The 81262-nt window shown below is 70.7% G+C and carries 73 protein-coding genes (1 of these 73 only partly in view); 47 read left to right on the top strand and 26 right to left on the bottom strand.

Translation table 11 applies throughout. From position 1 onward, the window contains the following. Window positions 1-1049 carry the 3' portion of an amidohydrolase gene (locus IB242_RS17450; protein ID WP_192282550.1) on the top strand. 289 nt of this gene lie to the left of the window's left edge, so 1049 of the gene's 1338 nt are visible here — the last part of the coding sequence; its start codon lies off the left edge, out of view; its stop codon occupies window positions 1047-1049. A 646-nt stretch (window positions 1050-1695) separates the two neighbouring features. Here the strand turns inward: IB242_RS17450 and IB242_RS17455 are convergent. Both IB242_RS17455 and IB242_RS17460 read right to left on the bottom strand, forming a co-directional pair. After that, the gene (locus IB242_RS17455) at window positions 1696-3432 is read right to left on the bottom strand and encodes an ExeM/NucH family extracellular endonuclease (RefSeq protein ID WP_192282552.1); all 1737 of its coding nucleotides are present in this window, start codon (window positions 3430-3432) and stop codon (window positions 1696-1698) included. 71 nt (window positions 3433-3503) lie between these two features. Then, on the bottom strand, window positions 3504-4022 hold the full coding sequence (locus IB242_RS17460) for a c-type cytochrome (protein WP_192282554.1): 519 nt from the start codon (window positions 4020-4022) through the stop codon (window positions 3504-3506). A gap of 434 nt (window positions 4023-4456) precedes the next feature. Between IB242_RS17460 and IB242_RS17465 the strand changes: the two genes are divergently transcribed. Then, window positions 4457-7084, top strand: a complete 2628-nt coding sequence (locus IB242_RS17465; protein ID WP_192282556.1) for an exo 1,3/1,4-beta-D-glucan glucohydrolase — start codon at window positions 4457-4459, stop codon at window positions 7082-7084. Between the two features lie 440 nt (window positions 7085-7524). Continuing rightward, on the top strand, window positions 7525-10491 hold the full coding sequence (locus IB242_RS17470) for a TonB-dependent receptor (protein ID WP_192282558.1): 2967 nt from the start codon (window positions 7525-7527) through the stop codon (window positions 10489-10491). A gap of 108 nt (window positions 10492-10599) precedes the next feature. Here the strand turns inward: IB242_RS17470 and IB242_RS17475 are convergent, their stop codons facing one another. Beyond that, window positions 10600-11601 carry a cupin-like domain-containing protein gene (locus IB242_RS17475; RefSeq protein WP_192282560.1) on the bottom strand — a complete coding sequence of 334 codons (1002 nt, stop codon included), beginning with the start codon at window positions 11599-11601 and terminating at the stop codon, window positions 10600-10602. Between the two features lie 409 nt (window positions 11602-12010). On the opposite strand from IB242_RS17475, the gene IB242_RS17480 reads away from it, so the two are divergent. Together IB242_RS17480 and IB242_RS17485 are read left to right on the top strand one after the other, a co-directional pair. Beyond that, complete coding sequence (locus IB242_RS17480) at window positions 12011-13573, top strand: sodium/sugar symporter (RefSeq protein ID WP_192282562.1); 1563 nt, start codon at window positions 12011-12013, stop codon at window positions 13571-13573. 41 nt (window positions 13574-13614) lie between these two features. Beyond that, window positions 13615-14628, top strand: a complete 1014-nt coding sequence (locus tag IB242_RS17485; protein ID WP_192282564.1) for a LacI family DNA-binding transcriptional regulator — start codon at window positions 13615-13617, stop codon at window positions 14626-14628. Between the two features lie 404 nt (window positions 14629-15032). Here the strand turns inward: IB242_RS17485 and IB242_RS17490 are convergent, their stop codons facing one another. Continuing rightward, on the bottom strand, window positions 15033-18764 hold the full coding sequence (locus IB242_RS17490) for an indolepyruvate ferredoxin oxidoreductase family protein (RefSeq protein WP_192282566.1): 3732 nt from the start codon (window positions 18762-18764) through the stop codon (window positions 15033-15035). A 161-nt stretch (window positions 18765-18925) separates the two neighbouring features. Between IB242_RS17490 and IB242_RS17495 the strand changes: the two genes are divergently transcribed. The 3 genes from IB242_RS17495 (at window position 18926) to IB242_RS17505 (ending at window position 21868) form a co-directional block, all read left to right on the top strand. Next, complete coding sequence (locus IB242_RS17495) at window positions 18926-19549, top strand: tetratricopeptide repeat protein (protein ID WP_225540809.1); 624 nt, start codon at window positions 18926-18928, stop codon at window positions 19547-19549. A 165-nt stretch (window positions 19550-19714) separates the two neighbouring features. Next, entirely contained in the window at window positions 19715-20632 is a 918-nt protein-coding gene (locus IB242_RS17500; protein ID WP_192282568.1) for an AEC family transporter, read from the top strand. Window positions 20633-20701: 69 nt separating this feature from the next. Continuing rightward, window positions 20702-21868: a hypothetical protein gene (locus IB242_RS17505; protein ID WP_192282570.1), complete on the top strand. Its 1167-nt coding sequence runs from the start codon at window positions 20702-20704 to the stop codon at window positions 21866-21868. 47 nt (window positions 21869-21915) lie between these two features. Here IB242_RS17505 and IB242_RS17510 read toward each other — a convergent pair whose 3' ends face one another. Then, on the bottom strand, window positions 21916-23403 hold the full coding sequence (locus IB242_RS17510) for an AAA family ATPase (RefSeq protein ID WP_192282572.1): 1488 nt from the start codon (window positions 23401-23403) through the stop codon (window positions 21916-21918). Window positions 23404-23510: 107 nt separating this feature from the next. Between IB242_RS17510 and IB242_RS17515 the strand changes: the two genes are divergently transcribed. From IB242_RS17515 to IB242_RS17555, 9 genes are all read left to right on the top strand, one after another. After that, window positions 23511-24143 (top strand): ParA family protein, encoded by a 633-nt coding sequence (locus IB242_RS17515; protein ID WP_192282574.1) that lies wholly within the window; start codon window positions 23511-23513, stop codon window positions 24141-24143. A 22-nt stretch (window positions 24144-24165) separates the two neighbouring features. After that, window positions 24166-24642 carry a histidine phosphatase family protein gene (locus IB242_RS17520; RefSeq protein ID WP_192282576.1) on the top strand — a complete coding sequence of 159 codons (477 nt, stop codon included), beginning with the start codon at window positions 24166-24168 and terminating at the stop codon, window positions 24640-24642. A gap of 4 nt (window positions 24643-24646) precedes the next feature. Continuing rightward, the gene (locus IB242_RS17525; protein WP_192282578.1) at window positions 24647-25225 is read left to right on the top strand and encodes a YceI family protein; all 579 of its coding nucleotides are present in this window, start codon (window positions 24647-24649) and stop codon (window positions 25223-25225) included. Next, window positions 25222-27159: a phospholipase D family protein gene (locus IB242_RS17530; protein WP_192282580.1), complete on the top strand. Its 1938-nt coding sequence runs from the start codon at window positions 25222-25224 to the stop codon at window positions 27157-27159. The genes IB242_RS17525 and IB242_RS17530 overlap by 4 nt, the downstream gene beginning before the upstream one ends. A gap of 49 nt (window positions 27160-27208) precedes the next feature. Then, window positions 27209-27640, top strand: a complete 432-nt coding sequence (locus IB242_RS17535) for a hotdog fold thioesterase (RefSeq protein ID WP_192282582.1) — start codon at window positions 27209-27211, stop codon at window positions 27638-27640. A gap of 73 nt (window positions 27641-27713) precedes the next feature. Continuing rightward, the gene (locus IB242_RS17540) at window positions 27714-28508 is read left to right on the top strand and encodes a lysophospholipid acyltransferase family protein (protein ID WP_192282584.1); all 795 of its coding nucleotides are present in this window, start codon (window positions 27714-27716) and stop codon (window positions 28506-28508) included. A 75-nt stretch (window positions 28509-28583) separates the two neighbouring features. Further along, a complete protein-coding gene (locus IB242_RS17545) occupies window positions 28584-29576 on the top strand; it encodes an alpha/beta fold hydrolase (protein WP_192282736.1) in 993 nt (330 codons plus the stop codon). Window positions 29577-29618: 42 nt separating this feature from the next. Then, window positions 29619-31685: a tetratricopeptide repeat protein gene (locus IB242_RS17550; protein ID WP_192282586.1), complete on the top strand. Its 2067-nt coding sequence runs from the start codon at window positions 29619-29621 to the stop codon at window positions 31683-31685. A gap of 16 nt (window positions 31686-31701) precedes the next feature. Then, the gene (locus IB242_RS17555) at window positions 31702-32319 is read left to right on the top strand and encodes a YbhB/YbcL family Raf kinase inhibitor-like protein (protein ID WP_192282588.1); all 618 of its coding nucleotides are present in this window, start codon (window positions 31702-31704) and stop codon (window positions 32317-32319) included. A gap of 340 nt (window positions 32320-32659) precedes the next feature. On the opposite strand, the gene IB242_RS17560 is transcribed toward IB242_RS17555, so the two are convergent. Beyond that, on the bottom strand, window positions 32660-33505 hold the full coding sequence (locus IB242_RS17560; protein ID WP_192282590.1) for a DUF4377 domain-containing protein: 846 nt from the start codon (window positions 33503-33505) through the stop codon (window positions 32660-32662). A 100-nt stretch (window positions 33506-33605) separates the two neighbouring features. Next, complete coding sequence (locus IB242_RS17565; protein ID WP_192282592.1) at window positions 33606-34400, bottom strand: undecaprenyl-diphosphate phosphatase; 795 nt, start codon at window positions 34398-34400, stop codon at window positions 33606-33608. 222 nt (window positions 34401-34622) lie between these two features. On the opposite strand from IB242_RS17565, the gene glnA reads away from it, so the two are divergent. The 7 genes from glnA to IB242_RS17600 all read left to right on the top strand — a co-directional run bounded on the left by glnA (window position 34623) and on the right by IB242_RS17600 (window position 42328). Next, window positions 34623-36032 carry a type I glutamate--ammonia ligase gene (gene glnA / locus IB242_RS17570; RefSeq protein ID WP_192282594.1) on the top strand — a complete coding sequence of 470 codons (1410 nt, stop codon included), beginning with the start codon at window positions 34623-34625 and terminating at the stop codon, window positions 36030-36032. A gap of 291 nt (window positions 36033-36323) precedes the next feature. Beyond that, on the top strand, window positions 36324-36662 hold the full coding sequence (locus IB242_RS17575; protein ID WP_192282596.1) for a P-II family nitrogen regulator: 339 nt from the start codon (window positions 36324-36326) through the stop codon (window positions 36660-36662). 20 nt (window positions 36663-36682) lie between these two features. Next, window positions 36683-38173 carry an ammonium transporter gene (locus IB242_RS17580; protein WP_192282598.1) on the top strand — a complete coding sequence of 497 codons (1491 nt, stop codon included), beginning with the start codon at window positions 36683-36685 and terminating at the stop codon, window positions 38171-38173. 302 nt (window positions 38174-38475) lie between these two features. Then, window positions 38476-39531, top strand: a complete 1056-nt coding sequence (locus IB242_RS17585) for an ATP-binding protein (protein ID WP_192282607.1) — start codon at window positions 38476-38478, stop codon at window positions 39529-39531. After that, entirely contained in the window at window positions 39528-40955 is a 1428-nt protein-coding gene (gene ntrC, locus IB242_RS17590) for a nitrogen regulation protein NR(I) (protein ID WP_192282609.1), read from the top strand. The genes IB242_RS17585 and ntrC overlap by 4 nt, the downstream gene beginning before the upstream one ends. A 130-nt stretch (window positions 40956-41085) precedes the next feature. Then, entirely contained in the window at window positions 41086-41643 is a 558-nt protein-coding gene (locus IB242_RS17595; protein WP_192282611.1) for a superoxide dismutase family protein, read from the top strand. 61 nt (window positions 41644-41704) lie between these two features. Further along, window positions 41705-42328 carry a superoxide dismutase family protein gene (locus tag IB242_RS17600; protein WP_192282613.1) on the top strand — a complete coding sequence of 208 codons (624 nt, stop codon included), beginning with the start codon at window positions 41705-41707 and terminating at the stop codon, window positions 42326-42328. Window positions 42329-42707: 379 nt separating this feature from the next. Here IB242_RS17600 and IB242_RS17605 read toward each other — a convergent pair whose 3' ends face one another. After that, on the bottom strand, window positions 42708-43580 hold the full coding sequence (locus IB242_RS17605; RefSeq protein WP_192282615.1) for a hypothetical protein: 873 nt from the start codon (window positions 43578-43580) through the stop codon (window positions 42708-42710). 176 nt (window positions 43581-43756) lie between these two features. Here IB242_RS17605 and IB242_RS17610 point away from each other — a divergent pair, with 176 nt between their 5' ends. The 3 genes from IB242_RS17610 to IB242_RS17620 are packed head-to-tail and all read left to right on the top strand — an operon-like array spanning window position 43757 to window position 45441. Beyond that, the gene (locus IB242_RS17610; protein WP_192282617.1) at window positions 43757-45034 is read left to right on the top strand and encodes an acetyl-CoA C-acetyltransferase; all 1278 of its coding nucleotides are present in this window, start codon (window positions 43757-43759) and stop codon (window positions 45032-45034) included. 31 nt (window positions 45035-45065) lie between these two features. Further along, entirely contained in the window at window positions 45066-45251 is a 186-nt protein-coding gene (locus IB242_RS17615) for a hypothetical protein (protein WP_192282619.1), read from the top strand. 31 nt (window positions 45252-45282) lie between these two features. Next, complete coding sequence (locus tag IB242_RS17620) at window positions 45283-45441, top strand: hypothetical protein (protein ID WP_192282621.1); 159 nt, start codon at window positions 45283-45285, stop codon at window positions 45439-45441. 97 nt (window positions 45442-45538) lie between these two features. Here the strand turns inward: IB242_RS17620 and IB242_RS17625 are convergent, their stop codons facing one another. From IB242_RS17625 to IB242_RS17635, 3 genes are all read right to left on the bottom strand, one after another. Next, window positions 45539-46744, bottom strand: coding sequence for a heme biosynthesis HemY N-terminal domain-containing protein (locus tag IB242_RS17625; protein ID WP_192282624.1), 1206 nt, complete (start codon window positions 46742-46744; stop codon window positions 45539-45541). Continuing rightward, entirely contained in the window at window positions 46741-47724 is a 984-nt protein-coding gene (locus IB242_RS17630; protein ID WP_192282626.1) for a uroporphyrinogen-III C-methyltransferase, read from the bottom strand. The genes IB242_RS17625 and IB242_RS17630 overlap by 4 nt, the downstream gene beginning before the upstream one ends. Window positions 47725-47892: 168 nt before the next feature. Beyond that, the gene (locus IB242_RS17635) at window positions 47893-48657 is read right to left on the bottom strand and encodes a uroporphyrinogen-III synthase (protein ID WP_192282628.1); all 765 of its coding nucleotides are present in this window, start codon (window positions 48655-48657) and stop codon (window positions 47893-47895) included. An 80-nt stretch (window positions 48658-48737) separates the two neighbouring features. Here IB242_RS17635 and IB242_RS17640 point away from each other — a divergent pair, with 80 nt between their 5' ends. The 5 genes from IB242_RS17640 (at window position 48738) to IB242_RS17660 (ending at window position 51997) form a co-directional block, all read left to right on the top strand. Further along, window positions 48738-49214, top strand: coding sequence for a YiiD C-terminal domain-containing protein (locus IB242_RS17640; RefSeq protein WP_225540810.1), 477 nt, complete (start codon window positions 48738-48740; stop codon window positions 49212-49214). A gap of 178 nt (window positions 49215-49392) precedes the next feature. Beyond that, on the top strand, window positions 49393-49815 hold the full coding sequence (locus IB242_RS17645; protein ID WP_192282630.1) for a hypothetical protein: 423 nt from the start codon (window positions 49393-49395) through the stop codon (window positions 49813-49815). A gap of 81 nt (window positions 49816-49896) precedes the next feature. Continuing rightward, window positions 49897-50334 (top strand): rhodanese-like domain-containing protein, encoded by a 438-nt coding sequence (locus tag IB242_RS17650; RefSeq protein WP_192282632.1) that lies wholly within the window; start codon window positions 49897-49899, stop codon window positions 50332-50334. Window positions 50335-50426: 92 nt separating this feature from the next. Beyond that, window positions 50427-50954 (top strand): protein-export chaperone SecB, encoded by a 528-nt coding sequence (gene secB / locus IB242_RS17655; protein ID WP_192282634.1) that lies wholly within the window; start codon window positions 50427-50429, stop codon window positions 50952-50954. Window positions 50955-50971: 17 nt separating this feature from the next. Next, window positions 50972-51997 carry an NAD(P)H-dependent glycerol-3-phosphate dehydrogenase gene (locus tag IB242_RS17660; protein WP_192282636.1) on the top strand — a complete coding sequence of 342 codons (1026 nt, stop codon included), beginning with the start codon at window positions 50972-50974 and terminating at the stop codon, window positions 51995-51997. A gap of 313 nt (window positions 51998-52310) precedes the next feature. Here IB242_RS17660 and IB242_RS17665 read toward each other — a convergent pair whose 3' ends face one another. From IB242_RS17665 to IB242_RS17680, 4 genes are all read right to left on the bottom strand, one after another. Then, window positions 52311-52865, bottom strand: coding sequence for an Ax21 family protein (locus IB242_RS17665; protein WP_192282638.1), 555 nt, complete (start codon window positions 52863-52865; stop codon window positions 52311-52313). Between the two features lie 242 nt (window positions 52866-53107). Beyond that, window positions 53108-53584, bottom strand: a complete 477-nt coding sequence (gene trmL / locus IB242_RS17670) for a tRNA (uridine(34)/cytosine(34)/5-carboxymethylaminomethyluridine(34)-2'-O)-methyltransferase TrmL (RefSeq protein WP_192282640.1) — start codon at window positions 53582-53584, stop codon at window positions 53108-53110. Between the two features lie 72 nt (window positions 53585-53656). Next, window positions 53657-54061 (bottom strand): hypothetical protein, encoded by a 405-nt coding sequence (locus IB242_RS17675; protein WP_192282642.1) that lies wholly within the window; start codon window positions 54059-54061, stop codon window positions 53657-53659. A 399-nt stretch (window positions 54062-54460) separates the two neighbouring features. Beyond that, window positions 54461-55189: an SDR family oxidoreductase gene (locus tag IB242_RS17680; RefSeq protein WP_192282644.1), complete on the bottom strand. Its 729-nt coding sequence runs from the start codon at window positions 55187-55189 to the stop codon at window positions 54461-54463. 96 nt (window positions 55190-55285) lie between these two features. Here IB242_RS17680 and IB242_RS17685 point away from each other — a divergent pair, with 96 nt between their 5' ends. The 3 genes from IB242_RS17685 to IB242_RS17695 all read left to right on the top strand — a co-directional run bounded on the left by IB242_RS17685 (window position 55286) and on the right by IB242_RS17695 (window position 59719). Then, entirely contained in the window at window positions 55286-58156 is a 2871-nt protein-coding gene (locus tag IB242_RS17685) for a pitrilysin family protein (protein WP_192282646.1), read from the top strand. A 122-nt stretch (window positions 58157-58278) separates the two neighbouring features. After that, window positions 58279-58602, top strand: a complete 324-nt coding sequence (locus IB242_RS17690) for a DUF4156 domain-containing protein (protein WP_192282648.1) — start codon at window positions 58279-58281, stop codon at window positions 58600-58602. 100 nt (window positions 58603-58702) lie between these two features. Then, entirely contained in the window at window positions 58703-59719 is a 1017-nt protein-coding gene (locus IB242_RS17695) for a 3-oxoacyl-ACP synthase III (RefSeq protein ID WP_192282650.1), read from the top strand. Between the two features lie 378 nt (window positions 59720-60097). Here IB242_RS17695 and IB242_RS17700 read toward each other — a convergent pair whose 3' ends face one another. Further along, window positions 60098-60838, bottom strand: a complete 741-nt coding sequence (locus tag IB242_RS17700) for a UPF0149 family protein (RefSeq protein WP_192282652.1) — start codon at window positions 60836-60838, stop codon at window positions 60098-60100. A 240-nt stretch (window positions 60839-61078) separates the two neighbouring features. Here IB242_RS17700 and IB242_RS17705 point away from each other — a divergent pair, with 240 nt between their 5' ends. Then, entirely contained in the window at window positions 61079-61921 is an 843-nt protein-coding gene (locus IB242_RS17705; RefSeq protein ID WP_225540825.1) for an alpha/beta fold hydrolase, read from the top strand. Window positions 61922-62158: 237 nt separating this feature from the next. On the opposite strand, the gene IB242_RS17710 is transcribed toward IB242_RS17705, so the two are convergent. After that, a complete protein-coding gene (locus tag IB242_RS17710; protein WP_192282656.1) occupies window positions 62159-62593 on the bottom strand; it encodes a YkgJ family cysteine cluster protein in 435 nt (144 codons plus the stop codon). 157 nt (window positions 62594-62750) lie between these two features. Between IB242_RS17710 and IB242_RS17715 the strand changes: the two genes are divergently transcribed. Continuing rightward, window positions 62751-63161, top strand: a complete 411-nt coding sequence (locus tag IB242_RS17715; RefSeq protein ID WP_192282659.1) for an OsmC family protein — start codon at window positions 62751-62753, stop codon at window positions 63159-63161. Window positions 63162-63281: 120 nt separating this feature from the next. Here the strand turns inward: IB242_RS17715 and tenA are convergent, their stop codons facing one another. Continuing rightward, window positions 63282-63953: a thiaminase II gene (tenA, locus tag IB242_RS17720; protein ID WP_192282668.1), complete on the bottom strand. Its 672-nt coding sequence runs from the start codon at window positions 63951-63953 to the stop codon at window positions 63282-63284. 1 nt (window position 63954) lies between these two features. Then, window positions 63955-64605 (bottom strand): TenA family protein, encoded by a 651-nt coding sequence (locus tag IB242_RS17725; RefSeq protein WP_192282670.1) that lies wholly within the window; start codon window positions 64603-64605, stop codon window positions 63955-63957. A 308-nt stretch (window positions 64606-64913) separates the two neighbouring features. Here IB242_RS17725 and oleC point away from each other — a divergent pair, with 308 nt between their 5' ends. The 6 genes from oleC (at window position 64914) to IB242_RS17755 (ending at window position 71223) form a co-directional block, all read left to right on the top strand. Further along, window positions 64914-66566: an olefin beta-lactone synthetase gene (gene oleC / locus IB242_RS17730; protein ID WP_192282672.1), complete on the top strand. Its 1653-nt coding sequence runs from the start codon at window positions 64914-64916 to the stop codon at window positions 66564-66566. A 442-nt stretch (window positions 66567-67008) separates the two neighbouring features. Then, on the top strand, window positions 67009-68004 hold the full coding sequence (oleD, locus tag IB242_RS17735) for a 2-alkyl-3-oxoalkanoate reductase (RefSeq protein ID WP_192282674.1): 996 nt from the start codon (window positions 67009-67011) through the stop codon (window positions 68002-68004). A gap of 82 nt (window positions 68005-68086) precedes the next feature. Beyond that, window positions 68087-68245 (top strand): DUF1328 domain-containing protein, encoded by a 159-nt coding sequence (locus IB242_RS17740; protein ID WP_192282676.1) that lies wholly within the window; start codon window positions 68087-68089, stop codon window positions 68243-68245. Window positions 68246-68349: 104 nt separating this feature from the next. After that, complete coding sequence (locus IB242_RS17745; protein WP_192282677.1) at window positions 68350-68991, top strand: SCP2 sterol-binding domain-containing protein; 642 nt, start codon at window positions 68350-68352, stop codon at window positions 68989-68991. Then, window positions 68988-70646, top strand: coding sequence for a ubiquinone biosynthesis regulatory protein kinase UbiB (gene ubiB / locus IB242_RS17750; RefSeq protein ID WP_192282679.1), 1659 nt, complete (start codon window positions 68988-68990; stop codon window positions 70644-70646). Before IB242_RS17745 ends, ubiB begins: the two co-directional genes overlap by 4 nt. A gap of 1 nt (window position 70647) precedes the next feature. After that, a complete protein-coding gene (locus tag IB242_RS17755) occupies window positions 70648-71223 on the top strand; it encodes a GNAT family N-acetyltransferase (protein ID WP_192282681.1) in 576 nt (191 codons plus the stop codon). A gap of 101 nt (window positions 71224-71324) precedes the next feature. On the opposite strand, the gene IB242_RS17760 is transcribed toward IB242_RS17755, so the two are convergent. Then, window positions 71325-74093, bottom strand: a complete 2769-nt coding sequence (locus IB242_RS17760) for a pitrilysin family protein (RefSeq protein ID WP_192282683.1) — start codon at window positions 74091-74093, stop codon at window positions 71325-71327. Window positions 74094-74185: 92 nt separating this feature from the next. Here IB242_RS17760 and IB242_RS17765 point away from each other — a divergent pair, with 92 nt between their 5' ends. Continuing rightward, window positions 74186-74875: a pseudouridine synthase gene (locus IB242_RS17765; protein ID WP_192282685.1), complete on the top strand. Its 690-nt coding sequence runs from the start codon at window positions 74186-74188 to the stop codon at window positions 74873-74875. A gap of 153 nt (window positions 74876-75028) precedes the next feature. Here IB242_RS17765 and IB242_RS17770 read toward each other — a convergent pair whose 3' ends face one another. Beyond that, the gene (locus IB242_RS17770; RefSeq protein ID WP_192282687.1) at window positions 75029-75523 is read right to left on the bottom strand and encodes a DUF2059 domain-containing protein; all 495 of its coding nucleotides are present in this window, start codon (window positions 75521-75523) and stop codon (window positions 75029-75031) included. 104 nt (window positions 75524-75627) lie between these two features. Here IB242_RS17770 and arfB point away from each other — a divergent pair, with 104 nt between their 5' ends. From arfB to IB242_RS17785, 3 genes are read left to right on the top strand one after another with little or no spacing between them, the layout of a single operon-like run. Next, on the top strand, window positions 75628-76059 hold the full coding sequence (gene arfB / locus IB242_RS17775) for an alternative ribosome rescue aminoacyl-tRNA hydrolase ArfB (RefSeq protein ID WP_192282689.1): 432 nt from the start codon (window positions 75628-75630) through the stop codon (window positions 76057-76059). A 6-nt stretch (window positions 76060-76065) separates the two neighbouring features. After that, on the top strand, window positions 76066-76668 hold the full coding sequence (locus tag IB242_RS17780; RefSeq protein ID WP_192282690.1) for a lysophospholipid acyltransferase family protein: 603 nt from the start codon (window positions 76066-76068) through the stop codon (window positions 76666-76668). Window position 76669: 1 nt separating this feature from the next. Beyond that, window positions 76670-78106, top strand: a complete 1437-nt coding sequence (locus IB242_RS17785) for a deoxyribodipyrimidine photo-lyase (RefSeq protein WP_192282692.1) — start codon at window positions 76670-76672, stop codon at window positions 78104-78106. Window positions 78107-78303: 197 nt separating this feature from the next. Here the strand turns inward: IB242_RS17785 and IB242_RS17790 are convergent, their stop codons facing one another. The 5 genes from IB242_RS17790 to IB242_RS17810 form a co-directional block, all read right to left on the bottom strand. Further along, complete coding sequence (locus tag IB242_RS17790) at window positions 78304-78717, bottom strand: hypothetical protein (protein ID WP_192282694.1); 414 nt, start codon at window positions 78715-78717, stop codon at window positions 78304-78306. After that, window positions 78705-79373 carry a hypothetical protein gene (locus IB242_RS17795; protein WP_192282696.1) on the bottom strand — a complete coding sequence of 223 codons (669 nt, stop codon included), beginning with the start codon at window positions 79371-79373 and terminating at the stop codon, window positions 78705-78707. Before IB242_RS17795 ends, IB242_RS17790 begins: the two co-directional genes overlap by 13 nt. 181 nt (window positions 79374-79554) lie before the next feature. After that, entirely contained in the window at window positions 79555-80259 is a 705-nt protein-coding gene (locus IB242_RS17800) for a hypothetical protein (protein ID WP_192282698.1), read from the bottom strand. Between the two features lie 33 nt (window positions 80260-80292). Beyond that, entirely contained in the window at window positions 80293-80592 is a 300-nt protein-coding gene (locus tag IB242_RS17805; RefSeq protein WP_225540811.1) for a hypothetical protein, read from the bottom strand. Between the two features lie 181 nt (window positions 80593-80773). After that, the gene (locus IB242_RS17810) at window positions 80774-81007 is read right to left on the bottom strand and encodes a hypothetical protein (RefSeq protein WP_192282702.1); all 234 of its coding nucleotides are present in this window, start codon (window positions 81005-81007) and stop codon (window positions 80774-80776) included. Window positions 81008-81262: the final 255 nt, after the last annotated feature.

Consider the following 81262-nt stretch of genomic DNA (forward strand, 5'->3'; position numbering starts at 1 on the left):
GACTGCCCGGCCCGCGCATCGCGCTGCGTGCCGACATGGACGCGCTGCCGGTGACCGAGCGCAACGACCTGCCGTTCGCCTCGAAGGCCACCGCGACCTATCGCGGCGAAACCGTCGGCGTGATGCATGCCTGCGGCCATGACGCGCATACCGGCATCCTGCTCGGCGTGGCCAAGGCACTGGTGGAGATGCAGGACCAGCTGCCGGGCGAGATCCTGCTGGTGTTCCAGCCGGCCGAGGAAGGCGCACCGGCGGGCGAGGAGGGCGGTGCGTCGCTGATGCTGGCCGACGGCCTGTTCAAGGACTTCAAACCCGAGGCGATGTTCGGCCTGCATGTGTTCTCGTCGATCCCGGTCGGCCAGATCGGCGTGCGCCAGGGGCCGCTGATGGCCGCGTCCGACAGTTTCAGCCTGAAGGTGGTCGGCCGGCAGACGCACGGCTCGCGGCCGTGGGGCGGGGTCGACCCGATCGTGGCGATGGCCGACGTGATCGGCAGCGCCCAGACCATCGTCAGCCGCCGCACCGACATCTCGAAGCTGCCGGCGGTGGTGACCTTCGGCGCGATCAAGGGCGGCATCCGCTACAACATCATTCCCGACGACGTCGAGGTGGTCGGCACCATCCGCACCTTCGACGAGGGCATGCGCGAGAAGATCTTCGCCGACCTGAAGAACGTCGCCACCCATGTGTCCGCCGCGCACGGGGCGAAGGTCGAGGCGCACGTGCCCGATACCGACGGCAATCCGGTGACCTTCAACAACGTCGCGCTGACCGCGCGGATGACGCCGAGCCTGCAGGCGGTGGTCGGTGCCGACAACGTCATCACTCCGCCGCTGCAGATGGGCGCCGAGGACTTCTCGTTCTACGCGCGCGAAGTGCCGTCGATGTTCTTCTTCGTCGGCGCCACCGCCAGGGGCATCGATCCGGCCACCGCGCCGGGCAACCATTCGCCGGAGTTCATGCTCGACGAAGACGCGCTCGACGTCGGCCTGCGCGCGCTGCTGCAGGTGACGCTGGATTACCTGCATGGCGCGGGTGCGGCGGGCTGAGCGGAAGTGTCCCGCCGCGCCTTAGCGCGGCGGATGCGGCTTCTTGCACGCCGCGCAGAGGGGCGCCGGTACCGGCTTCGCTCTTCCGGCGCCTTCGCCTGGCATATCGGAACGGGGCGGCGTGGAGCGGATCACCGGCGGTCGGCCCGCGGCATTGCTGCAGCCGGCGCCGGACGACCTGCAACGCGCCGGTCGCGTTGATCCGGCAGGCGTCGCTCTGCCAACGCATCACTGCCCGGTGACACTGCGTCCGTCGTTGCAGACACGGCGCCGGCCGCGCAGCGAGGCACCTGCGAAGTCCTGCAGAAAGCGGACGTCGTTCCTCGAAACGGATGCAGGCTAGCGCGCCGCGACAGGTTCGGCATGCCCCGCCGTCGCGTGCGCGGAATCGCGCTGGCCAACCGCCGAGCATGCGTTGCCGCCGTGGTGTCGCCACGCGGAGGCTCGGGCTCCGGTGGCATCCAGCAGATGACGCGTGCGCGGTTCGCGCAGGGGCGGCTTCAGACGCGACCGCCGCTGGCTCACCGTGGCGACCGGATCACCCCGTCATGCCGCTGCCCATCCCGCCTGGGACGCACGATCGGCGCGCCCTGTTCCAGAGCCGCGCGTCGACGCGTGCCGGGGCGCAGGCCGTTCGACACACGTGTCAGAGATCCAGTCCGATCAGCAGCGGATCGTGATCCGAGCTGCGCCACGGACCGGGCACGTTGCGGTCCGCGTAGCCGGCTTCGTCGGCCTCGTCGGCATTGGTATGCCACTCGGCCGCGCCGCGCAGGAACGGCGCCAGCGCCGGGCTCAGCAGGGCGTGGTCGAGGCGGCCGCTGAGGCCGTCGTAGACATAGCTGTAGGGACGCGCGCCGCCATCGGTCGCGGCGAACGCGTCGACCCAGCCGCCGTCCTCGCGCATCCAGCGCACCGGGTCTTCCATCGCATAGGCGTTGAAATCGCCCAGCAGCACCGCGCGCGCGCTGGCGCGGCCCAGCGGTTTCTCCTGCATCCAGGCGTGCAGGCGCTGTACGGCATCCAGGCGCGAGGCGTTCCAGCAGGCCTGGCCGTCGCGCTGGTCGGCGTCGGCGCCCTCGGCCTCGCTGCAGCCCTTGGACTTGAGGTGGTTGGCGACCACGACGAACGGCGTGCCGCCGCGGCGGGCGAAGGTCTGCGCCAGCGGCACGCGGCTGCGCGTGTCGAACGGACCGCCGTGCAGCGTCGCCGGCTTGCCGCGCGTGCGCACCCGGTCGGCGCGGTAGATCAGCCCGACCCGGATGTCATCGCTGCCGGGACCTTCGCCTGCATCGACGAAGCGCCAGCGCGCGCCGTCGGCGTTGAGCGCCTGCACCAGCTGCGCCAGCGCGGAGTCCGGTCCGTAGCCGTCGTTCTCCAGTTCCATCAACGCGGCGATGTCCGGGTCCAGCGCGTGGATCGTGGCCACCAGCTTGGCCCGCTGCGCTTCATGGTCGGCCTGGCTCTTCGCGCCGCGCCGGGTCGGAAAGCCGCCGCCCCGGCCATCGCCGTTGAACAGGTTTTCCAGATTGAAGGCGGCGACCCGCACCTTGCCTTCGACCTGCGGTGGCTGCGGCCGGGCGGCCGCCGTGATCGTCGGTGGCGCTGTCAGCTGCAGGCGCCAGCTGCCGAGCCGATGCTCGACGATGCCTTCGGCACCACGCACGGTGCTGCCCACGCGCGGCGTCGCATCGTCGGGCAGCCAGGCGATCGTGGCCGGGTCGCGCTGCTGGCTGGCGTCGTCCAGCAGCAGGCGCTGGCGCGCGTTCTCCGCGGTGAGCCGGGCATGGGCGTCGCTGCCGGGCCGTTCGATCTCGCTGGGCTGCCACTGGCGGCCATCGAAGCCGACCGCGAGTTCGCCGAAGCGGCGCAGTGCGTGGGTCGCGGTGACCGTCAACGGTGCGGTGACCTGCACGCGCATGCCGGTCAGCGGCGCCCAGTCGGCCGGCAGCGCATCGACCACGACCGGTGCCGGCAACGCCTGGCCGGGCGTGCAGCGTTCGATCCGGATGTCCTGCAGTGCGGTCATGGTGGTCGGGCTGCGCCCCGTAGCCAGTTCGGCCACGCGTCCACCGATCCGGCAGCGCATGCCCACCGCCAGCGCGGCCGTCGGCAGGTCCTCGCCGGTCTGCACGAACAGCGCGTCGGAGGTGGCGGGGTCGCCGTCGCCGCCGTCCTGCAGGTAGACGCCCTGCAGGCCGCTGCGGAAATCGGCGGTGACCACGCCCTCGACCGTCACCTGCCGCCCCTCCAGCGCACTTCGGGTGCCGCCCCCCTGGATCTGGCCGATGGGCAGATGCGCCGTCTGGCGGGCATCGGCCGGCAGGCCGGCGACGAGCAGCGCGGCCAGCAGGCCGGTGGAGAGCAGGGAGTGGCGGGGCATGGCGGCATCCGGAAATGGAGCGGAAACGAAAACGCCGCCCGGAGGCGGCGTCTTCGCATGATGGCACGGGCTTACTTCAGGTTGTCGAGCATCCAGTCGACCGTGGCCTGGACCTGTTCGTCGGTCAGGCCCGGGTTGCCGCCCTTCGGAGGCATGATGCCGCCGTCCGGGCCGGTGAACCCGTCGATCGCGTGCTTGTACAGCGTCTCCTTGCCCTGCGCCAGGCGCGCATCCCAGTGCGCGTGATCCAGCGTCGGCGCCTTGCCGACGCCGTTGGTGTGGCAGGCGCCGCACAGGTTCTGGTAGATCACCGAGCCGTCGGTGGTGCCGCCGTAGGCGACCGACGACGCGGCGCGGGCGGCGGCCGCAGCGGCCGCAGCGGCCTGCGCGGCGGCACCGGTGGAGCCGGCATAGACCGCGCCGGTCGGCGCGATGCGCTGCTCGGTGCGCGTGGCCGCGGTCGGCGAGACCTCCGGCGGCACACGGCCGTGCAGGTACATGGCCAGAAGGATCAGACCGAGGGTGACCAGCGCAAGCAGGCCGATCACCATCGAGAAGCGCTTCAGGAATTCCAGGTCGTAGTTACGCACGTTGCATCCCTATGGCGAGTGGCCCTGCCGGCCACAGCTGGCGCCGATTATAGAGCATGGCCCCCGGCGCTTCGGAAGCGGACAGAATGTCCCGGCGCACGCCGCCGGCAAGCCGCGACCGGGACCGCCCTGCCGAGGCCGCGCGCGACCCACGCATCGCAAAAGGCTGTTGCGACGCAGCATGCTATGGCGTCCGGCACGATGCGCGCCGTGCCCGGCGACGGCGTCGGACCACAACGTCCGGCCGCGTGTGGCCAGATACGGCGGGCGATTCGCCGCATAGGCCATCGTCCAGCTGCCGTCCGGTGCGTCCGCACGCCCGTTGGATTGCTGCACACGCGGTTGACAGCGCTGCCATTTGACGGAAGCCTGCCCGGGTCCAGGGCGTCCGCCATGCGGTGCGCCCTTCGCAATTGGAAGATCCTGGAGGACGAATGAAGGACACCACCATCCGCAGCGCCCCGGCGCCGCGCATCCGTTTCGGCGCCCTGCTGGCCGGTGCGATCAGCCTGTCGCTGCTGGCCGCCTGTGGCGACAAGGACGGCGAGGCGCCGGCCGCGCCGACAGCCGGCGATCCGGCGGCCTCGGCCACCGATGGCAGCATCAACCCCGAGCACTGGCCGCAGGTCGAATGGCCGCTGCAGCGCGATCCTGCGATGGAGCAGAAGATCGATGCGCTGCTGGCCAGCATGACCATCGAGGAGAAGGTCGGCCAGCTGGTGCAGGGCGACATCGCCAGCATCACCCCGGACGACGTGCGCAAGTACCGCCTCGGCTCGATCCTGGCCGGCGGCAACTCCGATCCGGGTGGCCGCTACGACGCCGCGCCGGCCGAGTGGCTGGCCCTGGCCGACGCCTTCTACGAAGCGTCGATGGACACCTCCGGCGGCGGCAAGGCGATCCCGATCATCTTCGGTATCGACGCCGTGCACGGCCAGAGCAACATCGTCGGCGCGACCCTGTTCCCGCACAACATCGGCCTGGGCGCGGCGCGCAACCCGGACCTGATCCGCGAGATCGGCCGCATCACCGCGATCGAGACCCGCACCACCGGCATGGAGTGGACCTTCGCGCCGACCGTGGCCGTCCCGCAGGACGACCGCTGGGGCCGCACTTACGAAGGCTATTCCGAGCATCCGGAGATCGTCGCCAGCTACGCCGGCGCGATGGTCGAGGGCCTGCAGGGCAAGCCGGGTTCGCCGGAATTCCTCGACGCCCACCACGTGGCCTCGTCGGTCAAGCACTTCCTCGGCGACGGCGGCACCACCAACGGCAAGGACCAGGGCGATACCCAGGTCAGCGAAGCGGTGCTGCGCGACGTGCACAACGCCGGCTATCCGCCGTCGGTGGCCGCTGGCGCGCAGATCGTGATGGCCTCGTTCAACAGCTTCCACGGCGTCAAGATGCATGGCCACAAGCCGCTGCTGACCGACGTGCTGAAGGGCCGGATGAACTTCGACGGCTTCGTCGTCGGCGACTGGAACGGCCACGGCCAGATCCCGGGCTGCAGCACCGAGAACTGCCCGGCCACGATCAACGCCGGCCTGGACATGGCGATGGCGCCGGACAGCTGGAAGGGCTTCTACGAGACCGCGGTGGCCGCGGCCAAGTCCGGCGAAATCACCGCCGAGCGCCTGGACGACGCGGTCCGCCGCATCCTGCGGGTCAAGTTCCGCCTGGGCCTGTTCGAGGCCGGCAAGCCGTCGGCGCGCGCGCTGGGCGGCAAGTTCGAGCTGCTGGGTGCGCCTGAGCACCGCGCCGTGGCCCGCCAGGCCGTGCGCGAGTCGCTGGTGCTGCTGAAGAACCAGGACAAGGTGCTGCCGCTGTCGCCGAAGGGCCACATCCTGGTCGCCGGCAGCCACGCCGACGACATGGGCCTGATCTCCGGCGGCTGGACGCTGAACTGGCAGGGCACCGGCACCAAGCGCGCCGACTACCCGAACGCCGACACCGTCTGGGAAGGCATGTCGCGCGCGGTCAAGGACGCCGGCGGCAGCGCCGAGCTGGCCATCGACGGCCGCTACACCCGCAAGCCCGACGCGGCCGTGGTCGTGTTCGGCGAGAAGCCCTACGCCGAGTTCCAGGGCGACATCGCCACCCTGCTGTACAAGCCCGGCGACGAGTCCGACCTGGAGCTGCTGAAGCGGCTGAAGGCCGAGGGCATTCCGGTGATCGCCGTGTTCATCAGCGGCCGTCCGCTGTGGGTGAACCGCGAGATCAACGCCGCCGACGCCTTCGTCGCCGCCTGGCTGCCGGGTTCGGAAGGCGCGGGCATCGCCGACGTGCTGCTGGCCAAGGCCGACGGCAGCGTCAACCACGACTTCAAGGGCAAGCTCAGCTACTCGTGGCCGCGCACCGCCGGCCAGTTCGTCAACAACGTCGGCATGGAGGGCTACGACCCGCTGTTCGCCTACGGCTTCGGCCTGACCTACGCCGACGACGGCAACCTGGCCGCGCTGCCGGAAGAGCCGGGCATCGACAACGTCCAGGCCGCGACCGGCGTGTATTTCCAGCGCGGCGAAGCCTCGCCGGGGACCCGCCTGATGATCGGTGCCGGCGATGGCGGCGCGACCACGCCGGTGGCGACCGTGCCGGCCGCGCTTGCGGGCGACGCGCTCACCGTGCGTGGCGTCGACCACAAGGCGCAGGAAGACGCCCGTCGCTTCGCCTGGGCCGGCAAGGGCCGGGCCAGCGTGGCGCTGGTCGCCGACCAGCCGCAGGACCTGAGCCGCGAGAGCAACGGCGACGTGCTGATCGCACTGACCCTGCGCCGCGAGTCCGAGGTGCCGAAGGACCTGGTGGCCCGCGTCGGCTGCGGCGAAGGCTGCGAGGCCAGCGTGCCGGTGGCCGATCTGCTGGCCAAGGTCCCGGCCGACACCTGGACCACGGTCGGCGTGCCGCTGCGCTGCTTCGCCGGTGCCGGTGCCGACATGACCAAGCTGCAGACCCTGCTGCGCCTGGAGACGGCCGGTGCCCTGCAGCTGTCGATCTCGCGCGCCGAGCTGGCTACGATCGACGTGGTGGAGCATCGCCTGAGCTGTGCGCCGCCGACCGGCGGCTGATCCCCCCGCGCAGGACGTCAGGACGGCAGGCCGCCGCGTGCGGCCTGCCGTTTTTTTGTGCCCGACGATGGTGCGGCCCTGCGCAGGCATCGCCCATTTGACGGACGCTGTCATGCCTTTTGCGGCATGGGACATCCTGTCCAACGGCATAGCGGAGATGGGGTCGTCGGTGGTCAGCATTGCACCACCATGCCCGGCGGTTCGACCCAAGTCTTTGAAAAGAAAGGCCTGGGACGGGCGCTCTGCGGCTTTCGAGCGAGCGCACCAACCTGGTGCGGACGGTCGAGATCCGGTGGAAACGGCACATCGGAAACGGTTTTTGTTGCACTGCAATTTGACAACGCTGTCAGCGAAACCGTCCAATGCGCCCGCCCCAACAGACGGGGAGGGGGTCCGCTGCGTGCGGACCCATTCGTACACACCCGGGTAGGAGAGGACCCATGAAGCAACGTCATAACTCGATGCCGAACAAACGCGTGCTCACCGTGGCTCTGATGCTGGCGATCGCCGCACCGGCCATGGCCCAGGAAGCCGGCCAGACCGCCGGCCAGGACGATGCCCAGACCCTGGATACGGTGACCGTCACCGGCATCCGCGGCAGCCTGCTGTCGTCGATGAATCTCAAGCGCGACTCGCAGGGCGTGGTCGACGGCATCGTGGCCGAGGACATCGGCAAGTTCCCGGACACCAACTTGGCCGAATCGCTGCAGCGCATCAGCGGCGTGTCGATCGACCGCTCGCTGGGCGAGGGCTCGCGCATCACCGTGCGCGGCGTCGGCCCCGACTTCAACCTGGTGCTGCTGAACGGCCGTCAGATGCCGGCCTCGAGCATCATGGACACCAACAACTCCAGCTCGCGCGCGTTCGACTTCGCCAACCTGGCGTCCGAAGCCGTCTCCGAGATCGAGGTCTACAAGACCGGCCGCGCGTCCAACCCGACCGGCGGCATCGGCGCCACCGTCAACATCCGCACCACCCGTCCGCTGGACAACCCGGGCCTGCACGCCAATGTCGGCGTCAAGGGCGTGTTCGATACCTCCGGCGACGAGATGCCGGTCGGTTACGACCTGTCGCGCCTGACCCCGGAAGTCTCGGGCATCTTCAGCAACACCTCGGCCGATGGCCGCTTCGGTGTGTCGCTGAGCGCCAGCTACCAGGAGCGCGACTTCGGCTACAGCCAGGCCAACGTGGGCGCCGGCTGGCGCAACCACACCGGCGCGGACACCGGCTGGAGCACCCTGGCACCGGGTTCGGACATCGAGAACCGCCCGGGCGCGACCGACGTCTACGGCCTGCCGCAGAACTTCGGCTATTCGATCACCGGCGCGCAGCGCCAGCGCACCAACGGCCAGCTGACCCTGCAGTACGCGCCGACCGAGCGCGTCACCGCGACCCTGGACTACACCTACGCCGAGAACAAGATCCAGCAGCAGCGCAACGAGCTGTCGGTGTGGTTCAACTACGGCCCGGGGTCCAGCGCGTGGACCGACGGTCCGATCGCCGGCCCGATCCACTACGGCGAGTACATCGCCAACGCCGACAGCGACATCGCGATGGCCGGTGGCAAGTTCGCGACCAGGAACGAGAACAAGTCGGTCGGCTTCAACGTCGAATGGGACGTCAGCGATTCGCTGGAACTGGCCTTCGACATGCACAAGTCGACCGCCGAATCCGGCGCCGACAGCCCGTACGGTTCCAATGCCACCATCGGCACGGCCGCCTTCGTCCGCGGCAACACCGTGGTCGACTTCAGCCGCGACCTGCCGCTGCTGAGCATCACCCTGCCCAACGGCCGCACCGCGGTCGAGGCATCGGACATGCAGGTCACCGGCTCGTCGTTCCGCAACAGCTACATGAAGTCCGAGGTCACCCAGTTCCAGGCCAGCGGTACCTTCCACTTCGAGAACTACTCGCGCCTGGACTTCGGCATCGGCCATACCGACGTCGACAACCGCACCGCCTACGGTTTCAACGACCGGACCACCTGGGGCGGCCTGCCGGGCCGTGGCCCGGCGGACTACCCGGATGCGCTGTGGACGGCGGACAACATGAACCGCTACTTCAAGAGCTTCGGCGGCTACATCCCGGCCGGCCGGTTCTTCACCTTCGACTTCGACGCGATGCGTGACCTGGCCGCGCAGCTGGACGATGGCAGCACCTACCTGGCGCCGACCACGTTCACCACCGACCAGCGCACCAACGAGAAGTCGCGCAGCGCGTACATCCAGTGGGGCAACACGTTCGACTTCGGCATGCCGCTGCATGCCACCGTCGGCGTGCGCTACGAGGAGACCGACGTCACCGCGACCGCGCTGGTGACGGTCCCGACCGCCATCCAGTGGGTGTCGAACAACGAGTTCTACAACGTGATGGGCGAGTCGGAGTTCCAGACCCTGCGCGGCAAGTACGACTACTGGCTGCCGAACCTGGACCTGCGCCTGGAGCTGCGCGACAACCTGATGCTGCGCGGCAGCTACGGCCGCAGCATCGGCCGTCCGGGCTGGAACGACATCCAGGGTGGCCTGGTGGTGACCCCGAACGGCCGCATCGATTCGAGCGACGCGCGTCTGGGCGACCCGGCGCTGAAGCCGCTGGAATCGGACAACTTCGACCTGTCGCTGGAGTGGTACTACGGCGAAGGCAGCTTCGTGTCGGCCGGCTACTTCCGCAAGAACATCGACAACTACATCGGCACCACCACGCTGACGGAAACCCCGTACGCGGTCACCACGCCGGCAGGCGGCGCCTACTTCAACGCGGCCGTCGCGGCCGGTTGCGGCGGCGCCGACATGACCTGCATCCGCAACTACATCTTCACCAACTTCAACGGCCAGCCGGGCGTCGTGCGTGGTCCGGATGACAATGCGGGTAATCAGACCGGCACGATCACCGGCATCGCCGGCGACCCGATCGCGTCGTACCGCGTGACCGTGCCGACCAACGAGCGGTCGGCCTCGCTGGACGGCTGGGAATTCAACGTCCAGCACATGTTCGGCGAGAGCGGCTTCGGCGTGTCGGCCAACTACACGATCGTCGACTCCGGCCTGACCTACGACAACGCCGGTCTGGGCTCGCAGTTCGCCCTGGTCGGCCTCAGCGACTCGGCCAACCTGGTCGGCTTCTACGACAAGGGACCGTGGCAGGTGCGTGCGGCCTACAACTGGCGCGACGAGTTCCTGTCGGCGACCGGCGACGGCGCAGGCGCGAACCCGCAGTACGTCGAGGCCTATGGCCAGTTCGACCTGAGCATCGGCTACGCGTTCAGCGACAGGCTGAGCCTGCAGCTGGAGGGCATCAACCTGACCGACGAGACCATGCGCGTGCATGGCCGCCACGAGAACCAGCTGCTGTTCGCCACCCAGACCGGTCCGCGTTACATGTTCGGTCTGCGCTACAAGTTCTTCTGATCCGTGTTCCGGCCGGCGTCCTCCCACGCCGGCCGGAACCGGGCAGGAGATCGCATCATCGAAAGGGCGCCCTCGGGCGCCCTTTTTTCCTGCGCCAACGATGCCGGCTCAGCGGTTCAGCCGCTGCAGCAGACGGGCGCGCAGGTCGCGCGCGAGCGTGTCGTCGAAAGGGGCCAGAACGCGACGGGCATGATCGGGGACATGCGCCGCGGTGTCCGCATCGGCCTCGAACACGTAGTGGCGGAACGTCTCCTGCCAGATCGCACGCTGCTCGGGTGGCAGGTCGCGCAGCGTCATCAGCGCCAGCATCAGCGCGTTCATCGGCGTATCCATCCAGCCCGGCGTGCGTCGCCACCAGTAGTTGACCAGCACGTTGATCTCGCCCAGCCCCTCCATGTGATGCCACCACATCGAAGGGATGAACACCGCGTCGCCGGGCGCGAGCTCGGCGACCTGCGCATGCGCCAGCGCCTCGGCGAAGCGCGGGAAGCGGGCGAGATCCGGCGCCGTCGGATCGGCCAGGCTGACCGGCTGCCCGGCAGGGGTGACGTCGAGCGGGCCGATGTAGAGGTTGCGCAGCTGGCCGGGCGGAAACAGTGTCACCCGTCGCCTGCCGGCGACCACGCAGGCGATGTTGTCGGGCAGGTCCTGGTGGGTCGGGATGCGGCTGCGGTTGCCGATCCAGATGCTGGCCAGCGGCGCGGCGTCGGGAATCGGCAGGCCGTTCTCGCTGTTGAATCCCGGCAGGTAGGAGTCGATGGTGCTGGAGCCGACGTAGAGCGTGGGCACCGCCGCCTGTCCGGCCATCGCGAGCAGCGCATCGAGGATCTGCGCCAGCGGCCGCTGCTCGTAGTGGAACGTGAAGCCGGTCAGCGCGTCGTTGTGGGTGAGGCGCCCCGCCGCTTCCGGGGGCGCGACCATCGCCGGCACCGTCGCGCCGCGATCGAAGCGGCGCAGGTAGTCGACCGCTTCGCGGTCCGAAGCCGCACCCGCCTGCGCCGCCGGCCAGTGCGCGACCAGGCCGCGCAGGACAACCGGCATGGCGCGTTCGGCCAGCCCCTCGGGCAGGCCGCCGGAGGCGTCGATCGCGGCGATCGGTTCAGTGGTCATGACGGCGGGCGCGTGCGATCAGGACATCGACATCGTCCAGCGTGGCGATGTCGGCAGGATCGACGGTAACGAAGTGGGTGGCGCGCATCGAAGCGATTCCAGTGGCTGCGGGATGCATGTCAGGTGCGGCATCTTGCCAGCCGCGGCAACCCGCGGCGAGCCTGCACGAAATGCTGCAATGCAGCGGAAAAAAGCGTTTGACAGCGTTGTCAGGCGGGTTTAAAAAAGCCCCGGAATCCGCGCCGCCGCTTCACCACGACGTCGAGCCACGACCATCTCCGGGGAGGGAGCAGATCGTGCCATCAGACCGCCGGTCCCACCCGCCAACCGCACGCGACGCGAGCCGCGTCCGCCTGCATTTCCGCGCCGTGGCATCGCCACGCATCCGTCGATCCAACGGAACCCACGCATGACTCTCTCAGCGCTCGACACCGGCATCGTCCTGGTCTATCTGGCCGGCATCTTCATCCTCGCGCAGTGGGTCTCGCGCGAGAAGGCCGGCCACCAGAAGTCGGCCAGCGACTATTTTCTGGCCAGCAAGTCGCTGCCGTGGTGGGCGATCGGCGCCTCGCTGATCGCGGCCAACATCTCGGCCGAGCAGATCATCGGCATGTCCGGCTCGGGCTACGCGATCGGGCTGGCGATCGCCTCCTACGAATGGATGGCGGCGCTGACCCTGCTGATCGTGGGCAAGTTCTTCCTGCCGATCTTCCTGCGCAACCGCATCTACACGATGCCGCAGTTCCTCGAGCAGCGGTACGGGCCGAGCATCCGCACGCTGATGGCGGTGTTCTGGCTGGGCCTGTACGTGTTCGTCAACATCACCTCGATCCTGTGGCTGGGCGCGATCGCGGTGAACCAGGTCACCGGCATGGACCAGATGACCGCGGTCGTGCTGATCGGCGTGTTTGCGCTGATCTACCAGCTCTACGGCGGCCTGAAGGCGGTGGCGATGACCGACATCGTCCAGGTCACGCTGCTGGTGCTGGGCGGTCTGTTCGTCGCCGGCCTGACCCTGAACCAGATCGGCGGAGGCGAGGGCGTGGTCGCCGGCTTCAGCCGCCTGTGGGCCGAGCATCCCGGCCACTTCGAGATGATCCTCAGCAAGGACAACCCGTTCTACAAGGACCTGCCGGGCATCAGCGTGCTGATCGGCGGCATGTGGATCATGAATGTCAGCTACTGGGGCTTCAACCAGTACATCATCCAGCGCGCACTGGCCGCCAAGGATCTGCGCGAGGCGCAGAAGGGCGTGCTGTTCGCCGCGTTCCTGAAGCTGCTGATGCCGGTGATCGTGGTGGTGCCGGGCATCGCCGCGGTGATGCTGGCGCCGGACCTGACCAGGCCCGACCAGGCCTACCCGACGATGATGGGCCTGCTGCCCACCGGCATCCTCGGCCTGGTGTTCGCGGCGCTGGTCGCGGCGATCGTGGCCTCGCTGGCGTCCAAGATCAATTCGGTGGCGACGATCTTCACCCTGGATTTCTATGCCAAGGCTCGCCCGAGCGCCGACCAGCAGAAGCTGGTGCGGGTCGGCCGCATCGCCGCCGCGCTGTCGGTGCTGATCGGCATCCTCACCGCCAAGCCGCTGCTCGGCAGTTTCGACCAGGCCTTCCAGTACATCCAGGAGTACACCGGCTTCTTCACCCCGGGCATCGTGGTGATCTTCGTGCTGGGCCTGTTCTGGAAGCGCGCCAACGAGGCCGGAGCGCTGGCCGCGGCGATCGGCTCGTTCGTGCTGTCGATCGTGCTGAAGCTGGCCTGGCCGTCGCTGCCGTTCATCGACCGCGTCGGCCTGGTGTTCCTGCTGGCGCTGGCGCTGGCGGTCGGCATCTCGCTGCTCACGCGCCAGCGCGCCGGCTCGGACCTGATCCGCACCGACGACATCGACTACGCCACCGCACCGGGCTTCAACATCGGCGCGGTCGGCGTGATCGCGATCCTGACCGCGCTGTACGCGCTGTTCTGGTGAGTCGTCGCTAGCTGCGGCCCCATGGAAGGCAGGACGGACTGATGCGCGCGAGGATCGAGGACGTGGCCGCGGCCGCGGGTGTGTCGATGAAGACCGTCTCGCGCGTGCTCAACGCGGAGGCGGGCGTGCGCCAGTCGACCCGCGAGCGCGTGCTCGAGGTGGTGCAGGCGCTGAACTACCGGCCCGACCCGTCGGCGCGCCGGCTGGCAGGCAACCGCTCGTACCTGGTCGCGCTGCTGTACGACAATCCGTCGCCGAACTACCTGATGGAGATCCTCAGCGGCGTGGTCGAGGCCTGCGAGGCACAGCACTACGGCATGGTGATGCAGCCGGTGTCGTATCGCAGCCCGGACTTCGTCGCATCGGTCGACACGCTGCTGACGGTGTCGCGCCTGGATGGACTGATCCTGACCCCGCCGCTGACCGACAGCGCCGAGCTGCTCGACCGGCTCGACCAGCACGGCGTCCCGTTCTCCTCGATCTCGCCGCGCGAGCGCGACGGCCGCATCGGGGTGACGCTGGACGAGCACGACGCGGTCTGCGAACTGGTCGCGCATCTGGTCGGCCTTGGTCACAGCCGCATCGCGCATGTACGCGGTCACCCTGACCACGGCGCGGGCGAATGGCGCATGGCGGGCTACCGCAGCGCGCTGCGCCGGGCCGGCCTGCGCTACGACCCGGATCTGGTCATGCCGGGCGAATTCTCGTTCGACTCGGGCCTGGACGCCGGGCGCCGGCTGCTGCAGCTGCGCGAGCGTCCGACCGCGATCTTCGCCGCCAACGACGACATGGCCGCAGGCGTGATGCGTGCGGCCAGCGAGCTCGGGCTGAAGGTGCCGCGCGACCTGTCAGTGGTCGGCTTCGACGACACGCCGATCTCGCGCCAGATCTTCCCGGCGCTGACCACGGTGCAGCAGCCGACCCGCGAGATGGGGCGCACCGCCACCGAGCAGCTGCTCAAGGCGATCCGCGACCGCGGCGCAGGGCGGATGGTACGCATGCCGTATGCGTTGCAGCTGCGGCAGTCGACCGGGCCGGCGCCGCGCGTCGAATGAGGCCGCCCGGCGATTCCTGAGGATCCTCCGGCGTCGCGCCAGGAAGCCACATCGTTCCTGTGGGCTCCGCGCCGGCCGCTCGGCGTCGTGTTGCGGGATCCCATCGGTGGAAGTCGGACGCGTCCCGCGGTCCGCCATCGCAATGACCGGCCAGCGCCGCTTCGGCGGACCTGACGCAACCGTCGTGGGACGCGGGTCGGCACCATCGTCGCCGTGCCGAGGTCAGGAACAGAAGATCCGCGCCTCGAAGCGAGACGCCTGCACAGACGCATGCGTACTCGCTCCGGCTGGAGCGGGGATGGGCGATGCGCGATACGCCGCACGGTGCAGGCCCGGCAGCCATCGGCCGGCGGCTGCGCTGCCGGAACACGGCGCCGCGCGCCGTGTCCAGGCAAGGCCAACGCTCAGGCCGCTTCGATCCTGACCAGGCGCAACGGGTTGTCCCATTCCTTCAGAAGTTCGGCCTCGCGCGCCTTCGCCGCGTGCAGATGCGCGTCCTTGACGTGGCCGTAGCCGCGGATCTGCTCGGGAATGCTGGCGATCTGTGCGGCCAGTTCCGCATTGCCGTGATCCAGCGTCGGCAGCAGGCGCTCGATGGTGGCAATGTAGTCGGCGATCAGCTGCCGCTCCATGCGCCGTTCGGCGGTGCGCCCGAACGGATCGAACGCGCCGCCGCGCAGCACGCGCAGCTTCGCCAGCCAGCGGAATGCGGTCAGCACCCACGGGCCGTATTCCTGTTTCTTCAGGCGGCCGTGCTCGTCCTTCTTCGCCAGCAGCGGCGGCGCCAGGTGGAAGCGCAGCGTGTAGTCGCCTTCGAACTGCTGCTGCAGCCGGCGCTGGAACTCGCCGCTGGTGTACAGGCGCGCGACCTCGTACTCGTCCTTGTAGGCCATCAGCTTGAATGCATAACGGGCCACGGCCTCGGACAGCGCGCTGGAACCGGGGGCGCGCGCCTGCTCGGCGCCGCGCACGCGATCGACCAGCTCCGCGTAGCGACGTGCGTAGGCGGCATCCTGGTACTCGGTCAGGAAGGCGACACGACGCGCGATCAGCTCGTCAAGGCTGCGCGACAGGCGCAGGTCGTCCAGCGGCAGTGCCGCGATCTCGCCGGTGGCGGTGTCCAGCGGCGAGGCCGGCGACGGGCCCGCCTGCGCACGCTCGGGCAGGCCACGCCAGTCGCGCGCGGCTGCGGTCGGCTGCGGCGCGCTGGTGCTGCCCCATTCGCTGCCTTCCCACTCGCCCGGCGGCAGCGGATGCAGGCCATCGGCGAGCGTCTCGCTGGCAGTGGTCGGGTTGCGCACCAGGCCCGCCGCAGTGGCCACGGCCTGTGGATCGACCGCGGCCAGCCGGCCCCAGGCGAACGCGCTCCGGTTCATCTCGACCGCGGCGCCGTTGAGTTCGACCGCACGCATCAGCGCCTCGAACGACAGCGGTACCAGGCCCTGCTGCCAGGCGTAGCCGAGCATGAACAGATTGGATGCGATCGCATCGCCGAGCAGTGCGGTGGCCAACTGGGTGGCATCGAGCAGCAGCGGCTCGCGCCCGCCGAGCGCGACGCGCACGCCGGCGATGATGTCGCTGGCCGGGAACTGCATGTCCGGCCGTGTGGTGAAGGTGCCCGGCATCGCCTCGTAGGTGTTGAGCACCACTTCCGAGCGTTCGCCGCGGACCTTGGACAGCGCCCAGTAGTCGTTGACCACGACCATGTCGCAGCCCAGCACCAGGTCGGCCTCGCCGGCGGCGATGCGTACGGCGTGGATGTCGGCCGGTGCGCGCGCGATGCGGATGTGGGTGGTGACCGCGCCGCCCTTCTGTGCCAGGCCGGTCTGGTCGAGCACGGTCGCGCCCTTGCCTTCCAGGTGGCCGGCCATGCCGAGCAGGGCGCCGATGGTGACCACGCCGGTGCCGCCGACGCCGGTGATCAGGATGTTCCAGGGCTGGGCCAGGTCGCTGCGGAACACCGGTGCGGGCAGGGTGTCGAGCAGCGTTGCCGCATCGATCTTGCGACCCTTGCGCGGCTTGCCGCCGTGCACGGTGACGAAGCTGGGGCAGAAGCCTTCGACGCAGGAATAGTCCTTGTTGCAGTTGGACTGGTCGATCTCGCGCTTGCGCCCGAACTCGGTCTCCTTCGGCAGCACCGATACGCAGAAACTCTTCCTGCCGCAGTCGCCGCAGCCTTCGCAGACCAGCGAATTGACCATCACCCGCTTCTGCGGGTCTTCCAGCCTGCCGCGCTTGCGCCGGCGCCGCTTCTCGGTCGCGCAGGTCTGGTCGTAGATCAGGATCGACACGCCCTTGATCGTGCGCAGGCGCTTCTGCACGTCGTCGAGCTCGGCGCGGTCGAAGAACTCGACGCCGGGCGGGAACAGCTCGCGCCGGGACCACTTCCCGATCTCGTCGCTGACCAGCACGATCGTGTCGATGCCCTCGGCCCGCATCTGGTGGGCGATGTCGGGCACGGTCAGGGTGCCGTCGACCGGCTGGCCGCCGGTCATCGCGACCGCGTCGTTGTAGAGGATCTTGTAGGTGATGTTCACCTTCGCCGCGACCGCCTGGCGGATCGCCAGCGAGCCGCTGTGGAAATAGGTGCCGTCGCCCAGGTTCTGGAACACGTGCGGGGTGTCGGTGAACGGCGCCTGCCCGGCCCAGGTCACGCCTTCGCCGCCCATGTGGGTGAAGGTGTCGGTGGCCCGGTCCATCCAGGTCACCATGTAATGGCAACCGATGCCGGCCAGCGCGCGCGAGCCTTCGGGCACCACGGTCGAGGTGTTGTGCGGGCAGCCGGAGCAGTAGTGCGGCACGCGCGGGAAGTTGGCGCGTGGCAGCGCCATCTCCGCTTCCTTCTCGTCCATCCAGCGCAGGCGCTGCTCGATCGACTCGGTGCTGAAGAAACGCTGGATGCGGCGGCCGATCACGCCGGCGATCGTGGCCGGGGTCAGCTCGCCGGTGGACGGCAGGATCCATTCGCCTGCCTCGTCGTACTTGCCGACGATGCTCGGGCGGCGGCCGGCGCTGGCCGGCCAGTTGTAGAACTGTTCCTTCATCTGCCGCTCGATGAAAGCACGCTTTTCCTCGACGACGATGATGTCCTCGAGTCCCTGCGCGAAGCGGGCGATGCCCTGCGGTTCCAGCGGCCAGGTCATGCCGACCTTGTAGACGCGGATGCCGATGTCGCGGCAGGCGGTCTCGTCCAGGCCCAGGTATTCCAGTGCCTGCAGCACGTCGAGGTAGCTCTTGCCGGTGGTGACGATGCCCAGCCGCGCCTGCGGCGCGTCCATCACCACCTTGTCGACGCCATTGGCGCGGGCGAACGCCTGCGCGGCGGCCACCGCGTAGCGGTGCAGCCGCATCTCCTGGTCCAGCGGCGGGTCGGGCCAGCGGATGTTGAGCCCGCCCGGCGGCAGTTCGAAGTCCTCCGGCAGCACGATCCGGCGCGCGAACGGATCCACATCCACCGAGGCGGACGACTCGACGGTCTCGGCGATGGTCTTGAAGCCGATCCAGCGGCCGGTGTAACGGCTCATCGCCCAGCCGACCAGGCCCAGGTCGAGGATGTCCTGCACCCCGGCCGGGTTGAGCACCGGCATCATCGCGCTGACGAACTCGTCCTCGCTGCCGTGCGGCAGGGTCGAGCTGCGGCAGGCATGGTCGTCGGCGGCCAGCGCCAGCACGCCGCCATGCTTCCAGGTGCCGGCGGCGTTGCCGTGCTTGAACACGTCGCCGCAGCGGTCCACGCCCGGGCCCTTGCCGTACCACATGCCGAACACGCCATCGACATTGGCGCCGGGAAACAGGTTGGTCTGCTGCGTGCCCCAGACCATGGTCGCGCCGAGGTCCTCGTTGAGGCCGGGCTGGAAGCGCACCTTCGCCGCCTCCAGGTGCTTGCGCGCACGCCACAGCTCCAGGTCGAAGCCGCCCAGCGGGCTGCCGCGGTAGCCGCTGACGAAGCCGCCGGTGTCGAGGCCGGCGGCCTGGTCGCGCAGCCGCTGCATCAGCGGCAGGCGCACCAGCGCCTGCACGCCACTCAGATAGATGCGGCCGTTGCTGCGGGTGTACTTGTGCTCGAGACCGTAATCGAGGTCGAGCTGCGGGAAGTCGGCGGAGTCTGGCGAAGTCAATGCTGCGGTACTGGTCATGGCTGGCCCTGGCGGCTGGCAGGCCGAACGAGGCCGGCCATGGACGCGCGCGATGATATCAAGTCGGCCCGTGCAGGCCGCGGACACGCCGCGTGCCTGCGCTGGTATGGTGTGGGCCAGGCCGGGGAGGCCTCTACTGTCGGGGGACATGAGTGAAGACGTTGCGGATCCCGCTTGCCTTCGGGTTGGCGCTCTACTGCATTCTCGGGCACGCGCAGACGCTGTCGGAGCCCAAGGAGTTCTATTTCGACCAGGACGCGAGCACGACCCGCGCGATCGTCGCAGTACCGGGAGAAGGGGATGCGGTCGTCGACCGGCTTGCCGCTAACGTGCAGCGAAGGCCGCAGGATGCCGAATCCCGGGCCCAGCTCGCCCGGATCGCGATGCAGGACGGACGCCAGGAACTGGGGGGCGAGCTCTACCGCGCCGCGCAGCAGGTGGCACGCGGCAACGCCAGGATGCTGCGTGCGGTGACCTGGAACCATGGCTGGGACCTCTACCGTGCAGGGCAGCCGCAGGCCGCGCTCGACCAGTGGGCGATGCTGCTGGGAGGGTGGCCAACGGCGCCCGCATGGCAACCGCCGACGCTGGCGCTGGTGCTTTGGACGCTTGGCCGGCGCGATGAAGCGGTCCGCTGGTATGCGGCGGCCGCGCGTACCGAGCCGACGGCCTGGCGCGATCCGGCGAACTTCCCCTCTCTGCTTCCCGGATGGACGGACGAGGAACGCAAGGTGCTCGGCGAAGTGTTCGAAGCGTGGAACGCCAACCCGCCGACATGGCCCTGAGTAGTTGACATTGCGACCGCTCGCGGCCGTCCCGGGTGGCGGCCGCAGTCGGTGTCCGTCGCATGACGCCGAAGCCCACGATGATCGCCGGCTTGCGGTGCGTCCTCGGGGCCGCGCAGACTTCCGCTGACGCACACGGCGTCGCCCGACCGGATCCGTGTCCCGATGGCGCTTGATGCCTTTGCCCTGATCCTGGCCATGCTGGCGCTCGGCATGGCCATGGGGCGCACCTCGCTGTTGCCCGGCAACGCGTCCGAGGTGCTCAACCTGGTGGTGCTGTACGTCTGCCTGCCGGCGGCGGTGCTGCTCTACGTGCCGCGCCTGCAGATGCACGCGTCGCTGCTGGGCGTGGCCGCCACGCCGTGGCTGCTGATGATCGCGACCTGGGGGCTGGTGTGGCTGGCCGCGCGGCTGTGGGGATTCCGCCGCGACGCGTACGCGGTGCTGCTGCTGTGCGTCGGCCTGTGCAATTCCAGCTTCATCGGCTATCCGATGATACGCGCGCTGCTGGGCGAGGACGCGGTGCAGTACGCGGTGGTCTACGACCAGTTCGGCACCTTCGTGCTGCTGTCCACCGTCGGCCTGTACGTCTGCGCCCGCTACAGCGGCGACACCCCGCCCGATGCCCGCACGATCCTGCTGCGCATCGTCCGGTTCCCGCCGCTGTGGGCGCTGCTGCTGGGGCTCACCGTGATGCCGGCGCAGCCTCCGGACTGGATCGGCGCGGGCCTGCGCCGCCTGTCCGAGGCGATGCTGCCGCTGGTGATGCTGGCGGTGGGCCTGTCGATCCGGCTGCGGCTGCCACGCGAGGAGCTGGGACCACTGGCGACCGGACTGGTGCTGAAGCTGCTGGTGATGCCGGCCATCGCGCTGCCGCTGTCGCTGCTGTTCGGGATGCAGGACCTGATGCTGCGCGCGAACGTGCTGGAGTCGGCGATGCCGACGATGATCTCGGCCGCCGCGCTCGCGATGGCGCATGGGCTGGCGCCACGTCTGGCCGCCGCGCTGGTCGGTTATGGGATCGTGCTGTGCCTGGTCACGCTGCCGGCGTGGGCCTGGCTGCTGGCACGGCTGCCCGGTTGAGCGCTGCCGCACGCACCCGTTTGGGCCGGGTGCTACCGTCATCGCATGCACTGGACAAGGCGTCGGTGGATGGGGGAACAGGGCATGCGGCGTCGACATGGGATGCTGGTCGGATGCATCGCCGCGTTGCTGATCGCGGCTGACGCTGCGGCGTCTGATCCGGTGGTGCCAGTGGCCGCGCCAGTGCACGTGGCGCCGGCAGTGGGATCGGCGTCCGAAGATGATGCGCTGCCGCCGCTGCTGATTGAATGGCAGACAGCCCATGCCGAGGCGGTCTGCGCGCATCTGCGTGGGTTGGCCGCCGCAGACGATGCGCGCGGCCTGGCGGTTGCGGCACTGCTGTCGCCGATGGCGATGGCGCCCGATGGCAGCAGCGAGGAGCTGCCGCGGGACGTCTGGCTTGCGCGCGCCGTGACGCTGGGAACCGGCGATCCGCTGGTGCTGTGGCTTCAGGCTACCCGCTGCAGCACCGATCCGGCCTGCGATCAGGAGACTGTCCTGGCCGCGCTGAAGGGGCTTGTCGGCGAGGATCTGGACGTGCGGCTGTTGGCGCTGTCCGCGGCAATCGGGCGCGGCGACGCGTCCGCCGCAGCCGCGCATCTGCATGCGGCCGTGGAGAGTGACCGCGTGCTCGATCCGTTCAACGGCTGGACGCGTCTGCTGTACGCCGAACTGCTGGCGATGCAGGCACCTGCACCGAGTCCGGAGGTGGCCGGGATGGCGGGCGAACTGTTCGATTTCGGCCGCCCGGTGACGGTGGCAGATGTCGCTGGTGTCAGCGCGCTGGCTGTTGCAACGGCGTTCGTTCTCCCCGCCACCGCGCACCTGACGCGGTTCTGCCGGGCCGACGCGCAGGAGCGGCGCGACGATTGCCTGCGCGTGTATGCGCGTCTGGCGGAAGGTCGTTCGCTGATGGAGGCATCGATTGCCGTGGTGTCGGGCGTCGAGCTCTCCGGGTTGCAGACCGACCAGGCGGATCGGCACGTCTGGCGCGAGCGCCTGCGGCAGAATGCCTGGCTGCGTCAGCACGTGCCGGTCGTGCCTGGCGAGGTCCTGCCGTTGGACTACTTCGAACGTTTCATCGAGGCCGGCGAGCTTGCCGCGCTGGGCGATCGCCTCGCAGCCGCCGGTCTGCCGCGTCAGGCGCCGGACGGTTGGCTGCCTGACGATGCACGCCTGCGGAGGCTGATCGTCAAGGGGCGCGAGTCGGAACCCGAGGCGGCGCGGGGCGATTGAGCCGCGGCTGCTGGCCGGCATGGCGCCGGCCAGCGCCCTGCCGGCGTTCAATCCGCCGGTACGGTCCGCTCGGCCGCCCAGGCGCGCAGCGCTGCGACCTGTTCGGCCATCACCACCGACAGCGGCCGCGTGCTGCGCAGTTCGTCCATCAGCAGCGGGGTGTCCAGCAGCCGCTGTTCGGCGTGCGCGGCGTACAGGCCGGAGACGATGGCCTGCTCGATCTCGGCGCCGGAGAAGCCGTCGGCGGCCGCGGCCAGCGCCGGCAGCTGGAAGCCGTCCGGATCCAGTCCGCGGTTGCGCAGATGCAGGCGCAGCAGTTCGACCCGGGTGTCGGCATCGGGCAGGTCGACGAAGAAGATCTCGTCGAAGCGGCCCTTGCGCAGCAGTTCGGGCGGCAGGTGCTGGACCTGGTTGGCGGTGGCCACCAGGAACACCGGCGTCCTGCGCTCGGCCATCCAGGTCAGCAGGTAGCCGAGCACGCGCCGCGACACGCCGCCATCGCTGTCGCCGCCGTCGCCGGCCAGGCCCTTCTCGATCTCGTCGATCCACAGCACGCAAGGTGCCAGCTGGTCGGCCGATGCCAGCGCATCGCGCAGGTTCTTCTCGGTCTCGCCGTGGTACTTGGCGTACAGCGTGCCGAAATCCAGACGCAGCAGCGGTACGCCGAAGCCGCCGGCGATGGCCTTGGCCAGCAACGACTTGCCGCAGCCCTGCACGCCCAGCAGCAGCACGCCCTTCGGCGGCTCCAGCCCGGGCGGCGGACTGGCCGCGGCGAACACCGGCCGGCGCTGGCCGATCCAGCGCTTGAGTCGCCGCGCACCGGCGACCTCGTCCATGCCGGCAGTGTCGTATTCGTAATGCAGGTGGCCGCTGCGGTTGAGCAGCTCGAACTTCAGCTTTGCCAGCTGCGGCAGGTCGGAGGCGGTCAGCGCGCCGTCGGCATGGATCAGCTGGCGGGCGATGCGGCGCGCATCGGTCAGGTCCAGGCCCTGCAGGTGGCGCACGATCTGGCGGACCGCGTCCTCCTCGGCTTCGACCCGGCGTCCGCCATGCTCGCGCGCGTAGGCGGTGGCCTCCTCGCGGACCATCTTCAGCAGCGCGTTGGCATCGGGAAGACGCGGCACGAAGCGCACCGCCAGCGGTTCCAGGTCGGCCGGCAGCTCGACCTTGCGCCCGACCAGCACCACCACATGCGGCTCGCAGCCGCGGCGCTGGATGATGTCGCGCAGCAGGCGCTGGTGGCTGGCGTAGCCCAGGTAGGGGTGGAAATCGAGCAGCAGGTAGATGCCGCGCTGCGGCGCCTGGCGGATCGCGTGCAGCGCGTAGCTCGCATCGGGCGGGCCCTCGGCGGCGTCCTCGCGGTCCAGGTCGAGGCGGCGCAGGCCCTCGGTGATCGTCCAGCGGTGCAGCGCGCGCCAGGTCTGCATCAGCGCCTGCCGGAACAGGTCGACCACCCGGTCCTCATCGAGGGTTTCGATGACGATCAGCGCGGTGTTGGCGCGGATCAGGGCGGTCAGGTCCTGCAGCTGGCTCATGGCGCATCCGGTGCGTGGGGCGGCCACGATAGCAGGCCGGCCGGCCTTCCTACCGCCCTCACCGGCCGCGGTGTACCCTGCGCCCAGCCTGTCCGGAGAACCCGTAGATGAAGACGATCCTGGTGGCCGGTTCCAAGGGCGGGGTGGGCAAGACCACCATCGCCACCCATCTGGCGGCGCACTCCGCGCTGCAGGGCCGACGCACGGTGCTGGCCGACGCCGATCCGCAGCATTCGGCCACCCGCTGGGCCGAACGCCGGGCCGCCCTGGACAGCGCGGTCCTGCCGATCGACGCCAGCCGCCGGCGCGCCTGGCGGACCTGGCTGCCGGACGACGCCGACCAGGTGGTCATCGATGCGCCCGCCGGCGCGCTGGCCGAGGACCTGGAGCACTTCATCGAACATGCCGACGCGATCGTCGTGCCGGTCCAGCCGTCGGCGCTGGACATCGAGGCCACGGTCGGCTTCCTCAACACCCTGGCCAAGGTGCAGCGCGTGCATGCGCGCAAGCTGCCGGTCGGGCTGGTGCTGAACCGGACCAAGCCCTGGACCAACGCGTCCCAGCAGGCGCTGGAGATGCTCAGGACCTGGCCATACCCGGTCGTGGCCCAACTGCGCGACACCCAGGCGTACGTGGTGCTTGTCGGCCTGGGGCGCAGTCTGTTCGACTATCAGTCGGCCCACGTGCGCGATCATCAGGCGGACTGGGAGCCCTTGCTGAAATGGCTCGCCAGGGCCTGACACGATTTCTCGGAGAACCTGCATGCGTCAACTGATCCTGCTGCGCCACGCCAATGCCGAACCCGCCGGTCCCGGCCAGGCCGACCTGGACCGCCCGCTGTCGCCGCAGGGGCTGGCCGAGGCCGAGGCGGCCGGGCGCTGGCTGGCCGAGCAGGGCCTGCTGCCGGACCGCATCCTGTGCTCGCCGGCGCGGCGTACCCGCGAAACCCTCGAAGCGGTGCTCGACATCAACGGCTACGTCGAGCAGCGCCTGGAGCCCTCGATCTACGAGGCCACGCCCGGCACGCTGATGGGGCTGGTCGATGCCCACCGGGACGTCGAGCGGCTGCTGCTGGTCGGCCACAATCCCGGCATGGAACGGCTGGTGGCGCTGCTGCACAGCGGCCAGTCCGGCGACTACCGCGGCATGCCCACCGCTGCGGTGGTGGTGCTGTCGCTGCCGGCGCAGGCCGCGATCGAACCGGGGATCGGACGCCTCGACGCCTTCTGGTGGCCCTGATCCCATGCGGATCGCGCTGGCCTGCTGGCTCGCCCTGCTGCCGGGGCTTGCGGCGGCCTCGGCCGAGCCGGCGCCACTGCCGGTCGAGCGGATCGACGAGACCCGCAGCACCCTCGGGTTCGAGGTCAGGACCCGGCTGGGACAGCGGCTGGAAGGTCGCTTCCCGCGCTTCGAGGGCAGCGTGGACACCTTGCCTGACGGCCGGCATCGGGTACGCTTGCGCATCGCCACGGCCGCGGCCGAGATTCCACGCGGGCCGCGTTACACCGACTGGATGCGCAGCGACCGCTTCTTCGACACGGTCCGCCATCCGTGGATGGAGTTCGTCTCCGACCCGTATCCGGCCACGCTGCTGCGCACCGGCGGCGAACTGCGCGGCACCCTGACCCTGCGCGGCATCCACAAGGAGGAAACCCTGGACATGCAGCCTGCGACCTGCGCGCGGCCCGGCCACGACTGCGACGTGGTGGTCGAAGGCGACATCCGCCGCAGCCGCTACGGCATGGACGACTGGCAGCTGGCGCTGTCCGAGCGCGTGCGCTTCGTGATGCAGGTACGGCTGGCGGAGCGCGCGACGCCGTGAACCCGATCCTCCGCGTCCTGGTGCTGCTGGCGCCATTGCTGGCCGGTGCGTGCAGCACCCTGTCGACGGCCGAGCGCGAGCGTGCGGTCGCGATCGCGGTCGAGGCGCGCGAGACCGCGCTGACCTGCGATCGCGCCGACCGCTGCGCCGAGCGCTCGCCGCTGCGCACCCTGGCCGGGCAGGCCTTCGCCGATTCGACCACCGCCCAGCCGCGGCATTACGCGCTGATCCTGGACGAGGGCGGCGACGCGCTGCTGGCGCGGCTGAACGTGATCCGCAGCGCGACCCGCCGGATCGACCTGCAGACCTACATCTTCGACAAGGACGACAGCGCCCGCCTGGTGCTGGACGAACTGATCGCCGCGGCACGGCGCGGCGTGCGCGTGCGGCTGCTGATCGACCAGCTGTCGGCGATCGCCGACCTGAAGATCCTCGGCGCTCTGGCCGGCACGCACCGCAATCTCGAACTGCGGATCTACAACCCGACCTTCGACCTGGCCACGCCGAACTACCTGCATTACTCGGCCAGCGTGCTCTGCTGTTTCCGCCGGTTCAACCAGCGCATGCACAACAAGCTGCTGGTGGTCGACGACGCGATCGGCATCGCGGGCGGGCGCAACTACCAGGACGACTATTACGACTGGGACGGCGAGTACAACTTCCGCGACCGCGACGTACTGGTGGCAGGGCCGGAAGTGCATGCGATGGAGCGCAACTTCGACGCCTACTGGAACGACCCGCGCAGCGTGCCGGTCGAACGCCTGCGCGACATCGGCCGGCTGCTGCTGGACTCCGGCGTGCCGGCCATGCCAGAGGCGACGCCGCGCCGCCCGGGCCGGCTGGCGCGGATGTCGGCGCTGGCCAGCGATCCGCAGGTGGTGCACGAGCGCCTGGTCGCGCATGCGCTGCCGGTCGGTGCGGTCGAGTACCTGGCCGACCTGCCGCAGAAGCACCATGACGACCCGACCCCGGAGAATGCCGGATCGGCCGGGCTGGGCGAACTGATCGCGCAGGCGCAGGACGAGATCCTGCTGCAGACGCCCTACCTGGTGCTGTCCGACCATGCCCGCGCGCTGTTCGGGCAGCTGCGCGCGCGCGAGTCGGCGCCACGGGTCCGGGTGTCCACCAACAGCCTGGCGGCCACCGACAACCCGATCGTCTATGCGCTGACCTACAAGTACAAACGCCGGCACGTGCGCGAGCTGGGGTTCGACATCTTCGAGTACAAGCCGTTTCCCGAGGATCCGCCGGTCGACCAGGCGCTGGCGGCCTGGCAGCCGGGCGACGAGAGCGAGTCGAGGGTGGCGCGCAGCGAACTGCCTGGCGGCAGCGTGGGCGGCAGCCGCGGGAGCGGTGGTGGCGAGGACCGCCAGGTGCAGGACAAGCTGCGCACCGAGACCCGGCCGTCGTTCCTGCGCGCCAGCCGGCCGGCGAACCGGCCGGTGCCGGTGACCCGCGATGGGCCGCGCATGGGCCTGCACGCCAAGTCGCTGGTGATCGACCGCCGGATCGGCATCATCGGCACCCACAACTTCGATCCGCGCAGCGAGAACTACAACACCGAGGCGGTGGTGGTGATCGAGGATCCGGCGTTCGCGCAGGCGCTGGCGGCCAGCATCGAGCGCGACATCGCGCCGGGCAACTCCTGGACGATCGCGCCGCGGGTCAAGCCGCCGGTGCTGTCGGGGCTGAACTACAGCATGGGCAAGGTGCTGGAGGCCTCGCCGGTGCTCGACATCTGGCCATGGCGCTATGCCACCAACTACGCGTTCGTGCCCGGCCCGGACTGTCCGCAGCCGCTGCCGCGCCGCGATCCGCGGTTCCACCAGTGCTACCAGCCGGTCGGCGATTTCCCCGAGGTGCGGATGGGGCCCAAGACCCTGTTCACCCGGATGCTGACCGCGTTCGGTGCGGGACTGGTGCCGATCCTGTAGCGCGGCGTTGGGCGATAATCCCCGGCTCGCCGCTTCCCGGATCTTCGCGATGGCCTTTCTCGCTCCCGTTTCCGTCGACGACCTCAACCGCCTCTCGCAGGGGACGCTGATCGAGCATCTGGGCATCGTCTTCACCGAAGCCGGCAGCGACTGGCTGCGCGCGACGATGCCGGTCGATCCGCGCACCCGCCAGCCGTACGGCCTGCTGCATGGCGGCGCGTCGGTGGTGCTGGCCGAGACCCTGGGCAGCAGCGCCGGCAACCTGTGCCTGGATACGCGCGAGCGGATGGCGGTGGGCCTGGAGATCAATGCCAACCACCTGCGTGCGGTGCACGAGGGCATCGTCACCGGCACCGCGCGCGCGGTGCACGTCGGCCGCAGCACCCAGGTCTGGGACATCCGCATCGAGGATGCGCGCGGCCGCCCGACCTGCGTGTCGCGGCTGACCCTGGCGGTGGTGCCGATGGCCGGTGCGGCCTGACCGCGCCGCGCCGGCGCCGCGTGGGGACATGGCCGATACGCAAGCCGTCGGCCATCCGGTATCGTGCGTGCCCATGAACCAGCCCCCCACCCGCGCCGCCACCGCTGGCGGCGTCATGCGTCCGCTGCGCTATCTGCTCCGCCTGCCGCTGCTGGCGCTGCACCTGCTGGTCTGCCTGCCGTTGACGCTGCTGTGCCTGCTGCCGCCACTGGCCGCACGCCAGGTCGGCGACGAGCGGCTTGCCGACCGCGCGGTCAGGGCGTGGTCGAGCGGGCTGATGTGGATCTTCGGGTTCCGCCTGCGGCGGTTCGGAACGCCGCTGCAGGGTGCCGCCCTGTTCGTCGCCAACCACGTCAGCTGGGTCGACATCGAGGTGCTGCACAGCCAGCGGATGATGGGGTTCGTGGCCAAGCGCGAGATCGCCGACTGGCCGGTGGTCGGCTGGCTGGCCACGCAGGGGCAGACCATCTATCACCAGCGCGGCAGCACCGACTCGCTCACCGGCGTGCTCGAGCAGATGGTCCAGCGCCTGCGCGAAGGCAAGGGCGTCGGCGTGTTCCCGGAAGGGCGCACCCGCGGCGGCGAGGAGGTCGGTCCGTTCCATGCGCGCATCTTCCAGGCGGCGGTCGAGGCGCAGGTGCCGGTGCAGCCGGTGGCGTTGCGTTACGGCGTCGACGGCAGCGCGCAGACCGTGGTCGCGTTCGGCCCGCGGGAGAGCTTCTTCGCCAATTTCCTGCGCCTGCTCGGCGAGCCGGCGCGGTTGACCGAGGTGCACTTCCTGGCGCCGATCCCGCCGGGCGAACTCGATGGACGCCGACGCATGGCCGAGCTGTCGCGCGAACGGATCCTGGCGGTGATGGAACGCTGAACCGCACGGCGGGCACTTGCGGCGCGCGTGGTGCGGTGCAGTAATGACGGCTTACGTCACGGAACGCCGCCCATGCTGAATGCCGCCGACTACCGGCCGCCACGTCTGCTGCGCAACCCGCACCTGCAATCGGTGCTGGGGTCGAGCAGCCTGCGGCGCCGGCGCGGCCTGCAGGCGCTGGCCGAACTCGGCGCTTCGACCAGCGACCACATCCTCGACGGCGGTGGCGATGTCCGCCTGCAGGGGTGGCACAGCACGCTGCCCGGGCGCACGCCGCGCGGGATGGCACTGCTGCTGCACGGCTGGGAGGGCAGCGCCGAGTCCGGTTACATGCGCCTGACCGCCGCACGCCTGCTGGCCGATGGCTTCGACGTGTTCCGGCTCAATTTCCGCGACCACGGCGACACCCACCACCTCAACCGCGACCTGTTCCACTCCAACCGCATCGACGAGGTCGTGCATGCGGCGGCCGACATGGTGCGCCGCTTCCGCGTCCACGACCTGGTCGTGGCCGGCTATTCGCTGGGCGGCAACTTCGCGCTGCGGCTGGGCCTGCGCGCGGCGGTGGCCGGCCTGCCGCTGCGCAGGATCGCCGCGGTCTGCCCGCTGGTCGACCCGGCGGCGACGATGCTGAGCATGGAGCAGGCGCCGCAGATCTACGACTGGTACTTCCGCCGCAAGTGGCGCAGCTCGCTGCTGCGCAAGCGCGCGCTGTTCCCGGACCTGCACGCCTACGACGATGCGACACTGGCGTTGGACATGCGCAGCCTGATGGGCTGGCTGGCGCAGCGCCACGCCGGCTTCGCCAGCCTGGACGCCTACTTCGACAGCTACTCGATCGCCGGCGAACGCCTGCGCGAGCTGCAGGTGCCGGCCGACATCCTGATGGCCGAGGACGATCCGGTGATCCCCTGCGACCATTTCCGGAGCTGGACGCTGCCGGAGGCGGCCCGGCTCGAGGTCGCGCACTGGGGCGGCCATTGCGCCTTCGTCGAAAGCCTGCGTGGCGACGGTTTCGCCGAACGCTGGGTCGCCGAGCGCCTGGGCGCGGCCTTGCCGGCGGGTTGAGCGGGCAGGCTACACTGCGGGTTTTCAGCTTGGAAAACCCGGATGCAGGACAGAGTTCGCGACGCCCTCCAGCGCGGCGCCATCGACGAGGCGCTGGCCACGGCGAGGGGTTGGGTCGATACCGCACCCACCAGCGTCGATGCACTGCGCGGGCTGGGCATGGTGTTGGCGGAGGCCGGCCTTGGCGAGGAGGCCCTCGCCAGCATCGACCGTGCGATCGAACTGGCGCCCGACGACGCCGGGCTGCATCTGCAGCGCGGCGCGCTTCTGGCCCGGGTAAGAAAGCTCGATGATGCGCAGGCAGCGCTCGCTCACAGCCTCGGGCTCGATCCCAACCTGTTCCCGGCCTATGTGGTCAAGGCGCAGCTCGCGCTTGCGCGTGGCGACGTCGACGAGGCCGAACGTCTTGGAACGGTCGCCACCCGGATCGCCCCTGGCGATCCGCAGTTGATCTCCATCGATGCGGCCATCGCGCTGCGACGCGGTGATGTCGACCGTGCCCTGAAGCTGGCGACATCGAACATGGAGGCGCTCGGGAGCGATCCGCAATTGCTGTCGATTCTGGGTGCAGCCTATCTTGCGAAGCGGCACTGGGCGTTCGCCGAACAGGCGTTCCGGCGTCTGCTGGAAGCGCGCCCCGACCAACATGCGGTGCGTGCGGTGATCGCGCGTCTGGCGCAGCTGCAGGGCCGTCCGGCCGAAGCGGCCGATCTGCTGGGGCCGCTGCTGCAGGCAGACGCCGGCGATGCGGACGAACTGCGCCTGGTCGCGGTGTCCTACGAACTCCAGGCGGGCCGCACCGCGCAGGCGCTGCTGCATCTCCGCCTCCTGCTGGCACGGCACCCGGGCGATCGCCGCGTGCTCCAGACGCTGCTGGCGGTCTGGCGTCTCGAGGGTGGACAGGAGGCGCAGGCAACACTTGAGGCTGCGCTGGCCACGCATGCGACGGTTTCCGACCTCTGGGCCACGCGCCTGCTGCTCGAAGTGCCGGGAAGCTCCGCGGCGCTGGACGTGGTGCGGCGCTGGAATACGGCGATGCCCGAGCATGGGCCTGCACTGGAGGCTGGCCTGATGTGCGCCGGTCACGCAGGCGACGCGTCGGAGTCGGAGCGTTTCGCACGTGCACTGGTCGCGCTCGACCCCCGCCATGTAGTGGCCGAACAGGTCATCGTCGAATCGATGATGGCCGCCGAGCCGGATGCCGCGATGGAACGTGCGGATGCGCTGATCGCCGGTACCTTGGCCGACGGCGTGCACGATCTCCGCAGCTGGAAAGGCTGGCTGCTGGACCGGCACGCACGTACCGCGGATGCGGTACGCATCTGGGCCGCGCAGCATCGCGAGCCGCTGGGACAGCGGATGGCATTGCCGACGATCACGCGTGCCGACATGGCCGGATCTGCCCCGGCAGAGGCAATGTCGGGGCCGACGCGTACCTTGCTGCTGTGGGGCGCTCCGGGGTCGGGCATCGAGCGGCTGGCCGATGTCATGGGTCGCCTGGGGGCGCCGGTACTGGTCGACCGCTTCGGCCCGTCGTCTCCTGCCGACCCCCTGCAATGGAAGGAAACCGCGCAACGCCTGGTGGATGGGATGCTGCGTGGTGACGAGGTGCTGGCGCAGTGGCGCGATGGTCTGCGCGCGCGTGGCGCGTCCAGCGATCACGTCATCGACTGGCTGCCCTGGTGGGACAATGCGCTGGTGCCGGTGCTGCGCGAGGGGCTCCCCACCGGTCGCCTGCTGACTGCGATTCGTGATCCGCGCGACATGCTGCTCGACTGGCTGGCCTTCGGCAGCCCACTGCCGTTGGCTCCCGGTGAGCCGCCAGCGGCGGCGCACTGGCTGTCGCAGGCGCTGACCCAGCTGGTCGATCTGGAGCAGTGCGGCGCGTATCCAGTGACGATCCTGCGCGTCGACGAATCGCTGCTGCATCCGCAGCTGCTGATCAACCAGCTGGCCGAAGTGCTGGGTGCCGGAGTGCCGGACGTGCCGGCGCTCCCGCCACAGCGGCGCCTGCCGCCCGGTCGCTGGCGCGCCTACGGCGCCGAGCTGGGCGATGCGTTCGCCGTGCTGACGCCGGTCGCGGTGCGGCTCGGCTATTCCGATACCTGATTCCGAGGAGAAGACCATGCATATCTGGAGCGACAGTTTCGAACCCCGCGGCCCGATCGCGGCCGAATTCGCCGCCGGTGGTCCCGACGGCTTCGCCGGCAACCGCAACCCGCACCTGGCCTGGGACGAGGTCCCGGCCGGGACCCGCTCGTTCGCGCTGCTGTGCATCGATCCGGACGCGCCGACGGTGCCCGAGACGGTCGGCCGCGACGACCTGCAGATCCCGGTCGAGCAGCCGCGCGGCGACTTCGTGCACTGGACCGTCGTCGATCTGCCGGCCGACCTGCGCACGATCGCCGCGGGCAGCTGCAGCGCTGGCTTCACTGCGCGCGGCAAGCAGGCGCCTGCCGGGCCTGCCGGCGCACGCCAGGGCCTGAACGACTACACCGGCTGGTTCGCCGGCAACGCCGACCTGCAGGGCGAGTACCGCGGCTACGACGGTCCGTATCCGCCGTTCAACGACCTGCGCCTGCACCGCTACTTCTTCCGCCTGTTCGCGCTGGATGTGGACCGGCTGGAGGTGCCGGAGCGCTTCACCGCGGCCGACGTGTTCGCGGCGATGCACGGCCATGTGCTGGCCGAGGCGACGGTGTACGGGACCTACACGCTCAACCCGGCGGCGTCGCCGGCGTGATGGATGCCGGGCACGCGCGGCGGCGCCGCGCATGCCCGGCCGATGGGGGCGCAGCCGGCCTGCTCCTGGCTGCGCTCGGGCATGCCGCATCACGCGATGATGCGCACCGCGTCGACCTGCGCGACGGCGCGCGTTCTGCAGGACGGTCGCCGTCGATGGGCCGCCTTCGGGTCGCGTGTGCCAGGTAGCGGCTGCCACCGCACCGATGTCCAGCAGCGGCATGACCGCCGGCATGCGCATCCACGGTGCGCACGCCGGCCCGCTCGTTGCACGGACGTGCCAGCCGAAACGTGACGAGCGCACCGGCAGAGCAGGGGTTCCTTCTCCCCGCGGCAGCGGCTCAGCGCTGGACGCTTTCCGACTCCACCACCATGTCGAGCACGTAGGCATGGCGCGAGGCGTCGGCCGGCACGTCGGTGCGGGTGTAGCGGTCGACGCGCAGCACGTTGCGGATGCCCGCTTCGTGCGTGTACCCCTCGATCGGCTCGTAGAAATGCTGCCAGTCGCCCGGCTCGCCGGCCTTCAGCCCGTTGTCGTCGTAGCGGAGCTCGCGCACCTGCAGGCACTGGCTGTCGGGAATCAGCGGATGGCTGCACGGCTTCGTCTCGGCCGCCACCTCCAGGAACAGGCGTTCGGGTGTGCCGCCGAAACGCGTGGCCGCGGTGGGGTGGCCGGCGAAGACCAGGCGCTCGCCGGCGCCGGTGACCAGAGTCAGGCGCGGCGGCTCGCCGGCAGAAATCTGCGCGGTGACGGTGCCCTCCAGGCGCTGCCCGACCGCGGCGTCGAGCGCGTTGATCGCCGGATCGGCGCAGGCCATCTGGGTGGCGGCCATCGCTGCGGTGGTCAGCCGTTCGCCGTCCAGGGTGTAGGCGCCGGACATCCGGTTGCAGGTATTGGACACCCCGACGCGGCCGTCGACGAAATCCAGCTGCACCGGCGCGTCCGGCCGCACCAGCAGCGCGTCGATCCGCGTGCCTGCGCGATCGCTGGCCTCGATCAGCCGCCAATGGTGGCCGCCGAGCAGCGCGGCCGTCGCGGCGGTCGAGGCCGCGGGCACGGCCGCTGTCGTTGCCGGGGCGGAGGCGGCCGGCGGTGTGGCGGGGGCCGGATCGCCGGACCCACCGCAGGCCGTCAGGACCAGCGGCAGCAGCAGGAGCAGCGACGGAAACGGGGGCAGCGTCTTCATGGGTGTCTTCTCGCAGGACTGGCACCGCAGTGCCGACAGGGAGACCAACGGCCGACCGGCCCGGAGGGGGTTGCCAACGGGTGCCGACGCCGGGCCGCGGTCAGCTGCCGGCCGGCATCAGCAGCAACAGCAGCGCGCCGAGCACGATCCGGTAGAGGGCGAAGCCGGTGAAGCGGTGTGCCTTGATGTAGCCCATCAGCCAGCGCACCACGATGAAGCCGGTGATGGTGGCGGCGACGAAGGCCACGGCGACGTCGCCCCAGGCCTCGTCGCCGAGCGTGCCATCCACGGCCAGCTCCAGGAAGGCGTAGCCGCTGGCGGCGAACATGGTCGGGATGCCGACCAGGAATGCGAACTCCGCTGCCGCCGAGCGCCGGCTCAGGCCCAGCAGCATCGCCAGGAAGATCGTCGTGGCCGAGCGCGAGGTGCCGGGAAACACGCCGGCGACCACCTGCGCCAGGCCGACCGCGATCGCGACCTTCCAGGTGATCACCGCGCTGTCTGGCAGCTTGCCGGCGTAGTGCTCGGCCGCCAGCATCCAGATGCCGCCCAGGATCAGCGCGATCGCCACCGGGGTCACCGTCTCCGGCAGCTCCCAGCCGGCCAGCCGCACCGGCAGGCCGACCAGGGCGGTGACCAGGAACGCGACCGACAGCTTGAGCGCGTAGTCGCGCAGCACCGGGTCGTTCCAGCCGGTCGCCAGGCCCCACAGGCGGCGGCGGAACACCAGGGTGGTGGCGAGGATCGCACCGGCCTGGATCACGATGTTGAAGAAGTCCGAGCGCTCGCCCAGCCAATGCTGGGCGATCAGCAGGTGGCCGGTACTGGACACCGGCAGGAATTCGGTCAGTCCTTCGAGGATGCCGAGCAGCAGGGCCGCGAACAGATCGTGCATGGAGATGGGGCAGCGAAAGGCGGCGGCCAGCATACGCCAGCGTCCATGAACTTCAATGTGCACCAAAGTGGGGCGTACGGCGCCCGCATGGAGTGCGCCAAGATGGTGCATCGGCACCAAAGCGAACGGCATCATTCATTCAAATCAATGACTTGTGCATGCCGGAAAGTTGGCACGGGCCGTGCTACAGGGTTCGTACCCATCAACCCGAGGTTGTTAGCGATGTCCGTGGAAACCGTTGAGAAGCTGATCAAGGACAACAAGGTCGAGTACGTCGACCTGCGTTTCGTGGACATGCGCGGGGTCGAGCAGCACGTGACCTTCCCCGCCAACATCGTCGAGCCGGCGCTGTTCGAGGAAGGCAAGATGTTCGACGGCTCCTCGATCTCGGGCTGGAAGGGCATCAACGAGTCGGACATGGTCCTGATGCCGGATGCCGACAGCGCCTACCTGGATCCGTTCACCGCCGATCCGACCGTGGTCATCACCTGCGACATCCTCGACCCGGCCACCATGCAGGGCTACGGCCGCTGCCCGCGCGGCATCGCCAAGCGCGCCGAGGCTTTCCTGAAGTCCTCCGGCATCGCGGACCTGGCCTTCTTCGGTCCGGAGCCGGAATTCTTCATCTTCGATTCGATCCGTTTCGCCAACGAGATGGGCCACACCTTCTTCAAGATCGAATCCGAAGAAGCGGCGTGGAACACCGGCACCGAGTACGAAGGCGGCAACAGCGGCTACCGTCCGGGCGTGAAGGGCGGCTACTTCCCGTGCGCGCCGACCGACTCGCTGCACGACCTGCGCGCCGAGATGTGCAAGACCCTGGAAGAAGTCGGCATCGAGGTCGAGGTCCACCATCACGAAGTGGCGACCGCCGGCCAGTGCGAGATCGGCACCAAGTTCAGCACCCTGGTCAAGAAGGCCGACGAGCTGCTGCGGATGAAGTACGTGATCCGCAACGTCGCCCACCGCAACGGCAAGACCGCCACCTTCATGCCCAAGCCGATCGTCGGCGACAACGGCAGCGGCATGCACGTGCACCAGTCGCTGGCCAAGGACGGCAAGAACCTGTTCTCCGGCGACGGCTACGGCGGCCTGTCGCAGCTGGCGCTGTGGTACATCGGCGGCATCTTCAAGCACGCCAAGGCGATCAACGCCTTCACCAACGCCGGCACCAACAGCTACAAGCGCCTGGTCCCGGGCTTCGAGGCGCCGGTGATGCTGGCCTACTCGGCCCGCAACCGGTCGGCCTCGTGCCGCATCCCGTGGGTGTCCAACCCGAAGGCGCGCCGCATCGAGATGCGCTTCCCCGATCCGCTGCAGTCCGGCTACCTGACCTTCGCTGCGCTGATGATGGCCGGCCTGGACGGCATCAAGAACCAGATCGACCCGGGCGCGCCGAGCGACAAGGACCTGTACGACCTGCCGCCGGAAGAAGAGAAGGAGATCCCGAAGGTGTGCTCGAGCCTGGACCAGGCGCTCGAGGCGCTGGACGCCGACCGCGACTTCCTCAAGGCCGGTGGCGTGTTCTCCGACGATTTCATCGACGGCTACATCGCGCTGAAGATGCAGGAAGTCACCAAGTTCCGCGCGGCCACCCACCCGCTGGAATACCAGCTGTACTACGGCAACTGATGCCGTGAGTGAGGCATGGACGGCTGGGGAGCCGTCCATGCGACGTCCGCAGCGGCAGGTGCCGGTGCGGGCCGCGGGAGAGAGAAGCAGCACAGGGGAAGAGAGACGATTCAAGGGCCTGCCAGACCTCCCCCACAGAAGTCGCATGCAGCCTGCGAATCAGTAAGCCGCCGCCAGCACGGGGCGGCCATGTTGGACGGAACACCAGGCCCACCGGGCCTGGTCGACCGTGGCCGATGTTCCGAATCGCCCGGCCCGCGCGGCCGGTCCCACCACCATCGGGATATGAACATGAAACTGATCACCGCCATCATCCGGCCGTTCAAGCTCGACGAAGTGCGCGAAGCACTCGCCCAGGCTGGCGTGTCGGGCATCACCGTGACCGAAGTCAAGGGCTTCGGGCGCCAGAAGGGCCACACCGAGCTGTACCGCGGCGCCGAGTACGTCGTCGATTTCCTGCCCAAGATCAAGATCGAAACCGTCGTCACCGACGACCGCCTGGACGCGGTGCTGGAAGCGATCCAGCAGTCGGCCGGCACCGGCAAGATCGGCGACGGCAAGATCTTCGTCACCGCCGTCGAGCAGGTCATCCGCATCCGTACCGGCGAAATCGGCGCCGACGCGATCTAACCATCACCCGGAGTGAGCCCATGAACATCCGTTTCCTGGCCGGGTGGAAGACCCGGTTCTATTCCGTCTGCCTGCTGATGCTGGTGACCGCGCTGGCGACCACCGCATTCGCCGGCAACGCCGTCGCCCAGGAGGCCAGCGCGCCGCCTGCCGAGGCCGCCACCGAGGCTGCCGCGGAGACCGCGGACGTCGCGGCCGATGCGGCGGTCGCCTCCGCCGAGGTTGCCCAAGCGGCAGCGGCCGAGACCGTCGTCGCGGCCGCCGAAGCCACTGAAGAAGCGGCCGCCGAAGCGCCGGCCTTCGACAGTGGCAACGTCGCCTGGATGCTGACCTCGACCCTGCTCGTCCTGCTGATGGTCGTGCCCGGCCTGGCCCTGTTCTACGGCGGCATGGTCCGCTCGAAGAACGTGCTGTCGGTGCTGATGCAGGTGCTGGTGGTGTACTCGGTGGTCGTGCTGGTCTGGGTGTCCTACGGCTACAGCGCCGCGTTCACCGAGGGCAATGCGTTCTTCGGCTCGTTCACCGAGAAGGCGTTCCTGAAGGGCATCACGCCCGACACCGATGCCGGCGGCCTGCCCGAGTTCCTGTTCATCGTGTTCCAGTCGACCTTCGCCGGCATCACCACCGCGCTGATCGTCGGTTCGTTCGCCGAGCGCATCAAGTTCAAGGCCGTGCTGTTCTTCTCCGTGCTGTGGGTCACCTTCGGCTACCTGCCGATGGTGCACATGGTGTGGAGCGGTGAGGCCGGCTTCCTGGCGCACAAGGGCGTGATCGACTTCGCCGGCGGCACCGTGGTCCACATCAACGCGGGCGTCGCGGGCCTGATCGGCGCGTACTTCCTGGGCAAGCGCCTGGGCTACGGCAAGGAAGCGCTGAAGCCGCACAGCGTGCCCTACACCTTCATCGGCGCCTCGCTGCTGTGGGTGGGCTGGTTCGGCTTTAACGCCGGCTCGGCGCTGGCCGCCGACGCCGCCGCGTCGCTGGCGATGATCAACACGATGGTGGCCACTGCCGCCGGCGTGGTCGGCTGGACCCTGGTGGAAGCGATCGCCAAGGGCAAGCCGTCGGCACTGGGCGGTGCCTCCGGCGCGATCGCCGGCCTGGTCGGCATCACTCCGGCCGCCGGCAGCGTCGGCCCGATGGGCGCGATCGTCATCGGCCTGGCCGCCGGCGTGATCTGCGTGTGGGGCGTCAACGGTCTGAAGCGCCTGCTGGGCGCGGACGACAGCCTGGACGTGTTCGGCGTGCACGGCATCGGCGGCATCGTCGGCGCGGTGCTCACCGGCGTGTTCAGCGATGCCTCGCTGGGCGGCACCGGCATCGACGTGTCGATCGGCGCGCAGGTGTGGGCGCAGACCTTCAGCGTGCTGGTCACCATCGCCTGGTGCGCCATCGTCACCAGCGTGATCATGCTGCTGACCAAGGTGCTGTTCGGCCTGCGCGTCAGCGAGGAAGCCGAACGCGAAGGCCTGGACATCAGCTCGCACGGCGAGCGGGCCTACGAAGGCTGAGCGACATCCGGTCCGTGGCCCCGACGCCACGGACCGGTCCGAGTCTGGAGGCCGCGGCCCGGTGCCGTGGCGTCTCCAGCGCTGTGTGCCGCAGGGGGCGCATCCGCCATCCGCCGTCGCGAGGTGAGCTCCATGACGACCGACCGCCAGCATCCCGGTACCGGCCCTGGCCGGCGCCGCAGGACCCTGCGTCCCCGGCACCACCGCACCGGTGTCGGCGGGGGTCCGGGTGCTGCCCGAGCGGGCCGGCCGGCCTGTGGATGCCGCTCGCTGCGCGCGCCCGAATGCACTAAGTTGGTGCAATGAGCGACATGGCCGAGCTTCCCGCCCTCAATCACCTGACCACGCCGGTCGCCTGGACCGACGGACAGGCGCGCATCGTCGGCCTCAACCAGGCGTTCCCGCGCTGGCTCGGCGTCGGCGCGCGGCGCCTGCTCGGCCAGCCGCTGGCCGCGCTGGAGCTGGAAGGCGAGTCGCTGGCCCGCTTTCTCGACCAGAACGACCGCGAAGTGCTGCGCCTGCACAGGACCGCGATGGGCATGCCCGGCGAGCAGCCGTGTTTCGCCGATGGCTGGGTGACCCGCTTCGGCGATGGCTGGCTGCTGGAGGCGCATCCGGTGGACGGGTTTTCCACCGACGATCCCGCCCAGCGCCTGCCCGGCGCGCTGCAGGCCGCGCTCAAGGGCCTGGCCCACGAACTGCGCAATCCGCTGGCCGGGCTCAAGGGGGCGGCGCAGTTGCTCGCACGCCGCGCCGGCACGCGGCACGACCAGGACCCCGGCGAGCGCGAGCTCATCGACCTGATCGGCGCCGAGATCGACCGGCTCAGCCAGCTGGTCGAGCAGCTGATGTCGCCGTCGCCGCAGCGCCCGCATGCGCCGCTGAACATCCACGCCGTGCTCGAACGCGTGCTGCGCCTGGCCGAGACCGAAGGCGGCTGGTCGGTCCGCGTGCAGCGCGACTACGACCCGTCCATTCCCGAGCTGGCCGGCGACGCCGACCGCCTCACCCAGGCGGTCTGGAACCTGGTCCGCAACGCCCTGCAGGCCGGCGCATCGACCATCGTGCTGCGCACCCGGGTCGAGAGCGGCCTGCACATCCGCGACCACCTGCACGCGCGCGCGCTGCGGGTGGAGATCGTCGACGACGGCCGCGGCGTGCCCGAGGAACTGGCCGAGCACCTGTTCCTGCCGCTGGTCAGCGGCCGCGCCGAGGGCAGCGGCCTGGGCCTGGCCCTGGCCCACCAGGTCGCACGCGAGCACCGCGGCTCGCTGACCTTCCGTTCCCGTCCGGGGCATACCGTCTTCACCCTGCTGCTGCCGCAGGCCGAACCCGATGCAGGAGGCATCAGCGCATGAATTCCGACAACCGACGCGTCTGGGTGGTCGACGACGACCGGTCGGTCCGCTTCGTGCTGGCCACCGCGCTGCGCGACGCCGGCTACGAGGTCGACGGCTTCGAGAATGCCTCCAGCGCGCTGGCCGCGCTGCGCGTGCGTGGCGCGCCCGACCTGCTGTTCACCGATGTGCGCATGCCGGGCGAGGATGGCCTGGTCCTGCTCGACCGGCTCAAGGCGGCGCATCCGCAACTGCCGGTGATCGTGATGTCGGCCTATACCGACGTCGCCAGCACCGCCAGCGCGTTCCGCGGCGGCGCGCACGAATTCCTGTCCAAGCCGTTCGACCTGGACGACGCGGTCGCGCTGGCCGCGCGCACCCTGCCGGCCGAGGACGCGGCCCAGGCGCCGGCCGAACCACCGCCGGTGGTGCTGCCCGACGGTGGCGCGGACCTGATCGGCGACACCCCGGCGATGCGTGCCCTGTTCCGCGCGATCGGCCGGCTGGCGCAGGCGCCGCTGTCGGTGCTGATCACCGGCGAGACCGGCACCGGCAAGGAACTGGTGGCCAGCGCGCTGCACCGCGAGTCGCCGCGCGCGAAGGGGCCGTTCGTCGCGCTCAACACCGCCGCGATCCCGGCCGAACTGCTGGAAAGCGAGCTGTTCGGCCACGAGGCCGGCGCGTTCACCGGCGCGCAGCGCCGCCACGTGGGCCGCTTCGAGCAGGCTGATGGCGGCACCCTGTTCCTGGACGAGATCGGCGACATGCCGGCCTCGCTGCAGACCCGCCTGCTGCGCGTGCTGGCCGAGGGCGAGTTCTTCCGCGTCGGCGGGCGCGAGCTGATCCGGGTCGACGTGCGCGTGATCGCCGCGACCCACCAGGACCTCGAGGCGCTGGTCCAGCAGGGCCGCTTCCGCGCCGACCTGCTGCACCGGCTCAACGTCGTGCGGCTGCAGCTGCCACCGCTGCGCGAGCGGCGTGGCGACATTCCGACCCTGGCCGACACCTTCCTGCACCGCGCCGCGCGCAAGCTCGGCGCGCCGGCCAAGCGCTTCGACGCGGCGGCGATGCGCGCGCTGCAGGCGCTGGAGTGGCCCGGCAACGTGCGCGAGCTGCAGAACGTGTGCTGGCGCCTGGCCGCGCTGGCCCCGGGCGAGACCATCACCGTCGAGGACCTGGACGGCATCCAGGCGCCGGTCGCCGCGCTGCCGCCCAGCAGCGCCGGCCCGGCCGAATGGGACCGGCAGCTCGGGCAATGGGCGCTGGCCTGCCTGCAGGCCGGTGCCCGCGACCTGCATGCCGAGGCGCGCGACCGCTTCGACCAGGCGCTGCTCGGCGCGGCCCTGCAGCACACCGGCGGGCGGCGCACCGAAGCGGCCAGCCTGCTCGGTGTCGGTCGCAACACGGTCACCCGCAAGCTCGGGCCCGGCCGTCGCCGTCGCTGACCGCCGGCTGCCGCACCCCGTCCGGCGCGATCGTGAACGCGCGATCAGCCGGCGGCACCGGCTTCATTCGCCCTGAACCGGTGCCTGGCCTATCCTCGCCGACCATGTCTTCGTGAAGAGATAGCGCCGCATGCGTCTTGCCGTCGTCCCGATCGTCCTGGCCCTGGCCGCCTGCGGCACCACGCCGCCGGAGCGACCGGCCGCTCCGCCGCCGCCGCCCGCGGTGAGCACCGCGCAGCAGGCGGTGGTGGTGCTGGCCTCCGCCTCCGGCAGCCGGGTCAGCGGACGTCTGGAGATCGCGCCGATGGGCGATGGCGTGCACATCGCCGGCGAGGTCGGCGGCCTGCGGCCGCTGGGACGGTTCGGTTTCCACGTGCACGAACGCGGCGACTGCAGCGCGGTCGACGCCAGCAGCGCCGGCGGCCATTTCAATCCGGCCGCGGCGCCGCACGGACGCGCCGGGCACGGCGCCCACCATGCCGGCGACATGGACAACATCGAGGCCGACGCCGAGGGCGTGGCGCGGGTCAACGTGCACCTGCGCGGCGTGACCCTGGGCGGCACCGCCGCCAACGACATCGCCGGCCGCGCGGTGATCGTGCACGCCGATCCCGACGACTACCAGAGCCAGCCCACCGGCAACGCCGGTGCGCGCCTGGCCTGCGGCCTGGTCCGCGTCACGCGCTGATCGTCCGTTCTCGCGGAGACTGCGTTCTCCGCTGGTTTTCCCCCATCGCAAGGAGCTTCCGATGCGCCAGATCCATACCGCCCTGTTCGCCGCCCTCGTCGTCGCCGGTCTCGGCGCCTGCCAGCAGCAGGAGCCGGCGCCTGCGCCGCAGCCGGGCGCCACCGCCGACGCCCCGGCAGTGCCGGCCGAGGCCGGCAGCAACGTCACCGCGGCCGGCAACACCGCCACCGCCGAACTGGCCCCGACCGAAGGCAGCCAGGTGCGCGGCAACGTCACCTTCACCGTGGTCAACGGCCGCGTCCATGCCAACGGCGAGATCACCGGCCTGGCCCCGGACAGCGAGCACGGCTTCCACATCCACGAGAACGGCGACTGCAGCGCCCCCGACGGGAGCAGCGCCGGTGGCCACTTCAACCCGGCCGGCCTGGCCCATGGCAGCATCGACGCCGCCCCGCATCACGGCGGCGACATGCCGAACCTGAAAGCCGACGCGCAGGGCGTGGCCAAGGTCGACACGCCGATCGCCACCGACGTGAACATCGGCGGCGATGCGGCCTTCGACATCGTCGGCAAGGGCCTGATCGTGCATGCCGACCCGGACGACTACGCCACCCAGCCGACCGGCAATGCCGGCGCGCGCCTGGCCTGCGCGGTGATCGCCGCCGGCGAAGTCGCCTCGCGCTGAGGATTCAGCGGCGGACGCCCGCGACGGGCGTCCGTTGTACAGCGGCAGCGTCCCGGCGAGCTGGCCGGCAGACATGCGCGTCCGTTCTGCCGTGTCCCGACGTGCATCAGGTAGGCGATGACGATCCTGGACGGTCATCGCACCGGCCAGCGCGCAGGCGCGGCGACGTCATGGTCCGCCACGCATGGCAGTGCAGGACGCCATGGTGGCGCGCCGCAATGGCTCATGCCCGCAGCGCTGGCTGGTTGGCGATCGCGTCCGTGCGAATGGTCAGGGCATAGCCTCGGCGCTCATCGCCTGCGCACAGGCAGCGGAGGAGCGCGTGACCGGTCGTTGACGTGGCGCCTGCCGCCCCACCAGGCGTGGGGCGGTCGGCGATTCAGGCCTGCAGGGCCTGGCGCGCGTTCTGGCCGCTCTCGGCATGCACGTACAGCACCGGGATGCCGTGCGCTTCGAGCACCGCAGCCATCTGCCGCTGCCGCATCAGGTACTGCTCGTAGATGCCACGCAGGCGTTCGCAGTCGTCCTTGCCGTGCGCGTAGTAATCGCACCAGCCGGCCGGGTCGAACAGCGCCATCCGCACCTCGCCGTCGTGCAGGCGCAGCAGCGGTTCGGGTGCGGCGTCGAGCCATTCCTCGTTGCCGGGGGCGAGCAGGGCCGACTCCACCAGATTCCACAGTGGCGCCAGGTTCTGGTGGTCGTACTGCATGGCCATCATCGCGGCCAGATCGTGTGCGGTCAGGTAGCGCGCATGTTCGATGCTGGCGCCGAAGCCTTCCTGCGCCAGCAGCGCCGTGTCGGCCTGCGCCATGCCGAACTGCAGCAGCTGCTCCTCCAGCGCCTCGCCGACCTCGGCGACGACGTCGGCCGCGCCGCTGAGCAGGAACGGCAGTACGCGCAGACCGCCACCGACCAGCGCCGGTTCGGCCTGGAACGGCAACGGCACCTCGCCCTCGGCATCGGCGCCGAACGCCAGCACGCGCGGGCCCTGCTTCTGTCCGGGGGCGCGCACGCGCAGCTCCTGCAGCCGCTGGTGCAGCGGCCAGCCCGGGCGCAGCGCTTCGGCGGGGTCGAAGTGTGCGGCGGCGAAACTCAGGTCCAGCGACTCCACCCCCTGCACCAGCCGGGCGAGATCACGACCGACGCGCACCGCCAGTTCGCCGGCGAGGCCGGGGCTGAGCGCGTGCCTGCGCGGCGACTCGCCGTTGGCCAGTTCGAGCGCGAACACACCGCGCACATGCGCGTCAGTCATGGCGGCGGCTCCACGGGGACAGGGAGTGGCACGGGAAAGAGAAAGGGCGGACGTCGTTCATGCCTGGGAAAGTCTGGGTCATTGGCCGCTTGCCGGGTGGAGGCTACACTGCGGACATTATGCATTCGGTCGCGTATGCAGGCCGTCCACGAACGGAATCCAGTCGAGGTCACTCCATGCCAGTCGCCCGTCCCGTCGCCATTCTCGGCGGTGTCCGCATCCCGTTCTGCCGCCAGAACACCGCCTATTCGGACGTCGGCAACCTCGGCATGTCGGTACGCACCCTGGGGGCGCTGGTCGAGCGTTTCGGCCTGCACGGCCAGCAGCTGGGCGAAGTCGCGATGGGGGCGGTGATCAAGCACGCCTCGGACTGGAACCTGGGCCGCGAGGCTGCGCTGTCCTCCGGCCTGTCGCCGCTGACGCCGGGCATCACCCTGCAGCGCGCCTGCGGCACCAGCCTGGATTCGATCATCACCGTTGCCAACAAGATCGCGCTGGGCCAGATCGAGGCCGGCATCGGCGGCGGCTCGGACACCACGTCGGATGTGCCGATCGTGTACGGCAAGAAGCTGCGCGCGCGGCTGCTGGCCGCCAATCGCGGCAAGACGTTCAAGGACAAGCTGGGCGCGTTCCGGGGCTTCAAGCTCGGCGAGCTCAAACCCGAGTTCCCCGGCGTGGCCGAGCCGCGCACCGGCAAGAGCATGGGCGAGCACTGCGAGGACATGGCCAAGGAGTGGAACATCTCGCGCGACTCGCAGGACGAGTGGGCGGTGTCCTCGCACCGCAAGCTGGCCGCCGCGTATGAGCGCGGGTTCTTCGACGGCCTGATCGCGCCGTTCCGCGGGGTCGAGCGCGACAACATCCTGCGCCCGGACACCACGCTGGAAAAACTGGCCACGCTGAAGCCGGCGTTCGACAAGGCCTCCGGCCGCGGCACCCTGACCGCGGCCAACTCCACCCCGCTGACCGATGGCGCCGCCGCCGCGCTGCTGGCCAGCGAGGAGTGGGCGCGCGCGCATGGCCTGGAGCCGCAGGCGTACCTGCGCGATGCGCACGTGGCGGCGGTCGACTTCGTCCACGGCGAAGGTCTGCTGATGGCGCCGACCGTGGCCGTGGCCGAGATGCTGGCACGCAACGGCCTGACCCTGCAGGACTTCGACATCTACGAGATCCACGAGGCCTTTGCCGCGCAGGTGTTGTGCACGCTGCGCGCCTGGGAGAGCGAGGACTACTGCCGCAACCGGCTGGGTCTGGAAGTACCGCTGGGCCGGATCGACCCGGAGAAGATCAACCCGGTCGGCTCCTCGCTGGCCACCGGCCATCCGTTCGCCGCGACCGGTGCGCGTGTCATCGCCACCGCCGCCAAGCAGCTGGTCGAGCGTGGCGGCGGGCGTGCGCTGGTATCGATCTGCACCGCCGGGGGCATGGGCGTGGTCGCGATCGTCGAGCGCTGAGCTGGTACCCCGCACCACCGCGGCTGCTTCCGTGTCCGATGCCGCCGTGCCCGACCCGATGACCCGCGACGTGCGCGACCAGCTGATCGCGCCGGAGCACGCCGCGCTGGTCCGCTGGTGCCAGGGCGACCCGTCCGGCTATCTGGCGATCAGCGCCGAGGACGTGGTGTCTACGCCGCGTTCCAGGCCAAGCGGATCGGCGGACTGGTCGCGCTGACCGCCTGTTACGACGAGGCGCCCCGGGGCAGGTGCGTGCGGCCCGCTTCGAACTGATCGTTCCGGATGTGCGGCAGATCGGCGACGCCGCGGTCCTGACCCTCAACGTCGCGTCGTGGGACGACGACGGCGCGCATTGCTGGAGCGGCACCGGGGTGTTCCGTATCGAGGCCACCAGCGCTGGCGCCTGATCCAGACGCACGGGTCGTTCACCCTGCTCCGGCTCGCGCCTGACCGGCAGTGCCGCGGTGACGTGCAGGATCGCCGTCCAGACCGCTGCAGCCGGCGCTAGTGCTCCAGCAGCACGACCGGTGACGCCGGCAGCGGCACGGGTTCGCCGCGGCTGGCCCGCAGCGCGTTGGCATAGGCGGTGCGCGCGCCGGCATCGTCGCCGGTTTCGGCCAGACCGTCGCCCAGCGCCTCCCAGGCCGGCGCACCGGCGCCCAGCGCGATGGCCCGATGCAGGAATTCGCGCGACTGCTGCCACTGGCCCTGCTGCGCGGCCAGACGGCCGAGCGACAGCAGCAGGCCCGGGCTGTCCGGATGCGCCTGCAGCCACAGCTGTGCGCTGGCACGGCGCGAGTCGACATGGTCGATCGGCAGGCGACCGTGCAGCACCGCAAGCGATTCGTCCCATTGCGTGTCCAGCGCCTGTTCGATGCTGTGCAGCGCGGCGTCGCGCCAGCCCAGCGCCGCCGCGCGTTCGGCGTAGGCGGTCACCACCGCCGGTGCCGTGCGCAGCGGCTTGGGCAGACGTTCCCAGTGCTCGGCCAGCAGGTTGGCATCGTCGGCCTCGCGCAGCGCGCGGGCGGCCAGGTCGATCTCGAGCGCGGCCAGCGCCGGGTCGGTCAGCGCGCCCTGCTGGCGCAGCGCGCCGAGCAGGCCGTAGGCCTCGCTGGAGTGGCCGATCGCGATCAGGGCCTGGGTGCGCAGCAGCAGGCCGCGCGGCGGCAATGGCTGCGCGTCGGCGACATCGAGTGCGTTGATCGCGTCGACCGGGCGTCCGCGCGCGAGCAGGCGCTCGGCCGCGAGCACCGCATGGGCGACCGGATCGCGCTGCGCCAGCGCCTGCATCCTCGCCTCGGCCACCGCCTCGTCGCCACGCGCGTCGGCGCTGCGCACCGCGGCGGCCAGGGCGACACCGCCGGTCTCGCCATCGTCGGCCGACGCCGCGAGCAGCCGGTCGGCGCGCTGCCAGTGGCCGGCCTCCAGCGCCTTGAGCCCATCCAGCAGCTGCGCGCGGCCGCGACGGCGGCGATAGCGGATCCAGGTACGGAACGGCAGCCGCAGCAGCATCACCAGCAGCGACAGCAGCAGCCAGCCCAGCACCACCAGCAGCGCGGCCTTGGGCAGCGTGGTGCTGTAGTCGTAGCCGCCGCCACGGACGATGACGCGGCCCAGCGCCTCGGCGTCCTGGTAGGACAGCCATTGCGCGCCGAGCACGCCGAGGCAGGCGACGACCAGCAGCACCAGCAGGGAACGGAACGGCTTCATCGGATCATCCTTCCATCGCGCATCGCCCGCAGCTGCTGCAGGGTGCTGTCCAGCACCGCCACGTCCGGCTGCAGCGGCAGCGTGCGCAACGCATCGAGTTCGCCACGAACTTCACGCAGTCCGGGTGAATCGGGCCACAACCGCAGCAGCCAGGTCTGCACGCGGTTCAGCGCCGTGTGGAAGGCGTCGACGTCGCCGCGTTCGAGCGCGGCGCGGGCCAGGGTCAGTTCGACCTGCATCGCGTCCTCGCCCTGGTGGCGCTCGGCGGCGGTCATCAGCGCATGGCCGCCGCTGGGCTGGATCTCCAGCAAGGGCGCGAGCAGGCGCTGCCATGCCGGCCGGGCAGCGAGTGCGGCCGGGTCGTGCGGCGTGTCCCGGGGCAGGGTCCCCAGGCGCTGGCCCAGTGCGTCCAGGCGGGTGGCGACCGCGACACGTGGGCCCGGCCCCAGCGCATCGAGCGCGAGGCGCTCCTGCGCCAGCGCCTGGCGCAGGTTGAGCAGGGCGGGTTCGTCCAGCCCGTCGAGCACGCCGGCGGCCAGCGCGTAGGCGCGCCGCGCGCCATCGAGATCGCCGGCGATGCGCAGGCGCTGCGCGCCCATCACCAGCAGCAGCTCGGCTTCGTCCAGCTTCACCGCCTGGCTGGCCTCGCGGCTGCCGACCGCCAGCCGGGCCACGGTTTCCTCGAGCAGCGCGTTGCGCTGGCCCAGGCCGAGCACTTCGTCGCGCAGCACGCGGTTGGCCGACGCGGCGTCCTGCAGCAGCCGGCCCTGCGCGCGCAGATCGCCGCGCAGCGTGTCCATGCGCTGCATCAGCGCGTCGAGCTGGCGGGTGTCGGTCTCGACCTGGGCGAGCGCGCGCAGCTGCCGCGCCTGCCACGCCGACCAGCCCGACCAGGCGGCCAGCACCAGCAGGACGGACACGGCCGCAAGCAGCGGATAGACCCAGCGTCGATGCGGAGGGGAGGGGGAGGTCTCGTTCACGGCAGCAATCCTTGTCCGGCCGTCGCACCCGCCGGAACCGTCATCGACGTTCCGCGTCCGGGAGGAGGCCGCCGGCAAAGCATCGCTTGGCCCCGCCTGCCCCGCAAGCGCGACGAAGGGCGTGGATGCCGGTCCGCGGAGGTGCCACCGGTGGACTTCGCGGACGGCTCAGTCGGACGCATGCATCGCCGCGCGTGCGGCGTCGACCAGGTCGGCCGGACGCGCGCTGTCGGCAAGGGTGGCGGCACCGAAGCCGAGTTCGCCGGCAACCGCGGCAAGACGCGCGCTGGCCGCCGCCACCCGGCACCGCCGCAGGATCGCCGCGACGTCTTCGGGCACGCGCGCCAGCACCGTGCGCAGCGCTTCCTCGCTGCTCAGCGCGATGCAGGCAGGCACGTCGAGCGCACGCAGCCCGGCGAGGGCGCGGCTGGACGGGGCCACCGCCACCCGCGCGTAGACGTCGGCGCGCACCAGCGCCGCGCCGCGTCTGGCCAGTTCGGCCGCGATCATCCCGCGCCCGCCCGGCGCGGTGACCAGCCCGACGTGCGCCGGGGCGGCGAAGGCTGGAAGCGCCAGCAGGCCTTCGCTGTCCATCCGCTGCGGCGCCAGCGGATGGGCCACGCCGTGGCGGCGCAGTGCGGCGGCGGTGCCGGCGCCGACCCCGGCGCAGGTCCGCTGTGCGCAGGCCGGTCCGAGCGGCCGCAGGGCCGCGGCGGCGTGCACCGCGGCCGGGCTGGTGAACAGCACCACGTCCGCCTCCAGCGCCGCGTCCAGCACTTGCCGCGTCGCCGCGTCGGTGCGCGGCTGCAGGCGCCACGGCGACAGCGCCAGCATGCCGATGCCGTGGCGCGCGGCCACGCGGCGCAGCGGTGCGTGCCCGCCCTGCGGACGCAATGAGACCAGGCACCAGGCGCGGCGACGTGTCGTATCCATTGCGGCATTATGCGGCCGGTGTCGTCGCCGGTCCGCCGTGCGCGCGGCGCGCCATCGCTTCTGCCGCAGGAGTCCGCCCGATGTCCGTCCCGATGCCGTCCACCCCTCCGCACGATCTGCTGGAACCGCTGCGCGGCCACTACCGCAGCATTCCGCAGGTGCTGGCGATGCAGGTCGACGTGGCCGGCTATGCCGATGGACGTCTGCGGCTGACCGCGCCGCTGGCACCGAACATCAACGACAAGGGCTCGGCCTTCGGTGGCAGCCTGGTGTCGCTGCTGACCCTGGCCGGCTGGGGACTGACCACGCTGCAGCTGTCGCAGGCCGGGCTGGAGGCCGATGTCTTCGTCGCCGACAGCGATGTGCGTTATCTGGCTCCGCTGTACGCCGCACTCGAAGCGGAGGCCGAGCTGGAGGACGGCGACTGGGCCGGCTTCGTCGCCACGTTCCGGCAGCGCGGCCGTGCGCGTTGCCGCATCCGTGCCCGCATCCTGCTGCCCGATGGCGGCGAGGCGACCACGCTGAGCGGCCGGTTCGTGGCCCTGGCGCGCAGCTGAGCAGCGTCCACGGCCGGCCCTCCGGTCACGGGACGGCGCTGCCGGCATCGCCATGGCGCACCAGCACGGCGTCTGCCCGCCGCACCGTGCGATCCGCGTACCCGCGCGCTGCATCGCGCGGGCCGGCACGCCGTGGCGGCCTGCTAGGATGCGCCGATCCTGCTCCGGGGAATGGCCAATGCGTCCGCTCGTGATCCTGCTGTCGCTGCTGTGGATGCTGGCCGCCTCCGCGCCCGCCGAGGCGATGAACGCGCGGCAGAAGCTGCGCCTGGAGCAGGTCCAGAACGCCTGGTCGTCGGCGCTGCGCTGGAGCGACTACGAGGGCGCCTGGCAGCTGGTCGATCCCGCCGAACGCGCGGCGCGGCCGCTGACCGAACTGGAGCTGGAGCGCTACCGGCAGCTGCAGGTGTCCAGCTACCGCGAGGGCGGCAGCGGCGAGCTGGAGGACGGCCGTGTGGTGCGCGACGTCGAGGTCGGCGTGATCAACCGCCATACCCAGACCGAGCGGATCGTCCGTTTCCAGGAGCGCTGGCGCTGGGACCGCGAGGCCAAGCGCTGGTGGCAGGACGGCCGCCTGCCCGATTTCTGGGCCGGGGAATGAGTCACCGATCGCCCGGGACAGCCCGGGCGGCCGCATGTGCGACAATCCCCGCCCGCTTCGACCACCCGATCCTGAGCTGCCGTGAATCTCGAAACCCTGATGGCCTTCTTCGGCCGCCACCCGATGCTGTCGCTCGGTCTGCTCGGTCTCACCCTGGCCATCGTCTACACCGAGATCGCGCGCCTGATGCGCGGCTACAAGAGCCTCAAGCCCGCCGACCTGACCGTGCTGATGAACCAGCAGGGCGCGCTGGTGGTGGACCTGTCGGCCACCGCCGACTTCGAGAAGGGCCACATCCCCGGCAGCCGCAACGTCATTCCCAGCCAGTTCGACCCGCAGTCGAAGCTGCTGGCCAATGCCAGGCAGTCGCCGGTGGTGCTGGTGTGCCGCAGCGGCAACGCCTCCGGCGATGCCGCGTCCAAGCTGAAGAAGGCCGGCTTCGAGCAGGTCAACGTGCTCGATGGCGGCATCAACGCCTGGCAGGCCGCCGGCCTGCCGCTGGTCAAGGGCCGCGCCTGAGTCGTCTCCGTCGTGCCTTGAACGGCGTGCGATAATCCCGATTTCCTGTTCGATCGCTTCAGATCGAACCCTCATCCTTCCGGAGTTGTGAAATGTCCGACGAAACCACCAACGGCGCCGCCGTCCCCGCCCAGCAGGAAGCCGCTGGTCCCGTCTTCAGCGTCGAGAAGATCTACGTCAAGGACGTTTCCTTCGAGTCCCCGAATGCCCCGGCCGTGTTCGGCGAGTCCGCCCAGCCGGACCTGCAGCTGAACCTCAACCAGAGCGTCCAGCGCCTCAACGAGAACCTGTTCGAGGTCGTGCTCAAGGTCACCCTGACCTGCAAGGTCGGCGACAAGACCGCCTACGTGGCCGAAGTCGCCCAGGCCGGCCTGTTCGGCCTGGCCAACCTGCAGCCGCAGGCGGTCGACGTGCTGCTCGGCACCCAGTGCCCGAACATCCTGTTCCCGTACGTGCGCCAGCTGGTCGGCGAGCTGATCCAGGCCGGTGGCTTCCCGCCGTTCCTGCTGCAGCCGATCAACTTCGACGCCCTGTACGCCGAGACCGTGCGTCAGCGCCAGGCCCAGGCTGAAGGCGGCAACGCCGACATCGCCTCGGTTGAACCGGCGGGCAACGCCTGAACCCGGCGCACGTCCCGATGAGCGCCGAGCGATCCTCCATTGCGGTCCTCGGCGCCGGCTCCTGGGGCACGGCGCTGGCGACCCTGACAGCGCGCAACGGTCATTCCACCACGCTGTGGGGCCGTGATCCGGCGATGGTCGAGGCGATCGACCGCGACCATCGCAACCCGCGCTACCTGCCGGACATCCCGCTGCCGGACAGCCTGCGTGCGACCACCGACCTGGCCGCCGCCGTGCGCGACGCCGGCTGGGTGCTGGTGGTGGTGCCCTCGCATGCCTTCACCGAAACGCTGAAGCTGCTGGCGCCGCTGCTGCCGGCCGGTGCCGGCGTGGCCTGGGCGACCAAGGGCTTCGAGCCCGGCTCGGGCCGGTTCCTGCATGAGGTCGCCGGCGACATCCTCGGTGTCGACGTGCCGCTGGCCGTGGTCACCGGTCCCTCGTTCGCCAAGGAAGTCGCGCTCGGCCTGCCGACCGCGGTGACCGTGCACGGCGAGAACCCGGCGTTCGCCCAGACCGTGGCCGATGCGATGCACGGGCCGGCCTTCCGCGCCTACACCGGCAACGACATGGTCGGCGCCGAGCTCGGCGGCGCGATGAAGAACGTGCTGGCGGTGGCCACCGGCGTGGCCGATGGCATGGAGCTGGGCCTCAATGCCCGCGCCGGCCTGATCACCCGCGGCCTCAACGAGGTGCTGCGCCTGGCCGCCGCCATCGGCGGTCGTCCGGAAACCCTGATGGGCCTGGCCGGCCTCGGCGACCTGGTGCTGACCTGCACCGGCGACCTCTCGCGCAACCGCCGCCTGGGCCTGGCCCTGGGCCGGGGCCAGCAGATGGAAGAGGCGATCCGCCAGATCGGCCAGGTGGTCGAGTCGGTGCAGACCGCCGACGAGGTCATGCGCCTGGCCAACCGGCATGGTGTCGAACTGCCGATCTCGGCCGGTGTGCAGGCCGTCCTGCATGGCGAGATCACTCCGGTCGACGGCCTGCGCCAGTTGCTGGCGCGCGAGCAGAAGCCGGAATACCCGGACACGCTGTTCCGCTGAGCGGATCGGACGATCGTGAATGGGCAGAACGCCGCCCCAGGGCGGCGTTCTTCTTTCCACGCCTGGCCGGGCGTCGGCGGCGTAGGCCGCATGCCGGTCGGTCGGTTGCGCTCCTGCGCCATGCGGGCTGCCCCGCGGGTGGTGGCGTGCACTGGAAACGCCAATGCGCGCATCCCTCGCGTCGGCGGCGTATTGCCACAGCGCACAAAGAAAGAGCCCGGCTTGCGCCGGGCTCCGGAACTGGCGTGGAGGGAGGGAACACGCCAGTGGTTGGCAGGAGCAGGGAGAGAGGTCCGCTCCTGCCGGGGGACACTTACCAGCTGAAGCGCGGGCCGACGAACCACTGGGTGTCGCCGTCGACGAACTTCACGTCGCCCGACACGCCCCAGTTCTGCGCGAACTTCACCTGCGCACCCAGGCGGCCATAGAACTCGCCGTCGTAGGTGTCGCCGTCTTCGTAGCCGGCCATCGCATAGCCTTCCAGGTTGCGGGTCAGCGCGCCGCGCACGCCCACTTCCGCGCTCCAGCCGTCGTAGTCGAAGCCGTGGCCGGCGTCGAACTTCTCGTAGGCCACGCGGGTGACCAGGTCCGCAGCGCGGCCGATCTCGCGGTTGTAGCCGACGCCGACGCGCCACTGGTCGAAATCGACGCTGCTGTGGTCGATTTCCTGGTTGCTGTAGCCGCCGAACAGGTGGAAGTTCGGCGCGATCGCGACCGAGCCGTTCACGCCGAAGCCATCGGCATCCGGACCGCTGGCGTTGGTGGCGACGTAGCCGCCTTCGACGTAGTTGTAGGAGATGCCGTCGGCAGCCGAAGCGGCGAACGGAGCGGCGACCAGCAGGGACAGGGCAATCAGGGACTTCTTCATTTTCTTATTCGACTCTCTTGTCGTTTGTTGTGGCCGGGCCGCGTCGGGGGAGGCGCCTGCCTCGGCTGTGGTGAATTATCGAGATGTGAACGCAACAGCCCCTGAATACCAAACTGAGCGGTATATAAATTTCAGGCGCGCGCAGGGAACTTCCATGCGGACACGGGCGTGGTAGGTGACCCACGATGGAAAGGCGCGCCGGGCGGGACACGGCGCCGCCAGGGACGGTGCGGGCGCGCGTGTCAGCCGGCGCCGGCGAAGCCGCTCTGGCGCCATGCCTCGAACACGACCACCGCCACGCTGTTGGACAGGTTGAGGCTGCGGTTGTGCGGGCGCATCGGCAGGCGCAGGCGCTGTGCCTCGGGCACGGCGTCGAGCACGTCCTGCGGCAGCCCGCGGGTTTCGGGCCCGAACAGGAAGGCATCGCCATCGCCGTACTGCGGGTGATCGTGGCGCACGGTGCCGCGGGTGCTGAGCGCGAACAGGCGGCGTGGCTGGATCGCCGACAGCGCGCTGGAAAGATCCGGATGGACGCGGACCTGGGCGAACTCGTGATAGTCCAGGCCGGCGCGCCGCAGCTGCTTGTCCTCCATCACGAAGCCAAGGGGCTCGATCAGGTGCAGGCGCGCGCCGGTGTTGGCGCAGAGCCGGATCACGTTGCCGGTGTTGGGCGGGATCTCGGGCTGGTACAGCAGGACGTCGAAAACAGGGGATTCCATGCCGCGGATTCTACTGGCAGCCGCAGCGCTGCACGGGTCATGCGGGTGGCGCCGCCGGGCGGCTGCAGCGGATCAGCGCTGCAGCGCCTGGGCTTCGGCGGCCAGGGACACCGCAGCCTGGGACGCCATCGCCTGGGCACGTTCGGCGGCGACGACCGCGGCACGCTCGGCCAGCTGCTCGGCGGTGGGGCGCACGTAGACGGTGGCCAGGGTGATGATGTTCTCGTTGAGCATCTGCTCGGCGGCCAGGAACGCGGCACGCTCGGCGCGCTGGGCGGTGGTCGGGCGGACGACGACGGCGTCGAGGGTGACGATGCGCTGCTGGGATTCGACGATCGCGGCGCGCTCGGCCAGCTGGTCGGCGCTCGGACGGACCTGGACGGCCGGCAGGTCGACGATGCGGTCGGAGGCGTTGGCGGCAACGGCGGTCAGGGACAGGGCCAGGCTCATCGCGGCGGTCAGGATCTTGGCGTTCATGGTGTGCTCCGGTGTTGGTGATCAGTGGTGTGGTAGTAAGGTAGTACACCGATTCGGGTGACGCAAGCGCGGCGTTGCATTCTTCGACTTGTGTTCAGCTTTTGTTCACTTACTGCTCGGAAGCGCTGGCGCACTCCGACCCGACGCATGACGCGTGCCAGCAGCAAGTCATTGAAAATTCATGGGGTTGAGCGGGTTTTGCGGGTGTCCGCGTGCGTCCGGACGTCCGCCTTCAGCTGAAGCGGACGCCCCTCCGGTGCTCAGGACCGGGATCTGCGCCGCGCCTCAGCACCGCGGAACGGTCGGGTCGGCCGATGTGGCGACATGCCGGGCACGCGGACACCGTCGCGACATGGCGACGCGGGGTGTCAGGTCTCGGGTGGGCGCTGGCGCGCCCGGCTACCAGGGCAGGGGCTGGCCCCGCCAGTCGAGGAAGCGGACGTCGCCGGCCACCGCATCCAGCCGCTCGATCACCCGCAGCAGGCCGGCGACCGCCTCGGCCGGCGCCACCGGCGCCTGGTCGCCGCCCATGTCGGTGGCCACCCAGCCCGGGTGCAGCGCGACGACCCGGATGCCGCGTTCGGCCAGCGCGTGGCCGAGCTGCACGCTGGCCATGTTCTGCGCGGCCTTGGCGATGGCGTAGCTGGGCGTGCCAAAGCGGGTGCAGGCGCCGATCGACCCCAGCTGCGAGGACAGGTTGGCGACCACGGCCGGGTCCGGGTCGCCGGTGTCCAGGCCGGCCAGCAGCGGGGCCAGTGCCTGCACCAGCAGCAGCGGGCCGACGGTATTGGTGCGCAGGGTGTCCTCGAGCACGCCCGCATCGAGGTGGCCGAAGCGCTCGCCGCCATGCAGGACGCCGGCATTGTTGATCAGCAGCTGCAGCCGCGCGCCGTCCAGGACCAGGGCCAGTTCGCGGGCCAGTTCGGCCCGGCTGCGCGCCTCGGTCACATCCAGCGGCAGCACGTGCAGGCGGCCGGGGTGTTCGGCGGCCAGGCGGTTCAACGCGGTGGCGCGGCCCGGCTGCCGGCAGGTGGCGATCACGCGGCAGCCCTGGCCCAGCAGCTGGCGGGCGAACTCCAGGCCCAGGCCGCGGTTGGCGCCGGTGACCAGACAGTGGCGGACGGGCATCGGTGCGCTCCTGGAGCCATGGCTTGTGGCCTAGTGTAAAGACCGCCGGCCACCGCTAGCATCCCCGGTCCACCTGTATTGCAAGGAGTGCCGCCGATGATCGGTTCCCGCTGGCCGCGTGCCGCCACGCTCGCCGTTGCCCTGTCCTGTGCGCTGGGCACCGCGACGTTCGCCCTGCCGTCGGAGGCCGTGGCCAGGAGCGCGCAGCGCGCCGCTCCGGCGGTCGACATCGCCTACGAGGAGTTCACCCTGCCCAACGGCCTGCGCGTGGTGGTCCACACCGACCGCAAGGCGCCGATCGTGGCGGTGAACATCTGGTACCACGTCGGCAGCAAGGACGAGCCGGCCGGCCGCAGCGGCTTCGCCCACCTGTTCGAGCACCTGATGTTCCAGGCCAGCGAGAACCACGACGGCGAGTTCTTCGAGCCCTTCAAGCAGGTCGGCGCGACCGACCAGAACGGCACCACCAACACCGACCGCACCAACTACTTCCAGAACGTGCCGACCACCGCGCTGGACATGGCGCTGTGGATGGAGTCCGACCGCATGGGCCACCTGCTGGGCGCGGTCGACCAGGCGGCGCTGGACGAGCAGCGCGGCGTGGTCCAGAACGAGAAGCGCCAGGGCGAGAACCAGCCTTATGGCCAGGTCTGGGACAAGCTGAGCAGCGCGCTGTACCCGAAGGGCCACCCGTACCACCACGGCGTGATCGGCTCGATGAACGACCTCAACGCCGCCTCGCTGGACGACGTCAAGCAGTGGTTCCGCACCTGGTACGGCCCGAACAACGCGGTGCTGGTGCTGGCCGGCGACATCGACCTGGCCACGGCGAAGGAGAAGGTCGCCCGGTACTTCGGCGACATCCCGGCCGGCCCGACCATGGCCCAGCCGGAAGTCGACGTGGCCAGGCGCCCGGCCTCGACCCGCGAGACGATGACCGACAAGGTGCCGCAGCCGCGCATCTACCGGGTCTGGAACGTGGCGCAGGTCGGCACCGCCGACATCGACCAGCTGCAGGTGCTGGCGCGCGTGCTCGGCGGCAGCAAGTCCTCGCGCCTGGACCAGCGGCTGCTGCACGGCGAGCAGCTGGTGGACAGCGTCAGCGCCGGCGCCTGGCCGTCCCAGCTGGGCTCCAACTTCGGGATCATCGCCACGGTCAAGCAGGGCGTGGACCCGGCCAGGGTCGAGGCGATCATCGACGAGGAGCTGAAGAAGCTGATCGCCGAGGGCCCGACCGCCGACGAGCTGACCCGCGCCAAGACCATGCTGCGCGCCGGCTTCGTGCGCGGCATCGAGCGCATCGGCGGCTTCGGCGGCAAGGCCGACGCGCTGGCCGAGTGCGCGGTCTACACCGGCGACCCGGGCTGCTTCCGCGACTCGCTGGCGGTGATCGAGGCGGTGACCGCCGCCGATCTGCAGGCCGTCGGCCGCACCTGGCTGGGCGTGGGCGACCACACCATCGTGGTCGAGCCGGGCGAGCGCGTCGCCCTGGAGGAAGAGCCGGCGGCCACCCCGGCCGGCTTCACCCTGCCGGCGCCCGACCCGAAGTACACGACCCTGCCGGCCGCGGTCGACCGCGGCGCCGGCGTGCCGAAAACCGCCAGCTTCCCGGAGCTGAAGTTCCCGGCGCTGCAGCGGGCCACGCTGAAGAACGGCACCCGGGTGATCCTGGCCGAGCGCCACGACATCCCGGTGGTGCAGTTCAGCTACGAATTCCCGGGCGGCTTCACCGCCGATCAGGGCCGCAAGCCGGGCACCGCCAACTTCGCGATGGGCATGCTCGACGAGGGTGCCGGCGAACTGCGCTCGCTGGCCTTCGCCGATGCCGCCGAGAAGCTCGGCGCGCACATGACCGCCGGCGCCTCGCTCGATGGCGGCAACGTGTATCTGTCGGCGCTGAAGGAGAACCTGGACGCCTCGCTGGACCTGTACGCCGACATGCTGCGTGCGCCGCGCTTCGACCAGAGCGAGATCGACCGGATCAAGGCGACCTGGATCGCCGGCATCCGCCAGGAGAAGGTGCGCCCGGGCAGTGTCGCCATGCGCGTGCTGCCGCCGCTGCTGTACGGCGAAGGCCACCCGTACGCGATCCCGTTCACCGGCAGCGGCACCGAGGACGGCATCGCCGCGCTGACCCGCGCCGACCTGGCCGACTTCCACGCCGACTGGCTGCGTCCGGAGCAGGCCACGCTGATCGTGGTCGGCGACACCACGCTCAAGCAGATCGTGCCGCTGCTGGACAAGCACCTGGGCGACTGGAAAGCCAGCGGCGCCTCGCCGAGCGTGGCTGCGCCGGCCGAGGTCGCACGCCCCGACCGGGCCCGCGTCTATCTGATCGACCAGCCCGGCGCGGTGCAGGCCAACCTGTTCGCCGGCCAGGTGGTGCCGTCCAGCGGCGACGCCGGTGCGACCCGTTTCGACATCGCCAACGGCGTGATCGGCGGCGATTTCACCTCGCGCCTGAACATGAACCTGCGCGAGGACAAGCACTGGTCCTACGGCGCGCGTACCTCCGTGTCGTCGGCCCTGGGCCAGCGCCCGTGGCTGGCCAGCGCGCCGGTGCAGATCGACAAGACCGGCGAGGCCCTGGCCGAGATGCAGCGCGAGATCGCCGAGTTCGCCGGCGGGCAGACCCCGCCGACCGACGCCGAGGTCGCCCGCATCCGCAACATCCAGACCCTGAGCCTGCCGGGCGCCTACGAGACCTCGGCCGCGGTGATGGGCACCATCGGCGGGATCGTCCGCTACGGCCGCCCCGACGACTACGTGTTCAAGCGCAAGGCCGAGATCGAGGCGATGACGCCCGCCCAGGTCCGCGAAGCGGCCGCCACGCTCGATCCGAAGACGCTGACCTGGGTCGTGGTCGGCGATCTCAGGCAGGTCGAGGCGCCGGTGCGCGCTCTGGGCCTGGGCGAGGTCGTGGTGATCGACGCCGATGGCCGTCCGGTGACCTCCGACGCCCGGTGAGTCCGGACCCCGGTCGGCGCGCCATGCGCCGGCCGGGCGTCGCCGGCTGTTCATCCGCCGCGGTGCAGGCTGTGCGCCGCGGTTCTTTATTTTCCGTTCCCACACCCTGCTGGAGCGCCTCGATGCCGACCCCCCGCCTGCTCGTCCTGACCGCCGTCCTGCTGCCGCTGGCCGCCTGCACCTGGGTGCCGATGAAGCCCGAAGCCAAGGCCGTGCAGGTCATCGCGGCCGGCCAGGCGCCGGCGGGCTGCACCAAGCTGGGCGACATCGAGGTCTCGGTGAAGCACAACATCGCCTTCTACGAGCGCAACCAGCTGCGGGTCCGCGAGGAGCTGGAAACCCTGGCCCGCAACGAGGCGCCCGGCCTGGGTGCGGACACCCTGCAGCCACTGGGCGAGCCGCTCGGCGGCAGCCAGCGTTTCGCCGGCTGGCGCTGCCGGACCTGAACCGATCGTCTGCCAACGCCCCGGTCCAGCGCGCAAAGATGCGGTGAATGCGCCCAGCCGCTAGAATTGACGCCCCTTTCGCCGGACCGGCGCGGATTCCATGCTCTTCAAGAACGTCTCCATCGCGGGGCTGGCGCATATCGATGCGCCGCATACGCTGACCTCGCAGGAAATCAACGCCCGGCTGCAGCCGACCCTTGATCGGCTCGGCATCCGTGCGGACGTGCTGGGCGACATCGCCGGCATCCACGCGCGGCGCATGTGGGACGACACCACCCAGGCCTCCGACGCCGCCACCCTGGCCGCGCGCAAGGCGCTGGACGACGCCGGCATCGGCATCGAGAAGGTCGGCCTGCTGGTCAACACCTCGGTCAGCCGCGACTACCTCGAGCCGTCGACCGCCTCGATCGTGTCCGGCAACCTCGGCGTCAGCGACGAGTGCATGACCTTCGACGTCGCCAACGCCTGCCTGGCCTTCATCAACGGCATGGACATCGCCGCGCGCATGCTCGAGCGCGGCGAGATCGACTACGCGCTGGTGGTCGATGGCGAGACCGCCAACCTGGTCTACGAGAAGACCCTGGAGCGCATGTCCGCCCCGGACGTGACCGAGCAGCAGTTCCGCGACGAGATGGCCGCCCTGACCCTGGGCTGCGGCGCCGCCGCGATGGTCATGTGCCGCCGCGAGCTGGCCCCGGACGCGCCGCGCTACAAGGGCGGCGTGACCCGCTCGGCGACCGAGTTCAACAAGCTGTGCCGCGGCAACCTGGACCGCATGGTCACCGATACCCGGATGCTGCTGATCGAGGGCATCAAGCTGGCGCAGAAGACCTTCGTCGCGGCCAAGGTCGCGCTGGGCTGGGCGGTGGACGAGCTGGACCAGTACGTGATCCACCAGGTCAGCCGCCCGCACACCCAGGCCCTGATCAAGTCGATCGGCATCGACCCGAAGAAGGTCATGACCATCTTCGGCGAGCACGGCAACATCGGCCCGGCCTCGGTGCCGATCGTGCTGAGCAAGCTCAAGGAGCTGGGCCGCCTGAAGAAGGGCGACCGCATCGCCCTGCTCGGCATCGGCTCGGGCCTGAACTGCTCGATGGCCGAGGTGGAGTGGTAACACGGCGCCGCGTGCGCCGACCGGGCGTGGGCCGCGCTGCGGTCCCGCCCGGAGGCCTCTGATCCGATGACGAAGGCGGCCCGGTTTCCCCGGGCCGTCGCGCATTCAGCGCACCGGACGGCCCCGGCCGGCCTGATCCCGGCCGCGGCGTGCCAGGGGGGAAGGCGAGGCGGCATCCGGCGCCGGATGCGCCGCGTTCCGTCCGATGCGCTGCCCGGCGTGCGATCGGTACAGCGGAGGCCAGCGGACGCGGCTGCCGGTCACGGCCTGCCCGCGCCGGATCGGACCTGGCAGGCGAGGCGAACGCCCCGCCCGCCGCTGCGACGCATCAGCCGCCCGGCGCTGCCGATGCGGCCCCGGTCGCCGCGGGCCGCGGCCTCACTCCGTCCCGCAGCACTTCTTGTACTTCTTCCCGCTGCCGCAGCTGCACGGATCGTTGCGGCCCGGCGCGTCGTCGCGACGGATCGGCGTGCGCGGGGTCAGCGCGTGCACGCGGTGGTGGTTGAGGTCGGCCAGCATCGACGGCAGGTCGATGACGATCGCCAGGCGCTCGCGGTAGTCCACCGGCGTGGCCGGTGCTTCCGGATCCTCGGGATTGATCGCCTCGCCGCTGGCCAGGCGGTCGAGCCGGTCGAAGATCTCCTCGATCCACTCGTTGTCGTCCAGCCACTGGTCCCACTCGGCCTCGCGCAGCATCACCGCGGTGAAGAAGCCCAGCGCCCAGTCCTGGCCGACGTCCAGCTCGTCCTCCTGCAGCGCATCCTCGCCGCTCAGCTCGGCTTCTTCGGGCAGCCACAGCAGCGGTGCGAGGTGGTCGGGCAGATCGTCCTCGTCCAGGCGCACGCGGGCGACGCACATGTTCCAGTGGCCCATCAGCAGCTGCTGGACCTCGGCGGCCTCGGCCGCGTCGTCCCAGCGCGGCGCCTGGCCGCCCCAGACCACCGGCTGCCACTCCTCGGGCGCGACCGGCGACGGCGAGACCGCCAGTGCGGACAGCAGCCCGTCCAGCGCCTCCAGGTTGAGTCCCTTGAACGGCACCGCGCGCTGCTCCAGCAGCGCCGACAGGCGTTCGATCTGGGCATCGTCGAGATAGGACGGAGCGGAAGCGGGCGTGGTCATGGCGGTGTGCATCGGCGGGCGGGTGCGCATGGTAGTCGCTGCGGGGCCGGGCCGGGTAACGCGGCGCCCGGATCGCGACGCGCGCGGTGTGAAGGCGTGAGGTCCACGACGGGCCCAATGCCGCGGCGGCCGCGGGGGCCATGGGTACAATGTCCGATTCGACGCCGAGCCTGCTGCCACGTGGCCTATCCCGACTACGAGTTCACCTCCCATCGCCTGGAAGTGCGTCCCGGCATCCGGATGCATTACCTGGACGAAGGCCCGCGCGACGGCGAGGTCGTGGTGATGCTGCACGGCAATCCGTCGTGGAGCTATCTGTGGCGCACGCTGGTGGCTGGCCTGTCGGACCGCTACCGCTGCATCGTGCCCGACCACATCGGCATGGGCCTGTCGGACAAGCCCGATGACGGCGAGCGCGCGCTGCCGCGTTACGACTACACCCTGCAGTCGCGGGTGGACGACGTGGCCACGCTGCTCGATCACCTGGGCATCGACGGCCCGATCACCCTGGCCGTGCACGACTGGGGCGGCATGATCGGCTTCGGCTGGGCGCTGTCGCACGCCGCGCAGGTGAAGCGGCTGGTGATCACCAACACCGCCGCGTTCCCGATGCCGGCGGCCAAGGCGATGCCGTGGCAGATCGCGCTGGGCCGCGACTACGTGCTGGGCGAGCTGGTGATCCGCGGCTTCAACGCGTTCTCCGGCGGCGCCTCCTACCTGGGCGTGGAGCGGAAGATGCCGGCCGACGTGCGCCGCGCCTACGTGGCGCCGTACGACAGCTGGGCCAACCGGATCTCCACCGTGCGCTTCATGCAGGACATCCCGCTGTCGCCGAAGGACCGCGCCTGGCCGCTGCTGGAAGCGGCCGGCAAGGCGCTGCCTTCGTTCGCCGACCGCCCGGCCTTCATCGGCTGGGGCCTGAAGGATTTCGTGTTCGACGGGCACTTCCTGGAGCGCTTCCGCGCCGACCTGCCGCAGGCCGAGGTCATGAGCTTCGACGATGCCGGCCATTACGTGCTGGAGGACAGGCACGAGGTGCTGGTACCGGCGATCCGCCGCTTCCTGGACAGCCACCCGCTGTAGGCGGCGGACGTCGCGCCGCCGGCGCCGTCAGCCACGCCGGCGATCCGGTGTGCGTGGAGTCGAGCGATCCTTTCTGGCCGGATGATCGCGCTGCGGCCGCGACGCCCGTCGCGGCGCACCCGCGATGCAGGGTCACTGCGGGTGCGCTGCGGACGTCCCGCCGCCGGACCGCCGATTCCGCGCCCCCATGATCCGCGCGTGCCCGCATCGGTCGGGCCGCCGCGCGCTGGCCGGCGGTCAGGCCGCGATCGGCGTTGGAGGCGGAGGCGAGGGCGGACTGCTGCCGGTGTCGTCCGGATGGTCGTCGTCGTTGCCGGCCGCATCGCGCCAGCGCCAGTCGGCGGCGGTCAGGGCCGGCAGGCCATGCGCGGCGCGTGCGCGGTCGCACTGGTCGCTGGGCGCGCCATGTTCCCAGGACGCATCGACCTCGCGGCACACCGACGGGCGCCGCGGGTGGATCGTGCAGCGCGAGTACGCCCCGATCCGCGCATCCAGCGCCACGCAGCGGATCGGCGGCGCGTGCGTGCCCCGCATGCACAGCCGGTGCGGGTCCAGCGGTTCGGTCAGGTCCGCCGGCACCCCGCCTTCGGTGGACGCGTCCGATTCCAGCCAGTGGAAGGCGACGCGGAAGTGGGCGCAGCAGGCGCCGCAGCTCAGGCAGGGATGCGGCATCGACGCGAACGCCGGTGGGAGGGATGCGGATTCTTTTCCGGCGGCGGTGCGTCCCGCAAGTGGCCGCCGGTGCAACGCTCCGGGGCGATGGCCGGCATGTGCGGCGCCGCCGCCCGGGCCCATGATGACCGTCCCTGTCAGTCCACCGGAGAGCACCATGTCCGACACCGTCCGTGTCCAGGCCCGCACCACCGCCACCGACTTCGTCGTCGCCCTGGACGACCCGGCCGGACACCACTGGCAGGCCGACGAGCCAGCCGCGCTCGGCGGCGGCGACACCGCGCCGACGCCCTACCAGCTGGCGCTGTCGGCGCTGGGCGCGTGTACCGCGATCACCCTGCGGATGTTCGCCGCGCGCAAGCAGTGGCCGCTGCAGGACGTGGCGGTGCAGCTGGAGCTCGAACCGGCGGCCAGCGCGGGTGCGGGTACCGACATCGTCCGCCGGATCACGTTGAGCGGTCCGCTCGACACGGCCCAGCGCGAACGTCTGCTGCAGATCGCCAATGCCTGTCCGATCCACCGCCTGCTGACCGGCGAGGTGCGGATCGCGACCGACCTGGTCGACTGAGTCCGCCGGTGCGCAGCGTGGCGCCCGCATTCAGGGCGTGCGTCTTCGGCGGCGCCCCATGCCTGGGGTGCATGCCGGAAATCCGCCGCGCTGCGGGGCCGTCCGGCCGGCGCGCGTGCCTCAGCCGCGCGCGGCGTCCAGCCCCATCTGCCAGAAGTCCGCCTCCAGCCGCGCCGCCTTGGCGAAGATCGCGACCAGCTCGTCGAAGCGGGCCTCGCTGGCGTAGCGCCGGCCCAGGTCGTCGAGCCACGCCTGCGTCGCCTGGCCGACCTGCTGGAACGCGGCGCCGGCGTACTCGCCGATCCATTCGCGGTACGGATGCGCGGCGCCCAGCGCGTCCACGCCCTGCGGCGCCAGCCGGCGCCCGATCTCGGCATAGCCCAGCGTGCACGGGCTCAGCGCCACCTGCAGGTCGAGCAGGTCGCCGGACATGCCGATGTCCAGCACCCAGCGGGTGTAGGCCACGGTGGCCGGATGCTCGGCGGTGGCCTCGACGTCGGCGGCCGACAGTCCCCAGCGCTCGCACAGGCGCAGGTGCAGCTGCATCTCCACGTCGACGATCGCGGCCAGCCCGTCCTTGGCCGCGCGCATGTCGGCCAGGGTGCGGGCCTTGTACGCCGCCAGCGCATGCGCGCGCGCGAACTGGATCAGGAACAGGTAGTCCTGCACCAGGTACTGGCGGAACGCGGCCTGCGGCAGCGTGCCATCGCCCAGGCCACGCACGAAGGCATGGTCGACGTAGGCGTTCCAGTCGGCTGGCGCCGCCTGCTTCAGGCGTTCGAACAGCGACATCTCAGGCCTCCGTCGCGCTGTAGGCGGCATCGAAGAACGCCAGCTCCAGGGCGACCGCGCGCTGGAAGAAATCGCGCGCCAGCGCCTCTTCCGCCGGGCCGACCCGGTCCAGTTCCTCGCGCAGGAAGGCGACGAAGTCGCGGAAGAACGGGTTGTCGTGCCGGGTGATCCACTCGGCGTGGATGAAGTTGGACGGCAGCGGCGCCGGCGCGCGCGAGGCCCAGTCCAGGTACAGCCACTCGGCCACGTTCAGCACCGCCAGCGTCGCCGCGTAGGAGCGGGTCGCGGCGGCCTCGCGCATGATCGCCTGGAAGCCGGCGGTCGGCGCGCTGTCGGGGATCGCGGCGCGGCTGGCCGCGTCAACGCCCAGCGCCTCGAACGCGCGCAGGAAATAGGTGTTCTCCTCGCCGCTGACCATGCCCACGAAGCGGCCCAGGCGCAGCCGCGCCTCGAAGCTGTCGCTGCTGGCGATCGCCGCGCCCAGCAGGGTCAGGAAGCTGTCGAGGAAGCGGTGGTCCTGGACCAGATAGGCGGCCATCACCTCGTCGGCGATGCGGCCATCGAGCAGTTCGCGCACGAAGCGGTGTTCGACGGCCTGCGACCAGGTGGGTTCGGTGGACGCGCGCAGCGCCTCGGTGAAGCGGATCGACATCGGAAGGCTCCGGGAACGGGATGCGCGCAGGGCGCGGATGGGCTGGCGCTGCGGGGCATCGTGCTGGCGGGCGTGGGCCGATTGTCGTGCAGCCCGGTGCATGGCGTCCATGCGGCGGCATGGCATCGGGTCGCTGGCCGCGCTCGCCATGCCTGCGGGCCTGGTCGGAATGCGCGCCGTAGCGGGATGCTGCAGGCGCCGGTCGCGTGGCGTGATCGCAGCATCCTCCACGCACCACCGCAGGCCGCCACGACCTGCGTCACGCGGTGCCCGGGAAGCCGGCGCGCCGCATCGGCGATAATCGGCGCATGACTTCGCCATGCAACATCGCCGCGGTCCTGCCGCGGCTGGCCGCCGAGCGGCCCGACCAGCCCGCGATCCGCTGCCCCGGCCGCCGTGCCGCCGGCAGCGGCCTGGCCGCCTACGATGTGGTGCTGAACTACCGTGACCTGGACCTGCGCAGCGACGCGATCGCCGCCGGCCTGGCCCGCCACGGCATCGGCCGCGGCACCCGCACCGTGGTGATGGTGCGGCCCTCGCCGGAGTTCTTCCTGCTGATGTTCGCGCTGTTCAAGGCCGGCGCGGTGCCGGTGCTGGTCGATCCGGGCATCGACAAGCGCGCGCTGAAGCAGTGCCTGGACGAGGCCCGGGCAGAGGCCTTCATCGGCATCCCGCTGGCCCAGTTCGCACGGCGCCTGCTCGGCTGGGCGCGCTCGGCGACGAAGATCGTCGCGGTCGGCGGCCGCTTCGGCTGGGGCGGCACCACGCTGGCGAAGGTCGAACGCGCCGGCGCCGGCGCCGGCCCGCAGCTGGCCGACACCGCGCCGGACGAGGTCGCCGGCATCCTGTTCACCAGCGGCTCGACCGGCGTGCCCAAGGGCGTGGTCTACCGCCACCGGCATTTCGTCGGCCAGATCGAGCTGCTGCGCAACGCCTTCGGCATGCAGCCCGGCGGCGTCGACCTGCCGACGTTTCCGCCGTTCGCGCTGTTCGATCCCGCGCTGGGCCTGACCAGCATCATCCCGGACATGGATCCGACCCGCCCGGCGAAGGCCGAACCGGCGCGCCTGCACGCGGCGATCGCGCGCTTCGGCGTGACCCAGCTGTTCGGCTCGCCAGCGCTGATGCGCGTGCTGGCCGACTACGGACGGCCGCTGCCGACGGTACAGCGCGTGACCTCGGCCGGCGCACCGGTGCCGCCGGATGTGGTCGCGCGGATCCGCGCGCTGCTGCCGGAGGACGCGCAGTTCTGGACGCCGTACGGCGCCACCGAATGCCTGCCGGTGGCGGTGATCGAAGGCCGCGAGCTGGAATCCACCCGCGCCGCCACCGAAGCCGGCGCCGGCACCTGCGTCGGCCGCGCGGTCGCGCCGAACCAGGTGCGCATCATCGCCATCGACGATGCCGCGATCGAGCACTGGAGCGGCGTGCGCGAGCTGCCGGCCGGTCAGGTCGGCGAGATCACCGTCGCCGGGCCGACCGCCACCGACAGCTATTTCGGCCGCGAGCAGGCCACCCGCAACGCCAAGATCCGCGAGACGCTGGCCGACGGCGGCGAGCGCATCGTCCACCGCATGGGCGATGTCGGCTACTTCGATGCCGACGGCCGGCTGTGGTTCTGCGGGCGCAAGACCCACCGCGTCGAAACCGCCGACGGCCCGCTCTATACCGAGCAGGTGGAGCCGGTGTTCAACGTGCATCCGCAGGTGCGGCGTACCGCGCTGGTCGGCATCGGCGACGCCGGTGCGCAGCAGCCCGTGCTGTGCGTGGAGCTGCAGCCCGGCGTGCCGGCGGCGCGCTTCGCCGCGATCGAGGCCGAGCTGCGCGCGCTGGCGGCACCGCACGCGCAGGCCGCGCGCATCGGCCGCTTCCTGCGCCATCCCGCGTTCCCGGTCGACATCCGCCACAACGCCAAGATCGGCCGGGAAAAGCTGGCGGTATGGGCGGCGCGGCAGGCCTGAGCCTGCCATCGCGCCGCTGCGTTCGCCGCATGTCGCGGGGCGCGGCAAGGCGCTTCCGCTGGCCGTGCCCGGCGGTTGCACGCGTCGACGTGCAGGGGCGGCGGCTGCGGGATGTGCGGGGTGCACGCAGCGCCGCTGGCGCGGCCTGGTAAGGAGCGGCCGTTCGTGGTCCGTGGGCGCGGCGGCGCCGGGCTGGACGATGCGCAGGCGAAGCGGCGGGCGGCTCCGTCGCGCGATACCGCGGCTGCATGACCGCTCGCCACCCGGATACGCACCGCACCTGCACTATCATCGGGATTTCCGGCAACACGCCGAAAGCGCCTGCCGATCAGTGGCTTGGAGCACTACCACCCCGGTGTGAGGCGTATCCGCCGGCGGTCCGCTTCGCCATCGACGCCGGCGGCCGGTATCGTGTGCGGCCCTGAAACGCGTGGAGTCGGCAATGCGGATCCTGGTCACCGGTGGCGGCGGTTTCCTCGGCCAGGCCCTGTGCCGCGGCCTGGTCGCGCGCGGGCACGAGGTCGTCAGCTTCAACCGCGGCCACTATCCGGCGCTGGCTGCGCTGGGCGTGGGCCAGGTGCGCGGCGACCTCGCCGATGCCGAGGCGGTCGGGCATGCGGTGGCCGGCGTCGATGCGGTGTTCCACAACGCGGCCAAGGCCGGTGCCTGGGGCAGTTACGACAGCTATTTCCAGGCCAACGTGGTCGGCACCCGCAACGTGATCGCCGCCTGCCGCGCGCACGGCGTGGGCCGGCTGGTCTACACCTCCACGCCCAGCGTGACCCACCGCGCCACCCATCCGGTCGAGGGGCTGGGTGCGGACGAGGTGCCGTACGGCGAGGACTTCCAGGCGCCGTACGCGGCGACCAAGGCGATCGCCGAGCAGGAAGTGCTAGCCGCCAACGACGCCAGTCTGGCGGTGGTCGCGCTGCGTCCGCGCCTGATCTGGGGCCCGGGCGACAACCAGCTGCTGCCACGCCTGGCCGAACGCGCGCACGCCGGCCGCCTGCGGTTCGTCGGCGACGGCAGCAACCGCGTCGACACCACCTTCATCGACAACGCCGCACAGGCGCACTTCGATGCGTTCGAGCACCTGGCGCCGGGCGCGGCCTGCGCCGGCAAGGCCTACTTCATTTCCAACGGCGAGCCGCTGCCGATGCGCGAGCTGCTCAACAAGCTGCTCGGCGCGGTCGGTGCGCCGCCGGTGACGAAAAGCATCTCGTTCGGCACCGCCTATCGCATCGGTGCGGTGTGCGAGCGCCTGTGGCCGCTGCTGCGGCTCAAGGGCGAGCCGCCGATGACGCGCTTCCTGGCCGAGCAGCTGTGCACGCCGCACTGGTACAGCATGGAACCGGCCCGACGCGACTTCGGTTACAGCCCGGCGGTCTCCATCGACGAGGGTCTCACCAAGCTGAAGGCCAGCTGGAAACAGGACTGATCCGTCACCTGGCGTCGATGGCCGGATGCGCAAGATGGCTCCCGTACCGCGCGATCAGGCGCACTACACAGGGAGTTCCACCATGCTGCACTACGCCGTCGTCTTCTTCGTCATCGCGATCATTGCCGGTCTGCTGGGTTTCAGCGGCATCGCGGGCACCGCGTCCAGCATCGCCTGGATCCTGTTCGTCGTGTTCCTGATCCTGGGCGCGATCTCGCTGCTGCGCGGACGAAAGGTCTGACGCCGCCACGCGCGGACCGGTCCAGCCACGGGCGCGTTCATCGCGCCCGTGGCGTTTCCGGCGTCCGGCACCCGGCGGCGCGCCGTACGCCCTAGAATGCGCGCATGCCTTCGCCCTTCGATGCCCTCAAGCCGCTTGCCGGCCGCGCCCTGGAACGGGCGCTCAACCGCGCGCTGACCCTCGATCCCGACGTCCAGGCCGGCCTGGTGCCGCTGGACGGTCGCCGCGTTTCGCTCGCCCTCGAGGCGCCCGCGCTGGCGCTGGAGATCCGCGTCGCCAATGGCTACCTGCAGGTCGGCCCGCCGCTGGGCGAGGCCGATCTCGCTGTGCGCGGCACCATCGGCGGACTGCTCGGCCAGCTGCCCTTCGTGGCAGCCGCCCGTGCCCGCAGCAATGGTGCGCCGACCGGCCGCCTGAACATCTCCGGCGATGCCGATCTGGCGCGTCGCCTGCAGCAGCTGGCCAGCCGCTTCGACCCGGACTGGCAGCAGCCCTTCGTCGAGGTGTTCGGCGAAGTGATCGGCGTGCAGGTCGCGCGTGCGGTCGCCACCGGCCTGCGCCAGGCCCGCGACACCGCCGGCGCGCTGGCCCGCAACGCGGCCGAATTCGTCACCGAGGAATCGCGCGACGTGGTCCCGCGCGGCGAGCTGGCCGCCTTCCACGATGACGTCGATGCGATCCGCGACGACGTCGAGCGCCTGGCCGCGCGCGTGAACCGGCTGGCCGCGCGTGGAGCCGGCGCATGAAGGCGGCGTTGCGCGCATGGCGCATCGGGCGGGTGGTCCTGCGCTACCGCCTCGACGCGCTGGTCGACGGCACCCCGGCCGAACGCTGGCTGGCGCTGGCGCGGCCGTTCGTACCGCGCGCATCGGCCGACGTCGCCGCGCAGTCGCGCGGTGCGCGTCTGCGCCTGGCGCTGCAGGAACTGGGCCCGATCTTCGTCAAGTTCGGCCAGATCCTCTCCACCCGCCGCGACCTGGTGCCGCCGGACGTGGCCGAGGAGCTGGCCCTGCTGCAGGACCAGGTCAAGCCGTTCGACGGGCAGGCCGCGCGCGCCATCGTCGAGGAGGCGCTGGGTCGCCGCATCGACGAGGCCTTCGTCGCGTTCGACACGGTGCCGCTGGCGTCGGCGTCGATCGCGCAGGTGCATGCGGCGACGCTGCCGGACGGACGCGAGGTCGTGGTCAAGGTGCTGCGCCCGGACATCGAGCGCAAGATCGCCTCGGACATCGCCCTGCTGCGCTCGCTGGCCTCGCTGGTCGACCGCACCCATCCGCGCGCCGACAAGATCCGCCCGCACGCGGTGGTCGACGAGATCGAGACCACGCTGGCGGCCGAGCTGGACCTGCAGCGCGAGGGCGCCAACGCCAGCGTGATGCGCCGCTTCTGGCAGGACTCGCCGGACATGTACGTGCCGGAGGTGTACTGGAGCCACACCGCAGAGCGCGCGCTGACGATGGAACGCGTCAGCGGCATTCCGTCCGACGACATCGCCGCGCTGGACGCGGCCGGCATCGACCGCAAGGTGCTGGCGGCCAAGGGCGTGCGCGTGTTCTACACGCAGGTGTTCCGCGACAACTTCTTCCACGCCGATGCGCACGCCGGCAACATCTGGGTCGACGCCGACCCGGCGCGCCGCCACGATCCGCGCTTCATCGCGCTGGATTTCGGCATCGTCGGCCAGCTCTCGTCCGAGGACCAGTACTACCTCGCCGAGAATTTCATGGCGATCTTCAACAAGGATTACCGGCGCATCGCCGAGCTGCACGTGCAGGCCGGCTGGATGCCGCCGACGGTGCGCATCGACGAGCTGGAAGCGGCCACGCGCGCGGTCTGCGAGCCGTACTTCACCCGCCCGCTCAGCGAGATCTCGCTGGCCGAGGTGCTGGTCAAGCTGTTCCGCACCGCGCAGCGCTACCAGCTGACCCTGCAGCCGCAGCTGATCCTGCTGCAGAAGACCCTGCTCAACATCGAGGGCGTCGGCCGCCAGCTCGACCCGCGCCTGGACATCTGGGCGGTGGCGCGGCCGGTGCTCGAGCGCATCCTGCGCGAGCGCTACAGCCCGCGGCGCCTGCTGAAGGAACTGCGCTACCGGCTGCCGGAGATCGTCACCCAGGCGCCGGACATGCCGCGCCTGGTCCACCAGTGGCTGCAGCAGCAGGTCGAGGGCCGCCACCAGATGGCGATCCGCTCGGCCGACCTGGCCGAAGTCGCGCGCACGCTGCAGGTGATGCAGCGGCGGTCGGTCGCCGCGATCCTCGGCAGCGGCCTGCTGATCGTCGCTGCGGTGCTGTTCGCGCTGGAAGCGGGCGGCCCGAGCCTGCTGTCGATCCCGGCCGCGTCGTGGATCGCGGGCCTGGGCGGCATCTGGGCGATCCTGGCCGCGATTCCGCGGCGCTGACATGGGCACGACCGAGGCGATCGATGCCGATGCCGCGTCGGCCGTGATGCTGCCGGCCGTGGTCACGCTGCAGCCGCTCGATCCGGCGCGGTTGCCGTTGTTCGCCCGGCTCTGGCAGTTCTATCTGTACGAGGCCTCGGGCCGCGATGCGCTGGAGCTCGATGCCGACGGCCGCTTCGACTGGGACGAGGCGCTGTTCACCGGCATCGCCCACGGCGACGGTGGCGAGCATGATGCCGATGCCTGGCTGATCGAGTGCGAAGGCCAGGTGGCCGGCCTGCTGGTGACGATGCAGGTGCAGCTGGCCGGCGCTCCGATCCGCGAGTTCGCCGATCTCTACGTGTTGCCGCGCTTCCGCGGCCGTGGCGTCGCCAGCGCGGTGATCCAGCAGGTGATCATCGAGGGCGACCTGGATGCCTGGCTGGTCGCGGTGTTCCGCAACGATCCCAATGCCCTGGCGTTCTGGCAGCGCACGTTCGTACGCATGCCCTTCGCGGCGTGGCGGGACGTGGAGCCGTCGGAGCTACCCGACTTCCACGAGTTCGTCGTCGACACCGCAGCGTCGCGGCCGCGTTGACGCCGCTGCGCCTGCCGCGCGTCGGCCGTGCATCCGCTCACATGAAAACGGCCGGCCCATGCGGGGCCGGCCGTTCCTTCTTCATGCAGCCCTGGATGGACTCAAGGCGTGGACGCGGGTGCGTCCTTCGCCGCGGCCTGCTTCGCGAAGTCGCCAGCCAGGAACACGCTCAGCGTCTCCGGCGTGATGTGGCGGGTGATCGCGGTGTTGACCTGTTCGACGGACAGCCCGGCAATGCGCTGCTCGTAGTCGCTGGTCCACTGCATCGTGCGGTCCAGGTACAGGTCGCGGCGCAGCGTGCCGGCCACGTTGCCGTCGCCGGCGCGCGCGTTGGCGTAGGCGGTCAGCAGGCCATCCTTGGCGTTGGCCAGTTCTTCGGCGGTGATGCCCTGGGCAACGAAGCGCTCCAGCTCCTCGCGCATCGCCGTTTCCAGCCGGGCCATGTTCTCCGGCGCGGCGCTGGCCTGGATCAGCAGCGAGCTGTCGTCGTCCAGGTCGTCCACGCCGATCCGGCTGCCGACGCCGTAGCTCAGCCCTTCCTTCTGGCGGATCCGGTTGCCCAGGCGCGAGGCCATGCCGCCACCGCCGAACACATGGTTGGCCACGGCCAGTGCGGCGGCGTCCGGATGGTCGGCGTTGAGCGCGAAGTTGCTGCGCGACAGCAGCACCGCGTTGGCCTTGTCCGGCGTCTCGAACGAGGCGCGGGTCGCGGCGACGGCGTGGTAATGGGTGGGGATGCGCGCGAACGGCCGCGGCGCCTTCCAGTCGGCGAACAGCGACTGCAGCACCGGCTTCAACGCGGCCGGATCGATGTCGCCGACGATGGCGATTTCGCCGTCCGCGGTGCCGTAGAAGTCCTGGTGGAAGCGGCGCACATCCTCCAGCCGGATCGCCTTGATGGCGGCAAGCTGTTCGTCCAGCGAGCGGAACGCATACGGATGCCCGGCCGGCCAGCGGTCGAAGTGCTTCTGCATCGCCTCGCTGGCGAAACGCGACGGCTCCTGGCGGTTGGCTTCCAGGCCGGTGATGGCCTGGGTCCGCAGCTGCTCGAATTCGGCCTCGGGAAAGGCCGGATTGCGCAGCACGTCGGCGGCCAGGGTCAGCACTTCGACCAGGTTCGCGCCGGGTGCGGTCAGCGAGATCGACGCGTACTGGTTGCCGCCGCTGATGCCGATCTGCGCCTTGAGGTCGTCGAAGCGCTTGTCGATCTGTTCGCGGCTCATGCTGCGGCTGCCGCGCATCAGCAGGCTGCCGACGTAGCCGGCCGCATCGGTCCGGCCGGTGATGCCGGCCTCGTCGCCGAAGCGGAACATCAGCGTGGCCGTGGCCATCCCGCCGCGGGTCTTCTTCGGCAGCAGCGCCACCTTGAGCCCGTCGCCAATGGTCAGCGTCTCGGTGCGCGCCTGGATGTTGGCCGGCGTGGGGTCGAATGCCTCGCCGGCGCTGATCGCCGCACGCCCGGTATAACCGTCCACGAGACTGGCGACGCTGGGCGCGGTGCCGATCCCGGCGCGGCGCGGCTCCGGTGTCGGGATGAAGCGGGCGAGGGTGCGGTTGGACGGCAGCAGGTAGGCCTGCGCGACCCGGTTGACGTCAGCGGTGCTGACCTTCGCCAGCGCATCGCGCTGGATGAACCACAGCCGCCAGTCGCCGGCGGCGATCGCCTCCGACAGCGAGGTCGCCACCCGGTTGACGTCGTTGAAGGCCAGCTCCAGCGCATTGCCGATCCGCTGCCTGGACGCATCGACCTCGGCGTCGGTGAACGGCGCCGCCGCCAGGCCCTCGACCTGCGCGAGCAGCACTTCTTCCGCCTGCGCCGGCTCGCTGCCCTGTGCGGGCACGGTCATGAACACGGCCAGCCCCGGCTCGACGAAACTGTCGACGCTGCCGCCGCCACCGGCGGCCAGCTTGGTTTCCACCAGCGCCTTGTGCAGGCGGCCGCTCGGCGTGTGGCCCATGATCTCGGCCAGTACCTTCAGCGGCGCGTTGTCCGGATGGGACGCGGCGGGCACGTGGTAGGCCAGCCCGACCAGGTTGAGGTCGCCGACCCGGCGCACGTTGATCTCGCGCTCGCCGTCCTGGACCGGCTCGACCGTGTAGCGCACCGGCAGGGTGCGGGCGGGGCGCTCGAGCTTGCCGAAATGGCGCTGGACCATGCCCAGCACCTGGCCCGGGTCGAAGCGGCCGGCGACGATCACCGTCGCGTTGTCCGGCTGGTACCAGGTGCGGTAGAAGGCCTGCAGCCGCTCGATCGGCACGTTCTCCACGTCGGCGCGGTTGCCGATGGTGCTCTTGCCGTAGCTGTGCCACAGGTAGGCCTGCGAGCGCAGGCGCTGCATGAAGACGCGGCTGGGGTTGTTCTCGCCGATCTCCATCTCGTTGCGGACCACGGTCATCTCGCTGTCGAGGTCGCTCCTGGCGATGTGCGAATTGACCATGCGGTCCGCCTCCAGCGCCAGCAGCCAGTCCAGGGTCTGGTCGTTGGCCGGGAACGAACCGAAGTAGTTGGTCCGGTCCAGCCAGGTGGTGCCGTTGTAGCTGATGCCCCGCTTCTTGAACTCCTCGGGGATGTTGGCCACCGTCGGCGTGCCCTTGAACACCAGGTGCTCGAGCAGATGCGCCATGCCGGTCTCGCCGTAGTTCTCGTCGGCCGAACCGACGCCGTAGACCACGTTGACGGTCACCGTCGGTTTGGTCGGGTCGGGGAACAGCAGCACGCGCAGCCCGTTGCCGAGCGTGTACTCGCTGATGCCTTCGACGCTGGCGCCTGCGCTGACGCCTTTGGGCAGGGCCGGCGCGGCGTCGCCCGGTGCTGGAACGGCCAGCGTCAGCGACAGCGCGAATGCGAGAATGAGGCGTCTGGGGATCATCCTTGGTCTCCTTTTGTGGTGTTGGCTCCGGCTCTCCGCCGGAACGTTCGAGTGTCGCAGATGCAGCCACGGGCTGCAGCAGGAGCAGGACGATGCAGTTGCCGGTGGTGTACGCGGACCAATGGCTGGCGGTGGTCGACAAGCCCGCCGGATTGATGGTGCACGACAGCGTGCTGGCCGCCGACGAGACCGACTTCGCCGCCGACCGCCTGCGCGAACAGTTCGATCGTCCGATCCATCTGGTCCATCGGCTCGACCGTGCCACCAGCGGCTGCCTGCTGCTGGCCTTCGACCGCGACACCGCGTCCGCACTGGGCAAGGCGGTGATGGCGCACCAGCTGGACAAGCGCTACCTCGCGATCTGCCGTGGCTGGCCGGACGAGGCGTTCGAGATCGACCATCCGCTCGATGGCGGCCCCGGCAAGCCGGTCAAGAAGCCGGCGATCACCCGCTTCCGGCGGCTGGCCACGGGCGAGCTGCCGATCCCCTCCACCGGCTTCGAGACCTCGCGCTACGCGCTGGTCGAGTGCATGCCGCAGACCGGCCGCTTCCGCCAGATCCGCCGCCATCTCAAGCACGCCTCGCACCACATGATCGGCGACACCAGCCATGGCGACGGGCGTCACAACCGGGCCTTCCGCATGCTCGGCGTGCACCGCATGCTGCTGCACGCGTGGACGCTGGGCTTTCCGCACCCGCAGACCGGCGCCACGGTGCGCGTCACCGCGCCGCCGGCGGACGAGTTCGCCAAGGCGATGGCGCTCTTCGGCTGGGCGCTGTAGCCACCAGCGCGACGCGATCCGGTCTGCAGGCAGGCGGATGCGTCGGCCGCGAACCGGCCGCGCCTGTGCGGGCGGCCCGCCGCTGCCATCGCAGGCGCAGTCGTTGTCCGGTGGCCGGCAGCGGTGAGGGCCGTGCCGCCGACGCGCGTCGCCTCAGTGCGCGTGCCCGTCGTGCGCGTCGCCGGTCTTCCTGAGCAGCTGTTCCAGCTCGGGCTGCACGGTCAGGGTGACCGCCTCCATGATGTTGCGCATCAGCGTGCCCTGCGCGGCGATCACGCGCTGGCCGGCCGGGCTCTCGTAGAACGTGATCATCGCCGCCACGTCCTCGGCGCTGTAGGTGCGCCGGTAGATGTCCAGGTACATCGGCAGCATCCGTTCCCAGGCCATGATCCTGCGGATGTCGGCCTGGGTGCTGGCCATCTCGCGCTCGGCGGCGGCGATCCGCTCGGGCGAGGCGTCATCGGGAATGGCGCGCAGCGCCAGGTCGCGCTGCATCTGCTCGAACTGCGGGATGAAGGCCTGGTACTCCTGCTCGACCCGGGTCAGCTCGAACAGGCGCTGCAGCTGGGCATCGGTAGGCGCGGCGGCATGCAGCGGAGCGCAGGCGCAGAACGCGAGCAGCAGGGCGGCGAGGCGGAGTCCGATCATGGGCAGGGTGCCTCCGTGCGTGGAGATGCCTCCATGCTAGCCGATGGCGTGAGCCGACCGGCCGTCACGCATGCCGATGCCGCCGCTCCATTAGAATCCGCCGCATGTCCGCCGACGTCATCACCGTCTCGCCCAGCCTGGCCATTCCCGAATCGGAACTGGTCGAGCGTTTCGTGCGCGCCAGCGGCGCCGGTGGGCAGAACGTCAACAAGGTGTCGACCGCGGTCGAGCTGCGCTTCGACATCGCCGGCTCGCCGACGCTGCCCGAGCCGCTGCGCGAGCGCCTGCTGGCCCGCCGCGACCGGCGGGTGACCGCCGAAGGCGTGCTGGTGATCGATGCGCAGCGCTTCCGCACCCAGGACCGCAACCGCCAGGACGCGCGCGAGCGGCTGGCCGGCTTCATCGCCGCCGGCCTGGCCGTGCCCAAGCCGCGCATCGCCAGCAAACCCACGCGCGCGTCCAAGCAGCGCCGCCTGCAGGGCAAGCGCGAGCGCGGCGAGATCAAGCGCGGGCGCGGCACCCGCGACTGGGACTGAGCCCGCATGCCGCACCGCGCCCCGCTGCTGCCCGCCATCCCGCCCAACATGCCGCAGGTGCGGCGCAACCGCTTCACCCGCTGGCTCGGCCGCACCGTGCTGCGCCTGGGCGGCTGGCGCGTGGTCGGCACGCTTCCCGACGTGCCCAGGCTGGTGCTGATCGCCGCGCCGCATTCGTCCAACTGGGATGGCATCTGGGGCATGGCGGCCAAGATGGCGCTGGGCTTCGATGCGCGCGTGCTGGGCAAGGCCTCGCTGTTCTGGTGGCCGCTGGGGCCGCTGCTGCGCGCGCTCGGCGTGATTCCGGTGGACCGCACCCGCGCGCAGGGCGTGGTCGACCAGGCGGTGGAGCTGTTCCAGCACTCGGAGCGGCTGTGGTTCGCGCTGGCACCGGAGGGTACGCGCAAGCCGGTCGAGCACTGGAAGGCCGGCTTCTGGAAGATCGCCTCGCGTGCGCAGGTGCCGGTGCTGATGGCGTACTTCCACTACCCGGAAAAGATCATGGGCCTCGGTCCGCTGTTCCACACCGGCCCGGACATGCAGGCCGACATGGCCGCCATCCGCGCCTGGTACCGGCCGTGGATGGGCCGCAACCGGGGGACGGTCTGACATGCAGCTCGCCCTGGTCTGGTTCCGCGACGATCTGCGCCTGGACGACAACCCGGCGCTGCGCGCCGCGGTCGAGCGCGACTACCTGCCGTTGCCGGTCTACGTGCACGCGCCGCAGGAAGAAGGCGAGTGGGCGCCCGGTGCCGCCTCCGATGCCTGGCGGCGGCACGCGCTGACGCGCCTGGATGCCGCGCTGCGCGCACGCGGCTCGCAGCTGCTGGTGCTGCAGGGCGACAGCCTGAGCTGCCTGCAGCAGCTGGCGGACCGGGTAGGTGCGGAAGCGGTGTTCTGGAACCGCCGCTACGAGCCGGCCATCGAACAGCGCGACACCACCATCAAGCGCACGCTGCGCCAGTCCGGCCTGCATGCGGAGAGCTTCAACGGCGCCTTGCTGTTCGAACCCTGGGAACTGGCGACGAAGCAGGGCGATCCGTACAAGGTGTTCACCCCGTACTGGAAGACCGCGCGCGCCTCATGGCGCACGCCGCGGCTGTGGGACGCCCCCGACCGGCTGCCGTCGCCCGCCGCGCTCGACCTGCCGGAAAGCACGACGATCGATGCCATCCTGCCCGCGCCGTCGCCGGCGTGGGACAGCGGCTTCTGGCAGCGCTTCACGCCGGGCGAGGAGGGCGCGCGCGCCGCGCTGTCACGGTTCGTCGAGGATGTGCTGACCGGCTACGACGCCAGCCGCGACGTCCCGTCGGTCCGCGGCACCTCGCGGCTGTCGCCGCACCTGCATTTCGGCGAACTGTCGCCGGGCCGCGCGGCCGCCGCGGTGCTGGAGGCCGGCGACGCGATTCCCGACGCCGACCGCGACCGCTTCCTGGCCGAGCTGGGCTGGCGCGAGTTCGCCCATCACGTGCTGCACCATTTTCCGCGCGTGCCCACGCAGAACCTCAACCCGCGCTTCGACGATTTCCCGTGGGCCAGCGTCGACCCGGCCGCGCTGCAGACCTGGCAGCAGGGGCGCACCGGCGTGCCGATCGTCGATGCCGGCATGCGCGAGCTGTGGCACACCGGCTGGATGCACAACCGCATCCGCATGGTCGTGGCCAGCTGGCTGACCAAGCACATGCGCCTGCACTGGGAGCACGGCGCGCGCTGGTTCTGGGACACCCTGGTCGACGCCAACCTCGCCAACAACACCCAGGGCTGGCAGTGGACCGCCGGCACCGGTGCCGATGCCGCGCCGTATTTCCGCGTGTTCAATCCGGTCAGCCAGGCGCAGAAGTTCGATGCCGCAGGCGACTACATCGCGCGCTGGGTGCCGGAGCTTGCGAAGCTGCCGGCCAAGGCCCGGATGGCGCCCTGGGAGCACGCCGACCTGCTGCGCCGGCTGGCGCCGGACTACCCGCGCAGGCCGATGGTCGACCTGGCCGAAGGCCGCAAGGGCGCGCTGGATGCCTTCGCCGCGTTGAAGGCCGACGCCGCGCGTTGACGCCTGACAGCGCCGGGCGGTCCGGTGCCTGCGAGCGCATGCCACGCGTCGCGGCCGGCCCATGCCTGCACCCGGTCCGGCAGCCGCTGCGCGGCCACCAGGGGCGCCATCATCGCCGAGCGGGGCGGCGCCGGAAGATGTATCCCGCCGCGGCTGCGTGCATGCGCGGCGGCTGGCGGCTGCCGCCGCACGCCAGCTCAGCCCGTGCGTGGTCGCGCCACCCGGTAACCGAGCAGCGCGGACGGGATGTAGGCGCAGGCGAGATCCAGCACGACGAACCACGCCGGTGCGGGGATCATCCCGGCCGCCATCACCCCGCCGGCGAGGAAGAACACGCCGACGGTCAGCGCGACCGCGGGCCGGTGCCGTGCCGCGATGCGCACGGCGACGCACGCGCCCGCGAACGTACCCAGCGCATGAGCGAGGAACGGGAACAGGAAGTGGCGCGGCTGCAGCGACGGCAACGCGGCGCCGATGCCCTGCGCCGTCTGCATGTCCGCGCCGGGCGGCACCGGTATCAGCAGGCCACCCAGCAGGATCAGGCCCATGTTCACCGCACTGCCGACGATCAGGCCCAGCACGACCGCCAGAACCGCTCTCAGGATCGACATCCGCTTGCTCCCCGGACAGACCGCATGGGTGGCGCCACTCGCGCAGGAAGAGGGGCGGCGCTCACCGGCACGCTACGCTGCGTCGCAACGGCGGACAAGCGGGTTGAAGAATCGGCTGGGACCAGGCGGGGTGCGAGTGCGGCCGGCCCGGACCCGCGGCTCAAGGCCGCGGCTCTGAACACGAATTCCCGTTCGAACAGCACCCGGCCGTCCGCGCTGCAGGGCGTGGCCTGGCGCATGTCCTCCCCGTCCACACTGTCGTGCATCCGGTAGAGGATGTACTGCGGGAAATAGTGCCCGTCGCCCGGATCCAGCGTGATCCCGTAGGACGTGCTGCCGACGTTCTCGCCGGCGATGCCGCCGGGATTGCCGTCGGTGACCGGTTCGGACGTCTGGCTGGTGCATTGCAGCGCCTGCCCGTCCCTGGCGCCCCGGTAGTCGAACTCGACGCCGACCCAGGTGCAGGGCAGCCGCCGGCCGTCGAACGTGTAGCGGCCCTGGCCGGTCACCAGCACCTCGGTGGTGGTGGGCTGGCAGACCCAGCCGCCGCTGTCGCCGCGTGGCGATGGCGTACCGCTGCAGATCAGGCCGGTGCGCACGTTGGACGCCTCGATCGCGGCCACCGGCAGCGGCGCGACCAGGAGCGGGGCGATCAATGGAAGACGCATGCACCTCTCTCGCCCGGTGTGATGGATGGAGCGCTGTCGCAGGGAACGACGCATCGATACCGGCAGGCCGCAGCGCGTCGCCGGTGCGACGCCGTGGGTGGCTGCCTTGGTGCCACGAGGCTCGCGCTGGCATGTCATCCCCACGGCGCGCCCGCGGACGATCTGCGACTCAGAGGGGCCGTGCATCCGTACGGCAGCGGCCATCCAGACGGATGTTGCTGAGCACGGCGTCGTTGGGATGGACGTACTTGAACTCGAGCGTCACGAACACCTGCGTTCCGCGCGCGCCGGGATACTGGAGCCCGCAGTAGGTCCAGGCGAGCGGGGCGCTGAGCGTGGGGTGTCCCAGCTGCTGCTCCACCTGCTGCCTGGTCATGCCCTGCCGCACGCCATGACCAAGATCGGGCCGGCTGGCATCGGCGCGGCCGTAGGCGTCGATCTTCGGATACAGCCCTGCGATGACGACGGACGATTCCCTGGAGACCGCGAATGTGGCGTGCAGCCTGGCGTAATGCAGCCACGTCGCGCCGGATGTCTCGGCCACATCGTCCGCCGGTCCGAGGCTGCGCACGAGTTCGGTCTTCGACATCCCGACATAGGCATGAACCGGCCCCTCGCTGCCGTCCGCCGGCCGGACCGGATCGGTGGCGCACGAGGACAAGGCCATCATGGCGAGCACCGCAGCCCCTGCGATGCCTGCGGCCCTGCTGGCCATCTTCGGCATTCCCATTCCCACCCCCTGAACTCCTTGCTGCAGACGCGCGCGGCCGCCTTCGCTCTGCGCCACCGGCCGGCCATGCAGGCCATCGTGCAGCGTCGCGCGATGTCGGCCACCCGATCGATGCCGGTCACGGCACGCGGACGGCATCCACATTCAAGACCGATGGATCGGGAGCGGACTGCGCGGCTAGTCATCGCCCGGCGGCACCGCCTCCGCCGGGTCGGCCAGCCGGAATGCATCGCCGTTGCTGGCGATCAGCATCCCGGTGCCCATGCTGCGCAGCTGCCACTGCCAGGTGTCGTACGGCGTCCGTAGCGTGCCCTGCGCGACGCACGGGCCGTAGAGGAAGAAATCGTGCTCCTGGCGCGCGGACACGACGATCGCCTTGTCGAGGAAGGCACGTACCTGGTCGGCGGTGACTACGAACGCCGCACAGTGCTCATGCGCCGGTCCGATGCCGGACTGCTCGACGACTATCTCGCTCACCGGTCCGATCGGGCTGGCGGCGGCGGGGGCACAGGCCAGGACCAGTGCGGCGCCGAGTGCAGGCAAGTGGATCGAACAGCGGAACAGCATGGCGCTCCTCATCATCGGCAGGTGCAGTGTGACGCGTGTCTTTCCGGCTGGATCCGTGACGCGCGGCGCGGCGATGCCGGTATCCACGCAGTCACAGGACATGCCTGGCCAGCATCGCGCCGAGCACGAGTACCGCGCCACCGATGGTCGCGACATCGGCCTGCCGCCAATGGCCGAACGCAAGCAGCGCAAAGCCACCGGCGCCGGCCAGGTCGCGCAGGAGCAGCCCGTAGAACACGAAATCGACGAGCCTCGCCGCCGCGAACAGCATGAGCATCGCCGTCAACACACCGCGTCTTGTCGCCATCCCGGGCTCCATCTCCATCTCGATCAGGGCATGCCATCCACAAGCCCCAGGCTGCCGCACGCGATGCAGGTCGCCGCCAGAGGCGCATGGTGTCGAAGTATAGGGCGGCGTGCGGCGGTTTCGCGCAGGAACGGATCCGTCCCGCGCGGCTTGAATGATGAGATGGACTCCTCCCGCGTCGCCACACGGCCTCGCGGGCCACACTGAAGCTTGCGGGTTTCAGTCACGGGATCACGAGAGGAGTCCACGCCATGCATGCTACGACCGTTGCGA

This window comes from Xanthomonas sp. XNM01, from assembly GCF_014851915.1.
Classification (GTDB): Bacteria; Pseudomonadota; Gammaproteobacteria; order Xanthomonadales; family Xanthomonadaceae; genus Pseudoxanthomonas.

What these genes read in the sequence shown, in the direction of transcription:
- IB242_RS17480 (WP_192282562.1), top strand. Translation starts at nt 12,011, where the DNA reads ATGACTCTCTCAGCGCTCGACACCGGCATCGTCCTGGTCTATCTGGCC.
- IB242_RS17465 (WP_192282556.1), top strand. Translation starts at nt 4,457, where the DNA reads ATGAAGGACACCACCATCCGCAGCGCCCCGGCGCCGCGCATCCGTTTC.
- oleC (WP_192282672.1), top strand. Translation starts at nt 64,914, where the DNA reads ATGACTTCGCCATGCAACATCGCCGCGGTCCTGCCGCGGCTGGCCGCC.
- IB242_RS17625 (WP_192282624.1), bottom strand. Translation starts at nt 46,744, where the DNA reads ATGAAGCCGTTCCGTTCCCTGCTGGTGCTGCTGGTCGTCGCCTGCCTC.
- IB242_RS17640 (WP_225540810.1), top strand. Translation starts at nt 48,738, where the DNA reads ATGTCCGTCCCGATGCCGTCCACCCCTCCGCACGATCTGCTGGAACCG.
- IB242_RS17685 (WP_192282646.1), top strand. Translation starts at nt 55,286, where the DNA reads ATGATCGGTTCCCGCTGGCCGCGTGCCGCCACGCTCGCCGTTGCCCTG.
- IB242_RS17565 (WP_192282592.1), bottom strand. Translation starts at nt 34,400, where the DNA reads ATGCACGATCTGTTCGCGGCCCTGCTGCTCGGCATCCTCGAAGGACTG.
- tenA (WP_192282668.1), bottom strand. Translation starts at nt 63,953, where the DNA reads ATGTCGCTGTTCGAACGCCTGAAGCAGGCGGCGCCAGCCGACTGGAAC.
- IB242_RS17725 (WP_192282670.1), bottom strand. Translation starts at nt 64,605, where the DNA reads ATGTCGATCCGCTTCACCGAGGCGCTGCGCGCGTCCACCGAACCCACC.
- IB242_RS17600 (WP_192282613.1), top strand. Translation starts at nt 41,705, where the DNA reads ATGCGCCAGATCCATACCGCCCTGTTCGCCGCCCTCGTCGTCGCCGGT.
- IB242_RS17610 (WP_192282617.1), top strand. Translation starts at nt 43,757, where the DNA reads ATGCCAGTCGCCCGTCCCGTCGCCATTCTCGGCGGTGTCCGCATCCCG.
- IB242_RS17550 (WP_192282586.1), top strand. Translation starts at nt 29,619, where the DNA reads ATGCAGGACAGAGTTCGCGACGCCCTCCAGCGCGGCGCCATCGACGAG.
- IB242_RS17740 (WP_192282676.1), top strand. Translation starts at nt 68,087, where the DNA reads ATGCTGCACTACGCCGTCGTCTTCTTCGTCATCGCGATCATTGCCGGT.
- IB242_RS17680 (WP_192282644.1), bottom strand. Translation starts at nt 55,189, where the DNA reads ATGCCCGTCCGCCACTGTCTGGTCACCGGCGCCAACCGCGGCCTGGGC.
- oleD (WP_192282674.1), top strand. Translation starts at nt 67,009, where the DNA reads ATGCGGATCCTGGTCACCGGTGGCGGCGGTTTCCTCGGCCAGGCCCTG.
- IB242_RS17455 (WP_192282552.1), bottom strand. Translation starts at nt 3,432, where the DNA reads ATGCCCCGCCACTCCCTGCTCTCCACCGGCCTGCTGGCCGCGCTGCTC.
- IB242_RS17525 (WP_192282578.1), top strand. Translation starts at nt 24,647, where the DNA reads ATGCGGATCGCGCTGGCCTGCTGGCTCGCCCTGCTGCCGGGGCTTGCG.
- ubiB (WP_192282679.1), top strand. Translation starts at nt 68,988, where the DNA reads ATGAAGGCGGCGTTGCGCGCATGGCGCATCGGGCGGGTGGTCCTGCGC.
- IB242_RS17485 (WP_192282564.1), top strand. Translation starts at nt 13,615, where the DNA reads ATGCGCGCGAGGATCGAGGACGTGGCCGCGGCCGCGGGTGTGTCGATG.
- IB242_RS17645 (WP_192282630.1), top strand. Translation starts at nt 49,393, where the DNA reads ATGCGTCCGCTCGTGATCCTGCTGTCGCTGCTGTGGATGCTGGCCGCC.
- IB242_RS17555 (WP_192282588.1), top strand. Translation starts at nt 31,702, where the DNA reads ATGCATATCTGGAGCGACAGTTTCGAACCCCGCGGCCCGATCGCGGCC.
- IB242_RS17675 (WP_192282642.1), bottom strand. Translation starts at nt 54,061, where the DNA reads ATGAACGCCAAGATCCTGACCGCCGCGATGAGCCTGGCCCTGTCCCTG.
- IB242_RS17540 (WP_192282584.1), top strand. Translation starts at nt 27,714, where the DNA reads ATGAACCAGCCCCCCACCCGCGCCGCCACCGCTGGCGGCGTCATGCGT.
- IB242_RS17585 (WP_192282607.1), top strand. Translation starts at nt 38,476, where the DNA reads ATGAGCGACATGGCCGAGCTTCCCGCCCTCAATCACCTGACCACGCCG.
- glnA (WP_192282594.1), top strand. Translation starts at nt 34,623, where the DNA reads ATGTCCGTGGAAACCGTTGAGAAGCTGATCAAGGACAACAAGGTCGAG.
- IB242_RS17605 (WP_192282615.1), bottom strand. Translation starts at nt 43,580, where the DNA reads ATGACTGACGCGCATGTGCGCGGTGTGTTCGCGCTCGAACTGGCCAAC.
- IB242_RS17710 (WP_192282656.1), bottom strand. Translation starts at nt 62,593, where the DNA reads ATGCCGCATCCCTGCCTGAGCTGCGGCGCCTGCTGCGCCCACTTCCGC.
- IB242_RS17700 (WP_192282652.1), bottom strand. Translation starts at nt 60,838, where the DNA reads ATGACCACGCCCGCTTCCGCTCCGTCCTATCTCGACGATGCCCAGATC.
- IB242_RS17790 (WP_192282694.1), bottom strand. Translation starts at nt 78,717, where the DNA reads ATGTCGATCCTGAGAGCGGTTCTGGCGGTCGTGCTGGGCCTGATCGTC.
- IB242_RS17515 (WP_192282574.1), top strand. Translation starts at nt 23,511, where the DNA reads ATGAAGACGATCCTGGTGGCCGGTTCCAAGGGCGGGGTGGGCAAGACC.
- IB242_RS17475 (WP_192282560.1), bottom strand. Translation starts at nt 11,601, where the DNA reads ATGACCACTGAACCGATCGCCGCGATCGACGCCTCCGGCGGCCTGCCC.
- IB242_RS17705 (WP_225540825.1), top strand. Translation starts at nt 61,079, where the DNA reads ATGCATTACCTGGACGAAGGCCCGCGCGACGGCGAGGTCGTGGTGATG.
- IB242_RS17690 (WP_192282648.1), top strand. Translation starts at nt 58,279, where the DNA reads ATGCCGACCCCCCGCCTGCTCGTCCTGACCGCCGTCCTGCTGCCGCTG.
- IB242_RS17810 (WP_192282702.1), bottom strand. Translation starts at nt 81,007, where the DNA reads ATGGAGATGGAGCCCGGGATGGCGACAAGACGCGGTGTGTTGACGGCG.
- trmL (WP_192282640.1), bottom strand. Translation starts at nt 53,584, where the DNA reads ATGGAATCCCCTGTTTTCGACGTCCTGCTGTACCAGCCCGAGATCCCG.
- ntrC (WP_192282609.1), top strand. Translation starts at nt 39,528, where the DNA reads ATGAATTCCGACAACCGACGCGTCTGGGTGGTCGACGACGACCGGTCG.
- IB242_RS17635 (WP_192282628.1), bottom strand. Translation starts at nt 48,657, where the DNA reads ATGGATACGACACGTCGCCGCGCCTGGTGCCTGGTCTCATTGCGTCCG.
- IB242_RS17785 (WP_192282692.1), top strand. Translation starts at nt 76,670, where the DNA reads ATGCAGCTCGCCCTGGTCTGGTTCCGCGACGATCTGCGCCTGGACGAC.
- IB242_RS17770 (WP_192282687.1), bottom strand. Translation starts at nt 75,523, where the DNA reads ATGATCGGACTCCGCCTCGCCGCCCTGCTGCTCGCGTTCTGCGCCTGC.
- secB (WP_192282634.1), top strand. Translation starts at nt 50,427, where the DNA reads ATGTCCGACGAAACCACCAACGGCGCCGCCGTCCCCGCCCAGCAGGAA.
- IB242_RS17780 (WP_192282690.1), top strand. Translation starts at nt 76,066, where the DNA reads ATGCCGCACCGCGCCCCGCTGCTGCCCGCCATCCCGCCCAACATGCCG.
- IB242_RS17520 (WP_192282576.1), top strand. Translation starts at nt 24,166, where the DNA reads ATGCGTCAACTGATCCTGCTGCGCCACGCCAATGCCGAACCCGCCGGT.
- IB242_RS17560 (WP_192282590.1), bottom strand. Translation starts at nt 33,505, where the DNA reads ATGAAGACGCTGCCCCCGTTTCCGTCGCTGCTCCTGCTGCTGCCGCTG.
- IB242_RS17575 (WP_192282596.1), top strand. Translation starts at nt 36,324, where the DNA reads ATGAAACTGATCACCGCCATCATCCGGCCGTTCAAGCTCGACGAAGTG.
- IB242_RS17660 (WP_192282636.1), top strand. Translation starts at nt 50,972, where the DNA reads ATGAGCGCCGAGCGATCCTCCATTGCGGTCCTCGGCGCCGGCTCCTGG.
- IB242_RS17580 (WP_192282598.1), top strand. Translation starts at nt 36,683, where the DNA reads ATGAACATCCGTTTCCTGGCCGGGTGGAAGACCCGGTTCTATTCCGTC.
- IB242_RS17695 (WP_192282650.1), top strand. Translation starts at nt 58,703, where the DNA reads ATGCTCTTCAAGAACGTCTCCATCGCGGGGCTGGCGCATATCGATGCG.
- IB242_RS17745 (WP_192282677.1), top strand. Translation starts at nt 68,350, where the DNA reads ATGCCTTCGCCCTTCGATGCCCTCAAGCCGCTTGCCGGCCGCGCCCTG.
- IB242_RS17760 (WP_192282683.1), bottom strand. Translation starts at nt 74,093, where the DNA reads ATGATCCCCAGACGCCTCATTCTCGCATTCGCGCTGTCGCTGACGCTG.
- IB242_RS17755 (WP_192282681.1), top strand. Translation starts at nt 70,648, where the DNA reads ATGGGCACGACCGAGGCGATCGATGCCGATGCCGCGTCGGCCGTGATG.
- IB242_RS17665 (WP_192282638.1), bottom strand. Translation starts at nt 52,865, where the DNA reads ATGAAGAAGTCCCTGATTGCCCTGTCCCTGCTGGTCGCCGCTCCGTTC.
- IB242_RS17595 (WP_192282611.1), top strand. Translation starts at nt 41,086, where the DNA reads ATGCGTCTTGCCGTCGTCCCGATCGTCCTGGCCCTGGCCGCCTGCGGC.
- IB242_RS17505 (WP_192282570.1), top strand. Translation starts at nt 20,702, where the DNA reads ATGGGGGAACAGGGCATGCGGCGTCGACATGGGATGCTGGTCGGATGC.
- IB242_RS17765 (WP_192282685.1), top strand. Translation starts at nt 74,186, where the DNA reads ATGCAGTTGCCGGTGGTGTACGCGGACCAATGGCTGGCGGTGGTCGAC.
- IB242_RS17715 (WP_192282659.1), top strand. Translation starts at nt 62,751, where the DNA reads ATGTCCGACACCGTCCGTGTCCAGGCCCGCACCACCGCCACCGACTTC.
- IB242_RS17535 (WP_192282582.1), top strand. Translation starts at nt 27,209, where the DNA reads ATGGCCTTTCTCGCTCCCGTTTCCGTCGACGACCTCAACCGCCTCTCG.
- IB242_RS17470 (WP_192282558.1), top strand. Translation starts at nt 7,525, where the DNA reads ATGAAGCAACGTCATAACTCGATGCCGAACAAACGCGTGCTCACCGTG.
- arfB (WP_192282689.1), top strand. Translation starts at nt 75,628, where the DNA reads ATGTCCGCCGACGTCATCACCGTCTCGCCCAGCCTGGCCATTCCCGAA.
- IB242_RS17510 (WP_192282572.1), bottom strand. Translation starts at nt 23,403, where the DNA reads ATGAGCCAGCTGCAGGACCTGACCGCCCTGATCCGCGCCAACACCGCG.
- IB242_RS17800 (WP_192282698.1), bottom strand. Translation starts at nt 80,259, where the DNA reads ATGTGGATGCCGTCCGCGTGCCGTGACCGGCATCGATCGGGTGGCCGA.
- IB242_RS17490 (WP_192282566.1), bottom strand. Translation starts at nt 18,764, where the DNA reads ATGACCAGTACCGCAGCATTGACTTCGCCAGACTCCGCCGACTTCCCG.
- IB242_RS17500 (WP_192282568.1), top strand. Translation starts at nt 19,715, where the DNA reads ATGGCGCTTGATGCCTTTGCCCTGATCCTGGCCATGCTGGCGCTCGGC.